Raw genomic sequence first — 112798 nt, 5'->3', positions numbered from 1 at the left:
CTTGTGGACGCCGCCGTCGACGCCACCGGTCAGGTTCCAGAGGACCCAGGTGTCGGTGGTGCCGAAGAGCAGGTCGCCGGCCTCGGCCTTCTCACGCGCACCCTCGACGTTCTCGAGGATCCACATGATCTTGGTGCCGGCGAAGTACGTCGCGAGCGGGAGGCCGACGATGGCCTTGTAGCGGTCGGTGTCTCCGTCGGCGAGCTTGTCGACGATCCCCTGCGTGCGGGTGTCCTGCCAGACGATCGCGTTGTAGATCGGCTTGCCGGTGGTCTTGTCCCAGACGACGGCGGTCTCGCGCTGGTTCGTGATGCCCACGGCGGCGACGTCGTGACGCGTGATGTCGGCACGCGACAGTGCCTGACCGATCACCTCGCGGGTGTTGTCCCAGATCTCGGCGGGGTCGTGCTCGACCCACCCGGCGCGCGGGAAGATCTGCTCGTGCTCCTTCTGCCCGGTCGAGATGATCGAGCCGGAGTGATCGAAGACGATCGCTCGGGTGGAGGTCGTGCCCTGGTCGATGGCGACGATGTAGTCGGCCATTGGTGCTCCTTACGGGTGTTCGGTGCGGTGAGCGGCACGCGATCGCGGGCCGCTCACCCCGGGGTTGGGTTGGTTCAGCTGACGACGGGCAGCAGCGCGAGCGACAGCACGGCGGCGAGTGCACCGCCGACGAGCGGTCCGACGACCGGCACCCAGGCGTACGACCAGTCGCTCGAGCCCTTGCCCTTGATGGGCAGGAAGGCGTGGGCGATGCGCGGGCCGAGGTCACGGGCCGGGTTGATGGCGTAGCCGGTCGGGCCACCGAGGCTGACACCGATCGCGATCACGAGGAAGGCGACGGGGACGGCGCCGAGTTCCGCAGGTGCCTTGCCGTTCGTCATCGCGAGGATGACGAAGACGAGCACGAAGGTGCCGATGATCTCGGTCACGACGTTCCAGCCGTACGACCGGATCGCGGGCCCGGTGGAGAACACGCCGAGCTTCGCAGCGGCGTCGGGCTCCTCGTCGAAGTGCTGCTTGTAGGCGAGCCAGACGATGACGGCACCGATGACCGCGCCGATCATCTGCGCGAGCCAGTAGATGAGCATCGTGCCGACACTGATGTTGCCGAGGATGGCTTGGGCGAGGCTGACGGCCGGGTTGAGCTGGCCGCCCGACTTGTAGGACACGAGGACGCCGGCGAAGACCGCGAAGCCCCAACCGATCGTGACCATGAGGAAGCCGGCCCCGAAGCCCTTCGACTTCGTGAGGGAGACGGCGGCGACGACACCGCCACCCAGGATGATGAGCATCGCTGTACCGACGAGCTCGGACAGGAACTTGACGCCGATGTCGTCCATCGGTGACCTCCAGTGCGTGAGGTGGGGGTCCGGTGGTGCTGCGCCGCACTCCCCGTTGAGTGATTGAGGCCGAGCCTAGTGACGAGGCGAACGACGCGGCGATGAATTCCTGAGGGAAGTCCGGGATCGTGCACGAACGTGCAACCGGCGTGCGCTGCGGGGGATCGCGAGCCGGTGACGCGTCCCCGTCGCACTGCACGAACGTGCAGACCGGACGAACGAGCGCCCGGGCGTCGGATGTAGATTGGGCGCACTCCGGTCGACGACGGCGGTGTGCAGTTCGCCTCGGCTCGGCCCCGTACCCGTGGAGGCACGCGCATGAAAAAGCTCATCAACGACCCGCAGGCCGTGGTCGACGAGACCGTCCGGGGATTCGCCCGGGCACACGCCGGACACGTCGTCCTGGTCGAGGACCCGATCCACCTGCACCGCGCCGACGCCCCCGTCGCCGGCAAGGTCGGCATCGTCAGCGGAGGCGGCAGCGGACACGAGCCGCTGCACGCGGGCTTCGTCGGGTACGGCATGCTCGACGCCGCCGTTCCCGGCCCGGTGTTCACGAGCCCGACGCCCGACCCGATCGTCGCGGCCACCAAGGCCGTCGACGGCGGCGCGGGTGTCCTGCACATCGTGAAGAACTACACCGGCGACGTCCTGAACTTCGAGACCGCCGCCGAGCTCGCCGAGATGGACGACATCCGCGTCGAGTCCGTCGTCGTCAATGACGACGTCGCGGTGCAGGACTCGCTCTACACCGCCGGTCGCCGCGGCGTGGCCGGCACCGTCGTCGTGGAGAAGTGCGCCGGCGCCGCGGCCGAGCGCGGTGACGACCTGGACGCCGTCGCCGCGGTCGCCCGCCACGTCAACGACGTCACGCGGTCGATGGGCCTGGCCCTGGCGTCCGGCACCGTGCCGCACGCGGGAGAGCCGTCCTTCACGCTCGCCGACGACGAGGTCGAACTCGGCATCGGCATCCACGGCGAGCCCGGGCGCGAGCGCATCCCGATGGCACCGGCCGACCAGCTCGTCGACCGTGTGCTCGAACCGATCCTCACCGACCTCGACGCTCCGGCCGGCTCGAAGCTGCTCCTGCTCGTCAACGGCATGGGCGGCACCCCGCTGTCCGAGCTGTACATCGCCTACCGCCGCGCCACCGAGGTGCTGACGGATCGCGGGTACGACGTCACGCGTAGTTTGGTGGGCGACTACGTCACGTCCCTCGAGATGCAGGGGTTCTCGCTCACCGTCACGGTGCTCGACGAGGAACTCACGGCACTCTGGGACGCACCGGTGGAGACCCCGGCACTGCGCTGGGGCCGCTGAGCGGCCGAGTACGGCCGCTCGACCACCGACCACGACACCGAGCCCACCGGGCCGGACACACGAAGGGAACCGCATTGGCGCTCGACACCGCATGGGCCATCGACTGGGTCCGTCGCACCGCTGCGACGATCGACGAACACCGGGCCGAGCTCGTCACGCTCGACCGCGAGATCGGTGACGGGGACCACGGCGAGAACCTCGATCGCGGCTTCCGCGCCGTTCTCGAGGCCGTCGATGGCGGGTCGTTCGACACGCCCGGTGCCGTGCTGAAGACGGTCGCGACGAAGCTCATCTCGACCGTCGGCGGCGCCGCCGGCCCGCTGTTCGGCACCGCGTACCTGAAGGCAGCCCAGGCTGGTGGCGACGCGACCGAGTTCGACGCCGACACGCTCGTCGCCGTGCTCGCCGCAGCCCGCGACGGCGTGGTCTCGCGCGGCAAGGCCGCCGTCGGCGACAAGACGATGGTGGACGCCTGGACCCCCGCGGTCGACGCCGCCACCGCTGCCGCCGCAGCCGGTGACGACCCGGCAGCGGTGCTCGCCGCCGCGGCCGACGCCGCCGCCTCGGGCGCCGAGGCCACCGAACCGCTCGTCGCCCACAAGGGGCGTGCGAGCTACCTCGGCGAACGCGCCGTCGGGCACCGCGATCCGGGTGCACAGTCGACGGCGTACATCCTGCGCGCCGCGGTGGACGCGACGACGGGCTCCGCCGCGTGACCGTCGGCATCCTGATCGTCTCGCACAGCGCCGCGATCGCCTCCGGCACCGTCGAACTCGCCCGACAGATGGCGGCCGACGTACCGCTCGTCGCGGCCGGCGGGACCGACGACGGCGGCATCGGCACGTCGTTCGAGGCGATCACCGCCGGCATCGAGGAGCTCGCCGACGCCGACGCCGTCGTCGTCCTGTGCGACCTCGGTTCGGCCTACCTGACCACCGACACGGCGCTCGACTTCCTCGACGACGACGTCCGCGCACGCGTGCACGTCTCGCCGGCGCCCCTGGTCGAGGGCGCGGTCGCCGCGGCCGTCGCGGCCCAGACGGGTGGTGACGCCGAGGCAGTGCTCGCTGCCGCGGCGTCCGCCGCAGGGTCCGCGGACGACGCGAGCAGCGCCTCCCGTCCGTCCGGTGACCAGCCGGGAGGCACGGGGCCGGGTGACGGGGCCGCCAGCGTCGACGACGTGGCCGTGTCCGAGAGCGTCGAACTGGTGAACGAGACCGGCCTGCACGCCCGCCCCGCGGCGGAGTTCGTGAAGACGGCAGCCAAGTACGACGCAGCGGTGCGCGTGAACGGCGTGGACGCGAAGAGCCTGCTGGCGATCATGGCGTTGGCACTGCCGAAGGGCGCCACCGTGTCGATCGAGGCGAGCGGCGCCGATGCGCAGGTCGCGGTCGACGCGCTGGTGGAGCTGGTGCGGAGCGGCTTCGGCGAGTAGCCCTCGCCGGTCGTCGTCCCGCGCTCAGCGGATGGACACCGTGCCGGCCAGTTCGAGGTCCGACGGCCCGCCGGTGACACCCGCGTCGGCCAGGAGCGTCGCGCCGAACACCGCGCTCCAGAACGTCCGGGCATCACGGCCGACACCACTCGGACTCGTCCAGCCGTGCTCGGCGACGACGCGCTCGAGGTAGCGCTCCGACTGCCGGAACAGGACCGCGAGCAGGAGTCGCACGCGCTCCCGCTGTGCGTCGTCGTCACCGGCGGCGGCCAGCGCGCGCACGACGAGCAGTGTCGACGGCATGGCGAGCGCGGTGCGTGCGAGCACCTGACGGAACGCGTCGGCGGACCCGGCTCGCCGGCCGGCGGCCTGCAGGCGCGTGGTGTCGCGGAGGAAGAGCGCGAAGGCGGCGTCGAGGACGAGGCGGTCCTTCGAGCCGTAATGGTGTGTGATCTGGTTCGGGTAGACCCCGGCCGCACGGGCGATCTCGCTGACGGTGACGGCGTGGCGTGCGGTGCTCGCTCCGCCCGCGTCGCCGGCTGCCCCTGCGCTGAGGAGTCCGGCGGTCGCGGCGAGGATCCTCGCCCGGGTCGCTGCGCCGCGGGTCGTCCCGGTGCCGTCGGTGGTTGCCATCTCTGAATTGTACGTGGTACAACTCCACTTGTTCAACGTACAAGAAGGAGCACTCGTGGACATCTCCATCACCGGCTACGGCGCGGTCTCCCCGTTCGGCCACGGCGTCGCGCCGCTGTGGGACGCCCTGGTCGCCGGACGCTCCGGCGTGCACGAGCTGCACCGCGACGGGCAGCTCTGGGAACGGGTGCCGATCATGGTCGGCGCCGACGCAGCACTCGACGCCGAGTCCGCACTCGGTCGCGTCCGTGCGAACCGACTCGACCGCAGCCAGCAGCTCGCGCTCGTCGCCGCCGGCGAGGCCTGGGCCGACGCCGGCGCGCCCGCGGTGGACGGCGACCGCCTGGCCGTCGTCGTCGGGACCGGCATCGGGGGAGTGGAGACGTTGCTCGACGCGCACGACGTGCTCGGGACCTCGGGCGCGCGTCGGGTGTCGCCCCGGACCGTCCCGATGCTCATGGCCAACGGGGCCGCGGCGCAGATCAGCATCGAGTACGGCGCCCGCGCCGGTGCGTACACGACCGTCTCGGCGTGCGCGTCCGGTGCCGAGGCGATCGCGACGGCCGCGCGGCTCATCGTCACCGGGGAGGCCGACGTCGTCATCGCGGGCGGCACCGAAGCGGCGGTCACCCCGGTCACCATGGCCTCGTTCGCGCAGTCCCAGGCCCTCGCGAAGCCCGACGGTGACGACCCCACCACGTTGTCGCGACCGTTCGACGCCGACCGCCGCGGGTTCGTGCTCGGCGAGGGTGCCGGGTTCGTCGTCCTGGAACGGGCCTCGCACGCCGCCGCCCGCGCACAGCGGTCGCACGGGACGCTTGCCGGGTGGGGGATCACGTCGGACGCGTTCCACATCACCGCCCCGCTCGGGGACGGCAGCGAGCAGGAGCGCGCGATGACGGCGGCGATCCGGATGGCCGGGCTCACCGGTGCGGACATCGACCACGTCAACGCGCACGCGACCGGGACCCCGGTCGGGGACGTCGGTGAGGCAGCGGCGATCGGTCGTGCTGTCGGGACCGGTGCGCTCGTCACCGCGCCGAAGAGCGCCATCGGGCACATGTTCGGTGCGGCGGGAGCAGTCGAGGCGATCCTGACGGTCCGGGCACTCGAGACCGGGGTCGTGCCGCCGACGCTGAACCTGCAGCACCAGGACCCGGCGATCGACCTGGACGTGGTGGCGGGGACGGCTCGGACTGCGACCATGCGTGCGGCGCTGAACAACTCGTTCGGGTTCGGTGGGCAGAACGCCTCGTTGGTGTTCACCGCGGTCTGAGGGACACGGGGACCGACGTATCCTGACTGCCATGAGCATGGAAGGCGTGGCCTGGAGCTCGCTGTACAAGATCTCGACCGCCAAGGACGGCAAGCACGGCATCTCGCGCGAGTCGGTGCGGCGGATCATGACGTTCGCAGTGCCCTACCGGGCCAAGCTGGTGGTCTTCATCGTCCTCTCCGTCGTGGGCGCGGTCCTCGCGGTCGCGACACCGGTGCTCGCCGGCCGGGTGGTCGACGTCATCGTCGCCCGGGGCGCGCTCAGCACGATCACCTGGCTCGCGGTCGTCATCGCCCTGGTCGCCGTGGGCGACGCAGGCGTGTCGCTCGCCACGCGCTGGTTCTCCGCACGCATCGGCGAAGGCGTGATCCTGGACCTCCGGACCGCCGTCTTCAACCACGTGCAGAAGATGCCGATCGCCTTCTTCACCCGCACACGCACGGGTGCCCTCGTCAGCCGCCTCAACAACGACGTGATCGGCGCGCAGCAGGCCTTCAGCGGCACGCTGTCCGGCGTGGTCACGAACCTCGTGGCGCTGATCCTCACCCTGACCGTCATGCTCAGCACGTCCTGGCTCGTGACGGTCCTGGCGATCGTCATGCTCCCGATCTTCCTCGTGCCTGCGCGGCGCATGGGCAGCCGCCTCGCCGCGCTGCGTCGCGAGGCCGCCGACCACAACGCCGCCATGAGCACGCAGATGACCGAGCGCTTCTCCGCGCCCGGTGCCACCCTCGTGAAGCTGTTCGGCCGGCCCGACGAGGAAGCGGAGGAGTTCCGGGTGCGCGCCGCCCGGGTCCGCGACATCGGGGTGCGGAGTGCCCTGCTGCAGTTCGTCTTCGTGACCGCCCTCACCCTGGTCTCCGCGCTCGCCCTCGCGCTCGTCTACGGGGTCGGCGGCGCCCTCGCACTCGGTGGCCAGCTGAACACGGGCGACGTGGTGACGCTGGCCCTCCTGCTCACCCGCCTGTACGCGCCGCTGACCAGCCTCGCGAACGCCCGGGTGGAGATCATGAGCGCGGTGGTCAGCTTCGAGCGCGTCTTCGAGGTCCTCGACCTCGAACCGCTCATCCAGGAGAAGCCCGACGCCGGCACCGTCCCCGACGGCCCGGTGGCGGTCGAGTTCGACGACGTCCGCTTCGCGTACCCCTCGGCGGACAAGGTGTCCCTCGCCTCGCTCGAGGAGGTCTCCACGCTGGACACCCGCGGCGGTGACGAGGTGTTGCACGGTGTCTCGTTCCGGATCGAGCCGGGGCAGACCGTCGCCCTCGTCGGCACCTCCGGGGCCGGCAAGTCCACGATCGCGCAGCTGCTCTCCCGCCTGTACGACGTCGACAGCGGCGCCGTACGACTCGCCGGGTCGGACGTCCGCGACGTCACGTTCGCCTCCATGCGACACACCATGGGGATGGTGACGCAGGACGGCCACCTGTTCCACGAGACCATCCGCTCCAACCTGCGCCTCGCACGGCCCGAGGCGACCGAGGACGAAGTGTGGGACGCCGTCCGGCGCGCGCGGCTCGAACCGCTCATCCGCTCCCTACCGGACCAGCTGGACACGATGGTCGGCGAGCGCGGCTACCGGCTGTCCGGCGGCGAGCGCCAGCGGATGACCATCGCCAGGCTCCTGCTCGCCCAGCCGCGCGTCGTCATCCTCGACGAGGCCACCGCCGCGCTGGACTCGACGTCCGAGGCGGCCGTGCAGGCTGCCCTCAGCGAGGCACTCGAAGGGCGGACGGCGATGGTGATCGCCCACCGGTTGTCGACCATCCGCAGCGCGGACCTGATCCTCGTGGTCGAGGACGGTTCGATCGTCGAGCGTGGGACCCACGAGGAACTGCTGGCCGTGGGCGGACGGTACGAGGAGTTGCACCGGACCCAGTTCGCCGTGCAGAAGGACGTCGCGGCGGACGAGGAAGCGCTGCGGGGGAGCTAGCCTTCCGCCTGTGCCGGATGGCTCCGACCGCTCATCGAAGGACCCGTCGATTCCGCGGTCTCGGGCCGCCTTGCAGCGATGGTCCGGCGGTACGCGTCGATCTTCCGTTCCAGCGCGGCCAGGTGCCGCTGGACTTCGGCCTGCCGGGCGAGGACGGTCGCATGGTGTCGTTCGAGGAGCGCAAGACGCTCGGCATCGTCGGCGCCGGCCCGGTACGCGGCCGCGTACTCGCGCATCTCCTGCACGCTCATCCCCGTACCGCGGAGCATCACCGTCCCGGCGAGCCAGCTCAGCGCAGCCGTGTCGTAGCGGCGCCACCCGTCCTGCCCACGATCAGGAGCCGGCGCGATGCCTTCCTTCTCGTAGTAGCGGACGGTGTCGACGGTGATGCCGAGCAGGCCTGCGGCGGCGCTGATCGTGACGGGCTCGTCGACGCGGACTTCGGGAAGGAGCACGGGATCGAGTATCGCGCTTGACATGGTGTGCGCACCAGGGTGGAAGGTCAGGTTGTCCGGAACGATCCGGCGGCGAACGGAGCACACGCATGCAGCAGATTCCTCTCGGCTCTCAGGGCCTCGTCACGTCCGCGATGGGGCTCGGGTGCATGGGGATGAGCGCGTTCTACGGCGGCGCGACGGAGTCCGGCTCGGTCGAGACCATCCGCCGGGCGCTCGACCTCGGGATCACGCTGTTCGACACGGCTGAGGCGTACGGGCCGTTCGAGAACGAGCGGCTGGTCGGACGGGCCCTCGGCGCTGACCGTGACCGGGTGGTCGTCGCGTCGAAGTTCGCGACGGACTTCACGGACGACGGCACACCGATCGGCCTCGACGGCTCCCCGGAGCATGCCCGTCGCGCGATCGACCGCTCCCTCAGGCACCTCGGCACCGACCACGTCGACCTCTGGTACCTGCACCGTGCCGACCCGAACGTCCCGATCGAGGACATCATCGGGGCGATGAGCGACGCGGTCACCGCCGGGAAGGCCCGGTACATCGGCGTCTCGGAGACCTCCGCCGCAACACTGCGCCGAGCGCACGCGACCTTCCCGATCACCGCGATCCAATCCGAGTACAGCCTGTTCGAGCGCGACGCCGCGCACAACGGCGTCCTCGACACCGCCTCAGGACTCGGGATCGGCTTCGTGCCGTTCTCTCCGCTCGGCCGCGGATTCCTCTCCGGTGCCGTCACCCGCAAGGACGACCTCCCCGAGGGCGATGCCCGCCGGAGCCTCCCACGGTTCTCCGACGAAGCCATCGATGCGAACCTCCGCGTCGTCGACGCACTCAAGGTCATCGCCGACGAGAAGGGCGTCACCACCGCCCAGCTCGCTCTCGCATGGCTGATCCAGGCAGGAACCGTCCCGATCCCGGGCACCACGAAGGCATCTCGGGTCGAGGAGAACGTCGCCGCCGCCGACGTCGTCCTCTCCACGAGTGAGCTCGGACGGATCGAAGCGGCCGCACCGCACGGCGTTGCCGTCGGTACCCGGAACACCGAGGTGGGGATGGCGCGAGATCGCGGCTGACTGACGCCCTCGGCGCCGGCCGGGGGCGTCGTGGTGCCTGACGGCCGGTCGTCGACCGAGACACCTCAGTGGGAGTGGCGGTGGTGGCTGTCGGGGTAGTGCTCGTGGGTGTGGGTGATCGGTTCGTGAGTGTGCGTGTGTCGGTGCCACGTGCCGACCGCGACGGGTTCGGCGTGCTCGTGCTGGTGGTGCTCGTCGTGGTGGTGCCAGTGGTCGTGGCTCACGGCTTCGTGGGTGTGCTCGTGCTCGTGTCGCTCGGTGAGGTGGAGCCAGATCCCGACGGCCATGAGGACGCCGGCGATGACCAAGGGCACGGTCACGGGTTCGCCGAGCACGATCGCGAGGACGGCGCCGAAGAAGGGGGCCACCGAGTAGTACGCGCCGGCGCGGGCGGTGCCGACGTGGCGGAGTGCGACGATGAACAGCACCAGGCTCACGCCGTACGCGAAGAAGCCGACCACCATCGCGGCGACGACGTTCCCGATGGCCGGCAGCTGCGCGCCGAGCAGGGAGGCCAGGAGCAGGTTCACGGGCCCGGCGACACCGCCCTTGGCGGCGGCGAGCCAGGACGCGTCGTGGATGGCGACCTTCCTCGTGAGGTTGTTGTCGATGCCCCATGACAAGCATGCGCCGAGGATCGCCAACGACGGCCAGGCGCTGCCGAACTCGATCCCGGCCGGGACGGTCAACACGACGGCGCCGGCCACGATGGCGAGCATGCCGAGGGCGATGCGGCGGTCGAAGTTCTCGCGGAACACGAACCAGGCCAGCAGTGCCGTCGCGACGCCTTCGGCGTTCAGCAGCAGCGATGCCCCTGAGGCGGGCATGTTCACGAGGCCGATCAGCAGGAGGACCGGTCCGAGGACGCCGCCGAAGAGGATCGCTCCGGCGAGGGGCAGTCGCTCGCCTCGAGCGAGGTGCACGCGCGGGGAACGTCGAACGAGTCGGATGAGGCCGAGCCCGAGACCCGACCCGGTGTAAAGGAGCCCGGCGAGCATGAACGGGCTGACCGTGTCGAGGAGCAGCTTCGCCGCGGGTGTCCCTGCACCGAAGAGCACCGCGGAGAGCAGCGCCGCCTGGACGCCGCGGCTACGCAGGGCGGTCGGCACGAGAGGCTCCGTCGTGGTGGTGGGCGGGGGTCCCCTCGAGCTGGTGCTCGGCCTGGAAGATCGCGTCCGACACGAGCTGGCGAGCGTGCTCGTTCGTGAGGCGGTAGAAGACCCGAGTGCCCTCGTGCCGGGTCGCGACCACGCGGGCGAGGCGCAGCTTGGCGAGGTGCTGCGAGACCGCTGCCGGCGACTTGCCGACCTGCGCGGCGAGGTCGTTCACGGGCAGCTCGCCGTCGGAGAGCGCCAGGACGATCCGCACCCGCGTGGCGTCGGCGAGCATGCTGAAGACCTCGACCGCCAGCTCGACGTACTCACTGTCGACGTGCCGGCCACACCTAGTATCTGCATCCATGCGCAGATTCTTGCACGCGCACCCGGCCGACGCTCCACCGGCAGGGTGCTGGTGCTGGATGCTTTACTGCGCCGTCGTGAACTGCTGGAGGCCGGTGACGCGCAGCAGGTCGAGCTTCGCGGCGTCCTCGGTGCCGGGAACCGCGGTGTAGACGACGATCCGCAGGTCGCCGCCCGGGACCGTCAGCACGTCGCAGTCGATCTCGATCGGGCCGACGGGCGTGTGCACCTGCTTGCGGCTCGCCCGGTGCTCGGCGATGCGACCGGTGTCCCAGCGGCGTTCGAACTCGGGTGACTCCCGGCGCAGCCGCGCGACGAGTTCGGCCAGGTCGCGGTCGGCGGGGTAGCGGCCGGATGCCTGCCGGAGGTCCGCTGCGAGGTCGCTCGAGAACTCCTCCTGGTGCTCGTCGTCCCACTCGACACCGTCGTGCGCGTGCATGAAGTGCCGCCACACCAGGTTGCGCTCGATGCCGACGGCCCGCGAGGGGTCACCGTTCAGCGCAGCCCACAGGTCGTTCCACAGCACGATGTCGTGCGTCGCCGTGAACACCGCGATCGGGACGTCGCCGAGCCGGTCGACGAGCCGCTGCACCCCGGGGGTGATGTGCCGCGGGACGACCTGGAGCGACGGGGGAGCGACGCCCGCGACCCGGCACAGGTGGTCGCGCTCGGCCGCGGTGAGCCGGAGCGCCGTGGCGAGGGCGCCGAGCAGCTGCGGTGAGGGGTTCAGCGCACGGCCCTGCTCGAGGCGGACGACGTAGTCGACGCTCACCCCGGCGAGCGCTGCGAGCTCCTCGCGTCGGAGACCCGGGGTCCGTCGGCCGGGCCCGGCCGGCAGGCCGACCTCTTCGGGACGGACGCGGTCGCGCCAGGAACGCAACACACTCGCGAACTCGCTCATGTCCACCATCTTCGCCCCGCGCCTCCCGTCCGTCCTGGTACTGGTGGTCCCACCGTCGCACGGTGCCTGGGGGAGTCAGCCGCTCGGGCGGAGAGTGGGGGCATGACAACGACACTCATCACCGGAGCCAACCGCAGCCTGGGGCTCGAGACCGTCCGCCGCCTGGTCGACGCGGGCCACACCGTGTACGCCGGCATGCGCGATCCGTCCACCGGCGACGGAGCACGCGCCCTCGGTGCCCAGGTGGTCCAGCTCGACGTGACCGACCAGGACAGCATCGACGCCGCGATCGCGACAATCCCCGTCCTCGACGTGCTCGTGAACAACGCCGGCATCCTCGGGACGTCGTTCGGCGTCGACGACCTGGACGCCGCGGCCATGTCCGCCGTGCTCGACACCAACGTCACCGGCATCGTCCGGGTCACGCAGGCAGCGCTCCCGCTCCTGCGGGCATCCGACCACCCCGTGATCGTGAACGTCGCCTCGGGCGTCGGGTTCGCGCGGTGGTTGACGACCCCGGGCCACGACGAGTACGCGGTGCCGGCGGTTCCCTACGCCGCGTCGAAGGCCGCGGTGATCGCGTTGACCGTGCAGTACGCGAAGAACCTGCCGGGGTTCCGCGTCAACGTCAGCGACCCCGGGTACACCGCCACCGAGTTCAACGGGTTCGGTGGCCACCAGACGATCACCGAGGGCACGGACGCGACCGTCGCGCTCGCCACCGTCGGGCCGGACGGGCCCACGGGAGAGTTCCACAACCGGGACGGCCGCATCGAGTACTGAGGTCACGGCGTCCGGTTCAGTCGTGCACGTCGGCGCCGAACCCCGGCCCGGGGCGCATCATCCAGCCTTCCGGGTCGGGGAGCGGACGGAACCCGAACCGCTCGTACAGTCCGTGCGCATCCGCGGTGAACAGGGCGAACCGCTTCAATCCGAGTGGCTCGATCGCCTCGGTCACGCCCTGCACGAGGGCGACGCCGACACCACGGCCACGAGCGTCCGGATCGACGAACACGTCGGCCAGCCAGCCGAACGTCACCCCGTCGGTGATCACCCGGGCGTACCCGAGCTGTGCACCCGTCGCCGTGTCGTAGACGCCGAAGTTGCGGGACCCGGCGATGATCGCGTCCTGGGTGGCACGACTGCGACCCCGCGCCCAGTACGACTGCTCGCTGAGCCAGCGGTGCACGCGGTCGACGTCGAGGTCGGCGGGGTCGGCGGAGAAGTGCAGTGCGGTCGGTTCGTCCATGGGACCAGTGAACCGGCGGTCGCCGTCGGCGGGCAACGGCCAATCCGTCGCCTGTGGACAACGCGGCACCACCGTCTGGGACGATGGCGGGATGCGCGCAGTCCAGTACGACCAGTTCGGATCCGCCCCGTCGATCGTCGACCTGCCCGATCCGGTGGCACCGGACCACGGTGTCGTCGTCCGGGTCGCGGCCACCGGGGTGTGCCGCAGTGACTGGCACGCCTGGAAGGGGCACGACGACTCCGTCGCACTGCCGCACGTCCCCGGGCACGAGTTCGCCGGTGTCGTCACGGCCGTCGGGGACGCGGTGACCCGGGTGTCGGTCGGTGACCGGGTGACCGCGCCCTTCGTCTTCGCCTGCGGGACGTGCCCGGAGTGCGTCGACGGCGCCACCCAGGTGTGCACGCGCCAGCAGCAACCCGGGTTCACGCTGCCCGGTTCCCACGCCGAGTCGGTCGTCATCCCGCACGCCGACGTCAACGTGGTCGCGCTCCCGGACGCCGTGGGCTTCGCCGAGGCCGCAGCACTCGGGTGCCGGTTCGGGACGGCGTACCACGCCCTGCACGCCCGAGGTCGGGTCGCAGCAGGGGAGTGGGTGGTCGTGTTCGGCTGCGGCGGCGTCGGCCTGTCGACGATCATCGTCGCGGTCGCGGCGGGCGCACAGGTCGTCGCGGTGGACGTCTCGTCGGCGGCGCTCGAACGTGCGGCGGCACTCGGTGCCGTCACCGTGCCGATGGACGACGGAGCCGTCGCCGCAGTCCGCGCTCGCACCGACGGCGGCGCGCACGTCTCGATCGACGCGTTCGGCAGCCGAGCGACCTCCGTCGCAGCGGTCGCCTCCCTGCGCCCTCGGGGACGTCACGTGCAGGTCGGCCTGCTGCTCGACGACGAGGCCGACCCGGTGATCCCGATGGGCCGCGTCATCGCTGATGAGCTCGAACTGCTCGGCAGCCACGGGATCTCCGTGGGGGAGTACGCGGCGATGCTCGCCGACGTCGTCACCGGGCGACTGCGTCCGGACGACTCGATCGGTCGGACGATCGGTTTCGACGATCTGCCCGGGGCGATCGTCGCCATGGACCGTCCCGCCACGTCGACCGGGATGACCGTCGCCGTCTTCTGAACTGCTCGGCGCCGTCTCCTGAACTGCTCGGCGCCGTCTCGGGAACTGCTCAGCGCTTCGGTCGGTAGACCAGTCCGAGCGCGCCGCCGGCGAAGGCCTGAGAACTGATCAGTTCGAGATCAAGCTCGTCCGTCAGGTCGGCGAACACGCCATCGCCTGACCCGAGCGCGACGGGCAGGACCGCCAGCCGGTACTCGTCGACCAGACCAGCCCGGACCAGGCTGCGACCGAACTCCGTCCCGCCCTGAGCGAGGACGTACCCGCCCGACTCCTGCTTCAGCGCTGTCACCTCGGCTTCGAGCGGTCCGGGTGCGACTCGTGCACCCGTCCAGGTCGCCGCCGCGGGGGAGTCGGGGTCGGGGACCGGCACCGAGCGTGGATCGAAGTCGCGCTGTGTGGTGAAGACGACCTTGGGGATCCGGTTCATCGGTTCGGCGATCGGCCCGGGCGCCGTCGGCCAGAAACCTGAGATGATCTCGAAGGTCTTGCGGCCGAAGGCGTGCACGCCCGCACCAGCGACGACGTCGAGCACCCAAGCCATCGAGTCCGGACTCCCGCCGCGGAACATCCAGTCCGACTCAGCTTGGGGAGCGGCCACGAAGCCGTCCAACGACATCGACATCTTCAGGACGAGTTCACGCACGGGGAGCCCCTGTCCGAAACTGAGTTGACATAATATGCATTATCGGCGCATAAACATCGTGAGTTGCATCTAGTGCAACAACTCCGGCACCGCTTGTACCGCAGCGTTTTACCTGATCAGCCAGAGAATCTGTCCGCCAGGAAGAACCTGGAAACCCGCTCGGGGCGACTGGGGCCTGCCCGCAGGCAAGGGCTTCCTGCGTTTAATGCAGGAATCCACGGCAAGACGCTCGAGTGTGGCCTGCGTACCAGTCCCGGAGCGCGTGGCCATCGAGCCGGTCAAGGAGCACGGTGACGTGCCCCCAGGGCAGTTGTGCAACAGCCTGTTGCAGAATCTGCTCATCCGGCCAGGCGGCAGCAAACGCGCGCATGTACGCGAGGTTCCGCGGGGAGAAGCCCTTCATCTCCGGAAACTCAGCACGCAGATCCGCCGCGAGCCGGCCGATGACGTTGCTGCCCCACCCCTCGTCACCCTGGCGCTGCAGGATCGTCGAACCGATCCCCCAGTACAGACGGACGAGTTCCGTGTTCACGCGGCGCTGCGCCGCAAATCGGCCTGCGCGCACTTGCTGCTTCAGCTCGGCAAGAGCAGCGGCATGCCCGGATACAGCTGGCGACGAATCAGACATCACACTCAGTCTGCCCGACCAGCCGATCGGAAGAAGAACGAACGAAGCGTTCTACGGGATCAGCTATGCCAGGGTGGAGATGATCCCCGAGCGAAAGGCGACCTCCCATGGCGCAGAAAGTCACCACGCACCTCGTCGACGACCTCACCGGCGACACCATCGAAGACGGCAAGGGCCGCACCATCACGTTCGGCTTCGACGGCGCCTACTACGAGATCGATCTCACCGACGACAACGCTGACACGCTCCGCGAAGCGTTTTCCGACTACATCGCCGCAGCCCGCAAGGTCACGGGCCGGGCCGGACGACCCAGTGCCGGCAGCGCGCCGAAGCGCGGGAACTCGGAAGAGCTCGCGAAGATCCGCGAATGGGCCAACGCGAACGGCCACGAGGTCTCCTCCCGCGGCCGCATCAGCCAGGCCGTCCGCGACGCCTACGAGGCTGCACACTGACGCCACTCCCCCACGAAAAGAGCCGGGCGCCCTCGAGGGCGGCCGGCTCTTCTCATTGGCACCGATACCGCGGTTTTATGTCAGCGGAGCCATCCGCCTCTCAGTCCCGTCACCAATTGTTTGCGCAGCGCCGCTCCGAGCGCTTTCCGAAGATTCTGCGCGGTCGGCGTCCCTGCGGGTACTCACCCAAAATCAACGATCGGTCCGCAGCTGACGAGCAGCAGCAATCATTGCATGCTCGTTTCGGCGGCGAGTAGCTCTGTACAGCCAGTTTGGCACCTGAGGTGTGGTCCGGCGCAGATCGAACAGTCTCTCCTGCCAGACAAGGAGGTCTTGCCCGTCAATACTCGGAGAAGCAACAGCCAAACGCGACTCGATCGTTGTCGCGAGGTCAGCACGGTCCCGCGCTGCTTTCCACGTGTTCATGACGTACTCAGCTACGTCGAGAAACGCTGGAAGCACGGGAAAAAGAGCACCTAGAAGGAAGTCTGACAGGGCAATTCCTGTCAGCCCTGCCCACAGAATTAGCGAGGCCACCCAAACAACAGTGACTGCCGCCCACACGGCGACGGTAGTCCGGATGAGGCGGTCGGTATAGGAGGCGTTCGCCCGTTGCGCGATCGCAATCGTTACTGCCCCTGGAGACTCCACATCAACCGGGTACCAATTCGTAAGCCTCTCACGGTCAGCAATTCCTCGCACGTCGTCACTACGGATTAACAGATCAATTTCTTCTGGTGTTGGGCGCTCGGCGCGAGTGATGGTCTGAGGCATATCGAAAAGGTAGTGATCGAGCTCCTCTTGCACGCATGCAGCCTTCACCATGCTTCGAGTTTCCAACCAGGTCAGGATGGTGCGCCCGGCGAAGAGCCAGACTCCGGTGACGGCACCCGCAGTGATCGCGAACGTCGGTGCGAGCAGTGACACGAACGGGGCTCCCACTCCCAATACAAGGAGGCCAACCCATCGCACGCCCTGCCACCGCTTCGCTCCCGTGTAAAGCCGGCGTTGAGCAATGAGCAAGCGAAGCGTGTGGAGCCCATTCTGCCGTTGCTGAATTGTAGCGCTGGAGGGTGCGGAGTAGCCAGACGGCCCCGTAAGCTCAGACATTGAACAGCAGCTTTAGCTGTGCAATTGCATTCTCGTCGTCACCGGCCGCGGCGTAGTCCTTCGCCTTCAATGCCCGCGATACGGCGGTGGATAGTTTCGACAGCGCATCTACGCGATTCGATTCCGACGAGGTGGCGGTAAAACGTGAACCAAGTCCGGTGGGGTCGTTCATTGCGGCAAGCTCCGCTGTCTTCATTTTGTTAAGAGACAGGTAAAGGTCCCACAGCGGCAAGTACGTGTCCTCACCATCGATGTGCTTGGCGGCGCGCATCTCGAGGTAGCAGGACGAGACCGGCACGTTCCGCTTATACTTCCAGATTTTTACCTGCCGGGCGAGTTTCTTTGCAGCACCGTCGAACTTCTTGTTGACTTCGTTCACCCAAGTGTTGTGCGCACTTGGGTGGGTGAGCATCCATCCTCCGGTCGGGTCTGGGATTGAGTAGCCCCCGTCTGTATAATACCCAGGGACAACCTCAACATCGCCGTCTGAGAAGCGGCACACGACTGCAGGCTGACGAACCACGACCGTCGTAGACGGGAACCGAGCCTGTAGCGACGACTTCACCTTGTTTAACGTTGTCAAAGGCGAGATCGGTTTCGTTCCCTTCAGCGAGACGAGGTAGTCGGCGTCGCTGTACAGCCAGATGCCAGTTCCGTGCCGAAGAGAGCCGATCTCAAACATGCCGAAGATGCCGAGGTCGGAGTCGAGACGAGTCTGGATCGACTCTCTGTGACTGCGTGCTCCAGCAAACTGTGTTGACGACGGCGTCCAGTAGTTAGTCGTGTTGCGGAGCCAAGTGACGGCGGTCTCGGGCATGGGTTCTCATCTCTGCGGGCACCATCGCCACGCGTATCCTAATTATTCATCACACCTCCGACATCACCGACGGCCGATCATCTGTGCCGCAAGGGCGGCTGCGATCGAGTTGCCGCGTCAGCACGTATCGACGTAGTGCTGAGGTATGCCCCAACGCCACGGCCCCAGTGCGGTTGAGAGCCGCAGTCATGGGGTCGATTCAGGGGGTTCCGCGACAGATGTGGTCTTGGCTCTAGACATGTCGCAACACCCCGTGCTCATCGGTCGCACGGACCGCGCGGTGCCCGACCGTCAGCCGGACGTCTTTCGACGTCGGCCTGCGACTGGCTCGCTCTCGCGCCGGAGTGCCCTGTACACCGTGGTCCTACTGACGCCGAGAACGTCGCCGATCTGGGCGACCGTCATGTCCTGTTGCTCGTACAGGCGCCTGGCAGTTCGTACCTGATCGGCCGACAGTCGAGGCGGCCGACCGCCGTTCCGCCCTCGAGCTCGAGCGGCCGTGAGGCCGGCGTGCGTGCGTTCTCGGATGAGATCCCGTTCGAACTCGGCCAGGGCGGCGAAGACGTGGAACACGAGCCGGCCGCCGGGTGAGGTTGTGTCGATCGTCTCTTGCAAGGATCGGAACCCGACACCTCGCTCCCCCAGTGCCTGCAGCTGGTCGATCAGATGCCGGATGGATCGTCCGAGCCGGTCGAGTCGCCACACGACGAGAGTGTCGCCTGGTCGGAGCTGATCGAGCAGCTTGGTGAGCTCCGGACGGTGCTCGAGCGATCCTGACATTGTGTCGACCCACACCCGGTAGCAGCCGGCAGCGTTCAACGCGTCGAGCTGCAGCGCCGCGTCCTGATCGGTTGTCGACACCCGCGCGTACCCGAGAAGCTCACCCATGACTCAGAACGTAGCGGAACGCGTCGGACGGCAGTGGAAACGGCACGTAGAAACCGGCACTGAGTTCCGCTACGTGTAACGCCGGCGCGGCGCGCTTTGCGTGTGGCTGGGAACGCTTTGTGGCGTGATTCCGACAATGCTGTGTGGCCTAGCTTGCCCTGTCGGCGTGGCCGGTCGGGTCAGGGCTGGCTGTGCTTGGCGTTTGCCTGGTCGTGGGTATCGGGGTGGTCACTCATCATGCGGAGCATGGGCCATGAGCCGCTGCGGGTGAAGACGACGAGCAGGAACGCCGCGACGAGCAGGAACACGATGTTGAGCCAGGTGGTGTAGTTCCAGCTGATCGAGGTCGTCACGATGGTGAGGTGCCGGTTCGTGGGGATAAGGTGCAGCGGGGTGAAGAGCAGTTCGACGGCGTAGCCGGCGAGGACCATGGCGCCGTAGAAGATCCCGGTGATGCGGAGGGCTGCTTTCCAGCCGTAGTACTTCCGGTAGATGATGATGATCGGGATGATGATCAGGTCGGCGAAGATGAAGCTGATCACACCGCCGAAGCTGATCCCACCGTTCCAGAGGACCGCTGCGAGGGGGACGTTGCCGACGGAGCAGACGAAGCTCACCATCGCCAGGATCGGTCCGATGAGCGGGTCGATCAGGAACGCGAGCGTCGGGTGTCCCTCGAGGAACAGCGCTTGCAGCCACGCCTTCGGGACCCAGGCGTCGAAGGCGCCGGCGATGAGTAGGCCGATGACGATGTCGCGGATGACGGATGCCCAGTCCATGACGAAGTACTGCGACACGCTCGTGAGCCCGGGCCTCGAGAACAGTCGCCGCCAGAAGCCCTGGTCGCCCTGCACGGACATGTCCATGGCTGCGTGGCCCTCCATCGCGCCGGCGAGGCCCTTGTCGGCCTGTTCGCGGGCGGCGTCGACGATCTTCCCGCGCATCCAGAGCCGGAACCCGAGGGCGATGAGGATGATCATCAGCGGTCCGCCGACGAACTCCGCTGCGGTGAACTGCCAGCCCATGACGAACGCGAGGATCAGGCCGAGCTCGACGACGAGGTTCGTGGAGGCGACCTCGAACGCCATGGCCGACGACAGGCTCGCGCCCTTGCGGAAGAGCGCCCGTGCGAGGGCGACGGCGGCGTAGGAGCAGGACGAGGACAGTGCGCCCAGGCCGGTTGCGACGCTGATCGCTCGGGGGGAGTCGTCGCGCATGAGCTTGGTGATCTGGTCGGTGCGGACGACGGCTTGGATGATGCCGGAGAGGGTGAAGCCGAGGATGAGGGGCCAGAGGATCTCCCACCCCATCGAGCCGGCTGCTACTAGGGCGTCACCGACTGCGTTGATCACGAACATATACACCTGCTTCTTCACGTCGCGGGCATATTCTGCCGCGACAGGGTGGTCACGAACGGGGAAGAACCGGTCACTTGGACGCGAGCATGTCCTTCATCTGCGTGATCTGCTCGGTCTGGCTCGACACGATTGACTTCGCCATCGCGACCGCGTCGGTGTTCTTGCCCTTGTCGACTTCGCTCCTGGCCATATCGACGGCGCCCTCGTGGTGCTGGACCATCTGCTGCAGGAACAGCTTCCCGGCGTCCTTCGCGGATGCCTGGTCAAGGTCGGTCATGTCGGAATCGGACATCATCCCGGACATGGAGTGCCCCGACCCAGGGTGCTCCGACTCCGTGGGCTCACCCCAGCCCTGCAGCCAGCTGGTGAGCTGAGTGATCTCCGGACCCTGCTCGGCCTTGATCTGCTTCGCCAGGGTGGCGACGTTGGGGTCAACACCGTCGCCCTTGGCGAGGAGCACGTCGCTCATCTCGACGGCCTGCTCGTGGTGCGGCAGCATCATCTGCGCGAACATCACGTCCTGGTCGTTGTGCGCCGACGCGGCCGATCTCGACGAGGCGGACGAGCCCGCGTCGGAGCTGCTGTTGTTGGTGGAGCAGCTCGCGAGGGTCAGGCCGAGGGTGAGCGAGGCGGCGATCGCGAGGATGCGCGTGGTCGTGGTGGTGTGCATGGAAGGTCCGTTCCCGTGTATGCGTCAATTGGTCCGGGCAGGCGGATGCCTCCCGGTTCTGGGCATGCGGGAGCCGCCCTGCGGCGGTGTGGTCCCGCAGGGGGAGGATCAGATGCGGATGATCTGCAGTGCCGTCAGTGACGGTGGTTTCGGTGCTGCGATGTGGCGCGGCAGCCGGTCAGCCAGCGCAAGCAGTCGCGACAGCAGCGCGAGGACGCCGCCGGTCCGTGCGCGCACTAGCGCCCATGCGAACAGGGCGATCGTCAGCGCGCACGCCATCCCCATCAGCGAGCACATCAGCGCGCACAGGCCGCTGTCACAGCCGGCGTCGGTGAGGACCGTCAGCACCGCGGCCGCGGGAGCGGCATGCTCCCCGTGGCGGTTTGCGACGGCATGGACGTGCTCGGTGGTGGCGGCGGGAGCTGCCATCGGGTGCTCGTGGCCGGCCATCGTGTGCATCAGGACCGTGAACCCGACCAGCAGCAGCAGCGCCAACGTCGCTACGGCCTGCAACAGCAGCCGGCGACGCGGGGAGGCGGTGGTGGTGAGCATCAGTCTTTCGATCAGGTCGGTGAGTGTCGGAGTGTCGAGCTGCAGCGTTGAGCACGTCACAGTGCAAGGTAGATTTAATGGCATTGTACCCCCTGGGGGTATGTGCTGTCTGTGGCGGCTGGGTGATTGATCAGCACAGGGGTATGCGTCGCGTGGCCGTACCGTTCAGAGGCCGTACCCCTTCCGCAGAAGCCGGAGGGACTTTCCTGTCGTGGTGCGTGGTGGTGGGTGCATACTGGTGGTGTCTTCGGACCCGGTAGTGGGGCTTGCCGGACCCAACCTCGACACCTGTCGACAACAGTCCCTATCTCAGCACGGCGCGCGTCAGCGTGCCCGAGATAGGGAGAAGACATGGTCGAGGCAGACTCCGCCCGCACGATCGTTGCCGGCGTACAGTCCGGGCAGGTAGAGAGCGTTGTCGGCGTTGCCACGCTGATCGCGAAGCATTTCGGTGCGTCGGTAGTGTGTGTTGCGGTGGATCCGGCGCTGCTGAACGCAGGAACTCGTCGGGACGGTTCGGAGATCATCGAACCGATCGATCCGGACACGGCGGACACCGAACCGCAGCAGCTGCCCGACCGCGACGTCGCCGTCATCCACGATCTCGCTGCAGCACGGTCGGTCCGGGTGGAGATCCTCACTCGGGTTGGAGATCCAAGCCGGGCGTTGGCGGCGGTGGCGGAGCAACGTGACGCGGTAATGATCGTCGTCGGGTCGCAGACGGGCCGACGCCGGGTTGCGGAGTTCTTGAACGGTTCCGTCGCCGCCCGCCTGACGCACCAGCAGCACCGTCCCGTCGTGGTCGTCCCACACGCACCGGTCGGGTTCGAGAGCGCCCTGCCGTGGGATGCGTCGTGACGGGCCGGCTGGTGCTGCTGCGCCACGGGGAAAGCACCGCGAACCGGGCCGGCACCTTCACCGGCCTCCGCGACGAACCGTTGACCGTCGAGGGTGTCCAGCAAGCCGTGACCGCGGGGCGGCTCCTGCAGGCAGCAGGCATCTTGCCGGACCAGGTGCTCACGTCGACGCTGCAACGCACCGTGCACACTGCGGAACTGGTCCTCGACACCCTCGGCATCGCCATCCCGACGGAGAAGGTCTGGCAGCTCAACGAACGCAACTACGGCGCACTCACCGGGATGACCAAGACCGATGCCCGCCGAACGCTCGGCGACGACGAATACACCCGAATCCGCAGGTCCCGGAACGGCGCACCACCGGCGATGTCCCTGCAAGTGTGGACGGCGCTGCGGTCAAGTTCCGCGCTGCGCGACCTGTCAGACGCTGCCCTCCGACGCACCGAGGCCCTCTCCGATGTCATCGATCGGGTCCGACCCGTGCTGCAGGACCGACTTCTACCGATGGTGCGGTCGGGTCGGAGCGTCCTCGTCGTCGCGCACGGCAACTCGCTCCGCGCCATGTGCGCGTGCATCGACGACCTCACGGAGCCGGAACTGCACGCACTGAACCTGCCCACGGGGCAGCCGCTGCAGTATGAGCTTACGCCGACGGGTGCTCTCGTCCCGCGTGGTGGGGCGTTCCTGGATCCGGTAGCAGCGCACCACGCCGCGGCGCTGGTCGCGGCAGAAGGCGGAACATGACCACCCGAACGGACACCCCGATGCCCGATGATCAGCTCCCCTCCGACCCGGATGTGGACGTCTCCGACCCCGCAACGGCCATGCGGCCCGTGCACCTGCGGTGGCGGTACGTCGGCCTCGTCGCGGTCGGTGGCACGGTCGGCACACTCCTGCGCGACGTGATCAGTGCGCTGCTCCCAGCAGACGGCGGGGTGAGCTGGTCGATCTTCTGGATCAACATCAGCGGAGCGCTGCTGCTCGGGGTGCTCCTGGAAGCGTTGGCGCATCGCGGTCCCGACGCGGGCCGCCGCCGTGTCCTGCGTCTGCTGCTCGGCACGGGAGTGCTCGGCGGCTTCACCACCTACAGCACCCTCGCTGAGTCCACCGCCGCACTGTTCCTCACCGGCCACGGTCTCGCCGGCACCGGGTACGCGCTACTGACCGTCATAGCCGGTGCGATCGCGACCGCGGTCGGACTGGTGGTCGCCGGCTGGTTCCGCCCCCGGACGGTGTCCGCATGAACGCCGGCATCCTCCTCGCGGTCGCGGTCGCGGCCGGTGGCGGCGTGGGCGCTGCCGGCCGGTTCCTCCTCGACGGGCTGATCAACACCGGCCGGGAGTTCCGGCTCCCCGTCGGCACGTTGACGATCAACATCACCGGGTCGCTGCTGCTCGGGCTCATCGTCGGCGCCGCCAGTCACCTCGGCGCAGCCCCCGTGGCGGTGCTCGGCACCGGGGTGATGGGCGGCTACACCACGTTCAGTACCGCCAACTTCGAAACGGTCCGCCTCGCCCGCAGCGGCCGGATCACCGCCGCAGCCGTCAACGGTCTCGGGATGCTCGTCCTCTCGGTCGCGGCAGCCATCGCCGGCATCCTCCTTGGCGGTCTGCTGTGACCGCCACCCCACATCCTGGAACGGGCCTTCCCATGCTGTTCGACGTCACGATCGAGGTTCCCCGCGGCAGCGGCAACAAGTACGAAGTCGACCACACCACCGGCCGGATCCGGCTCGACCGGGCCGTGTTCACCAGCATGGTGTTCCCCCACGATCGAGGTTCCCCGCGGCAGCGGCAACAAGTACGAAGTCGACCACACCACCGGCCGGATCCGGCTCGACCGGGCCGTGTTCACCAGCATGGTGTTCCCCCAGGACTACGGCTCCATCGATGACACGATCGAGGTTCCCCGCGGCAGCGGCAACAAGTACGAAGTCGACCACACCACCGGCCGGATCCGGCTCGACCGGGCCGTGTTCACCAGCATGGTGTTCCCCCAGGACTACGGCTCCATCGATGACACGCTCGGCGATGACGGCGACCCCCTCGACGCGCTCGTGCTGCTGCCCCGACCGACGTTCCCGGGCGTCGTCATCACGGTCCGGCCGATCGGGATGCTCCGCATGGTCGACGAGAACGGCGGCGACGACAAGATCCTCGCCGTCCCCGCCGGCGACGACCGGTTCGAAGACCTGCAGGACATCAGCGACGTCCCGGAGCACACCCTCATCGAGATCGAGCACTTCTTCTCCCACTACAAGGAGATCGAACACGGCAAGCACGTCACCACCAACGGGTGGGCCAACCGTCCTGCTGCCGAAGCCGTCATCCGCACCGCACAGGAAGCCCACACCCGACACCCGTGATCCACGGGCCCCTTGACCGCCGCGGGGAGGCACTGGCGCTGAGTGATCGCCAGCAGGTCGTCCCCTCCGCCTCCCCGCGGCTTTCCCTTCCATCCGCACGACCACGACGCATGACCCGACCAGAAGGAGCGTCACCATGAACGACTACATCAGCGGCATCCACCACCACGGAGCCCACCAGGGCGAGTACGTCACCCACCGCGACCACCCCGTCACCATCGACGCCGTCCACGGCACCCGCATCCTCGACTCCCGCGGCTACCCGACCGTCCGCGTCCTGCTCGAACTCGACGACGGCCGCACCGTCACCGGCGACGCCCCCGCGGGCGCATCCACCGGCGCCCACGAAGCCGTCGAGCTCCGCGACGGCGGAACAGCGTTCGGTGGCCGCGACATCACCCAGGCGCTCCACCTGATCAACACCGACATCGCGGGCCTGCTCACCGGCCGGTCCTGGTCCGCGATCGGACAGGTCGACGCCGCCCTCGCCGAACTCGACGGCACCACCGGGTACCGCCGGCTCGGCGCGAACAGCGTCGTCGCAACCTCCATCGCCGCCTCCCGGGCCCTCGCACACGCCGCGGACCTCCCACTCTGGCAGTGGATCGCCGAGATCACCGGCTCGACGCCGCGGATGCCGGTCCCGCACTTCAACGTCCTCAACGGCGGCGCGCACGCAGCGAACAAGCTGGACTTCCAGGAGTTCATGATCGCCCCCGTCAACGCCTCAACGATGGCCGACGCTGTCCGCATCGGCGCGGACGTCTACCACGCCCTCGCGGGTCTGGTACGGGACCGGTTCGGTAGCCTCGGCCTCGGCGACGAGGGCGGCTTCGCACCATCGATCGCTGCACCCGAGGAAGCGCTCGACCTGCTGGTCACCGCGATCCGCGCCGCAGGCTACGAGCCGGGCGTCGACCAGGTGGCGATCGCCCTCGATCCGGCCGCGAACGAGTTCTCCCTCGGAGACGGCTCGTACCGGATGCTCGACGACAGCCTCGACCGGGACGGGCTGGTCGACTACTACCGGCAGCTCATCGACACGTACCCGATCCGCAGCATCGAAGACGGGTTCGCTGAGGACGACCATGAGGGGTTCCGCCGCATGCAAGCGGCGCTCGGTGACCGGATCCAGACCGTCGGCGACGACCTCTACGTCACCGACCCCCAGCGCATCCGCGACGGCGGCGAGCAACACCTGACGAACGCGGCACTGATCAAGCCGAACCAGATCGGTACGGTCTCCCAGACCCTCGGTGCGATCGCCACCGCCACCAGCATCGGGATGGCCAGCATGGTCTCCCACCGTTCCGGGGAGACCACGGACACGTTCATCGCCGACCTCGTCGTCGGAACCGGTACTGGGCAGATCAAGTCGGGCGCACCCGCCCGCGGGGAACGGGTCGCAAAGTACAACCGGCTCACCGAAATCGCCGAGCAGCACCCGGGACTGCCCTACGGCTTGATCGGGCAGCGGTGAGCGACAATGCAGCGCATCGTGAAATGGTCTCCAGTGGAGACGCATCAGTACGGGTGGGACCGAAGCGCACCAGCAGATGACTGGATGGCATCCGATGTTGACGCGCACCATGTGGAGTGGTTCGACGTAGACGTGAACCATCTTGTGCAGGTCCCGGCGCTGCAGCAGGCGCTCACGCGCGATGGTCAGATCGGTACGATCCGGGAGATGACGCACGAGATGCGTGATGGGCAACGCATCTTCATCTTTCTCGTCGACTTTGGCAGACAGGGCGGTGACCAATAGTCGGCATGCTCCCGGCGATCCGGCGGACCGAATCAACGATGCTCAGGCGGGCGGTCCTGCCCGAGGGCAAGGGGACGCGCGCCTTGGCCGGACACACCTTCTTTTCTTCCCGATCTGGGTACGCCTGCAACCTGAGCGCGTGGCGGCCGCCGGTGGAAGGAGCGAGTTGATCAATTCCGATGAAGCCGTCCGCACTCTCGTCGGCGTGGTCACTCTCGTCGGTGTTACGGCGGCGGTGTTGCTGGCAGTGCGCGCACCCTCACCGTGGGCTCCAGCATTCGCAGTTGGGCGGGGGGTGTTGCAGTTGGCTGCGATCAGCGTGCTGCTGACAGGGATCATCCGCTCGCCGGCGCTGATCACCATCGCGCTCTTGGTGATGTTCACGGTCGCGGCCATTACCTCAGCTCGACGGCTCGGCACGCTCCGCGCTCGCATTGTCCCAGTCGCGACGTGCATGGCTGCAGGAATCATGGTCGCCGGCGTACTCGTCTTCGGAACCGGGGCCATCGCGCTCACCCCGCGATACGTTCTCGCGATCGGAGGCATCGTGATCGGGAACACAATGACGATCTCGACCTTATCCGGAAGGCGATTCGTCGAACTCGTCGATGACCGATGGGACGAAGTCGAAGGGTGGCTCGCCCTTGGAGCGCAGCCACGGCAGGCCACCGTCGACCAGGTCCGCCGAGCGATCGGCGCAGCATTGGTGCCAACAGTGGACCAGACGAAAACGACCGGGCTGGTCACGCTTCCCGGAGCGTTCGTCGGCGCGGTCTTCGGTGGGGTTTCGCCCATCGAGGCCGGACGATTCCAGATCGTCGTCCTCGCCGTCATCATCGGCGCTGGCAGCATCGTGGCCACCGCACTCACCGCCTGGCTCGCTCCCGTTGCAACCCGCCCCACGCGACCACGCTGACACCCGGAAATCCCGCGCGGCACCGGCAGCCGGCACAGAGGAAACTCAGTCCGCCGCCGCCCCTTCCTCCCGACGCAGGTTCGCTCGAGTGAACCCCGGCCCGGTTCCGCCGAGCTGACACCACGACACGGACCAGTGCACCGTGCCGACCAGTGCACCGTGCCGACCAGTGCACCGTGCCGATGATGCTCGGTGGCATGGAAGTCGCCCGCTGCGCGTCGCAACCGCCGCCGCACACAACACGCCGTTGTGTGGTCACAACCGAATCTCCGTTGCCGACCGCCCGAGCGGCGAGGAAGATCGGCAGGAACGCTTCCACGAACAGGAGAGCCATGCTGATGCGCCCCAATCAACGTTCGGGTGGACCGCTCAACGGAACGGCTCGCAGCCGGTGTTACGTCGCGACGGATGCATTCGACATGCACGACCAGGCAGTCGCCGACGTCGTCACCGAAGCTGAGCAGGTGGTGCAGTCACATGCCACGACCCGGGTGCGTCACCGCCAGCCTGCTAGCGCTGCTGGGCTCATGCCAGCCCCAGTGCGTGCCTGATCGCTGCCGTCCTATTCGTGTGACCCCAGCGAGCCGGCAGAATTCGCCCAACCAGTCTCTGCACTGCATGTCGAAAGGCAGCTCATGACCGCCACAACCCCGCGCACCACCGACACCGGGGTGCCCGTGTTCGATGCGCCCCGGACCGGCGCAAAAGGAAACATCATTGTCCGGTGGATCACCTCCACCGACCACAAAGTCATCGGCTACCTATACATGATGACCTCATTCATGTTCTTCCTCCTCGCCGGCGTCATGGCCCTCGTGATCCGCGCGCAACTGTTCGAACCGGGCCTCCAAATCGTGGCGACAAAGGAGCAGTACAACCAACTGTTCACCATGCACGGCACGATCATGCTGCTGCTGTTCGCGACACCGTTGTTCTCGGGTTTTGCGAACGCGATCATGCCGCTGCACCTCGGCGCGCCGGATGTCGCGTTTCCCCGACTGAACGCCTTTTCGTACTGGATCTACCTGTTCGGCGGCCTCATCACTGTGGGCGGTTTCCTGACTCCGCAGGGTGCAGCATCGTTCGGGTGGACCGCGTACGCGCCACTGTCGGACACGACCTTCACGCCAGGCCTCGGTGGCACCCTGTGGGTGTTCGGGCTCATCCTCGTCGGATTCGCATCAATCCTCGGGTCGGTCAACTTCATCACCACCATCATCTGCATGCGTGCCCCCGGCATGACGATGTTCCGCATGTCGATCTTCTCCTGGACCGTCCTGGTAACTGCGCTGCTGGTACTGATCGCGTTCCCGGTATTGGCCGCTGCCCTCTTCGGCCTCGGCCTCGACCGTGTCTTCGACGCGCAGATCTTCAATCCCGCCAACGGTGGAGCGCTGCTGTGGCAGCACATGTTCTGGTTCTTCGGGCACCCCGAGGTGTACATCATCGCGTTGCCGTTCTTCGGCATCATCTCCGAGATCATGCCCGTGTTCAGCCGAAAGCCGATTTTCGGCTACAAGACACTGATTTACGCCACCATCTCTATCGGAGCCTTGTCGGTGACCGTGTGGGCACACCACATGTACGTCACCGGCAGCGTCCTGCTGCCGTTCTTCTCACTGATGACGATGCTGATCGCAGTCCCGACCGGGGTGAAGATCTTCAACTGGATCGGCACCATGTGGCGCGGCTCGGTGACATTCGAAACACCGATGCTCTGGGCTGTCGGGTTTCTCATTACCTTCACCTTTGGTGGCCTTACCGGCGTGATCCTGTCGTCTCCGCCGTTGGACTTCCACCTCTCCGACAGCTACTTCGTCGTCGCCCACTTCCACTACGTCGTGTTCGGCACCGTCGTGTTTGCAATGTTCGGCGGTTTCTACTTCTGGTGGCCGAAGTGGACCGGGAAGATGCTCAACGAACGGCTCGGCAAGATCCACTTCTGGTTACTGTTCCTCGGGTTCCACACCACGTTCCTCGTGCAGCACTGGCTCGGCGTGATCGGCATGCCCCGCCGTTACGCGACCTACTTGCCGCAGGACGGGTTCACCTGGCTGAACCAGGTCTCCACGATCGGGTCGATACTGCTCGGGATCTCATTCCTGCCATTCCTGTTCAATATCTACATCACGGCTCGGAAGGCACCCAAGGTGCAGGTCAATGACCCATGGGGGTACGGTCGCTCCCTCGAGTGGGCAACCCAGTGTCCGGTACCGCGACACAACTTCACCTCGATCCCCAGGATCCGGTCGGAGTCCCCGGCGTTCGACCTGAATCACCCTGAGGCTGGCATCCCGATCGGGCGCGGCCCATTCACAGATGCTCCGGATGGCCCCGTGGTGCATGGCAATTCTGTCAAGCAGGTTGGCGACGAGAACGGGCAGACGTTCTGATGCAACGGACGAGTCGGTCTCGCAGACGATTCAGTGCCAACGACGCGGAACGTGATCGGAGCGTGTCGCGGATGTCGATGAGCATGCGGGAAGCTGCGCAGATCTCGGCCAATGCCCGCAACGGACTGTTGGACCTGTCCGATCCGACGATCCGCCGTCTGGTCGGCGATGCGCACCAGATCACCGTCCGGGCGAGCGTGTGGGGCGACGCACCAGATGGGCAACCCCGCCGGCAGAAGCGGCTGCTGCTCACCGGCGTCTCCCTCGTCGTCTTGATCGCTGCCGCAGCACTGTTCGTTCCGCTGCTGCATGCCGTTTGATCCGTCCCCGACACCCGCCGCCACATAAGGGAGCACCAATGACCCCCCACACCATCGCCAGCGTGTACCGCGACGTGGTGCATCAGTGGAGCACGCAGTACGCCGGCCGGCGATCGATCATCGCGGTCGATGGTGATTCCGTCTACGCCGTGCACGCGGTTGCGACGGCGCTCGGTGACGCGGTCACTGCAGCTGGCTACGCCGTGCAACACGAGACGATCACTTCGGTCATCACCGCGATGGGAGCACGAGCGGATGTGGCGATTCCCTTCCGCAGCGACCCGGTAGGAGCGGACGTGCTCATCGTGACCGGATGGGGACTGTTGCAAGTGCCCGCTCGAGGGCTCTGGGACTGGACGATCTGGGCCAGTACCGGCATTGTCCGCGCGCCCATCCGTGATGTCGGAGCCGCGCAGGCGTTCACGCAACGAGACGAACCGCGATCCGCAGCGAACGCCATCATCGACGTTTCCAACCCCAACACACCATTCCGTGAATGGAACGACGCGTGCGCAATATGACAACCCCGCGACGCCGTGGCCGCCAGCTCCGGTTCGCCAGCAGACGACTACACCGGGTGGGTTGCGGTGTGCAGGAACGCCGCGGTCGCGGCTGATGGCGGCGTCGACCAGATCGCGGTAAACCGCCGAAGCGGTGATGGGCCATCGACCGGGACCCGCACGAGGACCCCAGCGTCGACATCCGCACGTACCGAACGGACACTCATCACCGCCGGCGCCACGCCTGAGCGAACGTTCGCGCGAATCACCGCGGTGGTATCAAGCTGCGCCGCCGGTTCCACCATCGTCAACCCCTGGTCACGCAACCACCCTTCCACGACAGCGCGCGTGCCCGATCCCTGCTCGCGCACCAGCAGCGGTGTCGCGGCGACATCCGCCGCCGTCACAGACGCCGCTGACGCCCATGGATGCTCTGCCGCAACGACCACCGTGAGCTCATCGTCCGCAACCGGCATCGCATGAAGATCCACCGGCGTGTGTGGCCCCTCAACGAACCCGATGTCAGCGGCGCCGGTGCGGACGTACCCGATCACGTCGGTGCTGTTCCCCGCCAACATGCGCACACTGATCTCCGGCGCCGCACGACGGGAGCGCAACAACCACTCCGGCAACATCAACTCCGCGATCGTTTGCGACGCGGCAACCGTGATCGTGCCCGATGGCAGCCGCAGTGCATGCACACCTGCCTCCAATCGTGCTGCCGCATCCAACACCGGTGCGGCAAGCTCCATCACCGTCGCCCCAGCATCGGTGAGCCACGAACCCGACGAGGAACGCACCACCAGCTGCACCCCGACCATCCGCTCCGCCGCCGCAATCCGCGCTGACACCGCCTGTTGAGTGATGCCCAACTGGCTCGCAGCCATCGACAACGAGCCCGACTCCGAGACACGCTGCAGCACGTCCAACGTGTCGAGATCCAGCTTCCGGTCCGTCACACGACGTTTCACAAACCATGATTGTGCCACCCCGAAACAGTTCGTGGTTCCACCACGCCCGAGGTCGGGGTCAGACTGCCTGCATGACCACCCAGACCGCACCGGCACCCAGCACGACCAAGCGGCACGGTGCCCCAAAGCGGCGCACGGTGTTCCGAGAGCTCGATCGGCCAGGGCATATCGTGTCGAACCTGACTCCGAACTGGTTCGCATCCATCATGGGCACCGGCATCGTCGCCGTCGCCGCTGCATCACTCCCGCTGCAGTTCCCAGGGCTGCGCACCGGCGCGACGGTGGTGTGGGCAATCGCTGCGATCCTGCTCATCGCCCTCACCATCGCGACGGTCCTGCATTGGGTGCGCTACCGGGACACCGCGGCGAAGCACCACCTGCACCCGGTCATCTCGCACTTCTACGGCGCCCCGCCAATGGCGTTTCTCACCGTCGGTGCAGGCACGATCCTGCTCGGCAAGGACTGGATCGGCCTCCCCGCCGCCGTCACCATCGACTGGGTCCTCTGGACCATCGGCACCATCGGAGGACTGCTCACGGCAGTGCTCGTGCCGTACCTGGCGTTCACCCGCCACGAGAACAAGCCCGACTCCGCGTTCGGCGGTTGGTTGATGCCGATCGTCCCGCCGATGGTGTCTGCCTCCACCGGTGCGCTCCTCCTGCCCTACGCCCCCGCCGGGCAGGCGCGGGAGACGCTGCTGTGGTCCTGCTACGGCTTCTTCGGCCTCAGCCTCATCACGTCCCTGGTCGTGATCACCCTGATCTGGAACCGTCTCGCGCAGCACAAGGTCGGCGCCGCCGGCATGGTCCCGACTCTGTGGATCGTCCTCGGGCCGGTCGGGCAGTCGATCACCGCCGTGAACCTCCTCGCCTCGAACGCCCCCACCGTTGTCGATGCGAGTACCGCGCATGCCCTGCTGGTCGTGGCGCTGGTGTACGGGTTCGCGATGCTCGGCTTCGCGCTGCTGTGGACCGTCATCGCCCTCGCCATCACCATCCGCACCGCGAAGCAGCACCTCCCGTTCAGCCTGACCTGGTGGTCGTTCACGTTCCCCGTCGGCACCTGCGTCACCGGCCTGAACGGCCTGGCCCTGCACTCCGGACTCACCGTCGTCGCTGGCCTCGCCGTCCTGTACTACGCCGGCCTCGTCGCCGCGTGGATCACTGTTGCCGTCCGCACCTTCCACGGCTCCGTCATCCGCGGCACCCTCCTCGCGCCCCCGAAGCCAGCTTGATGCGGCGATCACCACGTGATGCTGCCGCCGCTGTGCGCGACACCGGTCGGACGTTCGCACCGGCGGATGTTCGGTCGCTGAACGGGTTGGCGGAGATGTGGCGGCTCGCACCGGATGGGACCAGGCGATTCGTGCCGGGCTTCGACGCTCACTCCGGTGGGGTCGAATCCCAGGTCCTGGTGCTGATGGAATCGCCCGGTCCCGCCACGATCGCGGTCGGCGCGGGTGCGATCTGCAGCGAGGACAATCCCGGCCCGACAGTGGCTGCGTTCAGGCGCGCGCGTGCGGAATCTGGGCTGCCGCGTACGGCGTACCTGCGGTGGAATATCGTGCCGTGGGAACTCGCGAGAAGACCCACGCGAGCAGATCTGGTGGAAAGCATCCCCGCGCTGTCGACGCTCCTTGCCTCGCTTCCGCAACTGGCCGCGATCGTCACCTTCGGAGCCACGGCGCTGGACGGCGTCATGCGGTACCTCACCATGACAGACGCCCCGACTGTGCTACCGGTGATCGCCGCGCCACACCCCTCACCGGCCAACGGTCGGCACCGGGCCGAACAACACCTCCGCGCCGTGAATGCGTTACGGGTCGGATGGGCAATTGCGCAAAGGAGCAGCAGACCGTTATGACCTCCCGCACAACGCCGACGCAAGAGCCCGACAACATCCCCGAAGAGCAACAAGCTGAGCTGCTGTCCTTGATGCTCCGAGTGCGGCGGTTCGAGGAACGCGCCGCCCGCGCCTACACGCAAGCCCTGATCGGTGGATACTGCCACCTGAATCTCGGCGAGGAGGCTGCGGTCGCCGGGATCACGACCGCGATGCAGCCGATGGATTACCTGTTCACCAACTACCGGGAGCACGGGTACGCGATCGGCCGCGGAATCGACCCGAACCGGGTGATGGCGGAGTTGTACGGCCGCGTCGACGGGGTTTCCAGTGGTTGGGGCGGCTCCATGCACATGTTCGACCTCACCGCGAGGCTCCTCGGCGGCTATGGGATCGTCGGCGGGCAAATCCCGCTCGCCACCGGGGCAGCCCTCGCGATCGACTACCGCGGCGGCGACGAGGTCGTGGTGTGCACGCTCGGAGACGGGACGACGAACATCGGCGCGTTCCACGAGTCGTTGAACCTCGCCGCGCTGTGGCATCTGCCGATCGTGTACGTCATCATCAACAACCAGCTCGGGATGGGCACGACCGTCGGACACGCCTCCGCGGAACCGAAACTGTACAAGCGCGCTGCCTCCTACCGGATGGCCGCCGAACGCGCCGACGGGCTGCACCCGGTCACCGTGCAGCAAGCGATGACCCGCGCACTCGCGTCAGCGCGTCGAAATGAGCCGTTCCTGCTGGAACTCACCACCGAACGCTTGAAAGGCCATTCGGTGGTGGACCCGGCGAAGTACCGCACCGACAGCGAAACGGAAGCGCTCCGCGAGCACGACCCGGTCGCCGCCTACCGGGCGGCGCTGATCGCCGCAGAGATCATCGACGACGATGCCGCCGCCGCCATGGACGCCGCCGCCATCGCTGCAGCCACCGCGGCAGCGGACTACGCCGCGAACAGCGCCCACCCGGACCCCAGCACCCTGTTCGACTACACCTACGCCACACCGGTCCCGAACGACACGCGCCGGCTCCCTGCACAGCCGCTGTTCCCACCGCCCACTGACACGAACTATCCCGCCACGACAAGTCAGGAGCAGACCCGATGACTGTGATGAGCTACCGGGACGCGCTCCGGATGACGCTCCGCGAGGAACTCCTCGCGGACGAGAACGTGCTCCTGCTCGGCGAAGAGATCGGGATATTCGAAGGGTCGTACAAAATCACTCAGGGGCTGCTCGAGGAGTTCGGGCCACGCCGTGTCCGCGACACCCCAATCGCGGAAGAAGGGTTCACCGGTGCCGCGATCGGTGCCGCGATGCTCGGACTGCGACCGGTGGTGGAGATCATGACCATCAACTTCTCCCTCCTCGCACTCGATCAGATCGTCAACCACGCCGCGAAGATCTACGGCATGTTCGGCGGGCAGAGCCGCGTACCGCTAGTGATCCGCACACCAGGTGGCGGCGGTCAACAGCTCGGTGCAACGCACTCGCAGAACGTGGAGCTGTACTACGCGTTCGTACCCGGTATGAAAGTCGTCGCACCGTCCACCCCAGCGGACGCACGTACGCTCCTGCGTGCGTCGATCCGGGACGACGACCCGGTGCTGTTCCTCGAGAACCTCGCCCTCTACAACATCAAGGACGACGTACCCGATGACGTCGACGACGTCGAAATTGGTCGCGCCGCTGTCAGCCGCGTCGGGTCTGACGTCACGCTCATCGGCTACTCACGCACCGCGCACCTGGCGCGGCAAGCAGCAACACGGCTCGCCGAGGACGGCATCGACGCCGAAGTCATCGACCTGCGAAGCCTCCGCCCACTCGATCGCGAGACCGTGATCCGTTCCGTGCGGAAGACCCACGCCGCGGTCGTCCTTGAAGACGACTGGCTCACTTACGGCATCGGCGCGGAGCTTGCCGCGTCGATCTCCGACGGCGCCTTCGACGACCTCGACGCACCAGTCCGCCGCGTCGCGATGGCCGAAGTTCCCCTGCCATACGCCAAGCCCCTCGAAACGGTGGCCCTTCCCGCGCTCGAGGACGCGATTACCGCCGTCCACGAAACCCTCCACGCGGTCGGCTGGCGCGCCTCCGACCGGAACGGAACGTCCCGATGATCCAGATCACCATGCCGCGGCTGTCGGACACGATGGAAGAAGGCGCCATCTCCGCCTGGCACAAGCACCCCGGCGACATCGTCGAAGTCGGCGACATCCTCGTCGAGATCGAAACCGACAAAGCCACCATGGAATACGAAGCCTACGACGCTGGCACCTTGACGGAGATCCTCGTTCCCGAAGGAGAGAACGTTGCGATAGGGACTCCCATCGCGACGCTCGACGACGGTTCCGGCCCCGCGCTCAGCCCGGCGGATGGCCAACGCGCGGACTCGCCCGCCGATGAGCACACATCGCCGACCACTCCAACGTTCGTCCCCGCTCCCGCGTTCGACACATCATCCGAGCACGACCACCCCGCACGCACATCGGAAGATCCCCCCGTGGAGCCGCAACAGCGTGAACGCTCCGAAGGCATACCCGCGCCGGCAGAGCACATCGCGTTCGCGTCCCCACTGGCACGCAAACTCGCTCGCGAACACCACGTCGACATCGCCACCGTTCACGGATCGGGCCCCGGCGGCCGCCTTGTCAGGGCTGATGTCGAAGCCATCATCGACGCGGACCAGAGTGCTGCAGCTTTAGAGCACGATGTCCCGTCGACGGCAACGCTCCCCGTGCCTGGCAGCGCCTCCACACACCATCAGCAAGACACCGACGCGGACGTGACGACGCCGATGACCGGGACGCGGAAGGTGATCGCTCGCCGACTCACCGAGAGCGCCCGCACCATCCCGCACTTCACCGTCACCGCCGTCGCCGACGCTGACGCCCTCATTGATCTGCGCACCATGGTGAACGCATCACGGATCAGACAAGACACCGCGAAAGTCAGCCTCAACGACTTCATCGTCAAGGCCGCAGCCCTCGCCCTGGCCGCGCACCCGGCCATCAACGTCTCCTACCAAGACGACCCGGATCCTGCGATCACGCAGCACACTGCAGTGAACATCGGGATCGCGATGGCCGCGCCGGCCGGCCTCGTTGTCCCGGTCATGACACATGCCGACACCAGAAGCGTCAGCAGCATCAGCGCCGCCAGCCGATCCTTCAGCGCCCGTGCGGCGGATCGGAAACTGCAACCCGCCGACATGACCGGCGGCACGTTCACCGTCAGTAACCTCGGCATGTTCGGCGCGGAGTCCTTCACCGCCATCATCAACCCGCCCGAAAGCGCAATCCTCGCCGTTGGAGCAGCGACGGCGGACGCTGCCGTACACGACGGCAACCTCGTCGTCCGCCACAGGATCCGCCTCACGCTCTCCGCAGACCATCGCGTCATCGACGGCGCCCTCGCCGCTCAATACCTACAGACGCTCACCAGCCTCCTTGAAGACCCGATCTCACTCTTACTATGACGCCACGGAACGATCTGGACACCGTGGCAGGGAATCATTCACCCGACGGCGGTCGACGTTGCTGCAGCTCCTCCGGCAGCGACCGGATCTCGGCAGACAGTTCACGTAGTTCACGCCGGGTCGCGATCTGTGCTTCGTCGTCACGTCGACCGACCTGATCAATGATCCAGCTCGCGATTGTCGCGGTAACTACACCCAGCAGCGCGATGCCACTGATCATCACTCCCGCGGCGATCAACCGACCTGTCTCGGTCACCGGGGTCAGATCACCGTACCCAACGGTCGTGATCGTGACCAACGCCCACCACAGCGCATCCCCGAATGACACAATCGTCGCGCCGTCGGCATGCCGTTCCACATCGAGGATCGCTAACGCGGACACGAACACCAGCAAAGCTGTCGTCACAATCACGTACACGATCACTCGCCCGCGAACGGCAGCCCCGGTGCTCCGCTGCAGGACTCGGAACAGCTGCGCGAGCCGCAACAGCCGTAAAGGCCTCAGGAACGGCAACGCAAGAGCGGCCAGGTCCACCAGATGGTGCACGAACCACCGACCACGATGACGCGCCAACAGGAGCGTCACGAGGTAGTCCACCACGAACATCGCCCACGTGACGTTGATCACAACATCCGACACGAACGCGCTGCGGCCGTGATGATCGGCGAGCACCTCCACCGCATACGCAGCAAGAAACGCTCCCGCCGCGATCGCAAGCGGCCACCGCATTACCCGTTCCCACCGCTGCTGTGTCCACCTCACATGTGCACGATATTGCCCCTCGCCTCAGCCAGCACCTACCGAAGACCTCCCCGCGACCACGTCGACCCCCGCTCCGAGCGGGCCGCCCGAAACCGGACTCCTGGGACGCCAGATCCTGCGCCTAACCCTCACCTCGCGGGAACCACCGATTCCCGTCCGACCCGACGACATCGGGCGCGGCCGTCGCTCACTTGCCGGACTGCTCGAGATGCTCCCCGAACTCCGCGCCGTGGTCGCCAGCGGCGGTATGGCCATCGACAGCGTCATGCGACACCTCACCCTCCACGCTTGCGCCCGCGTCATCCCCGTCCTGGCAACGCCACACCCGTCACCGGCAAACGGACGCCATCGTTGAGAGCACCACCCGCAGCGGCTCCCTGCAAAGCCCGGATCTAGCTATGTGCCGATAACGAAGGTTTGTGGTACGAAACGGACACAGAGCTCTCCCCGACGATGGAGGGGGGTCTTTTTTGAGCGCTACTTCTTCGAAGCAGCCTTCGCCCGCTGCATGCGAGCGACGCGGCGGGCAGCCTTGTCACTCAGCACCGGCCACGCCTGTCGGATCGCGATCGCGATGAAGTTCATCGCGAGGGCGAATCCGACTGCGTAGCCAGCGGCAGCGGGGATCTCAATCGACAGGGGCATGGAACCTCCACCGTTCGATCTGCCAGCCCGTGGGCTGGCTCTCGGGAGCACGCCCAGTGCGTGCTCCGAGGTCTGTGGGCCTCGCGGTGCGAGGGACGGTTCATCGATGACCGAACCACGTGGGTGCCGCGATGAGCTCGCCGCGTGCACAGGTGCGGCTCGACACACTGGGCTCACCTCGCGTCGCGATCAGCCGCGAGAAGAAGGGCGGGGGCCTCACCATCCCCCGCCCTTTCATCGAGGGGCGGGGAGAGGCCTGCATCTCGCCGCAAGCGATCGCCGCCGCTGGGCCTTCGCGGGTAGAGCGTTTCGGGCACAAAAAAACCGACCCGAAGGCCGGCTGTTGGCGCGCACTATGAACGCAGGACGATTCTGACACATCTGGCGGGCATGCAGCAAGTACGTCGCACCCGCCAGATGTGCCGCCCCCTGGAGCTTGAGGGGGCCTCTGCACTCCGGCGGCCGCGAGGGCCAGTCACTTGGATCAGTGGTGGCCGTGAACGACGGCGTGCCCGAGGCCGCGGCTGATCATCCACCGGTTCACCGGGGTGGTCACGATGAACGCGATCACCAGGGAGAACGCGAGGGAGCCCCAGAACAGCCAGTCGTTCAGCTGCGCGTCCATGGCGCCGGGAACCGCGACGATGACGGTGTTGTCGATGATCTCCATCACGGCGATTGACACGGTGTCTGCGGCAAGGGCGACCTTGAACGCGGCGGAGAAGCTCAGCCCGGACCGGACGACGCCGCGCATGGTGAGGGCGTAGCCGAAGATGAACGCCAGCACGATCGACAGGATGATCGTGCCGGTGTTGTGCAGGCCGGTCGCGGTGCCGATGACCATGCCGAGGACTTCACCGATCGCGCAGCCGGTGAGGCAGTGCAGGGTCGCTTGTGCGGCCATCGTCCACGTCGTCGTCGCGTGACCGCCGCCATGGTTCTGGTGGTTGTCGTGGTCGGTCATGCTGTGGTGTTCGTGGGTGTCCATGTCGCTCCTATCGGGTGTGGAAGGTGCGGAGGCGGAGGCTGTTGCTGACGACGAAGACCGAGGACAGCGCCATTGCGGCGCCGGCGATCATCGGGTTCAGCAGGCCGGCCATCGCGAGCGGGATCGCGGCGACGTTGTAGGCGAAGGCCCAGAACAGGTTCACCTTGATCGTGCCGAGGGTGCGGCGGGCGAGCGCGATCGCGTCCGCCGCGGCGCTCAGGTCCGCTCGGATGAGGGTGATGTCGGCGGCTTCCATGGCCGCGTCGGTGCCGCTACCCATCGCGATCCCGAGATCCGCGGCGGCGAGAGCGGCGGCGTCGTTGACGCCGTCGCCGATCATCGCCACGGACCGGCCCTGCTGCTGCAGCCGGATGACGGTCCGGTACTTGTCTTCGGGGCGTACCTCGGCTTCGACGTCGTCGATGCCGACCTCGGCGGCGACCGTCCGGGCGACGTCTTTAGCGTCGCCGGTGAGCATGATCGTGCGCAGCCCCATGTCGTGGAGGCGTCGGATCGCGTCCGGGCTGGTCGGCGCGATGGTGTCCGCGACGCTGATGACGCCGCGGGCTGCGCCGTCCCATGCGACAACGACCGCGGTCGCGCCGCCCCGCTCTGCGGTCCGGACCGCGTCCGTGACCGCTTCGGGGATGGTGATGGCCCACTGGTCGGTCAACCACGCGGGTCGGCCGACGAGCACGAGGGTGCCGTCGACGACGGCTTGGACGCCGAGCCCGGCGGTGGACTGGAACGATTCCGCGGTGGGGTGGTCGGTGGCGGCTGCGGTGATGGCGCGGGCGATCGGGTGTTCGGATCCTGCTTCCGCGGCGGCGGCGAGGGCGAGCACCCGGGTGTCGGTTTCCCCACCGACGGCGGTCACCTGGTGGACGCTCATCTTGCCGGTGGTGACGGTGCCGGTCTTGTCGAGCACGACGGTGTCGATCCGGCGGGTGGCCTCGAGGACCTGGGGTCCGCGGATGAGGATCCCGAGCTGGGAGCCACGTCCGGTGCCGACGAGCAGCGCGGTGGGAGTTGCCAGCCCCAGGGCGCAGGGGCAGGCGATCACCAGGGTCGCGACGGCGGCGGTGAACGCGGCTTGCACGTCGCCGGTGAGCAGCAGCCACCCGATGAGGGTCAGCACCGCCAGGCCCATGACGATTGGGACGAACACGGCGGAGACCCGGTCGGCGAGGCGCTGCACCTCGGCCTTGCCGGTCTGCGCGGACACGACGAGCCGGCCGATGCGGGCAAGCTCCGTGTCGTGGCCGACGCGGGTGGCTTCGACGATGAGTCGGCCGCCGACGTTCACGGTCGCACCGGTGACGGTGTCGCCGGGGCCGGCCTCGACGGGGACCGCTTCACCGGTCATCACGCTGGTGTCGATCGCGCTCGTGCCATCGGTGATGGTTCCGTCGGTGGCGATGCGTTCACCGGGACGGACCACGAACCGGTCCCCGACCTGTAGTGCTGCGGTCGGCACCTCGGTTTCGACACCGTCTCGGAGCACCCGCGCAGTCGGTGCACCCAAGGCGAGGAGCGCCTGCAGGGCGGCGCCGGAGCGGTCCTTCGCGCGGGCCTCGAAGTACCGGCCGGCGAGGAGGAACACCGTCACCGCGGCGGCGACTTCGAAGTACGGCTCCGGAGCCGCGCCCGGGTGCGGGAACCAGGAGAACGCCATCTGCATCCCGATGTGCCCGGCGCCGCCGAACACCAGCGCCCAGACGGACCACACGGTCGCGGCGGCGACGCCGACGCTGACGAGGGTGTCCATCGTCGCGGCCCCATGCCGGGCGTTGATCGCGGCAGCACGATGGAACGGCCACGCACCCCACACAGCGACCGGCAGCGCCAGCACCAGAACGGCCCACTGCCATCCCGGGAACTGCAGGACCGGGACCATCGACAGCGCCACCACCGGGACGGCGAGCACCGTGGACACGATCAGGCGCCGACGCAGCGGCGCGAGCTCGTCGGTGTCCGCGCCGGCCGGTTCGGGCAGGTGCGCGCCGTACCCGGCCGCTTCAATGGTCCGGATCGCGTCGTCGACAGCGAGGTCCGCGGGGAGCGTGACGGAGGCGCTTTCGGTGGCGTAGTTCACGCTCGCGGTCACGCCGGGCAGCTTGTTCAGCTTCCGCTCGATCCGGTTCGCGCACGACGCGCAGGTCATCCCCTCGATGGTCAGCTCAACCGGCGGGGTGCTGGTCGTGGTCATGATGCGACCAACGTGTAGCCGGCCTCCTCCACAGCGGCGGAGACTTCCTCCTGCGGCAGGTTGCGGGTGCTGGTCACCCGAGCGGTGGAGACACCGCCGACGTTGAGGTCGATCGTCACGTCCGTGACGTCCGGCACGGCGGCGAGTTCCTCGTTGACACTCATCACGCAGTGCCCGCACGTCATGCCCGTGATGGCGTACGTGTTCGTCAGCTGCTCGCTCATCGTGGTGATCCCTTCGTCGTTCACGTTCATCAGGTACCCTAGGGGGGTACCGTAGCGAGTGTAACGCCGGTCGGGCGGATGTGTTCCCAATCCGCCGAACCGGCATCCGGAAAGAGGACGTGATGGCGAGCAGAACTGATCGGCGCGAAGAGGCGCGGCGGAAAGCCGCTGACCGCAGAGCGGAACAGCAGCGCAGTCGCACCCGCCGGTGGTGGCTGCTGGGCGCCGCCGTGGTCGTCGTCCTCGCCGCGGTCACCACGATCACGGTCGCCGCGCTGAACCGTGGCAACGACACGGCGCCAACAGCGTCCGGAGCGACGGCGGCACCGCCGTGGCCGGCCCCCGCGGATGCGGCGGCGCGGGCGAAGGCTGCCGGGCTCGAGGTGGCGGGGATGGAAGGTGCGGCGCTGCACACCCATCAGCATCTGTCCGTGTCCGTGGACGGGGAGCCGGTGGCGGTGCCGGCGAACATCGGCGTCGACGTGCAGCGGGGCGGCATGTCTGCACTCCACACCCACGACACCTCCGGCATCGTGCACGTCGAGTCCGCGAAGGTGCAGCCGTTCACCCTCGGACAGCTCTTTACCGAGTGGGACGTGACCTTGCGAGACGGGCAGGTCGGCGGGTACGTCGACGGGAAGAACGACCGGCACGTCGCCGTGTTCGTCAACGGCACCCGCACCACCACGCCGCTGCCGGATCTGGAACTGCAGGACCAGCAGGACATCGCCATCGTCATCACCCGTGGGTCCGGTACGCCGATCGCGCCGACCCCGTTCGATTGGTCGACGGCGGCATGAGCGCCGCTACCGTAATCGGTGAACCCCGAGGAGCGTCCATGACCGACACCACCGCGCCCGCAGCAGAGCACCACCACGGGTACATCACCGCGAAGGAGGACTACCTCAAACGGTTGCGCCGCATCGAGGGGCAAGCCCGCGGCCTGCAGCGGATGGTCGATGAGGAGCAGTACTGCATCGACATCCTCACCCAGGTGTCCGCGATGACGAAGGCGCTGCAATCCGTCGCGCTCGGCCTGCTGGATGACCACCTCGCGCACTGCGTCACCGACGCCGTCGCCGAAGGCGGCGACGAGGCGGCGGTGAAGCTGAAGGAAGCCTCCGACGCGATCGCCCGCCTCGTGCGCGCCTAACCAGCTCTCCGCCCGCCAGACGGGGCGGTTGTCCTCTCAGCGCTCGTCCTGCACCATAGAACCCGCACCCCGACCAGTCATCAGTACGGATCCGCATGCTCACCACCGCGAACACCACGCGCCGCCGCCTGCTGCTGCAGGCCACGGCGGTGCTGGCGTTGCTGCTGCTGGTCGGGTTCACGGTCCTGATGCACAGCATGCTCGGCCACGCGACCACCGGCGAGCACGCCATGACCGCCATGACGGCCGAGCACACCCACAGCGACGCAGCCGAGCACGCTGCCGCGCCGGCTGGCGCGGTGGTGAGCGTGCTCAGTGATGCTGGCTGCGATGGCGGCCTGTGCGCGCTGATGTGCTCCCTGATGGGGATGGCCTGCGCGCTGACGATCGCCCTGTTCGCGTGGGCGCTTCTGCGCACCCGGAACGGCGGGGTCCTCTACGTCCTCGCACGCCTCCTCGCCCTCGGGGACCGTGTCGCACGCCGCGTCGCGGCACCCAAGCCGCCATCACTGACGGCGCTGCAGATCATCCGTATCTGATCCATCCCCGGCGGGAGCGCTCCCTTCGGAAGCTCTCGCATGCCCAGAACACGGGCAGGTATTCGCCTGCCCGGAACACCTGACGCATCACGGGAACGGATCCATGAACACCACCATCACGCGCACCCTCGCGGCCACCGCCGCCCTCACCATCGGCCTCACCCTCGCCGGATGCTCCACCAACAACGCCGGCTCCTCGGACAACTCCTCCTCGTCGTCCTCGTCGTCCTCGTCGACGCACAATGACCAGGACGTGACGTTCACGCAGGGGATGCTGCCGCACCACAAGCAGGCCATCGAGATGAGCGACATGCTCCTCGCCAAGGGCTCCGACGTGGACCCCGACGTCGTCACGCTCGCGAAGCAAATCAAGGCCGAGCAGGCACCGGAGATCAAGACGATGACCGGCTGGTTGAAGGCCTGGGGCGAGCCCACGGAGATGTCGAGCATGTCCGGGATGGATCACTCCTCCATGTCGGGCGGGATGATGTCCGACGCCGATATGAACGCCCTCGACAGTGCCTCCCCGGCGGACGCCGGGAAGCTGTTCCTGCAGCAGATGGTCGAGCACCACACCAGCGCTGTCGACATGGCGAAGACCGAAGTCGATAAGGGCAAGAACACCGACGCGGTCGCGATGGCGAAGTCGATCGTGTCGAGCCAGACCGAGCAGATCAGCCAGATGAAGGACATGCTCGCGTCGATGTGACCCCGGCCGTGGGTCGCGGCGGTGTCCCCCCTCCCTGCCGCGATCCGCGACCGGCTTTCCCCCTCTCCCGCTCGAGCACCCCGCCGAGCGGCCCTGTTTCTTCTGACGTGCTCATCCCCGTCCGCCGTCTTTCTTGGAGCCTGCCTGTGCCCCAGCAGCACCCCCACACCCCCACTGCAACGCCGCTGACGCGCCGCGAAGCCCTCGCCGCAGAACGCGCCACACCCCCCGCTCCGCGGACGCCCCGCATCCGCCGGACCCCCGCTGTCGTGAGTCGGCCGCCGCTGCCCGCCGTGACGGTGGCCGCGCCGGCTCCGACGCGGACGTTCCGATCCCGGGCGCTGGCGGCGATTCCGCTGACCGGTGCTGCTGCGGCGATGGCGCTGTTCACCGCCGCGGCGCTTCCCGCGCAGGCATCTACCGGCCCCGCCGTCACCGTGCCCGGCGGCACCCCGTCCGCTACCGGGCAGAGCTTCACCGCGACCGGGCTGACCGTGACCGTTGACCGGGACGGCTACACCGTCACCAAGCCCGCCGTGAAGCCCGTGATCACCAAGACGACCACCAGCACCACGAACAGCGCCACAGCAGCGGCAGGTAGCACGGCTGCAGTCGCGCCCACCGGGACGATCGTGAACACCGGCGCCGGCGATATCCGCTGGCCCGTCGCCGGCAGCATCCGGGTCAGCTCCCCGTTCGGCCCCCGCCTCGCCCCGTGCGCGGCGTGCTCGTCGATCCACCAGGGCGCCGACATCACCCCCGGCGCCGGCACCCCCATCGGCGCCGTCGCCGCCGGCACCGTCCGAATCTCGGGCACCCACCCGGAGTACGGCCAGTACGTCATCATCGACCATCAGATCGACGGTCAGACCATCTCCACCCTCTACGCGCACATGATCTTCGGCTCGTCACCGCTGCATGCCGGGCAGAGCGTCGCCGTCGGGCAGCTCGTCGGCCTCGTCGGCAACACCGGCGCCAGCACCGGCGCCCACCTGCACCTGCAGGTCATGCTCGGCAGCAGCACCCCAATCGACCCCATTGCCTGGCTTACAACGAATGCCGGGCGCACCTTGTGAGCGGCGCCCACTCAGCCCGCTCCGCGGCAACCATCCGATCGCGCGCCGACGATCGCCTCCGGGCCGGCGGCAGCGTTGTGGAGAGCCGGCCGGCTGCACGTCGCCGATCATCGGTCGATACCGATATGATCGGCGTATGACGATCACTTGCCGGATGATGGTTCCCGTGTCTCGGCCGCCGCTTGTTGAGTCGAACCGATGATCGGCACGATTGCGGCGGCGGTGGGTCTCTTTGCTGCCACCAACATCGATGACGTCGTGGTCCTGACGGTTCTGTTCCTTGCATCGACGCGTGGAACGTTGCCGGGGTGGAAGGTCGTCGTCGGTCAGTACGCCGGCTTCATCGCCCTCGTCGCGATCAGTGTCCTCACTGCTGCGGGGCTCACCATCGTTCCGGACAAGTGGGTGGGACTGCTGGGGCTCATCCCCCTGGGTATTGGTCTGGTGGGGTTGGTCCGTGCTCTGCGACGACGCGGTGATGACGACGACGATGACGACGACTCGGCAGTGCGCGCCGGCGGGGTCCTCGGAGTCGCCGGGATCACCATCGCCAACGGCGCCGACAACATCTCCCTCTACACGCCGGTGTTCCGGACGACCCCGATCCCGGACACCGTGGTCACGATTGCGGTGTTCCTCGTGCTCGTCGCGGTGTGGTGCCTCGTGGCTCGCTTCGTGGGGACGAACAAGACCGTCACGGAAGCCCTCGAGAAGATCGAGCACTGGCTCGTGCCCGCCGTGTTCACGGGCCTGGGCCTCTACATCCTGATCGAGTCCGGCGTGATCGTGCGCCTCATCGACGTGCTCTCGTGAGAGCAAGCATCCGAGTGGTCGTGGTGCTGCTGATCGCCGCGGCCGCGCTCACCATCGACCAGCTCACCAAAGCGTGGGCACTGTCCGGCCTCGGCCCGTCGCGCACAATTGAGCTGGCTCCGGGTGCGACCCTCCAGCTCGTGTTCAACCCAGGCGTCGCTTTCAGCCTCGGCAGCGAGATGGGGCCGCCGCTCGCACTCGGCATCATCGCCCTGACGTTGTGCCTGGCAACGTGGGCAGTCGTGCGCGCCGTGCGCGGCGCCGACATGCTCGCCACTGGGCTGATGAGCGTCGCCGTCGGCGGCGCCGCAGGCAACCTCTGGGACCGCATCACCCGCGCCGAGTCCGGGCCACTCACCGGCGAAGTCGTCGACTTCATCAACATCGACTGGTTCGCCATCTTCAACGTCGCCGACATCTTCGCCACCCTGGGGATCGCCGGATTCGCGATCCGCTTCCTGATGCCGGGCAGGCACAAGGACGAGCCCGCGCCCACGGAGCGATCAGCGTGAACGGGAACCCCTTCGCGGAAGCGATCCTCAGCGGACAGCTCCTGATCGCCGTGCCGGTCGCACTCCTGGCCGGGCTGGTGTCCTTCCTCTCACCATGCGTCCTCCCACTCGTCCCCGGGTACCTCGGCTTCATCGGCGGTGTCGCAGAGCAACGCCGCCGCAGCACGCTCACCCTGGGCGTGCTCCTGTTCATCCTCGGCTTCACCGTCATCTTCGTCGCCTACGCCGCCGCATTCGGCGCCGCCGGCTTCTGGCTGATCCGCTGGCGCGACCTGCTCACGCAGATCCTCGGCGGCTTCGTCATCATCATGGGACTCGTGTTCATCGGCCGCTTCGGGATCCTGCAGCGCACCCTCAAACCACGATGGAAACCGGCCACCGGCATCGCCGGCGCACCCCTGCTCGGGATCGTGTTCGGGCTCGGCTGGACCCCCTGCCTTGGCCCGACCCTCACCGCGATCAACCTGCTGAGCCTGCAAGCCGCGAGCACCTGGAACGGCGTCCTGCTCGGCATCGCCTACTGCCTCGGACTCGGCATCCCCTTCCTCCTCCTCGCCCTTGGAACCACCTGGGCCACCACCGCGATCAGCCGCGTTAAACGGCACCTACGGACCGTGAACCTGATCGGTGGTGGCACGCTGATCCTCATCGGTGTCCTCATGGTCACCGGACTGTGGTCATCGCTGATGTACACGGTCGGCGCACACATCGGCCAGTACGTCACGCTCCTCTAACACCCAGGTGCAGCCCGCTGCAACGCATGGTCGACGGCGGCATCCCCATGGTCACGATCGAGCAAGCACCGCCCCAGAACCAATGGCCGACCTTGAACGCACGAACCGCGCTACGCCGATATCATCGGCATATGCCGATCGTAGAAGCGCGGGGCGATCTTGCCGCGGTATCGCTGTTCCACTCTCTCGCAGACCCGACCCGGCTGCGCATCCTGCGCCGACTCCGCCACGGGGAAGCTCGCGTGAGCGACCTCGTCGCGGAGCTCGGTCTTGCCCAATCGACCCTCTCCGAGCACGTCGCGTGCCTTCGCGACTGCGCACTCGTGGAGGGGCGGGCGCAGGGCCGGCAAGTGTTCTACAGCCTCGCCCGTCCGGAGTTGATGGACCTCCTCGAGTCCGCGGAGACACTGCTGCAGGCCACCGGCTACCAAGTCGATCTCTGCGGCACCTATGGCTCGGACGCGAGGGCTGGCGAATGAGCACGCTCACCGAAACCGAAACGGAGCAGCTCACCCGACGAGGGCTCCGCCTCGCGCAGTTCACCGTCGCATACAACGTCCTCGAAGGAATCGTCGCCATCACGGCTGGGATCGCCGCGGGACTCGTTTCCGTCATCGGGTTCGGTATCGACTCCGGAATCGAATCGATCGTCGCCGTGCTGGTGGGCATCCGCCTCGCCGCCAGGCTCCGCCACGGCGAAGCGGACGAGGGTAAGGAGCGACGCACGTTGAAGTTCGTCGCCGTGACGTTCTTCCTCCTCGCCGCCTACGTCGTGATCGATGGCATCCGCAGCCTGATCACCCACGAAACACCGGAGACCTCCCCGGTCAGCATCGTGCTGCTGGTCCTCTCGATCATCGTCATGCCGGTCCTCGCCGCACTCAAGACCCGAGTCGGCAAGAAGCTCGACGACCCGCTCATCCTCGCCGACGCGGCAGAAACTCGAATCTGTGTCCTCCTCAGCGTCGCGACCCTCATCGGACTCCTCCTCTACACCCTCACCGGCGCAGCCTGGCTCGACCCCGTCGCAGGATTCGTCATCGCCCTCTTCGCCATCCACGAAGGACGCGAAGCGTGGGAAGGCGAACTCGTGGAAGACGACGATGACGACTGAAACGACCGCTTCATAGCGACACCGAACACCGCTCAAAAGCTGACACAAAGCGAAGCTGCTCACACTCTGTGCCTCGCGGGGCGAAGAGCGGACCAACGGGATGCAGAACACCACCGCAACGCGCACAGCTGCAGATGAGCAAACTGGGGCTGCCTCGCGTTGCGATCAGAGCCGCGAGAAGAAGGGCGGGGGCCTCACCAACCCCCGCCCTTTCAGCTGCTGGACGCAACAGCTAACCCGGCGTCACCTCGGACGGACGGGCTCGTCTTCAACCCAAGCATTGCCTTCAGTCTCGGACGGGACATGGTTCACCGCTCGCGGCCGGCATGATCGCCCTCACGCCGTGCCTGGCGACGCGGGCTGATGTTGCCGATGGGGCTGCTATCCACTGAAGTAGGTCAGCGTTCTACCTAGTGGGTGCTGCGGAGCAGGAGCCGCGGCAAGTATTTGTCTGTCAGGGGCAGCCTGTTGCATGCTCACTCCCGCTCCGACGGCAGCACGGTTACGGTGACCCGGTCCGGGATCTGGAGCGGATCACGCGCGTGGTCGTCGTGCAGCGCGAACTCCGTTGGCGATGACGACCACCTCGGCGAGCTCGTGAACAAGGACGACACCAGCCAGGCCGAGCGCTCCGGCCAGGGCGAGCGGGAACAGGACGACGATGATCGCGAGGGAGAGTCCGATGTTGCTGGTCATGATGCGACGTCCCCGGCGTGCGTGCAGGAGCGCTGCCGGGATGGCGCGCAGGTCGGTGCCGGTGAATGCGACGTCGGCGGATTCGACGGCTGCAGCGGCACCGGTGGCGCCCATCGCGATGCCGACGTCTGCGGACGCGAGGGCGGGCGCGTCGTTCACGCCGTCGCCGATCATCGCCACGGTACCGTTGCGTCGGAGTTCGTTGACCGCGGATGCTTTGTCCTGTGGGAGCTGTTCGGCGCGGACGTCGTGGATCCCAGCGCGGGCGGCGAGCGTGGTGGCGGTGCGTTGATTGTCGCCGGTCAGCATGAGGGTGCGGATGCCCGCTTCGTGCAGTGCTGTGATGGTTTCGGCGGCTTCGTCGCGCAGCTCGTCGCGGACGCCGACGACGCCGGTGATGACGCCGTCGATTTCGACCACCACGACGGTTTCACCGTTGCGCTCGAGCCGGTCGATGTCTGCCTGGAGTGTTCCGGCTTGCAGCCAGCGCGTGCTGCCGACTCGGACTCGTCGCCCGTGGACCTCTCCGGTGAGACCGCGGCCGGGTTCTTCCGTGACGTCGAATGCTGCCGGCGGCTGGTCCACGGCGTTGGAGATCGCTGCTGCGAGCGGGTGGGTGCTGTGTCGTTCGAGTGCAGCTGCTGCCGTGAGGATGTCCTGGCGGTCGTGACCGGGGGCGGTGACGACGTCGACGACTTCGGGGGCGTTGCGGGTCAGCGTGCCCGTCTTGTCGAACGCGACCGCGGTGACGGCGCCGAGCTGCTCGAATGCCGCTCCGGACTTGATGATGACGCCGAACTTGCTCGCCGACCCGATCGCGGAGATCACTGTGACGGGCACGGCGATTGCGAGTGCGCACGGGGATGCTGCGACAAGGACAACGAGTGCGCGCTCGGTCCACGTCGCCGGGTCACCGACGATGAACCCGAACACGACGACGAGCGCCGCGACGATGAGTACGACCGGGACAAGGGGGCGGGCGATGCGGTCCGCAAGACGGGCGCGTTCACCCTTCCGGGATTGTGCATCTTCGACGAGTCGCACGATGGTTGTCAGGGAGTTGTCGTGGCCATCCGCTGATGCCTCGATCTGCAAGGCGCCCTGCCCGTTGACCGATCCGGCCGGGACCGAGTCGCCGGGACCCACTTCGACAGGGATGGACTCGCCGGTCACTGCGGACGTGTCGAGGCTGCTCCGACCAGCGGTGACGATGCCGTCTGTGGCGACCCGTTCCCCGGGGCGCACCACCAGCAGGTCCAACGCTCGGATCTCCTGCGCCGGGATCTCAACCTCTCCTGAGAGTCGAGAGACGCGGGCGGTGTTGGGGATCAGGTCCAGCAGGGCGCGGAGGCCTTGCCGTGCGCGGTCCATCGCCCGGTCCTCGAGAGCTTCAGCAATTGAGAACAGGAACGCCAGCGCGGCTGCTTCTGCGACCTTGCCGAGCAGAACCGCGCCGATCGCGGCGATCGTCATCAGCAGACCCACGCCCAGTCGGCCCCGGAGTACCCGACGGATCGCGCCGGGGACGAACGTCCACGCTCCGGCGAGCAGCGCGGCGCCGTGCACGATGGTGCCCGCGACGGTGAAACCGCTCCAGTCGAGCCCATAGCCGATCAGCAGGAACACGCCGGCGAGGGCCGGGAACAGTAGCGCCCGATCGCGCCAGACGGGGACGAGTCCGTCGTCGTCGTGCTCCGATGCCGCGGCGTCGTGATTGCAGCAGTCATCGTCGGCGTGGCCGTGTGAGTCGGTGCCGGTCACTTGCAGGCTCAGCTCGCTTTCTGGCCGACGCACCTGCACGGCAAGCGGCTGGCGTTCCTGCCCCTCCTCCGGCCCGCAGCATTCGCGGCTCATCGGATCGCCTTCATATCCTGCAGGACACTGGACGTCGTCGTGTCGCAGCACAACGGCACGTCGCATGCGGGGTCGGCACAGTCGACGCCGTCATCGACAGCGAGGACCACCTCGACGAGCGCTTCCAACGCCTTCGTAATGTGCGGGTCCGCGATTTCGTAGCGGGTGCGGCGGCCCTCCGGGGTCGCGACGACGATGCCGCATCCGCGCAGGCACGCGAGGTGGTTCGACACGTTGGTCCGCGTGAGCGTCAGCTCGTCAGCCAGCCGGGCCGGGTACCCCGGCTCGTCCAGCAAGCTCAACAGGATCCGAGAACGGGTCTCATCCGCCATCGCCCGGCCGAGCCGGTTCATCACGTCAAGCCGCGAAGCAAGTGTCAGCATGCGATGACCATACAGCGCATGATGACCAATCGCCAGTTGACCAGGTCCCGCCGCTTAGCGCGGGCCCCGGGTTTCAACCGCGTGCATCTGGGCGCCACGTCGATCCAAGTTTCAATCACACTGGTTAAGCCTGCGCTTGCACCATCGGCCTCCGCGACGGTGCAGCTTGACGGTGTGCACGACGCGAGAGGCGGTGTTCTGCGCGCCGCTCGGAATCGCAGCGATGGTCCTCGCCGCATCAGCTAAACGTTCAGTAGCTGGGGCGCCGAACCGGGCCGACAAGCGCTCGTCGTTTCGAGTTCACCCGGGGTAGCTAGCGTCGCGGACGATGCTGCCTCGGGAGTATGGCTCGTTCCGAGCCGACGTGCACGCGATCCGGGCTGTCGCCGTGGCGCTTGTGGTGCTGTATCACGTGGATTTCGGCTGGTTCCGTGGCGGCTTTGTGGGAGTGGATGCCTTTTTCGTCGTCTCCGGGTACCTCATCACCACCCAGCTCGCTCGAGAGCTCCAGTCTCAGGGGCGGATAGACCTCCCGAGGTTCTGGGCTCGCCGTGTTCGCCGATTGGCGCCTTCGGCGCTGGCCGTCCTCGTCACCGTTGGAATCGCCGCAGCGGTGTTGTATCCGAAGGAAGACTGGCCGAAGGTTGGGGGGCAGTTCGCCGCGAGTGTGGCCTACGTCGAGAATTGGGCGCTTGCCGCGTCGAGGACTGACTACCTTGCGGCTGGCACACCGTCCACTCCGTTTGAGCATTTCTGGTCACTCAGCGTCGAGGAGCAGTTCTACATCGGCTGGCCGGTCCTGCTCCTGGTGGTGTGGAAGTACGTTCCACGAAAATCGGCGTTGCGCTGGGTCGTGGGGGCAGTGACCGGAGCCTCAGTCGTCAGTTCCATCTGGTTGACGGTCTCAGACCCCGCAGCTGCGTACTTCTGGCCGCATACGCGCGCATGGGAGTTCGGCGTCGGTGCATTACTGGCGTTGCTTGGGCCAAACCCCGGGCGACGGTTCTCGGTTCCTGCGCGGCTGCGGTTTGGAACTGCTCTGTTCGGTTGGATGGGCCTGATTGGTGCCGGCGTCGCACTCTCGGCAAGGGTGCCGTACCCAGGCATTGCTGCAGCGATCCCCGTCACGGCGACCACTCTGATCATCGCCGCAGGCGCCGAGGGCGGGGTGATCGGGGTGATGCTGCGTTGGAGTCCGGTGCGCTGGCTTGGCGCCATCTCGTACCCGTTGTACTTGTGGCACTGGCCGGTCGCGCTGTTGCTCCCGCGACTTGTTGAACTACCACCGCCGGTTCGAATCGTCGCCACTGTCGTGTTCGCGCTGATCCTCGCCCAGTTGACACACGTCTTGATCGAGAAGCGCGTTCGTTCCGGCTTGCTCTCACGGTACCGTCCAGCCACTGTTCTCGCCGGCGCGGCAGGTCTGATGGTGGTGTTGCTGATCGTCCCGACCGCGGGCTGGGCGGCACTGCAGAGTCAGGAGCGTCGGGACCGGGATGTCGTGTCCATGTTGCGCGGGGACGGCTGCTTCGGTGCTGCTGCTGCGTGGAACCGTTCCTGCCGGCTCAGCGGTGATCCGCGACAACCATTCACCCCGGCGACCTTGACCGCGGCGTACGACATCGACCCGACCTGGGACAAGTGCCAGGCGCAGACGACCGCAGCGCGCAGCTGCGTGGTCGGGGTGCGAGGGGGCACTCGGGTGGCGTTGATTGGGGATTCCCACGCGCACCAGTGGTCGTCGGTGTTGATACAAATTGCTCGCGCACGAGGCTGGGAGCTGCACCTCTATGTCAAGGGCGGGTGCGACTTCTCACGCGTGCGATGGTCGGACGTGTCGGACACGAATCAACGTCGATGCGCCATCTGGAACGACGACGTCGACCGCTCGTTGGAAGCCGAAGCCCCCTACACGCTGGTCTTCACGGCCGCTCGTGCGGACCTCCGCGGACGACCGGTGGGAGCTGACCATGATCGGGCGGCGCAGCGCGGCTACCGCGCGTCATGGGATCCGGTGATTACCCGAGGGGCCACTGTCCTTGCGATTCGGGACACCCCCGCAGCTGGGACCGGTGTGCAACGTTGCCTCGACGTGAATCCGGGTGCTGTCTCCCGCTGTCGATTGAGCACAGGACGAGCGTTCGCGGCGAAGGACTACCTCGCTGTTGCGGCGCAGCGCATCCGCGGTGCACAGGTGCTGGATCTGACGTCGTCGTTCTGTCGTGCTGGGTGGTGTCCTGCGGTGGTTGGGAACGTGCTTGTGTATCGGGACTCGCAGCACATCACCCGCACCTACGCGAACACTCTCACTCGTCCCCTGCAGCGCACCATCACGGCAGCACTGGCTCGAGCCTCACCAGCGACGAAGCGAACGGTAACGGCTGAGATCACTCGCGCGAGCGATCTCGCCCGTTCATCGCGGCGAGCTGTTCGTTGTAGGCGCGAAGCTCAGCGTCGCCGTCGCGTTGCGCCTGACGGTCCAGGCGTTTGGCGTCGCGTTTGTCTGACTTGACCCAGTTCCGCACGACGAGCAGTGCGACGAACACCATCGGCAGTTCGGACGCGCCCCAGGCGATGCCGCCGCCGGTGTGCTGGTCAGCGAGGAGTGCGGCTTCGTTGGTTTGCCCGAGTGCGCGGAACCAGTCGAGTGCGTAGACCTCGGTTGAGGTCATCACTGCGACGCCGAAGAACGCGTGGAACGCCATTGTCGCCAGGAGCGCGATGATGAGGATCGGGTAGGCGGGCCGTTGCGGGCCCGGGTCGATGCCGACGAAGACCCAGAAGAATAGGTAGCCGCTCAGCACGAAGTGGACGACCATGACGATGTGCCACTCGTGTGACTGCATCGAGGCTTGGAACGCCGGGGTGAAGTAGAACACCACAAGGGACCCGGCGAAGATGATCCCAGCGACGGCGGGCTTGCCGAGGAACTGCATCCAGCGGGAGTGTACGAAGAGCATCAGCCACTCACGGGCGCCGCGTGAGCCGTCGTTGCGGACCGGCAGCGTGCGCAGCGCAAGGAGCACCGGGCCGCCGAGCACGAGCGGCAGCGGGACGAACATCATCAGCAGCATGTGCTGGATCATGTGCGAGGAGAAGTGGATCATGCCGTAAACGGCGGGGCCGCCGTTCATCGTCCAGATAAAAATCAGGCAGCCCGTGACCCAGCTGATTGTCCGACCGACCGGCCAGCTGTCGCCGCGCTTGTGGAGCTTGCGGACGGCGAAGAGGTACCAGCCGATGCCGATGAGGGCGAGAGCGGTCCATGCCCAGTCCCAGTGCCACGCGCTCAGGAAGTTCTGCAGGGTCTGGGTGGGCGGGTAGGTGAACCCGATCAGCCCGTCACGTGTGTCTGCCCCGGTTTCCGGCGTCTGCGGGATCGGCGGTTGGCTCCGGGACACCGCGACGGAGGCGCCGATCGCGACCGCCATGAAAATGATCTCGGCGAGAGCGAACCGGACGAACAGCCGACGGTTGGCGGGGTCGCGGAGAAGCCCTGGCACGAGTTTTCTGCGCTGCGCGACGCCGGCGATGCCGAGAAGGATGAGCGCCGATGCTTTGACGGTGATCAGCCAGCCGTATGAGGTGGTGATCAGGTCGACGGGGCCGGTGAGTCGGAGTGCCGCGTTGACGATTCCGGAGAAGGCAACAGCGGCGAAGGACCAGCCGGCGAGGGTCGAGTAGCGAGCGACAACACGGCCGGTGCTGCCCTGGGTCATCGTGCGCAGCAGCAGTACCGCGGTGAGCCCGCCAACCCAGACACATACGCCGATTAGGTGGATCGCGAGGGAGTTCACGGCGTTGGCGTGCTCGAGGGATCCAGCTGCGTGACCCGACAGCGACAGCGGCAGGAGGGCGAAGATGGCGAAGACCGTCGCGACGGCGATGCTGGTCACACGTGTTGCGGAGGCGGCGATGATCGTGGCGACCAGGACCGCGGTTGCGGAGACGAGGTACACCTGACCGGCTTCCAGGCGGAAGAGGAACTCCGGAAAAGTTCGGGCGAACACGGAGCTCGTGATCGGCGCGCCGATGGTGTTGGCGCCGGTGAACACGATTCCGGCCACGGCGGCGAGGAACCACAGCGCGCCGCTCCACGCCGCCCAGCGTGCGGCCCGGTACTGCATCCAGGAGAGCCGGCCCCGTTCCTTCCGCTGACCGGGCAGCGCGAACGCTGCGACGATGAGCAGCCCGATCGTCACTGCAGCCATGGCGTCGTGGACCACTCGCGCGACAGGTAGGCCGTAGTCGACAAGCCGGCCGGCGTCGACGAGCTGTGTTGCTTCCCCGAGCGCCCCGGTCAGGGTGAGCCCGAGCAGCGCGCATGCCAGTGCGAGTGGCACTGAGATGGTGAGTGTCGAGCGAACTGCCACGGTGTCGGGCGCTACCTCAATGGGTGCGGTGCGCGTGTCTGCCGAGCGGTGGTTCGTGTCAGTCAATGGGTCATCACAAGTCGTTGTCGGGCCGCTGTTTCCTTGGTGCGCAGCAGGCTCAGGGGCGGAGGTAGATGCGCGGGATCAGACGTGGGGGGTGTGTTCGTGTTGGCTGTGTCCAGCCGGTTCCAGCTGGAACGTGGAGTGCTCAACACTGACATCGAAGTGTTCCGCGACGCACCGCTGCAGGTCGTCGAGCAAGGCCGGCACGCTGCCGTCGGTGAAGCATGCGGAGTCGATGCTGACATGCGCGGTGAGCACCGGAAGGCCGGTCGCGATTTGGGACGCGTGGAGATCGTGCACGTCAATCACGTGTTTCCGCTCGAGCAGGTGTGCGCGGACGTCGTCGAGGTTCAGGCCCGTGGGGGTGGCCTCCAGCAGCACATTCAGGGTCTCTCGGAGCAGCTTGAACGCCCGCGGCAGAATGAGTATGCCGATGAGGAGACCTGCAATGGCATCAGCCCCGCCCCAACCGGTGATGGCGATGACGATCGCTGCGATGATGACGGCGACTGATCCGAGAGCGTCGTTGAGGACTTCGAGGAACGCAGCGCGCAGGTTGAAGTTCGCGTTCCGGCCGGAGGCGAGCACCAGGATCGACGCGATGTTGCCGGCGAGGCCGATGATGCCGAAGACGAGCAGCCCGCCGGAAGCGATCTCCGGGGGTGCGAAGAGCCGCTGCACCCCTTCGATGAGGACGAACAGTCCGACCGCGAGCAGGACTGCCGCCTGTCCCGTGGCGGAGAGCACCTCGGCGCGGGCGAAGCCCCAGGTGCGCTTCGCGGTCGCGGGTCGTCGTGCGAGGTTCGCTGCGACGAGTGCGGTGGCTAGCCCGCCGGCGTCGGTGAGCATATGCGCTGCGTCGACGAGGAGCGCGAGGCTGTTCGTCGCGATCGCGCCGATGATCTCGGCCACAAGAATCGTTGCGGTGATGCCGAACGCGATCGCGAGCCGGCGGCGGTTCACCGCGTGCGCGTCGATGCCATGATCGTGTGAGGTGCTCATGCGTCGTGCTCCGTGTTGTGGTGGTGACGGACCACGTCGCCGACGGTGTGCTCGGCCTGGAAGATCGCATCGTGCACGAGCTTGTTCGCGTGGTCGTTCGCGAGGCGGTAGTAGACCCGGTTGCCGTCTTGCCGAGTGGTGACCATGCGGGCCATGCGCAGCTTCGCGAGGTGCTGAGACACGGCAGCCTGCGACCGGTCGACGACGGCAGCGAGATGCCCCACCGGCATCTCTTCCTCACGCAGTGCGAGGACGAGGCGGATACGTGTCGGGTCGGCGAGCATCGCGAAGATCTCTGCGGCTAGTTCGACGTGCGCGTCATCGAACTCCGCCTGCCCAACATTCGTGTATTCGCTCATGCGAATATAGTTGCATGTTGATGGTGGTGTGTCTACCGTCGGGTGGCATGGAACCGTTGGCGTGGATACCGACCGCACCGCCGACTGTCGCTGCGTTGCTCGCACCGACGTTGCAGCCCGTGCCCGTGATCCCTGTCATCGCGGTGCTGCTCGCTGCTGGGTACGTGACCGGATGGCTACGCTTACGACTGCAACGCCGAACGTGGCCGGTGTGGCGTGGCGTGCTGTTCCTGACCGGATGCGGACTGCTTGCCGTCACGATGGGTGCCGGCATCGAGGGGTACGGCTTCGTACTGTTCTCCGCGTTCATGTTCCAGCAGCTCACACTGATGATGACGGTTCCGCTACTGCTTGTCCTCGGCGCACCGGGCACGTTGCTCCTCCGAGCAACACCGCATCGAGGTCCCGGTCGGCTGGTGTTGCAGACGGCGGTGTTCGGGCTGCGGTCACGGCTCGGCCGGTTCTTGCTGCATCCCGGGTTCATGATCCCGCTGTTCCTCATCACCTTCTACGGCCTCTACCTCACCAGCGCCGCGGACGCCCTCCTCCAGACGTGGGCCGGACATGTCGGCCTCGAGCTCGCATTCCTCGCCGCTGGAGTGCTCTTCACCGCCCCGCTGATCCCAACCGACCCACTGCCACGCCGACAAGGGCACCTCGGCCGACTCCTGGATGCGTTCCTGGAGATGCCGCTGCACGCCTTCTTCGGAGTGATCCTGATGATGGCGACCGTGCCACTCGTACCCGCGTTCACCAACATTCCTGCCTCCTGGGGCATCACCGCAGTCGGCGACCAAGCGTTCGCGGGCGGCCTTGCGTGGTCGTATGGGGAAGCACCCTCACTCGCCCTAGTGCTGATCCTGATGACCAGCTGGTTCCGCCACGAATCCCGGAAGAGTCGAGAGCGGGACCGTGAGATCGATCGCGATGGTGACCCGGACCTCGAGGCCTACAACGCGCACCTCGCACGGCTGCAAGGACGAACAACCTCACCCCACGAGCAGCACGGATGACCCACCGGCACCGCATGCTCAGGCACCCCGGACACACCCAGCGAACTCACCTGTACCCCTTGACAGCGTCCTGCACAATGGATGCGGCCGCACCGATCGGGCCATCCTCATCATGACGACACTTCGCCACCTCCTCCCGCTCCGGCTGCTTCGTGCTGCCACCGCGGTGATCGCAGCCGTTCTGTTGTTGCTCGGTGCGATGACGTTGCAAAACCTGGCCGCGCACACGGACGACCCGGTGGCGAGCCTCACTGGCGCATCTACCGTGTCCGAACTGGAACAGGGCACCTCCGGTACCGCCCACGTGGACCAGCATGAGGGCGTCAGTGGAATCTTCTGCGCATTGTTGGGGCTGGCGGCGTTGGTGATGAGTGCCGGCCTCGTCCTGGCACTGCTCGCGCACGACCTCCGCCGGCCGTTGTTCTCCTTGTCCCGGGTCCTCGCCAGACTGCGGCCGCGGCTCATCCGGCACGACCAGACAGCGGTCTCGCTGACGGTCCTGTCGATCGCACGCGTCTGATTCTCCTTCCGGACGACCCCGCAACGCGGGGACGTCAAAAGCGTCCTGCCCGCTTAACGGAAGCCTTCCTGCAGACCTGTGACGAACCAGACCGCCCTCGTACCCGATTCCCCAACTCCCCTCACGCGACGCGCAGCCCTCGACGCTGAACGCCACGCCCAGCGAGCACGCACCCCTCGGCAGCTCCAACACCGGCCACTTCCCCGTCCGCGACCCATCGCCGGCGCGCCCTCCCCCGCTCGCCCGAGGAGGGCTGTCTCCTCGCAGCTGGTGTTGACCAGTGCGGCAGCAGCCGTCGTGCTCTTCGCAACTGCCGCACTGCCCGGGCCGGCAACGGCGTCCGTGGCCGCGCCGGCGACAGCCCTCACCCCCGGTGTGAGCGGGCAGAGCCTCCAGGTAGCAGCCGCCGCATTGGACCCAACTGCCCAACGCGACTCCTTCACCGTCAGCACCCCAACAGTGGTCGGCAGCGCACCGGCTACCGCGGCCGGTGAGGTGGGCGCCGTCACCGGCGGGGGCGATGTTCGCTGGCCGTTCCCCGGTCCGGTGCCGCAGAGCTCCGGCTTCGGATATCGCATCGCGCCATGCGCCACCTGCTCGACAGCGCATCAGGGCCTCGACCTCACCCCCGGAGCTGGAACTCCCATCGGTGCGGTCGCCGCGGGCGTGGTCCGCGTCTCCGGCATGCACTCTGAGTTCGGGCAGTACGTGATCATCGACCACCAGGTCGGCGGGCAGCTCGTATCTACCCTGTACGCCCACATGATCATCGGTTCATCCCCGCTCCGGACGGGGCAACGCGTCGCCGCTGGCGCTCGAGTCGGGCTTGTCGGATCTTCTGGCCGGAGTACCGGCGCGCACCTGCACCTCGAGGTGCATCAGGGCGGCGCCACTCCCATCGACCCGGCAGCGTGGCTGCGCAGCAACGCCGGCCGCAACTTCTAACAGGAAGGCACCCGTGCGACTTCGCACCCTCATCGCAATCTTCATCCCGGCAACCGTGCTCGCCACAGCACTGACCATTGCTGCCCCGGCAAGTGCGCACGACGCACTTTCATCAGCAACGCCCGCCGCAGACACCACCATCAGCGGCGACCTCGACACGGTCACCCTGACGTTCTCCGAGCAGCCCTTGGCGGGGCTGGAATCCGGACTAGTGATCAGCGTCACCGGACCCAACGGCGCCGAAGTCACCACGGGCACATTGGAAGTCGACGGCAGCACCCTCACCAAATCCGTCAATGTCACCGCCCCCGGCACGTACAACCTTGCCTGGCGGAGCGTCTCGGTTGATGGGCACCCGATCTCCGGTGGCTACCAGTTCACCTCCACCGGCAGCACCGCATCTGCCACACCGACGGCACGGGCCACTACGCCATCGGCAACACCGACAAGCGCCTCTCCGACCGCACGAGCAACGGCCGCAGCGCAGGGCGGAGGGAGGGACACCAGTCCGGCGATCTGGGCCCTTGGCGGTCTGACCGGGCTGTTCGTCCTCGCGGTCGTCGGGATCCTGCTCATCACCCGCCGCCGTCCAAAGGCTCCCGAATGATGCGGCGCACCACGGTCGCCGCGGCGACCATCATCGCGATCGTCATCGCTGCGCTGCCTGCAGTACCCGCGGCGGCGGCAACGGCACCGGCACCGAGCTGGGCGGACGTGCTCCGCGCTCGAGGCGATGAGGCGGCCGCCTCCCGGCAGGCCGAGCAGATCGCAGCGCTCGTCACGGAACTCGAGGACACGACCGTGACGGCCAAGGCGGCCGCTGATGCTCGCGGACGGGAGCTGCAAGTCGCTCAGGATGCCGCAGACGCTGCGGCGGGCCGCTTCGACACGCTCACCGCGCAGGCCGATGATGCACGAGCGGACGCCGCCGGCGCGGAGGAGCAGATCGCGTCCTGGTCGGCGTATCTCTCCCGGTCGGCAGGACGCGATCTCACGGTGAGTATCACGGCGGACACTGACGATCTCCTCTCTCGTCTGGGCACGGCGTCCAAAGTCACCGACACCATGAACACCACGCTCCGAGACGCCGCGACCAAGGCTGGGACCGCGACGGCGTTGAGTAAGCAAGCGAAGGCAGCGAAACGGAAGCGGGACCAGCTCCGGAACACCGCTGCCGGCGCCTTCACCGCAGCGTCAACGGCCGCTGCAGAAGCCGCCGCTGCGGAGGCCACCCAGCGCAGCCGCCAGCGGGAACTCAACGACCAGCTCGCGGTGCTGCGCAACCGGACGCTGAGCACGGAGGCGGCATACACGGAGGCGGAGCGGCGCCGCGCTGCAGCTGCACGAGCCGCCGCGGCGGCTGCTGCAGCACAAGCCGCGCAGAACCGTCCACAGACCCCGTCGAACCCCGGCGCGGTTTCCGCATCCGGTTGGACGATGCCAATCACGTCGTACCGCTCGTACCAGGCGTACGGCAACCGGCTGCACCCCGTACTGGGCTACTACCGCCTCCACGCAGGCGACGACTTCGGAGCCGCATGCGGCACCGGCCTCTACGCCGCATCCGCCGGCACCGTCACCTACGCCGGCCCGTACGGCGGCTACGGGAACCTCATCACGGTTGACCACGGCGGCGGCGTCACCACCAACTACGCGCACATGTTCCCTGCCGGGGTGCAAGTTGCTGTCGGGCAGCGTGTCAGCGCCGGACAGAAAATCGCGGAAGTCGGCAATGCCGGACTCTCCACTGGCTGTCACCTGCACTTCGAGGTGCGTCAGGGCGGTACCGCGATCCCACCAACCCCGTTCCTCAATGGCAAGGGGGCGTGATGGGGCCCATTCGGGCGACGTGGTCCGCCGTGCAAGTCGTTGTCCTGACGATCACCGTTGCAGTGTGCGGCGTGATGCTGCTCCGCGACGGCCCAGGGCCCGGCGGCATCTACGTCATTGGCGCGGTCTGCTTCGGGCTCGCCCTCATCGGACACGCCACCGTTCTCCTGCTCGCACGTTCCGCTCGACGCGGCGCCCCCGCTCCCAACCCAGCAAAGGGACCTCATGACTCGTAGCACCCGCATCGGTGTCGTTTCCGGCCTCATCGCCGGCGCACTCGTCCTGATCGTCATCGCCGTCTTCGTCATCCGCGCCTACGTTCCCTCCGCGCCGACCGCAGCAACAGCGGCGTCCTCGAGCCCAACCGGTGCCGTCACGCCAACACGGGTCCTCGGGCCCCCTGGCAAGGGCTCCGTCACCGTTGTCGAATTCCTCGACTTCGAATGCGAAGCATGCGCGGCGTTCTACCCCTACGTCGAGGACCTCCGCAAGAAGTACGAAGGTGACGTCACCTTCGGGTTCCGGTACTTCCCCCTCCCCGGCCATGGCAACTCCCGCACCGCTGCCGCCGCCGTCGAGGCTGCCGCCCAGCAGAACAAGGTTGAGGGCATGTACCAGCGCATGTACGAGACGCAAAAGGAGTGGGGCGAGCGAGGCACCGACTCTCAGGCCGAACGATTCCGCGGCTACGCCAAAGACCTCGGCCTGAACATGAGCCGCTACGACCGCGACGTCACCAGCAAGACTGTGCTCGAGCGCATTCAACGAGACGTCAATCTCGGAACGACACTGGGCGTGAACAGCACACCCACGTTCTTCATCAACGGCGAAGTGGTTCCCCTGCAGACCTACGCTGACCTGCAGACCGCAGTGGACGCCGCTGTGCAGGAAAGTCGATGACCCGCCGGCCATCTTGGCGACGAGCCGCGCCCGCAACGGCGGCGATCATGGCGGTGATGCTGCTGGCGGGATGCGCTGGCGGGCAGAACGGCACGCTGAGCTCGCAGTACCGCGGCGGCGAAACGAAGAACTACGTCTCCGGCGACGGCACCGTGACGCAGGTGCCAACGTCCAACCGGAGCGCTCCGGTACAGTTTGACGAGACCGCGATGGACGGCACGCAGCTGAACAGCGAGGAGCTCCGCGGGCAGGTCGTCGTTCTCAACTTCTGGTACGCCTCCTGCCCGCCCTGCCGCGCTGAGGCGAAGCACCTCAACAAGGTCGCGGAGCGCTTCGCAAGCCGAGACGTACAGTTCATCGGCGTCAACGTCCGCGACGCGCAGGGCACAGCGGAAGCCTTCGAACGCCGCTTCAACGTGACGTACCCGTCGATCCTCGACAACGACACCGGTCGCATGCAACTCGCGCTCTCCGGCGACGTGGCGCCAAACGCTGTCCCCACCACGATCGTTCTCGACGTGCGAGGCAGGGTCGCCGTGCGGATCCTCGGAGCTATCGGCGGGCCGGGAACCCTCGCCACACTCATCGAAGACGAACTCACCCGAGCGTGAGGAACAACCCCCCGCCAGGTCACCAGACCGACGCCGACCGCAGCCCAGGTTCTCAGCGCGGGCGCTCCCTCGCGACGGTCATCGGGGTCGCAGTCCTCGTCGCGGCCGTGGATCAGCAGACCAAGCTGTGGGCGCTCTGGCACCTCGACCCGCACCGGACCCTCCCCGTCCTCGGTGACCTCGTCGGCTTGCAACTTGCGTTCAACCGTGGAGCGGCGTTCTCTCTCGCAGAAGGACGAACCTGGATACTCTCCGTCCTCGCAGCACTCGTGATAGCCAGCCTGCTGGTGTGGGCGGCGACCGGCCTCCGACTCATCATCGCTGTCGGTGTCGGCTGTCTGATCGGTGGCGCAGCCAGCAACCTCAGCGACCGGCTCACCCGCGGGCAGAACATCGGCGAAGGTGCCGTCGTCGACATGATCAACTACGCCGACATCGCGATCGGCAACGTTGCGGACATCGCCATCCTCGTCGGCGTCGTCATCCTCGCGGTCACCTTCTCTCGGTCCCCGAACCCCCGATCCCAAAACGGCAAAGACGGCCCTCCCGGCGCCTCCGACTACCCCACCGAGCCCCGAAACCAGGAGCCTCGATGACGTTGCAGGAGACAGTCTTCAGTGGGCAGATGCTGGCTGCCGTTCCGATTGCCATGCTCGCCGGGCTCATTTCGTTCGCGTCCCCATGCGTTCTTCCGCTGGTGCCGGGGTACCTGGGCTTCGTCAGTGGCTCCGCGTCCACGGTCACAACGCGACGCACTCTCGGCGGAGCCGCACTCTTCGTCGTCGGGTTCGGACTGGTGTTCGTCGCCTACGGTGCAGCATTCGGCACCGCTGGCGCGTGGCTGTTCCGATGGCAGGACGTCATCATCCGCATCCTGGGGCTCATCGTCATCATTATGGGAGCCGCGTTCATCGGGCTCTTCCGTCCACTCCAACGGACCGTCCGAACATCATGGAGACCGCGACCCGGTCTCCTCGGAGCACCACTCCTAGGCGCAACGTTCGGATTGGGCTGGACGCCCTGCTTTGGTCCCACCCTCGCGACCATCACCGCTCTCAGCCTCGACTCCGGTACAGGACTCCGCGGCGCAGCCCTCGGCTTGGCCTACTGCCTCGGCCTCGGCCTCGGCATTCCCTTCATCATCGTCGCTGCCGGCTTCGGATGGGCCAGCCGAACCGTGACGTTCCTACGGACCCACATCCGGGCGATCAATCTCCTCGGCGGATGCATCCTCATCGCCACCGGGATCGCCATGCTGACCGGGGTCTGGACCCTCATCATGTCCATCCTGCAAGGCATGATCGCGAACACAACAGTTGTCCTGTAACCCCCGGAACTCCCCACCCAGCTCGTGGATCTCGCAGTGACCCGCCGACCACACGTCGCTCGTCGCTCGTCGCCTCTATGGTGCCCCGCGCACACCGTCGCCGAAGCCGCCTCGTCCGCGCTGACGAAATGGTGGTCGACCGCTGCAGGACCCAGCATCAAGTGGTCATTGGCCCGACTCTGGCTGGAACGAGCCAAGGTACCAGCCGTACGTAGATGATCATGCCGACGAGCTCGACGAGGGTCTGCGTCACCACGACGACCGGTGCGAGGCCGAGGTCGGGTGGGAGTGCGAGTGCGAGCGGGAGGACGACCAGGGAGTTCCGCGTGGCACCGCTGAACACCAGCGCGCGCCGGCTGGGGACGTCGAGCCTGGCGATTCTGCCGGCGATCGTCCCGAGTGCGGCCATCACCGCCAGGAACGTCCCGTAGATGGGTACCAGCACGATGAGCCGGGTGACGTTCTCGGCGACGGCGCCCGCCTGTGAAGCGACGACAACGAACAGGGTCGCCATCATGAGGGGCACCATCAGGCCCTGCATCAGCCCCTCAACACGTTGGCCGAAACGCGTCCGCTTCGCGAGTGCCTGCGTCGCCGCGGCTGCGGCCAGCGGCAAGACGATCAGGACGAGGAACGCTTCGACGAACGGTCCGATGTCGACTGCGGCGACCCCGGTGGGGCCGATGAACAGCAGCAGGTAGACGGGGAGCAACAGGATCTGCATCAACATCAGCAGGGGTGCCGCCGCGAGCAGCCGCGCGGACGCACCGCCGGCGAGGCCGGAGAACACGATGACGTAGTCGATGCATGGTGTCAGCAGCACCAGCAGCACGCCGAAGAGCAGTGGCGGGTCGCCGGCAACGAACCGGGACAGCGCGAACACCACGACCGGCACGACGACGAAGTTCAGCACGAGCACCGTGCCGAGGAAGCGAACGTCTCGGACCGCTCGTCCGATCGCGGCGAACGGCACCCCGAGGAACGTCGCGTAGAGCAGAAGTCCGAGGACGGGGTTGATACCGACCTCGAGGCGCTCCGCTCCAGGCAGCACCAGTCCGGCTCCGGCGCCGATGGCGATCGCGGCCAGGTAGAGCAGGATCTGGTGAGCCTCCATCGCGGAGACGAGCCGCTTCACCGGAACGCTCCGGCCGCATCAGGGGTGTGCACGAACGTTGACCCTAAACGTTCCAGTGCGCTGGAAGGTCAAGCCGTACGCTGCTGACGTGCGCATCTCGGAAGCCAGCCGCAGAACCGGTGTCGCAGCGACCACGCTGCGGTACTACGAGTCCCTTGGCCTGATCGGCAGCCGCCGGCTCGAGAACGGGTACCGCGACTACGACGACGCCGCGATCGACCGGGTCGGGTTCATCCAGGCGAGCAAGGAGCTCGGCCTCTCCCTCGTCGACGTCGCCGCGCACCTCGTCACGGTTGATACCCGATCCTGCACGGACGTCCGCGACACCATGCGTCCCGTCCTCGCCCGACGTCTTCAGGAGATCGACGACAAGATCGCCCGACTGCAGCAGCTCCGCGGGCGGTTGGCGCAAGCGGATCAGGACTTCGCGGGATGCCCGGACCGTGACGAGCACTGCAGCACGCAGTGCGTCATCGCCGACGGCATCGGCGCAACTGCCCGGCGTCCCGGAAGGTAACCGCGCGGCCGAGGGTTAGCGCGTCGGTGCGGTGATGAGGCCGGCGAGGGTATCGAGCGCGCCGGGCACGAGGGAGAAGTACGCCCACGTGCCACGCTTCTCGCGGTGGAGGATTCCGGCGTCGACGAGCACCTTGAGGTGGTGGGAGACGGTCGGCTGCGAGAGGCCGAGCGGTTCCTGCAGGTCGCACACGCATGCTTCGGCGCCGTCGTGCGCGGCGACCATCGAGATGAGCCGGAGCCGGGCCGGGTCGGCGATCGCTTTGAGTGACTTCGCGAGGACCTCGGCGGATGCCTGGTCCATGGCCTCGGTGGTGACGGGCGAGCAGCACGCGGTGACGTCCTGGATGGGAAGCAGCTCGATCGTCATGGATTCATCCTCCCACGGACTTTGACACGCGTCTATATTTGCGCTGGTCGATATCGACGTGCTTCGATGTACTCGCCGGGTTCCGGTTCCCGCTCGATCCGTGAAGGACCAGCCTGATGACTCACCTCCTCGCCGTCGGCGGCAGCGACGCCGGCATCGCCGCCGCGCTCCGCGCCCGTGAACTTGACCCGTCGACGGCTGTGACGGTGGTGCTCGCGGACGAGTTCCCGAACTTCTCCATCTGCGGCATCCCGTACTGGGTGTCCGGCGACGTCGCCACGGAAGCGTCCCTCGCGCACCGCACCCGTGCTGATCTCGAGGCCGCCGGCATGACCGTCCGCTCCTCCACCTGGGCCTCGAGTGTCGACGTCGACGGGCGCCGCCTCACCGTCACCGGCCCCACCGGGGACGAGGAGATCGCGTACGACGAGCTGCTGATCGGCACGGGCGCGGAACCGGTCCGTCCGGCCGGCGTGCCGTTCGGGGAACCGGGCATCCACCTGCTGCACTCCATGACTGACGCCGAGCAGGTCGTTGCTGCCCTCGAGCTGCTGCCGGCGGGGAGCCGGGTCGCGGTGGTCGGTGCTGGCTACATCGGCCTGGAGATGACCGAAGGGCTCGTCGCCCGTGGGTTCGACACGACGTTGATCCAGCGTGGTCCGGAAGTGCTCTCTACCCTCGACCCGGAACTCGGGTCCCTCGTCACCGCCGAGGTCCGACGCCACGGCGCGACCGTGCTGACCGGTTCCACCGTCACCGGGATCACCCCGGCAGGCGGTGGGCAGTGGCGCGTCGCCACCGGCTCCGCGTCTGGTGACACGGAGGGCACGTTCGCGCTGGTGGTCGTCTGCGTCGGCGTCCGCCCGGTCACGGATCTCGCCGTCGCCGCCGGAGCGCAGCTCGGCCAGGCCGGCGCGATCGTGGTCGACGCGTCCATGCGGACCGGTGTGCCGCATGTGTGGGCTGCTGGCGACTGCGTCGTGACGCACCACCGCCTCCTCGGCACCACCTGGTTGCCCCTCGGGACGACCGCGCACAAGCAGGGCCGCGTCGCCGGGGAGAACATGCTCGGCGGCTCGAAGACGTTCGCCGGGTCGGTGGGGACGCAGGTGGTGAAGGTGTTCGACCTCGTCGCCGCCCGCACCGGCCTCCGCCAGCACGAGACCGGCCCACTGGAGGTGTCTCCGCTGACGCGGGTGACGGTCGCGGATGACCACAAGCGGTACTACCCGGGCGCCGTCCCGCTGACGATCAGCGTCACCGGCGACCAGGCCACCGGGCGGCTCCTCGGTGCGCAGATCGTCGGGCAGCGGACCGCGGAGATCAGCAAGCGCATCGACACGTTCGCCACCGCCCTCCACGCGGAGCTCACCGTGGACGACGTCATCGATCTTGACCTCAGTTACACGCCGCCGCTCGGGTCCCCGTGGGACGCTGTGCAGGTCGCCGCGCAGGGCTGGGAACGCGCCGCCGCAGCGGCGAACCAGGCTGCAGTGAATCAGGCTGGGGTGAGCGCCTGATGGTGCTGGCTGTGGTCGCTGCGGCGATCTTCGTCGCGACGCTCGTGGTGGTGATCTGGCAGCCCAAGGGGTTCCCGATCGGCTACACCGCGCTCATCGGCGCCGTCATCGCCCTCGCCACCACCGTCGTCGGCCTCTCCGACATTCCGACCGTGGTCGGGATCGTGTGGAACGCGACGCTGACGTTCGTCGCGGTGGTGCTGATCTCGTTGATCCTCGACGAGGCCGGGTTCTTCGAGTGGGCGGCCCTTCACGTCGCCCGTTGGGGCCGCGGCAACGGACGGCTGCTCTTCGTGCTGATCGTGGGCCTCGGCGCGGTCATCGCGGCGGTGTTCGCCAACGACGGGGCCGCGCTGATCCTCACCCCGATCGTCGTCGGGATGCTCCGCGCACTGAACATGCCGCAGAAGGCGGCGCTCGGGTTCATCCTCGCGACCGGGTTCATCGCGGACACCGGCAGCTTGCCGTTGGTGGTGTCGAACCTGGTCAACATCGTCTCCGCGGACTACTTCCACCTCGGCTTCGCCGAGTACGCCGCCGTCATGATCCCCGTCGGCATCGTCTCCGTCCTGGCCTCCCTCGAGATGCTGCTGCTCTACTTCGGCAGGAGCATCCCGAAGCGGTACGACGTCCTCGCCCTCACCAGCCCCGCCGCAGCGATCACGGACCGGGCGACGTTCCGTGCCGGCTGGGTCGTCCTGGCGCTGCTGCTCGTCGGCTACTTCGCCGCCGACCCGCTCGGCGTCCCGCTCGCCGCTGTCGCCGGCGTCGGAGCCGTCGTCATCGTTGCCGTGGCTTCACGGCAGCCCGCGTTCCTCTTCGCTCGTGCCGAGGCCGCACCGGTCCTCGTCGCAACCGGCGGTACTGCCACCGTCAGCGCAGGCAGCACCGGGCCGGGTGCGCCGTCGGGGCGGGTGATCCCGGTGTGGAAGACGATCCGGGAGGCGCCGTGGCAGATCGTGCTGTTCTCCATCGGCATGTACCTCGTCGTCTACGGCCTCCAGAACCAGGGCCTCACTGACCACCTCGCGACGCTGTTCGACGTGCTCGGTGACCACGGGGTCCTCGTCACCGCGCTCGGCGTCGGGTTCACCATCGCGATCCTCGCGTCCCTGATGAACAACATGCCCACCGTCCTCATCGCCGCCCTTGCCATCGGCGGCGCCGGCGCGACCGGGCTGACACACGAGGTGATGGTCTACGCCAACGTCATCGGCTCCGACCTCGGCCCGAAGATCACCCCCATCGGATCCCTCGCGACGCTGTTGTGGTTGCACGTGCTGGAAAAGAAGGGCATCCACATCGGGTGGGGGCAGTACTTCCGCACCGGCATCATCCTCACCATCCCCGTCCTCGCCATCACCCTCGCCGCCCTCGCCGGCTGGCTCACCCTCATCCACTGAACCCGAAAAGACACACACCCATGAGCAACAAGCCCACGATCCTGTTCGTCTGCGTCCACAACGCCGGACGCTCCCAGATGGCCGCCGGCTACGCCCAGGCCCTCGGCGGCGACCGCGTCGAGGTCATCTCCGCCGGCAGTGCGCCGAAGGACCAGATCAACCCGATCGCGATCCAGGCGATGGCCGAAGACGGCATCGACATCGCCGGCAACCAGCCGAAGATCCTCACCACCGACGCCGTCCGCGACTCCGACGCCGTCATCACCATGGGATGCGGCGACGCCTGCCCGATCTTCCCCGGGAAGCGGTACGAGGACTGGGAACTCACCGACCCCGCCGGCCGCGGCATCGAGGACGTCCGCCCCATCCGCGACGACATCAAGCACCGCGTCCAGACGCTCCTCGCCGAGCTGCTGCCCGCCGAAGCAACCGCGTAACGACCAGGAAGCCGCAGACCATGACGCTCACCCTCACCGTCCCACCCCGGACCGACGCGGACCGCCTCACCGGACTCCCCGTCGCGATCATTGGTGCCGGCCCCGTCGGCCTCGCTGCCGCCGCGCACCTCCTTGAGCGCGGCCTCGATGTCGTCGTCTACGAAGCTGGGCCGACCGTGGGGACGAGCGTTCGCGCTTGGGGGCACACGCGGCTGTTCTCCCCGTGGCAGTACGTCATCGACACTGCCGCCCAGCGCCTCCTGGAAGCCACCGGCTGGGAAGCACCTCGAGCGGCGTCGTTGCCCACTGGCCACGACCTCGTCGACACGTACCTGGCACCCCTGGCAGCGACCCCGCAGCTCGCACCGGTGATCCAGTACGGCACCCGCGTGGAAGCGGTATCCCGGCAGGGCATGGACCGCACCCGCTCCACCGGCCGCGCCGACACCCCATTCCTGCTCCGCCTCCACACCGCCGACGGTGCACACGACGTCACTGCCCGTGCGGTCGTCGACACCTCCGGCACCTACACGTCCCCGAACCCCCTCACTGCTGCTGGGCTCGCACCCGCCGCTGACCTCGGCGACCGGGTCGTCCACGCGCTCCCTGACGTCCTCGGCGCCGACCGTGACCGGTTCGCCGGTCGTCGGGTCCTCGTCGTCGGTGCCGGCCACTCCGCCGCGAACACGCTCATCAAGCTCGCCAGCCTCGCCAAGACCGCGCCGGGAACCGAAGTGCTGTGGGCGATCCGCAACCCGGGCACGGCCCGGCTCGGCGCGGACGCAGCCGATGGGCTCGCCGCCCGCGGGCAGCTCGGTTCCACCGTCCACGAGCTCGTCGAATCCGGTCAGGTGCAGCAGATCGCCCAGTACGAGATCGACGACGTCCAACCCGACGGCGACCAAGTCACCATCACCGGACGCCGCGCCGGCGAGCCCTTCGCGGTGACGGTCGACGTCATCGTGAACGCGACCGGGTTCCGACCCGACCTCAACATGCTCCGCGAAATCCGCCTCGGACTCGACGACATCGTCGAAGCACCCCGCGCCCTCGCACCACTGATCGACCCGAACCTGCACTCCTGTGGCTCTGTTCCCCCGCATGGTGTCGCCGAGCTTGCGCACCCGGAGCCGAACTTCTTCATCGCCGGCATGAAGTCCTACGGCCGAGCACCCACCTTCCTGCTCCTCACCGGCTACGAGCAAGTCCGCTCCATCGCCGCCGAACTCGCAGGCGACCACACCGCAGCGCGCCTGGTCGAACTCGTCCTCCCCGAAACAGGCGTCTGCTCCACCGACGTCGGTGGCAGCTCCTGCTGCACCGCCCCCGCCGCCACCGCGACTCCTGCCGCTGACGACGCTGCCTGCTGCACTCCGCCTGAGTCGGCTACTGACCGCACCTCGTGCTGCACCAAGTGACCGGGAGTGGCAGCCATGACCACGAAGCCCACCGTCCTGTTCATCTGTAAACACAACGCCGGCCGCTCACAGCTCGGCGCAGCGCTCCTCGAACTCGCAGCACCCGACCGCTACACGGCCACCTCCGCCGGCATCAGCCCAGCCGACGAGGTGAACCCCTCGATCGCTGCGACCGTGGGCGAACTCGGCCTCGACATCACGGGACGCGTGCCCCGGCAAGTGACGCCCGACCTGCTCGAACAGGCGGACATCGTCGTGCTCATGAAGCCCGGCCTCGAGCTCCCCGCAGAACCACGCGGCACGGTCCTGGAGTGGTCGTTCCCCGACCCCACCTCCTGGTCACCGGAAGACGTGCGACCAATGCGGGACGCCGTCGCAGAACGCATCGAACGAGAACTCCTGCAGCCGTAGTGACCAGGCCGCCCGGATAGGGAGCGAAGTCAGAAGCGCGACTCAGAGAGAAGCTGCCTACTGTTGTACATCGCCAATGGCCCACGCATCGTGCTGTGGCAGGAGGGGGAAATCATGCCAGAGGATCCAGAACGGCAGGCGTTCGAGGACGCGCGGGCGCAGGTGCGCTCGATGGCAGAGCAGCAGAACCGTCAGCCCAAGGTTTTCATAGAGGTCAAAGATCGGGATCTGATCACGCTGATGGATCGGTTCGCGGGATCGCTTGAGTTCCACTCGATGTTGGTCGCCGGGCAGCTGATGGCCGAGGTGAGCCGTCGCCAGCTGTGGGACGCGGTCCTGGAGCGACGGACCGCGATGCTGTCTCGTATGCACCCCGCAGAGGATGTTTCTGCGCTGCGGGACAAGGCTCGGGCGTCGCTCGATCACTTCCAGAACGAGCACTTCCCCGTTGATCCTGACGTTTTCGGGGAGGACGGGTTAGATGCGGAGCGGGGCTGGAACGGGTACATCCAGTTCTGACGTCGACATTCGTGAGGTCCGGCCTCCCCCTCCAGCGCGCTGTCTCGGGGCTTGGCCAGGTGCTCCTGCCGCCCCATCAGGTCGGGGATATCGCGAGTGAGGCTGAGCAGGTCTTCGGTGCAGGATCTATCTCAAGCGCCGGGTCTCGAGTAGTTCCAGCAACGGCTGCACCCGGCGGCCCTCGGTAAGCCATTCGATGGGCGTCGCCGGTTCACCGTGGATGCGCGTGTACGGGTGTGGTGTCGTCATGAAGCCGAGGATCGACGTCGGGTGCATGTCGTTGTCGAACGCTCCGGCCAACGTCGATAGGTGATCCAGCACCGGGTGGTTCGGGTCGTCGGTGAATTGCCATGCCGGGAAGCGCAGCTCGTCGTCGCACACGAACGCGAACAGGTTGCCGGACACGAGGTGGGTGAGGACCCGTGCCGTTCCGGTATCCAGCCAGTCGGCCGCTTCCTCAAGGGTGAGGGAGGCACTCATTCCGCGCTGCCAAGAACGGCGTTCGGCTGCGTCGAGCTCGCCGCGCGCGACGGCGGACTTTGCAGCTTCGTACCGCTGCCGAGTACCGAACGCCGACTCGATGAGTGCGTCTTCCTCGTCAGGTGTGAGATCTCGGCCGGTTCGAGGACGCGGCGGGTTGTGGCGTGGCCCGAAATCTCGACCGCCGGCGTGAACACCGATTAGTCGTGGGAAGGCGCGGTCTTGCCGCGGCGGGTCAAGATCGCGGTCCCGGGTGACCAACACAGCGTCGTCGGCATCCGCGAAGTCCATGGTGGCGTTGCTGCGGACGCTGTCCGGCAGGTCGTCACCCGTCAGGGCGGCGAGAGCAACACGTGCGCGTGCCCGCGCGATCTGTACCCGTGACGTCATCAGGCACTCCCCTCTTGTTTGACTTCTAGGTCCCCCACAGTTGCCGCCTGGAGGGGTGGTGGGTTGAGGTCGATTGCGAGACACGAAGGGCGGAACTGTGTGCATCCGAGGCGTCCTACCGCCAATTCGCGGCTTCGAGATGGTCGAGCACGACCTGGACGTCGCCGCCGATCGTCAACCACTCGACGGGCGTGAAGGACTCATTGGTCCCCTCGATCTCGAGGTCCGCGTTGTACATGTAGCCGAGGATCGTGGCTGGATGTTTCTGATCACCCCACGCCGGCGTGAGTCGTGCAAGGCCGGGAAGGACTGGTATCGCTGGGTCATCGGTGAATTGCCACGCCGGGTACCGCAACTCCCCGTCGCACACGAAGGCTGTCACTTGCCCCGTAGCGAGGAGCGCGTGCAGCTCAGCGTCGTTGATGCGCAACCAGTCCGCGGCTTCCTCGGCGGTCAACGCAGAGACGAGCCCCTCAAGTTCCGTGCGACGTTCCACGTTCTCCAGCTCGCCGCGGGCGACTTCGGCCTTCGAGTCCTCGTACTCTTCCCGGGTCCAGCCGCCGAACCGGATGAGGAACTCCTGCTCCTCGAGTGTCCCTTGTCGGCCACGCGGAACTGTGGGTGGCTCAGCGACTCGGCCATAGTCGCGGCCGTGCGCGATGACACCGGCGAGGGAGTTGAAGCTCGATAGGGGGACGTTCACAGTGGTCGCTTCCGCTGCTTCAGCCGGAGTGTGGATGCCGCTCCCCAGCCAACCTCACCGGTCACCCCGTCCTCCGAGTACGAGATCTTGGAGGCGCGAAGCAGACCCCTCGAGCACAAGCAGCAAGGTCCGCACCACGGGCCAAGGCGATCCGCCCGCGATCAGATGTTCTCTTGGACTGCACCGCGCGCCGCCCCGCTGCAAGTGCGGGTCTTCGGAGCACATCAGGCGAGCAACTAGTGCTGGCGGCGCGTCAGGCGGTACGCACTGCAGCACCGTCGGTAGAACATCGGAGATGAGCTCCAAAGTCTTGGCACCGGCGTCGATGAACTGCCACGAGGGGAACAGCAAGGCTCCAGCCCGCTCGAATCCCCAGAGCTGTCGAGAAGCCACGTCAGCCCGAAGCTCATGGAGAGTACTCCCCCGTCGTCGGGCCACGTCATCGGCCCGCAACACTGCCGCATGTTCGATCGATATGGCTCGGACCAGCACGGTCATGAGATTTCGGTCGCTCAGCTCCGCTTCCCATTGGAACTCGTCACCGACCGCGCCGATCCACTGAAGGATGAGAGCTCGCTTCGCCGTTCCCAGCGGACTCGGCCGGTTGAGCGCCGTTAGCGATTCGGCGATCTGCTCAACCGTTGCGTAGAACTCGAGTCCAAGCGATTCGATGGCCGCCTCCAGCGCGGCGAGCGACATCTGACGCGAGGCGGCAGACCTCACCGGCGAAGGGGCCGCCTCTGATGCTTCCAACGCCACTTCCTCACCTGCCAGCCGCTCGCAACACGTCTCATGCCGCGTGCTGATTATAATCAGCACATGGGAAAAGGCGAGCGAGGCGCGGGTTCTGGTTCACCCCGCCTCACGATCGAAGCCACAACCGGTGCCAGAGTGGAAGTCTCTTGGCTGGACGCGGTCGTGGTCCCCGAGGCCGCGCGTATCGACTACCGAACAGTCGGCCGCCGCGGCGACTTCGTCGTCACCGTCGGAGCTACCGAGCTCGTCGCCGTCTGTGACCTCGACTCCGGCGAGTACGTCATCAGCGGACAGCTTGGAGGCGACGAATCGGCTGCGGCGCTGATGCGCGACCTACTGAGGCGCCGCCTTCAACACCTCCATGAAGCTCCCATCGAGTCACGGCAGCGCTTCGAGGGACGCCTCCGTTCCCTCGCCGACATGTCAGGCGGAACCTGGTTTGCTTTCGAAACGGTGTTCGACCTCTAACGTTCGGGTCGTCGCCACAGCTCGGTGTCGAGGGCAAGCTCAAGCCGAGCGAGCGTGGCGAGATCCGGCCAGGAACGACCGGCCAGAACACCGAGCAACGTTGTGTGGTGCACTCCAGCAGCCGTCGCGACCGCGCGCGTGCTCTGAGTTCCCATTGCCTCCCTCAGCCGCACCACGAAGGTACGAGCCGCTTCCGCGATCGCATCGTCGGCGGGAATCTCCGGCCAGGGCGCCGGCGCGAGCTCGAACGGTCGCTGTCGGGGAGTTCTGCTCACGCGTCCCAGCGTAGAGCGCGAAGCCGCCTCAACCGACGGCCGGCAGTCGATCCATACCAGTCAAGGGCCGGATGCCGGCCCAACGCCTGCGGCGCGAGGCGCCGGTCGATCGCGAAGGCGAGGGCCGGCGACACTCCGTGCGTTGCCCCCATGTGGGAGGCTTCGGGACCGGTCACTTGGCTCGGCCCGCTCGATAGGGCGCGCTGCGAGCGAATGAGGCGAACCGGACGAGAGTCGGGTCTTGTGCTCTTGGCACCGGGCAGCGTATGTTTCCTGCATTTAGTGCAGGATTCCACGAAGAGAGTTCACATGGCAGGCGCGATACCAGGCGCGGTCCCGAGGCATCTAAAGGATCGCTCCGTTCAGCTGTTCCGGGCCGACGAGCGCGTGTTCGAAGCAATGGTCGACGGGTGGACAAGCCAGATGCTCGCGCGCGGTCTGCAGACCTCGTCGATCGAGCCAAAGCTCAGCCTCATCCGGAGGTTTCAGAACTACACCGGCACCTACCCGTGGTCGTGGGGACCGGCCGACCTCGACGAGTTCCTCGCGGAGCACCGCCTCGGTGAGCACGCGTACGCCTTGTCGACGTTGCGGGCGTACAGCAATGCGATCGCAGCGTTCTGCGGGTACGTCGCGAACATCGCGTACGGCTGGGGGGACTACTGCGAGGCAATGTTCGGCGAGATCCCGGCGCAGATCGTCTTCGAGTGGAACTCCCCACGCCACACCGCTGACGATGCTCGGGATCCACGGCGACGCGCCTTCACTGTCTCGGAGCTGCAAGCCCTGTTCGACCACATCGACGATCAAGTGGACTTCGCTTACCGGAAGCGTCTGAAGCAGTGGCCGGCCCTGATGCGGAATTCGACGGCGTTCAAGGTCGGTTATGCGTTCGGGCTCCGACGTCGCGAGCTCGCGATGCTCGAAATCAGTGATTTTGGGCCCAACCCGCATGTTCCGGATTACGGCCTGTTCGGTGCGTTGACAGTGCGCTGGGGCAAGGGCACGAAGGGGTCCGGGCCGCGCCGACGCACTGTGTTGACGGTCCCCGAATTCGAGTGGGTAGTCCCACTCCTGTCGACCTGGCTCTCCCCCGGCCGCCGCGACCGGTTCAAGACCGCAGACCGGTCCAGCGCCCTCTGGCCAACCGAACGCGGCCGCGTCGCCGTCAGCACAGTCGGTGACGCCTTCGTAGCCCTCCGTCGCGCCGTCGGCTACGACGAAGGCCTGAACCTGCACTGCCTCCGGCACTCCTACGTCACGCACCTGTTAGAGGCTGGCTACGACGCAACGTTCGTCCAAACGCAGGTCGGTCACCGCCATGCCTCAACGACCAGTCTCTACACATCGGTCGGATCGGACTTCAAGCAGAAGATCCTGCAACAGATGATCTCCACCCGGATCGTCCAGCGAGAGGAACACCACGATGAGTGAGCAGCGACGAATCGGCTACCGCTGGAACCTCCGCACCCTAATGGCGCAGCACAACCTCTGGAAGAGCACCGAACTCGTTCCGTTGTTGCGAACCCGCGGCATCGACCTCTCGGAGAGCCAGGTCTACCGTCTCGTCACGGGCACCCCAGAACGGATCCCCGCTCGAACGTTCGCTGCGCTCTGCGACATCCTCGACTGCACCCCGAATGACCTCTTCGAGCCGTTTGTCGAGATGCGAGCAGCCGGCCGTGTAAACGCCCCCGAGCCGGGCGAGGAACCCCCCGCCATGAACGGTAACCCCGTGGCTCATCGGATCCGCCTCGCCGACGACCATGGCTAGGCCGAAGGCGCCCGAGGACGCAGATGCCTACGAGGCCTGCGGCCGCTGCGGCGAACACCGGCCCGTCGCCGCGCGTTGGCCGGACGGGCTCATCTGCCAGAACTGCTACCGGAAGGCGATCCGAACGTCGGGCACCTGCGCTGTCTGTGGGCACGTCGGCATCCTGCCCGGGACAGCCGACGACGGCCCTACCTGCCGCACATGCTCGGGCGTCCGGATCAACGTCGACTGCGTGCTTTGCGGCGCCGAGGACGAGCTCTATTCTCAGGGTCGGTGCTGGTCATGCGCGCTCTCCAACTACGTCGACACTGCCCTTTCCGCGCCGGACGGCGGCGTCCCCGCACAGCTCGAACCCTTGGCTGACGCCCTCAAGCGAATGCAGCGCGCAAACTCCGGGTTGACCTGGATTCGGCAGGACCACGTACAAGCCACGCTTCGGATGATCGCTACGGACGGGACCATCACACACGAGGCGATCGACGAGCTACCAAAATCGAGAACGCGGGACTTCGTCCGCGGTCTCCTGATCGAGCACGGCGTGCTCCCTCGACGCGATCACTACCTCGCAGCCTTCTCCGAGTGGCTGACACAGATCCCAAACCGCGTCGCCGACGACGAGCATCGTCGCCTGGTTGACCGATGGATCCGATGGAGCTTCCTACGGAAGTTCCGCGCCATGGACGAAGTGCCTCGAAATGCATTCCTGCGCGCCAAGCAGTCGATCACGGTGGGCGTCGACTTCCTCAACTGGCTCACCGAGCACCACGTCACGTTCGTCGACACAACGCAGGGCGACGTCGACCGTTGGCTCACCAGCGGACCCTCAACGAGGCAGTTCATCGATCGGCTCATCCCTTGGGCACAGAGCGCTCGGCTGATCAACCGGGACCTGATCGTTCCCCGACACCGCCGTGGAACCGCCCCGCGGATGAGCGCCTCCGACCAGGCCAGCGTCACCGAACGGCTCGTCCACACCGACGAACTCTCACCGCGAGACCGGGCGATCGGAATCCTGGTCCTCGTGTTTGGCCAGCAGCTCCGCAAGAGCCTCGAACTACGATGGAGCGACATCACGGTCAACGAGGACACTGTCTGTGTTCGGCTCGGCTCCATCGACCTCGAACTGCCCCCGCCGCTGGATGCACCCTGGCGGGAGCTCCTCGCAGAACCCGTGAACCTCCGCACCGCGTCACACCCGAGCAGCGACTGGGTCTTTACCGGTCAATCACCAGGACGACCGATTGATCCCGGTCACATTGCCACCCACCTACGCGACGTCTTCAGCGCTCGAGCCGCCCGCCTCGGAGCCCTGCACGAACTCAGCAAACTCGGCCCCGTCCCGATCGTCGCGGAGGCGCTGGGCTACTCCTCCGAGACGATCGAAGCGCACCGCGTCGACTCCGGTTCCACCTACGCGCAATACGTCGGCGCGGTTAGGCGACAGCGCTTGTGAACGATCTGTCAATCAGGACGATTCGATCGTTCCACCTGCAACCAGGGAACAAGCTTTGCGAAGGAAGGAGGAAGATCGTCGCCCGACAAGAGCGCCGGCCAGTCAACAGTCGCAGCAAAAGAGTGAACAGGCACACCGGGTCGGGTTGCCATCGGGTGCAGGTGAATGCCATCGACATCATGCGGGACGGCGGATCCTCCGCGTGAGGTCAGCCATTGCGCTTCCGAAGCAGCGTCGTGCTCGACGAGCATCTTGCGAAACGCCTCAAGTTCGTCCCGTCGGAACGCAAAGTAGTCACGGAGAGCGTCCGCAAGTTTCATGTCTCCGTCATGCAGGACAGCCGTCGCTCGGGAGATGAACTCCAGCACTTCCCAAAGGAAGTGTTGGACGTCCCGCCAACCGGAGCTCACCTCAACGGCAAGCGCAATTGGCACATCCTCGACCGCTGCCCCCGCAATCACCTCCGTAGAGCGATACTCGACAAAATCTTTGCAGTTTTCAACGGGTGCTAGCGGCGTGACCCAGTCAACCCAGCACTCTCCTGCGCTCGCGGGCGGCGGAAACAAGTGATCGAAAAGCATCACAAACTCAGCGTCAGGCACCACGGCTAATCGCAGCGGTGCCTGGTGTTTGTCGTCATTGTGCACCTTGGCGAACTCACTGAGCGTGCCACTACCCGTTACGAATGGCTGAAGCTCTTCTAGATTCTTCAGCTGATCGGGGGTTAGAGCCTTCATATATGGCTGTCCGGCGAGCGAATTCCAGTCCTCCTCGGTTGCCGCGATAGGAAAGTAGGTCGATCGCTCTTGTCTGGCCGTTAGAGGCGGGGATGCTTGCCTCGTCACTGCGTCGAACATGGCAATGTCGAGAACGGATCGTCCTCGGGCGAGGATATCCCGAAAGTCTTCGATAACGTCAAACGGCAGTAGTTCACCTAAGACCCCATACCGATAGACGACTCTATGCACACCGTCGCTTCGAGGAATTGCCCTTACAACCAGGTGCTCGTTTTTTCGGTCCGACTGCGAGCCGAGAAAGTCGAAGGATTCCTGAATGAGCCTTGTGAAGCGAGCTCCCCAGACAGGAAGCGTCGGCGTCGGCGGTGAGGACATCTCACTGAGGGTAGTCAAGTGGTGGCCGCGGCGCGACACCTGTTCGTGTCGACTCCGGCCGTCCTCACACGCGCGGTTACCAGTTGCCTGCGCGCGGCACCAGAGGGCTTCGTGAGCAGAAATGGTCGAGTCCCACGCGCGGACCCGACCTTTCCTGCTCACGAAGCACATCGCCGGGCGACAGCGTCAGTCGACGGGCTTCGTCGGGACGTCGTCGGCGTCGATCTCGAGCGCCGCCGGTTCACCGCCCTGTTCTTCCAGGTTCTCCTGGTCGGTGTCCGGCTGCTCCGGCGTCTCGCTCTGGGTGGTCTCTTCGGCTGGGTCTGGCTGGCTGTAGCTCATGCGCCGGACGGTACGCCGAACGCGCTGACGACGTATCGGGTCTCCGTGCACGGCGCGTTAGTGTCGGACGGCCGGTCGACGCCACAGGAGGAACGATGCCGCACACGCTCGTCGGGCTGATCGGCGCCGGACTGCAGCGGTCGCTGACTCCCCTGATGCACGAAGCAGAGGGCCGGGTGCTCGGACTCGACTACGAGTACCGCCTGCTCGACCTCGACGTGCTGGGCCGAACTGCTGCCGATCTGCCGGAACTGCTCGCCACCGCCGAGGCCGAGGGGTACCGCGCGGTCAACGTCACGCACCCCTGCAAGCAGGCCGTCGTCCCGTTGCTCGACGCGCTCGACCCGCGGGCTGTCCGGATCGGTGCGGTCAACCTCGTGCTGTTCCGCGACGGCCGCCGCATCGGGTACAACACCGACGAGACCGGCTTCCGGATCGCCGTGGAGCGCGGTCTCGGATCGGTCGCCGGGCAGCACGTCGTGCAGTTCGGTGCCGGTGGTGCCGGCTCGGCGATCGCCCACGCGCTCGTCGGACTCGGTGTCCGGCGGCTCGACGTCGTCGATGCGGACGTCGGCCGCGCGGAGGCCCTCGTCGCGACGCTCGAGCCACCGCCCGACTCCCCCGTCGACGCCCGCGTCCTGGCGATGACCGATGCCGACGAGGTGCTCGCGACGGCGGACGGAGCCGTCAACGCGACACCGCTCGGCATGAACGACGACCCGCGGCAGGCCTTCGACCCCGCGCTGCTCCCCCGAGGCGCCTGGGTCTCCGACGCCGTCTACTTCCCGCTCGAGACGCCGCTCGTCCGGGCGGCACGTGCGGCCGGATGCCGGGTGGTCGACGGTGGCTGGATGGCCGTCGGGCAAGCGGTCGCGAGCCTCCGACACATCACCGGGCTCGAGCCGGACCTCGACCGTGTGCGCGCCGCCTTCACCGGGTTCCTCGCCGAAGGGCGAACCGCCGGTGACCGGACCGGGCGCGAAGCCATCGGGTGAGCAGAAGAGGTCGAGTCCGGATGACGGACTCGACCTCTTCTGCTCACGATGCACGCCCGCGGACGCACCGAGTGCGCCCGCGAACGGGCTCCATCACGACTGGGTGAGGATGACCGCCGTCAGGATGTAGCCGACGATGCCGATGACGATCGCGACGGCCGACAGGATGATGCCGGCGAGGACGGTGCCGCGGCTGCCCCCACGCTTGCGCGCCAGGATGCCGAGCACGAGCCCGATGATGCCGGCGATGATGCCGATCAGGGCGATGAAGATGCCGCCGACGACGCCGACGATGCCGAGCACCAGGGAGACGACACCGAAGGTGTTGGACTGAGCGGGCGCGTTGCCGGGGTTGGACATGGGAGCTCCTTCGATCAGGACGCCGATCCAGGCCGGGTAGCCGATCGTGAGCGTCGATCAAACGCTATCCGAATCGCACCGGCAACGTTCAGGTTCCGTGCACGAACCTGTCCCCTGCTTCAGGCGCCGACGTAGGTCGCCAGGTGCTGGCCGGTCAGTGTCGAGCGGGCTGCGACGAGGTCGGCGGGCGTGCCCTCGAACACGATCCGGCCGCCGTCGTGCCCCGCGCCGGGCCCGAGGTCGATGATCCAGTCGGCGTGCGCCATCACGGCCTGGTGGTGCTCGATCACCACGACGGTCTTGCCCGAGTCCACCAAGCGGTCGAGCAGCCCGAGCAGCTGGGCGACGTCCGCCAGGTGCAGTCCGGTGGTCGGTTCGTCGAGCACGACGATGCCGCCACGCTCGCCGAGGTGGGTCGCCAGCTTGAGCCGCTGCCGTTCTCCGCCCGACAGCGTCGTGAGCGGCTGCCCGATGGTCAGGTACCCGAGTCCGACGTCGGCCAGGCGCGCCAGGATCGTGTGCGCAGCAGGCAGCGCGGCAGGACCATCGGCGAAGAACGCCACGGCCTCAGCGACGGACATGCCCAGGACCTGGCTGATGTCCTTGCCGCCGAGCTGGTAGCCGAGCACCGACTGGTCGAACCGTTTGCCGTCGCACTCCACGCACGGGGTGGCGATGCCCGCCATCATCCCGAGGTCGGTGTACACGACACCGGCGCCGTTGCACGCGGGGCACGCACCCTCGGAGTTCGCGCTGAACAGCGCGGGCTTCACGCCGTTGGCCTTCGCGAACGCCTTGCGGATGGGTTCGAGCAGCCCGGTGTAGGTCGCCGGGTTGCTGCGTCGGGAGCCGCGGATCCCGCTCTGGTCGATGGCCACGACACCCTCGCGATGCGCGAGCGAACCGGGGATCAGCGTGCTCTTGCCGGATCCAGCGACCCCCGTCACAACGGTGAGCACCCCGGTGGGGACGTCCACGTCGACGTCGTGCAGGTTGTGCGCCGACGCACCGCGGATCGCGATCGCCCCGTCGGACCGGCGGACGGCGGTCTTCACCGAGACGCGGTCGTCGAGGTGCTGACCGGTGATGGTCCCGCTCCCCCGCAGCCCCTGCACCGGGCCCTGGTAGCAGAGCGTCCCGCCGCCGGAGCCGGCGCCCGGGCCGAGGTCGACGACGTGGTCGGCGATCGCGATGACCTCGGGCTTGTGCTCGACCACGAGCACGGTGTTCCCCTTGTCACGCAGCCGCAGCAGCAGGCCGTTCATCCGCTCGATGTCGTGCGGGTGCAACCCGGTGCTCGGCTCGTCGAAGACGTACGTGACGTCGCTGAGGGATGACCCGAGGTGCTTCACCATCTTGACCCGCTGCCCCTCTCCCCCGGACAGTGTGCCGGTCGGGCGGTCGAGCGAGAGGTAGCCGAGACCGATCTCGACGAACGACTCGAGCAGGTCGCGGAGGCCGTCGAGCAGCGGCGCGACGCCGGGGTCGTCGATGGCCCGCAGCCACGGCACGACGTCGGTGATCTGCATCGAGCAGACATCGGCGATGCTCTTCCCGCTGATCTTCGACGAGCGGGCGACGTCGTTCAGCCGGGTACCACCGCACGCCGGGCACGTCGTGAAGGTCACCGCACGGTCGACGAAGGCGCGGATGTGCGGCTGCATCGCCTCGCGGTCCTTCTGCAGCATCGAACGCCGCACTCGGGGGACGAGCCCCTCGTACGTCATGTTGATGCCGGCGATCTTCTGCTTCGTGGGCTCGCGGTAGAGGAAGTCGGCGCGTTCCTGCTCGGTGAAGTCGCGGATCGGGGTGTCCTTGTCGAAGTACCCGGACTCCGCGTACATCCGGACGTTCCACCCGTCGGTGCCGTAGCCGGGGATCGTGATCGCCCCGTCGCCGAGCGCCTTCGAGTCGTCGAACAGCTGCGTCAGGTCGATGTCGTTGACCAGCCCGCGCCCCTCGCAGTCGGCGCACATGCCACCGAGCCGGGTGAACGAGACCTTCTCGGCCTTGGCGTCCTTGCCCTTCTGCACCGTGATCGCTCCCCCGGCGGTGACCGTCGCCAGGTTGAACGAGAACGCGTTCGGACCACCCACGTGCGGGTCGCCCAGACGGCTGAAGAGCACGCGCAGCATCGCGTTCGCATCGGTGGCGGTGCCGACGGTCGACCGCGGGTCGGCGCCGATGCGCTCCTGGTCGACGACGATCGCGGTGGTCAGGCCGTCGAGCAGGTCGACGTCGGGTCGTGCGAGCGACGGCATGAAGCCCTGCACGAAGGCGCTGTACGTCTCGTTGATCATCCGCTGCGACTCGGCGGCGACGGTGCCGAACACGAGCGAGCTCTTGCCGGACCCGGACACACCGGTGAACACCGTGAGTCGACGCTTCGGCAGGTCGACGTCGATCCCCTGCAGGTTGTTGGCGCGGGCACCGCGCACGCGGATCCGATCGTGGCCGTCAGCGGCGTGCACGCTCCGGCTCGGAACGCCGTCGTCGCCGGAACTGGTATGCATGTCGATCAGCGTACCGACGGGTACCGACACCGACAAGACAACCCGGCACCGTGCGGTGGACGCACCCCACCACCGGACGGGAGGCACGGGTCACGCCCGCACCGCGCCTCCCGTCAGCACCGTGCGCACCTTCTCACCCCGTGCGCGGTTCCACGCACCGTGCAGCGCCACAAGCGCGCACCACACCACCAACCCCGCACCGGCCAACGGACCAGGCACCGTGCGGTGGACTCGACCCACCACCGGACGGGAGGCACGGGTCACGCCCGCACCGTGCCTCCCGTCAGCACCGTGCGCTCTTTCTCACCCCGTGCGCGTTTCCGCGCACCGTGCAGCGCCACAAGCGCGCGCCACGCCACCAACCCCGCACCGACCGACGGACCCGGCACCGTGCAGACGACGGCCGGGTCAGACGACGGCCGAGTCAGGCGGCAGCGAACCGACGCACCAGCTCCGGCAGCTCCGCCGGTTCGAACGGTTCATCGGTGGCGTCGAGCTCGTCGGCGGTCCACCAGCGCGACGCGAGGATGTCGACCCGCTCGTCGTCCGTCCACTCGGCGTCCGACAACTCGAAACCCGGGGTGCGCACGACGTAGAACTCGCTGTGGCCGCGGTCGTGGTCGGCGAGGTCCCACTCGACGGTGAAGTCCCATGACCACACGGACTCGCCCGGATCGTCGATGACGATGCCGGTCTCCTCGCGAAGCTCGCGGATCGCCGCGTCGCGGTGGTCCTCGCCGGGGTCGACCCCGCCACCCGGCGTGATCCACCTGTGCGCGCCGTCCGACGACGGCGAGTTCGTGTCCATCAGGAACACGCGACCCTCGGGGTCGAGCAGGATGATGCGGGAGGTTCGGCGCAGGCCGGGCTTGGCAGTCACCCGCCCGACGCTAGCCGACGAAGCCGCTGACGTCGCCGACGAGCTTGGTGTGGTCGGCGGGGATCGGCTCGATCGCGGCGAGGGCGATCTCGGCCGCGAACTCCGACACGCTGTAGAGCTTGCCGACCTCCTGCCGACGCCCCTCGATCGCGCCGGGGTTCAGGCGGTTCAGCAGGGTGGCGGTGATCGTGCCCTCGATCATGTCGCCGGAGACGACGACGAACTCGATGCCCGCGGCCTCGAGCTGCGGGACGAGCTCGCGCAGGGCGAGTTCGCCGGCGCGCTTGCTCTTGGCGACGGGGACGTACTCGTCCATCGTCTCGGCGGTCTCGACGAAGTGGGCCTGGTGGCTCGTGACGAAGACGACGCGCGACCCGGCGGGCATGTGCGGCACGGCGGTCTGGAGCATGTCGACCTGCGCGTCGCGGTTCAGGCGGAGCGCGTAGTCCTCGCCGAGGCCGGACTCCATGCCGCCCGAGGCGTTCAGGACGAGCAGGTCGATGCCGCCCCACTCCTGCACGACGGTGTCGACGAGCGCCTGCACCGACTCGTGCTCGGTGAGGTCGGCGCCGATCGCCAGGGCGGAGCCACCGGCTGCGACGACCTTCTCGGCGATCTGCTCGGCGCGCTTGGCCTTGTTGCGGTAGTTCACGACGACCTTGGCGCCGGCCTCGGCCAGGTACCCGACGGTGTCGGCGCCGATGCCGCGCGACGAGCCGGTGACGACGGCGCGCGTGTCGGTGAGGGATCCGGGGGCGAGGGGGTTGCTCACAGTCGTGTTCTCCAGGTCGTGTTCCGGCCGGTCGGCCGCACCGAGCCTACCAATCGCCTGCACGGCCGACCGACCCTCCTGATATGTTGAACGGAGTTGTACCGGCCGTCGCGACGCTGCGAGCCACGGCGCGCGACCGAGGGAGGGAGATCGCGTGAACGGAATCGATTGGATCCAGACCATCGTCTGGATCGGACTCGTGTTGCTGCTGGGAGTGGTCGAGATCTTCACCCTCGACTTCATCTTCATCATGCTCGCGGCCGGAGCCGCCGGTGGGTTGATCGCTGCCCTGCTCGGCGCCCCGTGGTGGCTGTCCGCCATCATCTCCGCCGTGCTCGCGCTCGTGCTGCTGTCGCTCGTGCGACCGCGCCTGCTGCTCATGCTCGGCCGAGGCGCCGACCCGCACCGCACGAACATCGAGGGGCTCATCGGGCTCCCCGGCACCGTCGCCGTCGCGTTCACATCATCTGCTCCCGGTCAGGTCCGCCTGGCCAACGGCGAGACCTGGAGCGCACGGTTCGCCGTGGGCGCCATCGACCGCACACCGCCACTCGGCACCCCCGTGGTCGTCGAGTCGATCGAGGGGTCGACCGCGGTCGTGCGCCTCGCAGAAAGGGCCACCTCGTGACCATCACACCCGGGACGATCGCACTGCTCGTCCTGATCCTCGTCGTCGTCATCTTCGTGATCGTCGTCCTGGCCAAGGCGATCCGCATCGTCCCGCAGGCCACCGCGGGCATCGTGGAACGCCTCGGCAAGTACCACAAGACGCTCTCGCCGGGCCTGAACCTGCTCGTGCCGTTCATCGACCGCCTGCGGCCCCTGCTCGACATGCGTGAGCAGGTCGTGTCGTTCCCGCCGCAGCCGGTGATCACCGAGGACAACCTCGTGGTCTCCATCGACACCGTCGTGTACTTCCAGGTCACCGACGCCCGCGCGGCGACCTACGAGATCGCGAACTACCTCGGCGCCGTCGAGCAGCTCACCACCACCACGCTCCGCAACGTCGTCGGTGGCCTCAACCTCGAAGAGGCCCTGACCAGCCGCGACAACATCAACGGTCAGCTCCGCGTCGTGCTCGACGAAGCGACCGGCAAGTGGGGCATCCGCGTCGGCCGTGTCGAGCTCAAGGCGATCGAGCCGCCCGTGTCCATCCAGGACGCCATGGAGCAGCAGCTGCGTGCCGAGCGGAGCCGTCGTGCCGCGATCCTGCAGGCCGAGGGCACCAAGCAGTCGCAGATCCTCGAGGCCGAGGGGCAGCGGCAGGCCGCCATCCTCGCGGCCGAGGGTGACGCCAAGGCCCAGGTGCTCCGCGCCGAGGGTGAAGCCTCCGCCATCGCCACGGTCTTCGAGGCCATCCACACCGGTGACCCCGACGACAAGCTGCTCTCGTACCAGTACCTGCAGATGCTCCCGAAGATCGCCGAGGGCACCGCGAACAAGCTCTGGATGATCCCGAGCGAGTTCACCGAGGCGCTGTCCGGCATCGCGAAGGGCTTCTCCGGCGGACGGAGCGGCAGCGGCCCGGTCGCCGGCGCCGGTTCGGGCGGGGACTTCCTCTCCCGCATCTCCAAGCTCGCGAACGAGAGCCTGGCGAACACCGCCGCTGCCGGGTCCGCCGGCACGACCATGCCGCGTGCGGACGCGACCGCCGCGGACATCGTCCCCGAGTCCGACCTCGACGCACGACTGGCCGAGTCGAACCGGAGCGTCGACGCGCACCTCGCAGCCGCCGACGACGCGACCGCCGAGAAGGTCGACGACGCGCCGGCTCCGCAGGCCGACGCCGCGCAGCACCCGAACGACGAAGCGTCGGGGCACCGCACCAGCGACGGCTCCGGCCGACGCTGACCCGCACCACCACGAACGACGATGCCCGCCCCGGGGAACCGGGGCGGGCATCGTCGTTCGTCAGGTGGTGGTGTCAGGCACCGCGTCGTGCACGGAGGACCTGCAGGCGCTCTTCGAGGAGCTCCTCGAGTTCCTCGCGCGAGCGACGCTCGAGCAGCATGTCCCAGTGGGTACGGGGCGCCTTGACGTCCTCTGCTGCGACCTCGACGGGGATGCCGTCGTCACCGAGCAGGCGGCCTTCGCGGCCGGAGCGTGGCTCCGACCAGGTCTGGGGCACGTCTGCGTCAGCGGAGAAGACGATGTCGAAGGTCTCCCCCGAATCCGTCTGGTAGACCGCGCGCTTGCGGTCCGAGAGCTCGACGCCCTCTTCGCTCTGGAGACTCTGACTCCCGAGCCGCATGCCGCGGAGACTCCGATCAGCCATGTGTGTGCTCCTCTCGCTCGTCTGCCCTCCACAACACTGTCCCACGCCCCGTCGTTCCCGACTGGGCGCATTCACAGTCCGTTCCCAGTGCGTGGCCCCGATGCACAGGATCACAGCCTCGGACGGACAGGGACGCGGCGGCGGATCAGGAGCGCTTGCGGCGTCCCCACGGTGCACAGGCGAGCAGCACGAGGAGCCCGCCGAGCGACAGGAACAACGCGATCGACCCCGAAGCAAGCGACGCCGGGGTCGTCGAGGTGCCGAGCGGCACGTCGGTCACCATCGAGGTCGCGGTGTACTCGGGGACCCGGTCGATGGTGCGTCCGGACGGGTCGATGACCTGCGAGGCGCCGACGGTCGAGATGTTGACGAGGGACCGACCGGTCTCGATCGCCCGCATCCGTGCGATCTCGAGCTGCTGCAGGTTCTCGTCGGTGCCGGAGAAGTCCGCGTTGTTCGTCTGCGCGAGGATCACCTGCGCTCCCCCGCGCACCATGTCGCGGGTCAGCCCGTCGTCGACGATGTCGAAGCAGATCGCGATGCCCGCCTCGATCCCCGCCACCGGCAGGACGTTCGGCTTCGTCCCCGGCGTGTAGTCGCGCTGCAGCAGGCCGATCAGGGACGGCGCGAGCTTCGAGAAGAACCACCGGTCCGGCACGTACTCGCCGAAGGGCACCGGGCGCTTCTTGTCGTAGGACGACTGCCAGCCGTCGGCGGTCCACACGAACGACGTGTTGTGCAGCACCCCGGACGGCGTCTGCGTGATCGCTCCGGCGACCAGCGGCGCACCGACCGAGTCGACGACGGCGTCGAGCGACGATGCGATCACGGGCTGCTGGCGCGGGTCGAACTCGGCGGAGGCCTCGGGCCACACGACGAGGTCGACGCCCTTCGCATCGACGTCGGTCGCCGCGACCTGCGCCGCCAGGACCTCGCCCGGCGCAGCACGGTCGAAGTACCCGGCCGGCCCGTTGCCCTGCACCGACTCGATCCGGATGGTGCCGGAGGTCGCGGTCGGCCAGGCCGGCACCGCCAGCACGGCGGCGACGAGCAGCCCGGCGGTCGCGACACGGACCGGCAGCCGCAGGGTCGCGCCCGGCACCCGCGGGGTCACGAGGGCGAGCGACACGACCACCGCGACGCAGTAGACGACCACGAACGTCACCCCGAGGACGCCGACGTACGCCGCGAGGTGGGTGAACGGCCCCTGCGACTGCGACAGGCCGACGCGCCCCCAGGCGAAACCGCCGTACGGCCAGCTCCCCGAGAACCACTCGCGTCCGGTCCACAGTGCGGCGACCACGGCCGGGAGGCCCCACACGCGTCCGGCGGTCGAGGGCACCACGCGCGCCACCCAGCGGTACGCGAGGGCGATCGCGACGCTGCCGAGCGCGAAGAACGCCGCCTCCAACAACGCCAGTGCGAACCACGGGACGGGCCCCAGGTAGCGCCCGGCCCACGAGATGGCCGGGATCCAGAACGCGGCACCGGCCAGGTAGCCGAGCCACGCGGCCCTACGGGCGCGTTGCCCCATCGCCGCGAGGAGCATGCAGGCCAGCGCCGGGAAGGCCAGGAACCACCAACCGGGCGACGGGAACGCGAGCGCGAAGAGCAGCCCGCCGATGACGGCCAGGGCCAGCGCGCTGCCCAGCGGGAGCGCCGCGAACGGGCCGTCCGCGACCGCACCGCGGCCCACTCGCGCGGGCACCCCGCGCACACCGGTCTCCGGAACCCGCACCGTGTCTCCTGTCAGACCGCGGCGTAGGCGACGATGCCGCGGCGCACCGCGTCGGTCGCACGTCGGGCGGTCTGGGCGAGGTCGTCGTCACCGGCGTTCCGGATCTGGTCGAGCAGGTCGATGACCTGCTTCGACCAGCGGACGAAGTCGCCGGCGGGCAGGTCGAGGGTGCGCAGGACGTCGTCGAGGGCCGAGCCGGAGGCCCAGCGGAACATGCCGACCGCCATCGCCGGGGTGGGCGGCACCGACCCGGCCAGACGGGCGTCGCGCTCGATGTCGTCGAGGCGCGACCAGATCGTCAGGGTCTCGTCGAGCGCCGGACGGAACGCGCCGCGCGGCAGTGCGTGCTCGGTGCCGGGGGCGTCGTCGCGGCGGGGCTGGTAGATGATCGTGGCGGCCATCGCGGCGAGCTGCGCCGGGGTGAGGTCCTTCCAGACGCCCGCCTCGAGGCACTCGGCGACGAGCAGGTCGCGGTCACCGTAGATGCGCTGCAGGCGGCGACCACCAGCGGCCACGGTGGCCTCGCCGTTGCCGGCGTCGACGAGGTAGCCGAGCTGCAGGAGCACGTCGGTGACCCGGTCGAACGTGGTCGCCACGGCACCGGTGCGGGACCGGATCTGCTGGAGCAGCTTGTCGTTGACGCGCTTGAGCTTCCACCAACGCTCCGCCCATCGAGCGTGCGCCTCGCGGTCGGGGCAGGCGTGGCACGGGTGCCGCTGCATCTGGCGACGGACCGCCGTGATCGCGGCCTGCCGTTCCTGCCGTGCGCCGTGCGAGGCCTCGCGCCCACCGGGCACGTTCGTGCGCTCGAGGTCGGAGAGCTCGCGGCGGAGCGTCGAGTACTCGGTGAAGTCGCCGAGGTGGCACTGCATGGCCTCGCGGTAGCCCTCGAGGGACTCTTGCTGCGAGCGGACCTTGCGGGCCAGGTCGACCACGGACCGGTCGGCCTGGAACTGCGCGAACGAGGTCTCGAGGACCTCGCGCGTGCGCTGCCGCCCGAACTGGTCGATCAGGTTGACGGCCATGTTGTAGGTCGGCTTGAACGACGAGTTCAGCGGGTAGGTGCGCCGGCTGGCGAGCGAGGCGACGGCCTGGGGGTCGAGGCCGTCGGTCCACTGGATGACCGAGTGCCCCTCGACGTCGATGCCACGGCGCCCGGCACGCCCGGTGAGCTGGGTGTACTCCCCCGGGGTGATCGGGACACGGGCCTCGCCGTTGAACTTCTCGAGCTTCTCGAGCACCACCGTGCGTGCGGGCATGTTCACACCGAGCGCGAGGGTCTCGGTGGCGAACACCACCTTGAGCAGCTTGCGCTGGAAGAGGTTCTCGACCACCTCCTTGAACGCGGGGAGCATGCCGGCGTGGTGCGCGGCGACACCGCGCTCCAAGCCCTCGAGGAACTCCCAGTAGCCCAGGACGGCGAGGTCCTCGTCCGGCAGGGTGCGGCAGTGGTACTCCGCGGTCTCGCGGATCTCGTTGCGCTCCGGGACCGTGGTGAGCGACAGGCCGGAGCGCAGGACGTTGCGGACGCCCTGGTCGCACCCGGCGCGGCTGAACACGAAGAAGATCGCGGGCAGCAGCATCCGCTCGTCGAGCATGTGCGCGATGCGTTCGCGGTGCAGTTTCTCGGTACGCGGCCCACGGCGGTCGTGGTATCCCCCACGCCCTCGTCCGCCACGGTGGCCGCCGCCGTGCCGTTCGCTGCGCGAGGCACCGCCGACCATGCGGAGCAGTTCCGGGTTGACGCGGTTCGTCGCCGCCGCACCGCTGGAGTCGAACAGGTCGACCATCTTCGAACCGACCAGGACGTGCTGCTCGAGCGGGACCGGGCGGTCTTCCGACACGATGACGTCGGTGTCGCCGCGGACCGTCTGCAGCCAGTCGCCGAACTCCTCGGCGTTGGAGACCGTGGCGCTGAGCGAGACCAGCCGGACCTCGGTCGGCAGGTGCAGGATCACTTCTTCCCACACCGCACCGCGGAACCGGTCGGCCAGGTAGTGGACCTCGTCGAGGACGACCCAGGCCAGGTCGTCGAGCAGGTCGGAGTCGGCGTAGATCATGTTCCGCAGGACCTCGGTCGTCATCACGACGACCCGCGCCCGCGGGTTCACGTTCGTGTCACCGGTGAGCAGGCCCACCTCGGACTCGCCGTAGACCTCGACCAGCTCGGCGTACTTCTGGTTGCTCAGGGCCTTCATCGGCGTCGTGTAGAACACCTTCGCCGTCGGCTGCCGCATCGCCAGCCAGATCGCGAACTCGGCGACGATCGTCTTGCCCGCACCGGTCGGCGCGGCCACGAGGACGCTGCGGCCCTGGTCGAGCGCGTCGCACGCGGCGAACTGGAACGGGTCGAGGTCGAAGCGCAGGTCGGCGCGGAACAGCTCCAGGTTGCGGGAGCGGTTCCGGACCTTGGCGGCGGCGAAGCGCTCGGCCGCGCTGAGGTCCGCGCCCGTCACAGGCCGTACTCTTCGTCGAGCTTGGCCTGCTTCTTCGCCACCCTGCGGTCGTGGAACCAGGCCACGACGCACGCGGCGATGTAGAGCACCACCATCGGGACGGCCAGCAGGAACATCGAGATGACGTCGGCGCTCGGCGTGACGATCGCGCAGAAGACCAGGATGCACAGGATCGCGATGCGCCAGGACTTGATGATCGCCGCCGCCGACAGGACGCCGACGAAGTTCAGCAGCACGATGAAGACCGGCAGCACGAACGCGATGCCGACCGCGACGATGAGCTTGATGACGAAGTCGTAGTACGCCTTCGCGTCGACGATCGAGGTGTCCTGGCTCGACACGAAGCTGCCGAGGATGCCCACCACGTGGGGCAGGATGTACCACCCGAAGTAGCACCCGGCGAAGAACAGCGGGATCGCGGTGCCGAGGAAGCCCCACACGTACTGCTTCTCGCGCCGGACCAGGGCGGGCACGATGAACGCCCAGATCTGGTAGAGCCACACCGGGCTGGCGATGACGATGCCGATCGTGATCGCGATCTGCAGCTTGAGGTCGAACGCGCCCGTGATCATCGGGAAGTTCAGCTCGGCCGTGTGTCCGCCGACCTTGGCGAGCTCGGCCACCGGTGCCCGGAGCGAGTCCAGCACGAACGGGGTCAGGAACCATCCACCGACCGCGGCGATGACCACGGCGATCACTGCGCGGAACAGGCGGTTGCGCAGCTCGATGAGGTGCTGCCCGAGCGACATGCGGCCTTCGGCGTCGTTGTCACGGCGCCCTTGCCGCCTCGCTCGCCCGCGCGCGGTCGTCGAAGCCATGGGTCGATCCTACGGGGTGGGGACCGACAGTTCGGCGCGCTCCGTGCGAACGCACATGCAGGAGCGGTCCGTCGGCGACGGGGCTGCGACGTCAGCCGGCGGCGAGGGCGGCGGCGGCGAAGTCCCGCACCGCGTCCCGCGCGGCAGGCGGGTCGAGCACCACGGCACGGCCGGGCAGCCCCGCGACGAGCCGGACCACGCCGTCGAAGCCGTTCGACGCCGCGAGCCGGATCCGCACGCGTGCCTCGGCGTCAGGGGCGTCCGCGGTGTCGGCGAGGAAGTCGGCCACGAGCGGCAGCGACGACGAGTCGAGTTCGACGGTGACGATGACGTCCTCTGCCGACTGCTGGAACAGCGTGTCCGGGATCACCACCTGGTCGGCCGACTTCTCCACCGCACGGTCGTCGACGCGTGCACCGGACATCCGGTCGAGGCGGAAGGTCCGGAGCGCCTGCCGGTCGAGGTCCCAGGCGCGGAGGTACCAGTCCGTGTCGATCGACTCGACGCGCAGCGGGTCGACCCGACGGGTGCCGCCCTGGGTGCGCGGACCGGCGTACTCGAAGGACAACCCGCGGCCGCCGGCCATCGCACGACGGATCGTGGCGAGGGCGACGTCGTGCAGGTCCTGCCCGACGGCCACCGTCGAGGCGGCACCGCCGGCACCGCGCGACAGCTTCGCCATGAGTGCTCGGATGGCGTCGCGGTCAGCGGCCTCGGGCAGCGCGGAGAGGTACTGCAGCCCGGCGATGAGCGCAGAAGCTTCTCGCGCGGACAGTCGGGGCGAGTCGTCGATGGCGACGAGGTTCGTCAGGACGATCATCTCGTTCTGGTCGAAGTCGTCCCAGGCGATGTCGAACAGGTCGCCGTGCTGGTACTGCATCGTCTCGCCGGGGACCCCCGACACCGCGATGAGCTCCACGGCGCGGCGGATGCGGGCCTCGGGGACGCCGAAGTGGCGCGCGGCCTCGGCCACCGAGACGCGCTCGCGGTCGATCAGGTACGGCACCAGGGCGAGCAGGAAGGCGAGCTTGTCCTGCGCCTGCAGGGGTTGGGCGTCAGCCACGGGCGGACTCCTCTCCGTCGCTGTGGTCGCGCACGAGCGCACGGAGCCGCTCGACGACGCGCAGCCGCAGGTCCTCCGGCTCGAGCACCCGGACCTCGGGTCCGAACGCCGCGAGTTCCTCGGCCAGGATCTGCGGGTCGACGTGGTGCAGCACGAGTGCGCCGTCGGCGTCGGTCTCGGTGTCACGACGGCGGGCGAGCCGCCGCTCGGCGTCGGAGCCGGGGGTCACCGCGATGCGCGCCGTGCGGGCGGACCAAATCCGTTCGAGCTCGGCGAGCGTGCGCTCCCCCGCGCCCACCGGGGCGGTGTGCTGCCCGACGTCGTACTGCGTGACCGGTCCGACGATGCGTGAGAGCAGGTAGTTCTTGTCCGAGTCCGTGGCGAACTCGTGTGCGGCGAGCATCCAGCGGCCGCCGTGCTGCACGAGGGCGAGCGGGGCGACCTCGCGACGACGGGCCTCGTGCTGGCCCGGGGTGATGTAGTCGAACCGGACGGCGGCACCGCGGTCGAGGGCGGAGCGGAGCGGCTCGAACGCCGCGTCGCGGGCCCGGAGTCGCGGGGCGTACGCGTCGACGCCGAGCTGGAGTGCGCCGTCGTCGTCCTCGGAGCCCGCGGACCGCACCTTCAGCAGCCCGCGACGTGAGTCAGCGGACAGGGCGCCTTCGCGCCAGGCCATGGCGGCCAGCGACAGCAGGGCGGACTCGTCCGGGGTGAAGCGGACGTCGACGGGCAGGTCGTACTCGCCCTTCGGGATCCGGTAGCGCAGCGTCTGGTTGTTGCCGGCGGCACCCGGTGTCTCGATGGTCTCGAGCGGGATGCCGAGCTCGCGGACGTCGTCCTTGTCACGCTCGAACTGCCGCTCGAGCGAGGCGTTGTCCCCACCCGGCGTGAACCGCTGGCGGTAGCCCTGCACGTTGGTCAGGATCTCCGCCTTGGTCAGCCCGGACTCCGTCGAGAGCAGCGCGAGCACGAGGCTGAACAGCCGCTCCTCTGCGGGCACACGGGGCACACGGGTCGCTGGCACGAGGCGATCCTACGGCAGCGCGGGTGCACCGGAGTGCACCCGCGCCGCGGTCGGTGGACGGTGTGGGAGCGTCAGCTCGACATCGCTCCGAGCACGTCGATGACGTACGCGTAGGCGGTGCCCTGCTGGTTCACGACGGCCAGGACCTGGTCGCCGACGTGGTGCCCGACGATGGCGTTGCGAACGCCCTCGTCGACCTGCCCCTTGGTGAGCGGCACGGTCTGCGCACCCGAGCCGTCGGTCCAGCTGGAGCCGGCCACGGACGGGTCAGCGCCCCACGTCACGGCGGTGTACTTGATGACAGCGGTGTCCTTGGCGGTGAGCACGCGACCGGACCCCTTGCGGAGCAGGTGCGTCTCGTTCGACTTCGGCGCGTTCCACGACGGGATCGTGATGCCGGGGGCACCGGACGGTGCGAGCACGACGGCGGGCATCTTGTCGCCGGCGAGCTGCGGAGTGCCGGTCGCGCGGGCGTCGAAGGCCCGCTTGACGTCGATGACGGCGATGACGGCGTCCTCGGTCTTCGTCGACGAGCCGCTGTCGGTGGTCGCGCTGGTGTCCGAGCTGCTCAGGGCGCTCTTCGGCAGCGCGACGGCCAGGCGGTCGCCGACCTGCGCGCACTCGAGCGACTCGCCGAGGGCGCCGTAGTTGCTCGCCCCGGCGGTGATCGGGGCCGTCTGCCCGGAGTACCCGCTGGTCTGGGCGACCTCGCCGGTGGCACCGTCGACGAGCGTGTACTCGATCAGGACCGGGGTGCCGTCGTCGATGGTGCGGCCGTCGCCCTGCTTCAGGACGGAGACCTGCGTGCCCTTCGTGGTGAGTCCGCTCGGGATCGACACCTTCGGCTCCTTGCCGAACGCGCCGGTGGCGGTCACCGCTTCGGAGGCCGCACCGGGTGCGGCGCAGCTCGAGGGGGTGGTGCCGGCGCCGTTCGAGGCGCACGCCGTGAGCGACGCCACGAGACCGATGGTGACCAGGAGTGCGGGGATGGTGCGCACGGACCCTCTTTCCGTTCGATGCAGGACGGGCACGACCGTCAGCCTACCGTTCGCCGTCGGTCGGCTCGGACGCGTCGCTGACGGGTTCGGACCCCTCGGCGGCGGCGGCGGCGGACCCGGCCTCGGCAGCGGCGACCTTGCGGGCCTGCGCCGCCGACTGCCGTGCGACCTTGCGGAGCTTCTTGTCGCTCGTCGCGCGCTCGCCCACGGCGCCGGGGGTCCAGGCCTCGATGTCCTCGTCGGAGAACTCGACCTTGCCCGCGCGGCGCTTCAGGTTCGGCAGGACGGTGCCGTCGGCGAGACGACGGGCCGTGATGAGGAACCCGGTGTGCCCGACCATGCGGTGGTCCGGTCGGACGGCGAGCCCCTCGACGTGCCAGGTGCGCACCAGGGTCTCGCTCGGCATCGGGTCGGTGAAGCGGCCGGTGTCGCGCAGGGCCTCGGCCGTGCGGGACAGCTGGGTGACGGTCGCGACGTAGCAGACGATGAGCCCGCCGGGCACGAGGGCGTCGGCTGCGGCGTCGACGCACTCCCACGGCGCGAGCATGTCGAGGACCACGCGGTCGACACTCTGCTCGTCGACGGCGCCGGGCAGCTCCTCGACCAGGTCGCCGACGGTCACCGACCAGTTGTCCGGGACGGCGCCGAGGAACGTGCCGACGTTGCCCTGTGCGATCGCGGCGAACTCCTCGCGACGCTCGAAGGACTGCAGCTGCCCCGTCGGACCGATCGCCCGCAGCAGGAACAGGGAGAGGGCACCGGAACCGACGCCGGCCTCGACCACCCGGGCACCCGGGAAGACGTCCGCGAACGCCACGATCTGGGCGGCGTCCTTCGGGTAGACGATGGCGGCACCACGCGGCATCGACATCACGTAGTCGTTGAGCAGCGGACGGAGCGCCAGGTACTCGTCGCCCGTGCTGGCCCGGATCACCGAGCCGTCGGGCTGGCCGATGACGTCGTCGTGCCGGAGCACTCCGCGGTGCGTGTGGTACTCGCCGGCGGTCTCGAGGGACAGCGTCGTGAGCTTGCCCTTCGGGCCGGTGAGCTGCACGCGGTCGCCGGCCCGGAACGGGCCACGCGGCGGCGTGTGGGGTGCGCCACCGGCGGTGTGCGGCAGGGCCGCTGTCGGGTCGTCGGTGTGGCTCATCGGGTGACTCCCTCGGTGTCCGCAGCGTGCGCCGGGTCAGGAGCCGGGCCTCCCGTCACGGCAGCGCGCGCGGCCAGCGCCGGCCCCGTCAACTCGACCAGGCGGTCGACGTCGACACCCGACAGGGTGGTCAGGTGCACGTCACCGCCGGCGATCTCGGACAGCGGGACGATGTGCTCCACGGCGACCGTGACGGCGCCGGAGGCGACGGCCGAGGCGACGCCGGTGGCGGAGTCCTCGATCGCGACGCACGCGGTCGGCTCGACCCCGAGCTGGGCGGCGGCGGAGAGGTAGGCGTCCGGGTACGGCTTCGGACGGTCGACGTCGTCACCGGCCACGACGACGCGGAACCCGCGCTCGCCCAGTGCCTCGGCCGCGACGAGTGCCATCTTGCGACGGGACATCGTCACCAGCGCGGTGGGGATGCCGCGGGCGTGGAGCTCCTCGACGAGTTCGCGGGCACCCGGGCGCCACGGCAGCTCACCCGCGCGCAGGTGCTCCATCACGTAGTCGGTCATCCACTGGATGATCTCCTCGACCTCCATGTCGACGCCCCTGGCGCGCAGGAGCTCGCCGGAGCGCTCGAGGCCGGAGCCGACCAGGGACAGGCCGTCCTCGTGGGTCCACTCGGCGCCGTAGCGGTTCGTCAGGTCGACCTGGGAGCGCTGCCAGATCGGCTCGGTGTCGATGATCGTGCCGTCCATGTCCCACAGCACGGCTGCGGGCGGGACGAGGGCAGGAGGATGCGCGGTCACGGGCGACGAGTCTACCGGGGCCGTTCCGCTGGGCGCGGACGCGCATGCCCGCGGGCGTCGCCGGGGCCTACAGTGGATGCCTGCATCGTGTCCGGCCGGGTGCCTCGTCGTGCCCGCCCCGCTCCGCTCCACCACCAGGAGGTCCGCTCCGTGCCACAGCACTCCCCCTTCAGCGACGGCCGGTTGCTCGTCGTCGCCTTCGAGGGCTGGAACGACGCCGGCGAAGCCGCGAGCGGACTCGCCCGCCGCATCGTCGAGTCCCTCGGGCTCGACGAGCTGCGCGAGCTCGACGGGGAGCGGTACGTCGACTACCAGTTCAACCGTCCGACCATGGGGTCCGACGAGACCGGCGCCCGTGGGGTGCAGTGGCCCCGCATCGTGCTGCACGGCCCCGGGGCCGAGGGCCGTCCGGTCATCGGCGCCACCGGCTCCCCGACCGACCGCGACGTGTTCGTCCTCGTCGGTCCGGAGCCCTCGCGCACCTGGCGCGGCTTCTGCGCCGAGATCATCGACCTCGCCGACGTGTACTCGATCGACGCCGTCGTCTTCGTCGGCGCGATGCTGGCCGACGTGCCGCACACCCGACCGATCTCGGTCTTCGTCTCGAGCGAGAACGCCGGCGTCCGCACCGCGTTCGACGTCGACAAGTCCTCGTACGAGGGTCCGACCGGCATCCTCGGCGTCCTGGCCGACGCGATGGACAAGGCCGGGCTGACCACGCTGTCGCTCTGGGCCTCGGTCCCGCACTACGTGCACAACTCGCCGTCCCCCAAGGCCACCCTCTCGCTGCTCGACAAGATCGAGGAGCTCACCGACGTCACCGTGCCCCGTGGCACCCTGCTCGACGACGCCACCGAGTGGGAGGACGGCATCGACGCCCTCGCCGCCGACGACGAGGACATGGCCTCGTACATCGGGCAGCTCGAGCAGGCCCGCGACACCGTCGACTCCCCCGAGGCCTCGGGCGACGCGATCGCGCAGGAGTTCGAGCAGTACCTGCGGCGCCGCGAGCACAAGGACGGCAAGGACGGCGGCACCGCTGGTGGCGAGGGGCCCTGGCGGCCCCCGCAGCCGCCCCAGCAGTAGCCGACACCCCGCTCGGTTCCGCCGAGAGGTCGCGGACTGTCGGCTGCCGCCAGCCTCGGCGACAGTTCGTGACCTGTCGCCGGCACGCACGTGACGCGTTGCGACCGCACGGCGGACGGGAGGCACGGGGGGGGTCCGCCACGGGCCTCCAGTCCGGGGGCGCGAACGGTCACGGCACCCCGCTCACCTCCGCAGGGTGGTCGCGAATTGTCGGTTGCCGCTCGCTCAGGCGACAGTTCCTGACCGAACGGCGACCGGCACACGACGTGTCGTCACCTGTCGACGCAGGCCGACAACGACGCCGCCGGCCCGAGCTCAGGCCAGACGGATGCCGAGCAGCGCGTCGATCAGGTCGGCGAGCTCAGGCGTGCACGCCGTGCCCCCGGCGATCGCAGTGTCGACCGCGGCGACCGCACCCGGCGTGTCGAGGTCGTCGGAGACCCGCGCCCGGATCCGGGACGCCACGTCGGCCGCGTCGTCGGCGTGCCCTGCAGACGCACCCGATGCCCAGGCGTCCCAGGTCGCGAGGCGCGTCGTGGCACTCGTGAGCTCGGCGTCGAACCACTCCCAGTCGTCGGAGTACTTGTGCGACAGCAGCGCGAGCCGGATCGCGCGGGGGTCCGCGCCGTCGTCGAGCAGCCCCCGCACGGTGACGAGGTTGCCGAGCGACTTCGAGATCTTCGTGCCCTGGTAGGCGATCATCCCGGTGTGCACGAACGCGTGTGCCAGGGGCTGGTGCGCCAGGGCCGCTGCGTGTCCCGCGCTCATCTCGTGGTGCGGGAAGACGAGGTCACTGCCACCACCCTGCACGCTGATCGGGAGGCCGAGGCGGTCGCCGGCGATGACGCTGCACTCGATGTGCCAGCCGGGCCGGCCGGGGCCGATCTCGGAGTCCCAGCTCGGCTCACCGTCGCGGGCCGCACGCCAGAGCAGCGGGTCGAGCGGGTCACGCTTGCCGGGGCGCTCCGGGTCGCCGCCGCGCTCAGCAGCGAGCGTGAGCATGGTCTCGCGGTCCAGGCCGCTCTCGTCGCCGAGCGACCACGCGTCGGTGGGGTGGTTGACGTCGAAGTACAGGTCGTCGCCCTCTGCGTCCGGCGTGGGGACCTCGTAGGCGGAGCCGGTCTCCTGCAGGAACGCGACGGCCTCGGCGACGCGGTCGACCTCGTCGGTGACGGCCACGAAGTCGTCGGGCGGCAGGATCCGCAGCGACTCCATGTCGCGACGGAACAGGTCGATCTGCGACGCGGCGAGCTCGCGCCAGTCGACGCCGTCGCGGGTGGCGCGCTCGAGCAGCGGGTCGTCGACGTCGGTGACGTTCTGCGCGTACTCGACGTCGAGGCCGGCGTCGCGCCACGCGCGGCCGAGCGTGTCGAACGCCAGGTAGGTCGCCGCGTGCCCGAGGTGGGTGGCGTCGTACGGGGTGATCCCGCAGACGTACAGCGCAGCGCGCTCCTCGCCCTGCGTCGGGTCGACCGGCTTGCCGGTGGCGGTGTCGTGCACGACGGGCCGCGGCGCTGCGCCGGGGACGTCGGGGACGGCCGGGGCCTGCCAGGCCCTCACGGCTGGATCACTCCGAGCGACAACAACACGATGAGAACGATACCGAGTGCGATGCGGTACACGACGAACGGCATGAAGCTGCGCTTGCTGATGTAGTTCATGAACGCCGCGATCACCACGAACCCGACGACGAACGCCACCACCGTCGCGATGAGCGTGTCGGCGAGTCCGAACGGCGCTCCGTGGTCACCGAGGCTCGTCGCGGCCTCGTACAGACCGGACAGGAACACCGCGGGGACGGCCAGCAGGAACGCGAACCGCGCCGCGGCCGGCCGCGTGTAACCGAGCGCGAGCCCCATCGACACGGTCGCGCCGGAGCGGGAGACCCCGGGGACGAGTGCGAGCACCTGGGCGAGCCCGATCAGGATGCCGCCACCGAAGGTCATGTGCTCGATCCGACGCTCCTTGCGGCCGACGACGTCGAGCACCCCGAGCACGATGCCGAAGACGATGAGCACGATCGCGACGATCCAGAGCGAGCGGAACGTGGTCTCGATGGAGTCCTTCAGCAGGAGCCCCGCGATGCCGATCGGGATGGTGCCGAGGATCACGAGCCACCCGAGGCGCACGTCGGGGTCGCCCTTCGGGACGTCGCGCCGGAACACGGAGCGGAACCACCGCCCGATGATCCGGGTGATGTCCTTCCAGAAGTAGATGAGCACCGCGGTCTCGGTGCCGAGCTGCGTCACCGCGGTGAAGGCCGCGCCCGGGTCCTTCGCGTCGGGCAGGAACAGCCCGACGATGCGCAGGTGCGCGCTGGAGGACACCGGCAGGAACTCGGTGAGCCCCTGGACGAAGCCGAGGAAGATCGCCTCGAGGATGTGCACGCACGGGCCTTTCGGGGGAGGTCGGTCAGGACACCGCCACGCAGGCGACCATGAACAATATCAGTACGTGGCCAGGAGGTCCCCGAGAACACGCCGACCGAAGGCCAGCGAGTCGAGCGGAACCCGCTCGTCGACACCGTGGAACATCGCCGGGAAGTCCACGCCGGCGGGCAGCTGCAGCGGCACGAAGCCGTACCCGGCGATCCCGAGCGTCGACAGCGCCTTGTTGTCCGTGCCGCCGGACAGCAGGTACGGCAGCACCGGGGCTCCCGGGTCGTGGCGGCCGAGGACGTCGCGGACGGCGTCGACGAGTGGTCCGCCGAAGTCCTGCTCGAGGCCGATGTCGCGGAAGGACATCACGACCTCGACCTCGTCCCCGGCGAGCTCCCGCACACGAGCCAGCACCGACTCCTCGTCTCCCGGCAGGCACCGGATGTCGACGAGCGCCTCGGCCGTGTCCGGGATCACGTTGTGCTTGTAGCCCGCGGTCAGGACCGTCGGGTTCGTCGTGGTGTGCAGTGCGGCGTGGATGAACCGCGAGGCCGAACCGGTGGCGAGCGCGACCTCGTCCGGGCCCGTCACGGTCGGGTCGACGCCCAGGAACCGAGCGACCTCGGCGACCATCGCGTCCGTCGTCGCCGACAGGCGCACCGGCCACTCCTCGCTGCCGATCCGGGCGACCGCCGCGGCGAGCTTCGTCACGGCGTTGTCGCGGATGACGTGCGAACCGTGCGCAGCCGTGCCGCGGGCGACGAGCTTGATCCACATCAGCGCCTTCTCGCCCGTCTGCAGCAGGTAGGCGCGACGGTCACCGAGGGTGATCGAGTACCCGCCCACCTCGCTGATGGCGGCACTGGCCCCGGCGAAGACCTCGGGGTGGTGCTCGACGACGTGGTGCGAGCCGAGAACTCCCCCGGCTTCCTCGTCGGCGAAGTACGCGATCACGAGGTCCCGCTCGGGAGCCCCCTGCGCCGCGATGACGTCCGACAGCGACGTGAGCATCATCGCGTCCATGTTCTTCATGTCGACGGCGCCCCGCCCCCACAGCGAGCCGTCCTTGACGACGCCGCCGAAGGGGTCGACCGACCAGTTCGCCGGATCGGCCGGCACGACGTCGAGGTGCCCGTGCACCACGAGGGCCGGCTTGTCACGATCGCGGCCGGGCACCCGCGCGACGACACTGACGCGATCCGGCTCGGACTCGAACAACTGCGGCTCGAGCCCCAGCCCGCGCAACTTGTCCTCGACGTAGTGCGCCGCCTCGGTCTCGCCGCGCGACTTCCCCTCGCCCCAGTTCGTGGTGTCGATGCGGATGAGGTCGCGCGCGATCGCCGCGGTGGCCTCGAGCTCGGTCGCGGTCGGCTCCGGGTTCGTCATGCCACCACGGTATCGGTCCGCACCGACGCGTCCCGGCCCGGTGACGCCGCGGGACGCGCCCGGAACTCAGCCCTCTGGACGCGCCCGGGATGCGCGGCCGTGTTCATCGGGCGTTCAGACCCGTGCTAGTGTTTTCTCTCGGCAGGGACGCCGGGGAAACCCGGGGAAATCGCCACACATCCAGTCCGGATGGCGGAATTGGTAGACGCGCTAGCTTGAGGTGCTAGTGCCCGTATTAGGGCGTGGGGGTTCAAGTCCCCCTTCGGACACAGAAACATGCAGTGCCCCCTGACCTTTCGGTCCGGGGGCATTTTCTGTTGCGTCTCCCGGCGAGTGCCGCCATCGCTGCGCTCAGGGCGTCACCGCCTCGGCCAGTTCGCTGCGCTCACGGCCAGGGGTGGGGGCACGGCCAGGGGTGGGGGCACGGCCAGGGGTGGGGGCACGGCCAGGGGTGGGGGCACCGCCAGTTCGCTGCGCTCACGGCCACCGCGCGCCAGCTCGCTGCGCTCACGGCCGGGCGACAAGATCGACGTCGTACGACATCGATGGTGTCGCAAGGGCGCCGGCACAACAGTTGCCGGCGCGTGCCGACGACATAGTCAACGTCGTACGACATCGATGGTGTCGTTGCGGGTCGGGTCGGGGCGCGGGTTGCAGCACACGCACGGACGGACGGGAGGCGCGGTGCCAGCTGACACCGCGCCTCCCGTCCGTCAAGTGGTTGCGTCTAGCTCTTCGACGCCTCGACGAAGTTGCGGCGCGGGTCCGTCTCCTTGATGAGCGAGGTCGCGTCGCGGCCCGAGACGGCACCGGTGACCCAGCCGATGACGATGCGCGCCTTGCGGTTCAGCGTCGGCATCGCGTACACGTGGTACGCGCGGTGGGCGAGCCAGGCGAGCAGGTTCGTCATCTTGATGCCCTTGATGTTCGCGGCACCCTTCGCGACACCGTACGAGGCGACCGTGCCGATCGAGGGGTGGCGGTACTCCTCGAGGGGCTTGCCGGTGATCGTCGCGACGACGTTGTCCGCCGCGACGACGGCCTGACGGACGGCGTTCTGCGCGTTCGGCGGGTAGAACGCCGGCTGCTTGTCGGCGGTCAGGTCGGGCACCTGTGCGACGTCGCCGAGACCCCAGACACCGGGGACGACTTCGTGCGTGTCCTCGGCCTCGACCTGGAGCTTCGCGTTGGCGGCGAGGTGCCCCTTCGGTCCGCGGGGCAGGTCGGAGGCGTCGAGCAGCGGGTTCGGCTTCACGCCGGCGGTCCAGACGAGCAGCCCGGTGGGGATCTCGTCGCCGTCGGAGAGCTTGACGATGCCACCCTCGGCGCTCGGCATGGTGGTCTTCAGGCGCACGTCGATGCCGCGGGCGCGGAGCGACTCGAGCGTCCACTTGGACAGCTCCGGGCCGACCTCGGGCGCGACACGGTCGAGCGCGTCGATGAGGATCCAGCGGGGCTGCTCCCCCGCGAGCGACGGGTAGGTCTTGATGGCGGCCTGCGAGACGTCGAACAGCTCGCCGATCGCCTCGACGCCGGTGTAGCCACCGCCGACGAAGACGCTGGTCAGCAGACGACGACGCTCGTCCTCGTCACGGGTGGCAGCGGCCTTGGCGATGTTGTCGAGGAGCTTGGCGCGCACGTAGGCGGCCTCTTCCACGCTCTTGAAGCCGACGCCGTACTCCTCGAGCCCGGGGGTCGGGAAGGTGCGGGTGACCGAGCCGAGCGCGACGACGAGCTGGTCGTAGCCGAGCGTGCGGTCGTCGCCACCGGCGGTCGCGATCGAGACGGTCTTGTCCTTCGACGAGATGCCGGTGACCTTGCCCTGGATGACGCGGGTCTTGCGGAGCGCACGGCGCAGCTCGACGGTCACGTCCTTCGGGGCGATGTGGCCGCCGGCGACCTCGGGCAGGAACGGCAGGTACGTGTAGTAGGTGTTCTGGTCCACGAGCGTGATGCGCATGGGCACGGTCGCGGCGTGCTTCTGCAGCTGCTTGACGGTGCTGTAGCCAGCGGAGCCGCCGCCGAGGACGAGGACGTGAGGGATCGAGTCTGCCATTCCTCCGGTCTACCGGATACGGGCCGTCAACGTCATGAACGCCGCACTTCCTGAGCGAATCAGCGCTCTCGGAGTCGCCACCAGGCCGTCTCAGCGAGGTCGAGACCCATGTAGACCCCGTGCGCGGTGCGTCGGGACTCGGTCAGCGAGAACCGTCGCAACCGGTACCCACCGCCGAACCGGTCGATGATCGCCTCTGGGGAGGACTCGGCGTCGCGCTTGACGTACCAGGTGCGGTCGTCGACGGACTCGATCACGGGCGGACCGCCCGGACCGGACCCGTCACCGGCGCCCGCCGATGCGGGAGCGCAGGACGTCGATGCGCTTCTGGATCTGCTCGATGCTCGCCTGTGCCACGGCCGGCCCACCGCTGATGCGCCGGAGTTCGGCGTGGATGGAGCCGTGCGGCTCGTTGGAGTGCCGGGACCAGATCGACACGAGTCGCGCGAGCTCGGTCCGCTGCTCCTTGATGGTCATGTACATCGGGCGGTTCTCGGGCTCGGCGGCCTTCGGTTGGCCGTCCTTGACCGCCCGGCCCTTGGAGCGCTTCGCCTGGGTCGCCTGGCGCGCCCGGAGCAGGTCGCGCACCTGGTCGGGTTCGAGGAGCCCGGGGATGCCGATGAAGTCGAGTTCCTCGAGCGACCCGACCTCGCCGCCGGTGCCGAACTCACCGCCGTCGTAGAGGACACGGTCGAACGACGCCTGTGAGTCGAGCGCCTCGAACGGCTGGACCTCGAGCAGGCTCTCGGACGCGCGGTCTTCCTTGTTGGCCTCGGCCACCATCGCGTCTTCGGGGTTGTACATGCCGTCGTCGGCGTCCTTCGGACGGTCGAGGGCGTGGTCGCGTTCGAGCTCGAGCGTCGCCGCCAGTGCCATCAGTCCGGGCACGCTCGGCAGGAACACCGAGGCGGTCTCGCCACGGCGCCGAGCACGCACGAAGCGGCCGATCACCTGGGCGAAGAACAGCGGGGTGCTCGCGCTCGTGGCGTACACGCCGACGCAGAGCCGTGGGACGTCGACGCCCTCGGACACCATGCGCACGGCGACCATCCACCGCGAGGTGTCGTCGGCGAACGCGCTGATCCGGCTGGACCCGGCGGCTTCGTCGGACAGGACGACCGTCGGCCGTTCCCCGGTGATCTGCTGCAGGATCCGGGCGTAGGCGCGGGCCGTGGTGGTGTCCGTCGCGATGACCAGACCACCGGCGTCGGGCACGCCACGGCGCACCTCGGTCAGGCGCTTGTCGGCGGCGGACAGCACGGCCGGCATCCACTCGCCCTCGGGCGACAGCGCGGTGCGCCAGGCCTGCGCGGTGATGTCCTTCGTGACCTGTTCGCCCAGGGAAGCCGACATCTCGTCGCCCATCCGGGTCTTCCAGCGCATCTGGCCGGCGTAGGCCATGAACAGCACCGGCCGGACGACGCCGTCCTTGAGCGCCCGGCCGTAGCCGTAGTTGTAGTCGGAGATCGAAGTGCGGATGCCCTGCTCGTCGGGGGCGTACTGGACGAACGGGATCGGCGCGGTGTCGGACCGGAACGGCGTGCCGGACAGCGAGAGCCGTCGGGTGGCACCGGAGAAGGCTTCCCTGATGCCGTCGCCCCAGGTGAGTGCGTCGCCGCCGTGGTGGACCTCGTCGAGGACGACCAGGGTGCGCCCGCCCTCGGTGATCTTCTTGTGCACCTCGGGGTTCATGCCGACCTGGGCGTACGTGATCGCGACGCCCTGGTAGTGCCGGCCGAACATGCCGTCGCCGTTCTTGAACATCGGGTCGATGCGGATGCCCACGCGGTCGGCGGAGTCCGCCCACTGCCGCTTCAGGTGCTCGGTGGGGGCGACGACCACGATGCGGTCGACGGTGCCGCGCGCCAGCAGCTCGGTGGCCAGGCGGAGCGCGAACGTCGTCTTGCCGGCGCCGGGCGTCGCGGCCGTCAGGAAGTCACGCGGCTCGGACTCGAAGTACTTCGTGAGGGCTTCGACCTGCCACGCGCGGAGCTTCGACGCGGTGCCCCACGCGGCTCGGTCCGGGAACGCCGGCGACAGGTGCTGGACGGCCGAGTTGCCGGCTGCCTCGGCCAGGGCGGCCGCGTCGGCTTCGTCCCGTGCCACGGCGTCGGCGTGCGCCGATGACTGCGCGGACACCGACGACGAAGACGTCGACGACGTGTGGTCGTCCCCCGACTCGGCCCACAGCGTGGCGGGCTGCTGCTGTTCGTACTCCGCTGCGCTCACTGGACCTGATTCTACCGCCACCGTCAGTCCTGCCTGGCGTGCGGGACGTGGCCGTCGGGGGTCCGGCGGACCAGGGATGCCGGTCGCAGCACGCCTGCGCCGAAGCGCGCGGCGACCGCGTCGACCGTGGTCTCGGTCTCGCGCCACGGCGCGTCGTCGTCCCACAGCGCGTTGCTCGCGGCGGCCGGCATGAGGTTCTCGCCGCGGACCCCGATGAGCCGGATCCGGTTGCCCGGTCGGTGCAGCACGTCGTACAGCTCGACGGCTTCGCGGTGCAGCCGCTTGGCGACGTCGGTGGGCTCGGCGAGGGTGCGCGACCGGGTCAGTGTGGTGAAGTCGGTGTAGCGGACCTTGAGCGCGACGGTGCGTGCCTGCACGTCGGCGTGGCGCAGGCGGACGGCGACCTTGTCGGCGAGGCGCAGGAGCTCGCGCGCGACGTCGTCCCGCTCGGTCAGGTCGTGGCCGAACGTGACCTCGTGCCCGATGGACTTCTCGCCCACGCCGGTGTCGACGACGCGTGGGTCGCGCCCCCAGGACAGGTCGTGCAGGCGCTGGCCACCGGCTGGCCCGAGCGCGGACACGAGTGACCCGAGGGGCGTGTTCGCCAGGTCGCCGACGGTGCGGATGCCGCGGCGCTCGAGGGTCTCCTGCGTCTTGCCACCCACGCCCCACAGCGCCGAGACCGGCTGCGGGTGCAGGAACGCGATGGTGTCGGCCGCGGGCACGACGAGCAGCCCGTCCGGCTTGGACCGGCTCGATGCGAGCTTCGCCACGAACTTGGTCGACGCGGCGCCGACCGAGCAGTGCAGGCCCGTCTCGGCGTGGACCGTGCGCCGGATGGCCCGGCCGATCTCCCACGGCGTGCCGTACAGCCGGAGCGCGCCGGCGACGTCGAGGAACGCTTCGTCGATGCCGAGCCGTTCGACCCGCGGCGTGAACCGGTCGAAGACCGCCATCACCGCGGCGGACTGGTCGCGGTACTTCTCGAAGTGCGGCTCGACGATGATCGCGTTCGGGCAGCGGCGCTTCGCGATGGCCATCGGCATGGCGGAGTTCACGCCGTACCGACGGGCTTCGTAGGTGGCAGCGGTGACCACGGAGCGGTCGGAGTCGTGGCCGACGATGACCGGCAGACCCACCAGGTCGGGTCGGTCGAGCAGTTCGACGGACGCGAAGAAGGCGTCCATGTCGACGTGCAGCACGGTCGCCGAGACGTCGTCCACTGGCGCGTCGGAGACGAGCCGGTTGCTTCCGTCCTGCTTGCTCACACCGAGATGATGCCAGGGACCACCGACATCGCCGGGCTCACCGTGCGCCGGGGGCCGCCGAACGCGTGGCGGTCTCGCCGAGCACGGGCGCCCGGTGCCGGTCGGCCAGCAGCGCGAGCGCCTCGTCGATGCGGCCCAGCGCGTGCGCCGCGACCTCGACGGTCTGCTGGTCCGGACCACCCGCCGCCGCGCCCACCGCCGTGTCGAGCTGGTCGCCGACCCGCGCCCACACCGGCGCCGGCGCGGCGGACCGGGGCCCGGCCACGATGCCGTCGGCCAGGTCCGCGATCGACGCGGCGAGGCGGTGGGCGGCACCGACCAGGGCGGCGGGCGGGTCCTGCGGGGGCGAGCCGAGCCTCCCGGCCGCCTCGCGCGCGAACGTCGCCGCCGCCTGCAGGGACGTCCGGGTCCTGGCGTCCGCGCGGGCGGGTCCGCCCGTCGGGAACCGCACCATCGGGCGCAGGACGGCGTCCAGTTGGTAGGTCGCTGCGTCGACGGCGCGCGATCGTGCGCGCAGATCGGGTGCGGCGGCGTCGATGGCCGGTTCGGCGGACCGGGAGGCCCGGATCGCGCCCGCACCGTCGGTCGCGTCCGCCTCGGCGTCCGCATCGACCCCGACCAGCGCGAGCACGAACGCCCGGACCGCGGTCAGCTGCCGGCGCACGGCCCGTCGGATGACGGCCCGGGTGGCGATCGGGAGGACGACGGCGCTCACGAACACGGCGACCGCGGCGCCGAGCAGGTTCTCGGCGAGGCGGATCGGGATGAGCGAGTCCGTGAAGCTGCCGGAGAACGCGTACACCTGGCACAGGACGACGACCAGGCACGCGACCCAGACCGAGTAGACGCCGCCGAAACCGTACGTGCCGACCGCGAGCAGGACGCACACGAGGACGAGCGTGAACCAGGGGTGCGCCGTGCCGACGACGTGCACGAGGACGATGCCGACGGCGCCGCCGACGACCGTGCCGACCGCGCGGTGCAGGCCCTTGCGGACCCGCTCGTGCGTGGTGTTCGTGCCGGCGAGGACGATCATCACGCCGATCACGCCCCAGTAGAACCGCGGGCCGTCGAGCAGCAGCGCGAGGGGCTCGACGATCGCGACGGCGATCGCGGCGTGCACCGCGGTGCGCAGCGAGACGGAGAGTCGCCAGCGGCGCCAGGGGCCGTCGGCGACGGTGTCGGCGAGCACCGGCACGGCCCCGGCCGGGCGGCCGCCGGCGAGGACGACGGGCGTGACGAAGGGCGCTGCCAACGCGACGCCGTCGCCGCGGCGCGGCAGTTCGTCGCGGAGCTCGCGCCACCGCAGCCCGGCGCCCTGCAGGTCGGTGAACTCGGCGGCCATCCGACGGACGACGGCCGTCGTGCGCGAGCCGGGGTCGCCGACGGACGCCGTGATGCCGTAGCGGGCGAGCAGTGTCTGTGCGGCGTCCTCGCCGTGCCCGCCGCCGTGGCGCAGGACGATCGTGACGGCACGGAGCGCGGCGTGCCGAACGTCCGACGGCGCGCCGTGCTCGACGAGAGCACCGGCACCGCGCCCGAGCTCGTCGACGGCGAAGTGCGTGTCGAACACGAGCCGGTGGAGTTCCTCCGCCGTGGTGTCGGCGTCCACCCCGCTCGCGGCGAGCATCCCGTCGACCGTCAACGCGATCTCGTGGTACCGGTCGCGGCTGCGACGGAGGCGGCGCAGGGTGCGGCGTCGTGCGGCCGGGTCGTCCGCCGCGGCGAGGACGGCGGCAGCGGCCTCGAGCACGGCCGAACCACGGGCGACGAAGCCACGGCGGGTACGCAACAGGGCACGGTGCGCGTCCGGTCGGAGCACCAGGCGGACCAGGACCGTCGCGGCGAGCGAGGCGGCCACGACGAGGCCGAGCGGCACGACGCTCGTCTCGGGCAGCGGGAGGAGCAGCCCGCACAGGTACCCGGCGAACCCGACGATCGCGGCGTCGGCGGCCCACGCGCCCCACGCGGCCGCGGCGAACTGCAGGAACAGCAGCACGACGATGAGCACGAGCTCGAGGAGCCGGAACGGCTGCAGGGCGATGCTGCCGGCGAGGGCGACGACGAACGGCACGAGGACGGCTCCGGTGCGGGCAGCCGTCCGGCCGGTGCTCGGATCGACGATGACCAGGCAGGTGATGAACGCGGGCATCGCGCCGATCATCACGCCCAGGATCGCGGGCAGGCCGAACGCTGTCGCGACGGCGTACCCCACGGCCATGCCGGCGGGCACCGCGACCAGGGTGCGGAGGGCGCCGTCGGTCTTCACGAGCCCGGGGTCGAGCGCGAGGACCGCGTCGGCGAGCCGCCGGGAGCGGGTCCGTCGACGGGGAGGGGTCCGGTTCGTGGTGTCGGTCCTCGGCACGAGTCGGCCGCCTCCTCTGCGCTCGGGAGGCCAATCGTACCGGATGCTAACTATCCGGTCGTGCGGTCGGCAGCCGCACGGTGCGGCCTTCGGCGCTCGGTGCGAGGTTGATCGCTCGGTGCGGCGCTACAGGGCCGCACGGAGTGATCAACCTCGCACCGGGGCACGCGGCCAGGCCGCGCGCGACCGCGTCAGGCGGGCGGGCCGAGCACCGACGCCGCGAGCGTGCGCGCCGCCGAGTCCCGCGACGACGGGTGGTACTGGCCGGCCCGGACGTCGCGCGCCAGGCGGGCGAGTTCGCTCGAGGACCGGAACGCCGAGCCCCCGACCACCCGCATGGCCTCGTCCACCACGTGCTGCGCGGTGTCCACCGCCCGCGCCTTCGTGCCGACGAGCAGCGGGAACCACCGGGCACCGAGGTCGTCCTGTTCGTCCACCGACCGGGCGAGCGCGTCGACCTGCAGGGTGATCGCGTCGACGCCGCCGCGCATGTCCGCGATCGCACGCCGGACGTCCGGGTCCTGCGACCGGAGCGAGCCGTCGGCCGCGACGCGACGTCCGACGCCGGACACCGCCAGCGTGATCGCACGTTCGGCGATCCCGACGTACACCGAGGCGATGAGCAGCTCGAACGCCGCGAAGACCCCGAACACGAGCGGGTCCTGGTTCGGCCCGACCGGCAGCGACCGGACGATGCGGTCGGCGGGGACGTGCACGCCGTGCAGCTTCGTCGTGCGGCTCTGCGTGGCCCGCATGCCGAGGGTGTCCCAGTCGTCCAGGTGCTCGACGCCGCCGTCGGACCGGAGCACGAAGCCGTGCACCAGCCGCGGTTCCGGGCCGGAGGTGTCCTTGCCGAACACGCTCAGGACGTCCCACGCCGGTGCGAGCGAGGTGAAGACCTTGGTGCCGGTGAAGCGGTACCCGCCGTCGCCGTCCGGCTCCGCCGTCGTCGACGAGTCGAACAGGACGGCGTCGTTGCCGGGTTCGCTCACCCCGAACGCCAGCAGGTGGTCGTCCGACGCGTGGTCGGTGACGGCCTGGAGGAACGACGCACCTCGCGCAGTCACGGCGCGCGCCGCCTGCACCCACACCTGGTGCATCCCCAGGCCGAGCGCCGTCGCCGGCGCGGCCTGGGCGAGGGTCCGCTGGACGGCGGCCGTGGCGCGGAGGCCGAGCCCGGAGCCGCCCCGCTCCACCGGAACCCCGATGCGCAGGTAGCCCGCGGCGCGGAGTTCCTCGAGGTCCTCGGCGCAGAACGCGTTCGCGGCGTCGTACCCGGGGGCGCGTTCGGCGATGCGGGCGAGCAGGTCGTCCGGCACGGTCCAGGCCGCTGCGTCCGTGCCGGCGTCCGCTCCGGCGGCTGCGCCCGTGTTGGCCTTCGTCATGGCACGAGACTATGGTCCGGAGCGTGTCAGATCGTCATCCGTGGTCCAGGTACGTCGCGATCGGTGACTCGTTCACCGAGGGGATCGGCGACCCCGACCCCACCGTCCCCGGGGGCAACCGGGGCTGGGCGGACCGGGTCGCCGAGGTGCTCGCCCACGGGTCCGACGACTTCGCGTACGCCAACCTGGCGATCCGCGGGCGGCTGCTGCAGCAGATCATCGACGAGCAGGTGGAACCGGCGCTCGCGCTCCGTCCGGACCTGGTCACGGTGTCCGCCGGGGGCAACGACATCATCCGGCCGGGCTCCGATCCGGACGAACTCGCCGAGCGGGTGGACGCCATGGTGTCCAGGCTGCGGAGCGACGGCGCCACCGTGGTGCTGTTCACCGGGCCCGACGTCGGCATGACGCCGGTGCTCGGCATGGTGCGCGGCAAGACGGCGATCTACAACGAGAACCTGCACGCGATCGCCCTGAAGCACGGCGCGCTGGTGGCGGACATGTGGGCCCTCCGGGTGCTCCGCGACCCGCGCATGTGGGCACCGGACCGGCTGCACCACTCCCCCACGGGGCACGCCACGATCGCCGCCGCGGTGCTCGACGCCCTCGGCGTGCCGCACGGCCTGGAGCCGTTCAACCCAGAACCGCTCGAGGCGCGGCCGTGGCGCGAGGCCCGCGCCGAGGACCTCGGCTGGGCGAAGGAGTACCTGGTGCCGTGGGTCGTCCGCCGCATCAAGCACACCTCGTCGGGCGACGGTGTCTCCGCCAAGCGCCCCGAGCTGCAGGACGTCGTCGAGCACAAGTCCGACACCCCGTAGCGGAACGAGGGCCATCCGAGTCCGCACGCCTCCCCGACCGCGCCCCACCACGGTCATCGCGCCCCGACTCCCCAGGGCGCGATGACGGCACGGGGGCGCGAACCGGGTCGTGCACCCTGTGGTCGGCGCAGGTCAGTCGGCGGGCCGGTGCAGCGTGAGCGCGCCGTCGTGCAGCGGTTCGGTCTCCCACGTCGTGCCGACCGTGCCGGCAGCGAGGTCGACACGGAGCCACAGCAGGTGCGGCGTCTCCACGAAACGGAGCCCGACGAGCACGGTGCCGTCCGACTGGGTCGCGGCGCTCGCTGCGAGGGCACCCTCGACGGCCCACTCCCCCTCGCCGACCGGCACCGACGCCGACGCTCCGTCGGCAGACACGGTCAGCCGGATCCCGTGGGCCCCGCGGTCGAAGCCCACGGCGTCGAGCGCCGCACCGGGCAGCACGCGGAGTGCACGACCGGCCACGT

117 protein-coding genes, 1 tRNA gene and 3 pseudogenes (2 of these 121 running past the window's edge) are annotated in these 112798 nt (G+C 68.5%); 63 read left to right on the top strand and 58 right to left on the bottom strand.

The features are described from left to right. Nucleotides 1-543 carry the 5' end (the start) of a glycerol kinase GlpK gene (gene glpK, locus EDF28_RS09060; RefSeq protein WP_123938019.1) on the bottom strand. Its footprint begins 969 nt before the window's first position, so 543 of the gene's 1512 nt are visible here — the first part of the coding sequence; its start codon is at nucleotides 541-543; its stop codon lies beyond the left edge, outside the window. 74 nt (nucleotides 544-617) lie between these two features. After that, a complete protein-coding gene (locus EDF28_RS09055) occupies nucleotides 618-1343 on the bottom strand; it encodes an MIP/aquaporin family protein (RefSeq protein ID WP_123294418.1) in 726 nt (241 codons plus the stop codon). 318 nt (nucleotides 1344-1661) lie between these two features. Between EDF28_RS09055 and dhaK the strand changes: the two genes are divergently transcribed. The 3 genes from dhaK to dhaM all read left to right on the top strand — a co-directional run bounded on the left by dhaK (nucleotide 1662) and on the right by dhaM (nucleotide 4098). Continuing rightward, nucleotides 1662-2663 (top strand): dihydroxyacetone kinase subunit DhaK, encoded by a 1002-nt coding sequence (gene dhaK, locus EDF28_RS09050; protein WP_123938018.1) that lies wholly within the window; start codon nucleotides 1662-1664, stop codon nucleotides 2661-2663. Between the two features lie 74 nt (nucleotides 2664-2737). After that, nucleotides 2738-3379 (top strand): dihydroxyacetone kinase subunit DhaL, encoded by a 642-nt coding sequence (dhaL, locus tag EDF28_RS09045; RefSeq protein WP_123938017.1) that lies wholly within the window; start codon nucleotides 2738-2740, stop codon nucleotides 3377-3379. Beyond that, nucleotides 3376-4098, top strand: a complete 723-nt coding sequence (dhaM, locus tag EDF28_RS09040; RefSeq protein ID WP_123938016.1) for a dihydroxyacetone kinase phosphoryl donor subunit DhaM — start codon at nucleotides 3376-3378, stop codon at nucleotides 4096-4098. Before dhaL ends, dhaM begins: the two co-directional genes overlap by 4 nt. A gap of 24 nt (nucleotides 4099-4122) precedes the next feature. Here dhaM and EDF28_RS09035 read toward each other — a convergent pair whose 3' ends face one another. Beyond that, nucleotides 4123-4731 (bottom strand): TetR/AcrR family transcriptional regulator C-terminal domain-containing protein, encoded by a 609-nt coding sequence (locus tag EDF28_RS09035; RefSeq protein ID WP_123938015.1) that lies wholly within the window; start codon nucleotides 4729-4731, stop codon nucleotides 4123-4125. A gap of 55 nt (nucleotides 4732-4786) precedes the next feature. Here EDF28_RS09035 and EDF28_RS09030 point away from each other — a divergent pair, with 55 nt between their 5' ends. Together EDF28_RS09030 and EDF28_RS09025 are read left to right on the top strand one after the other, a co-directional pair. Next, nucleotides 4787-6007 carry a beta-ketoacyl synthase gene (locus tag EDF28_RS09030; protein ID WP_123938014.1) on the top strand — a complete coding sequence of 407 codons (1221 nt, stop codon included), beginning with the start codon at nucleotides 4787-4789 and terminating at the stop codon, nucleotides 6005-6007. A 31-nt stretch (nucleotides 6008-6038) separates the two neighbouring features. Further along, nucleotides 6039-7940 (top strand): ABC transporter ATP-binding protein, encoded by a 1902-nt coding sequence (locus EDF28_RS09025; protein ID WP_123938013.1) that lies wholly within the window; start codon nucleotides 6039-6041, stop codon nucleotides 7938-7940. On the opposite strand, the gene EDF28_RS09020 is transcribed toward EDF28_RS09025, so the two are convergent. Then, nucleotides 7937-8395 carry a MerR family transcriptional regulator gene (locus EDF28_RS09020; RefSeq protein WP_166673173.1) on the bottom strand — a complete coding sequence of 153 codons (459 nt, stop codon included), beginning with the start codon at nucleotides 8393-8395 and terminating at the stop codon, nucleotides 7937-7939. The two genes, EDF28_RS09025 and EDF28_RS09020, sit on opposite strands and share 4 nt — an antisense overlap. A gap of 89 nt (nucleotides 8396-8484) precedes the next feature. Between EDF28_RS09020 and EDF28_RS09015 the strand changes: the two genes are divergently transcribed. After that, on the top strand, nucleotides 8485-9468 hold the full coding sequence (locus EDF28_RS09015; protein ID WP_123938011.1) for an aldo/keto reductase: 984 nt from the start codon (nucleotides 8485-8487) through the stop codon (nucleotides 9466-9468). A gap of 65 nt (nucleotides 9469-9533) precedes the next feature. Here the strand turns inward: EDF28_RS09015 and EDF28_RS09010 are convergent, their stop codons facing one another. The 3 genes from EDF28_RS09010 to EDF28_RS09000 form a co-directional block, all read right to left on the bottom strand. Then, a complete protein-coding gene (locus EDF28_RS09010; RefSeq protein ID WP_123938010.1) occupies nucleotides 9534-10577 on the bottom strand; it encodes a DMT family transporter in 1044 nt (347 codons plus the stop codon). Next, on the bottom strand, nucleotides 10558-10929 hold the full coding sequence (locus EDF28_RS09005) for a metalloregulator ArsR/SmtB family transcription factor (protein WP_123938009.1): 372 nt from the start codon (nucleotides 10927-10929) through the stop codon (nucleotides 10558-10560). The genes EDF28_RS09010 and EDF28_RS09005 overlap by 20 nt, the downstream gene beginning before the upstream one ends. Before the next feature lie 63 nt (nucleotides 10930-10992). After that, nucleotides 10993-11829 carry a helix-turn-helix domain-containing protein gene (locus EDF28_RS09000; RefSeq protein ID WP_123938008.1) on the bottom strand — a complete coding sequence of 279 codons (837 nt, stop codon included), beginning with the start codon at nucleotides 11827-11829 and terminating at the stop codon, nucleotides 10993-10995. 102 nt (nucleotides 11830-11931) lie between these two features. Here EDF28_RS09000 and EDF28_RS08995 point away from each other — a divergent pair, with 102 nt between their 5' ends. Then, nucleotides 11932-12612: an SDR family NAD(P)-dependent oxidoreductase gene (locus tag EDF28_RS08995; RefSeq protein ID WP_123938007.1), complete on the top strand. Its 681-nt coding sequence runs from the start codon at nucleotides 11932-11934 to the stop codon at nucleotides 12610-12612. Nucleotides 12613-12628: 16 nt separating this feature from the next. Here the strand turns inward: EDF28_RS08995 and EDF28_RS08990 are convergent, their stop codons facing one another. Beyond that, nucleotides 12629-13078 carry a GNAT family N-acetyltransferase gene (locus tag EDF28_RS08990; protein WP_123938006.1) on the bottom strand — a complete coding sequence of 150 codons (450 nt, stop codon included), beginning with the start codon at nucleotides 13076-13078 and terminating at the stop codon, nucleotides 12629-12631. A 91-nt stretch (nucleotides 13079-13169) separates the two neighbouring features. On the opposite strand from EDF28_RS08990, the gene EDF28_RS08985 reads away from it, so the two are divergent. Further along, nucleotides 13170-14201, top strand: a complete 1032-nt coding sequence (locus tag EDF28_RS08985) for an alcohol dehydrogenase catalytic domain-containing protein (protein WP_123938005.1) — start codon at nucleotides 13170-13172, stop codon at nucleotides 14199-14201. A gap of 49 nt (nucleotides 14202-14250) precedes the next feature. Here EDF28_RS08985 and EDF28_RS08980 read toward each other — a convergent pair whose 3' ends face one another. Both EDF28_RS08980 and EDF28_RS08975 read right to left on the bottom strand, forming a co-directional pair. Continuing rightward, nucleotides 14251-14844, bottom strand: a complete 594-nt coding sequence (locus EDF28_RS08980; RefSeq protein WP_123938004.1) for a dihydrofolate reductase family protein — start codon at nucleotides 14842-14844, stop codon at nucleotides 14251-14253. Nucleotides 14845-15082: 238 nt separating this feature from the next. Continuing rightward, nucleotides 15083-15472, bottom strand: a pseudogene (locus EDF28_RS08975) (DUF1016 N-terminal domain-containing protein); the annotation flags it as partial. A 107-nt stretch (nucleotides 15473-15579) separates the two neighbouring features. Here EDF28_RS08975 and EDF28_RS08970 point away from each other — a divergent pair. Next, entirely contained in the window at nucleotides 15580-15924 is a 345-nt protein-coding gene (locus tag EDF28_RS08970; RefSeq protein ID WP_123938003.1) for an Lsr2 family protein, read from the top strand. A 192-nt stretch (nucleotides 15925-16116) separates the two neighbouring features. Here the strand turns inward: EDF28_RS08970 and EDF28_RS08965 are convergent, their stop codons facing one another. From EDF28_RS08965 to EDF28_RS08940, 6 genes are all read right to left on the bottom strand, one after another. Continuing rightward, nucleotides 16117-17034 carry an S-4TM family putative pore-forming effector gene (locus EDF28_RS08965; RefSeq protein ID WP_260154758.1) on the bottom strand — a complete coding sequence of 306 codons (918 nt, stop codon included), beginning with the start codon at nucleotides 17032-17034 and terminating at the stop codon, nucleotides 16117-16119. Further along, on the bottom strand, nucleotides 17027-17851 hold the full coding sequence (locus EDF28_RS08960) for an SMODS domain-containing nucleotidyltransferase (RefSeq protein ID WP_123937999.1): 825 nt from the start codon (nucleotides 17849-17851) through the stop codon (nucleotides 17027-17029). The genes EDF28_RS08965 and EDF28_RS08960 overlap by 8 nt, the downstream gene beginning before the upstream one ends. A 291-nt stretch (nucleotides 17852-18142) precedes the next feature. Next, complete coding sequence (locus EDF28_RS08955) at nucleotides 18143-18739, bottom strand: recombinase family protein (protein ID WP_123937997.1); 597 nt, start codon at nucleotides 18737-18739, stop codon at nucleotides 18143-18145. 179 nt (nucleotides 18740-18918) lie between these two features. Further along, nucleotides 18919-20115 carry a permease gene (locus EDF28_RS08950; protein WP_200849224.1) on the bottom strand — a complete coding sequence of 399 codons (1197 nt, stop codon included), beginning with the start codon at nucleotides 20113-20115 and terminating at the stop codon, nucleotides 18919-18921. 52 nt (nucleotides 20116-20167) lie between these two features. Beyond that, complete coding sequence (locus tag EDF28_RS08945) at nucleotides 20168-20767, bottom strand: DUF305 domain-containing protein (protein WP_123293723.1); 600 nt, start codon at nucleotides 20765-20767, stop codon at nucleotides 20168-20170. A 108-nt stretch (nucleotides 20768-20875) separates the two neighbouring features. Then, the gene (locus tag EDF28_RS08940) at nucleotides 20876-21319 is read right to left on the bottom strand and encodes a hypothetical protein (RefSeq protein ID WP_123340876.1); all 444 of its coding nucleotides are present in this window, start codon (nucleotides 21317-21319) and stop codon (nucleotides 20876-20878) included. Between the two features lie 351 nt (nucleotides 21320-21670). Here EDF28_RS08940 and EDF28_RS08935 point away from each other — a divergent pair, with 351 nt between their 5' ends. From EDF28_RS08935 to EDF28_RS08885, 12 genes and pseudogenes are all read left to right on the top strand, one after another. After that, a complete protein-coding gene (locus EDF28_RS08935) occupies nucleotides 21671-22177 on the top strand; it encodes a universal stress protein (protein WP_123293725.1) in 507 nt (168 codons plus the stop codon). After that, entirely contained in the window at nucleotides 22174-22920 is a 747-nt protein-coding gene (locus EDF28_RS08930; RefSeq protein WP_123293726.1) for a 2,3-diphosphoglycerate-dependent phosphoglycerate mutase, read from the top strand. The genes EDF28_RS08935 and EDF28_RS08930 overlap by 4 nt, the downstream gene beginning before the upstream one ends. Next, entirely contained in the window at nucleotides 22917-23420 is a 504-nt protein-coding gene (locus EDF28_RS08925) for a CrcB family protein (RefSeq protein WP_235035968.1), read from the top strand. The genes EDF28_RS08930 and EDF28_RS08925 overlap by 4 nt, the downstream gene beginning before the upstream one ends. Further along, on the top strand, nucleotides 23417-23794 hold the full coding sequence (locus EDF28_RS08920; protein WP_123937995.1) for a CrcB family protein: 378 nt from the start codon (nucleotides 23417-23419) through the stop codon (nucleotides 23792-23794). The genes EDF28_RS08925 and EDF28_RS08920 overlap by 4 nt, the downstream gene beginning before the upstream one ends. Before the next feature lie 32 nt (nucleotides 23795-23826). Further along, a pseudogene (locus EDF28_RS08915) lies at nucleotides 23827-23943 on the top strand (inorganic diphosphatase); the annotation flags it as partial. 4 nt (nucleotides 23944-23947) lie between these two features. Further along, nucleotides 23948-24541 (top strand): inorganic diphosphatase, encoded by a 594-nt coding sequence (locus tag EDF28_RS08910; protein WP_123937993.1) that lies wholly within the window; start codon nucleotides 23948-23950, stop codon nucleotides 24539-24541. Between the two features lie 136 nt (nucleotides 24542-24677). Further along, nucleotides 24678-26021, top strand: coding sequence for a phosphopyruvate hydratase (gene eno, locus EDF28_RS08905; protein WP_123340877.1), 1344 nt, complete (start codon nucleotides 24678-24680; stop codon nucleotides 26019-26021). A 6-nt stretch (nucleotides 26022-26027) separates the two neighbouring features. Then, on the top strand, nucleotides 26028-26306 hold the full coding sequence (locus tag EDF28_RS19230) for a hypothetical protein (protein WP_131845087.1): 279 nt from the start codon (nucleotides 26028-26030) through the stop codon (nucleotides 26304-26306). A 166-nt stretch (nucleotides 26307-26472) separates the two neighbouring features. Then, a complete protein-coding gene (locus EDF28_RS08900; protein WP_235035967.1) occupies nucleotides 26473-27222 on the top strand; it encodes an ABC transporter permease in 750 nt (249 codons plus the stop codon). 635 nt (nucleotides 27223-27857) lie between these two features. Further along, the gene (gene ctaD, locus EDF28_RS08895; RefSeq protein WP_123293731.1) at nucleotides 27858-29615 is read left to right on the top strand and encodes a cytochrome c oxidase subunit I; all 1758 of its coding nucleotides are present in this window, start codon (nucleotides 27858-27860) and stop codon (nucleotides 29613-29615) included. 71 nt (nucleotides 29616-29686) lie between these two features. Next, entirely contained in the window at nucleotides 29687-29935 is a 249-nt protein-coding gene (locus EDF28_RS08890) for a hypothetical protein (protein ID WP_123293732.1), read from the top strand. A gap of 38 nt (nucleotides 29936-29973) precedes the next feature. After that, the gene (locus tag EDF28_RS08885; RefSeq protein WP_123937991.1) at nucleotides 29974-30456 is read left to right on the top strand and encodes a hypothetical protein; all 483 of its coding nucleotides are present in this window, start codon (nucleotides 29974-29976) and stop codon (nucleotides 30454-30456) included. A gap of 47 nt (nucleotides 30457-30503) precedes the next feature. Here EDF28_RS08885 and EDF28_RS08880 read toward each other — a convergent pair whose 3' ends face one another. Next, on the bottom strand, nucleotides 30504-31424 hold the full coding sequence (locus tag EDF28_RS08880) for a LysR family transcriptional regulator (RefSeq protein WP_235035966.1): 921 nt from the start codon (nucleotides 31422-31424) through the stop codon (nucleotides 30504-30506). Nucleotides 31425-31576: 152 nt separating this feature from the next. Here EDF28_RS08880 and EDF28_RS08875 point away from each other — a divergent pair, with 152 nt between their 5' ends. From EDF28_RS08875 to EDF28_RS08855, 5 genes are read left to right on the top strand one after another with little or no spacing between them, the layout of a single operon-like run. Continuing rightward, nucleotides 31577-32641, top strand: a complete 1065-nt coding sequence (locus EDF28_RS08875; RefSeq protein WP_243649815.1) for a TDT family transporter — start codon at nucleotides 31577-31579, stop codon at nucleotides 32639-32641. Between the two features lie 32 nt (nucleotides 32642-32673). Then, on the top strand, nucleotides 32674-33270 hold the full coding sequence (locus EDF28_RS08870) for a uracil-DNA glycosylase family protein (protein WP_159573342.1): 597 nt from the start codon (nucleotides 32674-32676) through the stop codon (nucleotides 33268-33270). Continuing rightward, nucleotides 33267-34358 carry a thiamine pyrophosphate-dependent enzyme gene (locus EDF28_RS08865; RefSeq protein WP_221182551.1) on the top strand — a complete coding sequence of 364 codons (1092 nt, stop codon included), beginning with the start codon at nucleotides 33267-33269 and terminating at the stop codon, nucleotides 34356-34358. Before EDF28_RS08870 ends, EDF28_RS08865 begins: the two co-directional genes overlap by 4 nt. After that, the gene (locus EDF28_RS08860; RefSeq protein ID WP_123293737.1) at nucleotides 34355-35371 is read left to right on the top strand and encodes an alpha-ketoacid dehydrogenase subunit beta; all 1017 of its coding nucleotides are present in this window, start codon (nucleotides 34355-34357) and stop codon (nucleotides 35369-35371) included. The genes EDF28_RS08865 and EDF28_RS08860 overlap by 4 nt, the downstream gene beginning before the upstream one ends. Continuing rightward, nucleotides 35368-36729: a dihydrolipoamide acetyltransferase family protein gene (locus tag EDF28_RS08855; protein WP_123293738.1), complete on the top strand. Its 1362-nt coding sequence runs from the start codon at nucleotides 35368-35370 to the stop codon at nucleotides 36727-36729. Before EDF28_RS08860 ends, EDF28_RS08855 begins: the two co-directional genes overlap by 4 nt. Before the next feature lie 34 nt (nucleotides 36730-36763). Here EDF28_RS08855 and EDF28_RS08850 read toward each other — a convergent pair whose 3' ends face one another. The 5 genes from EDF28_RS08850 to EDF28_RS08835 form a co-directional block, all read right to left on the bottom strand. Further along, a complete protein-coding gene (locus EDF28_RS08850; protein ID WP_243648839.1) occupies nucleotides 36764-37492 on the bottom strand; it encodes a potassium channel family protein in 729 nt (242 codons plus the stop codon). Nucleotides 37493-37969: 477 nt separating this feature from the next. Further along, nucleotides 37970-38137, bottom strand: coding sequence for a hypothetical protein (locus EDF28_RS19225; protein WP_165901042.1), 168 nt, complete (start codon nucleotides 38135-38137; stop codon nucleotides 37970-37972). Nucleotides 38138-38621: 484 nt separating this feature from the next. Beyond that, nucleotides 38622-39125 carry a DUF4396 domain-containing protein gene (locus EDF28_RS08845; RefSeq protein ID WP_185094187.1) on the bottom strand — a complete coding sequence of 168 codons (504 nt, stop codon included), beginning with the start codon at nucleotides 39123-39125 and terminating at the stop codon, nucleotides 38622-38624. A 7-nt stretch (nucleotides 39126-39132) separates the two neighbouring features. Next, nucleotides 39133-41334: a cation-translocating P-type ATPase gene (locus EDF28_RS08840; protein ID WP_123937985.1), complete on the bottom strand. Its 2202-nt coding sequence runs from the start codon at nucleotides 41332-41334 to the stop codon at nucleotides 39133-39135. Next, nucleotides 41331-41588: a heavy-metal-associated domain-containing protein gene (locus EDF28_RS08835; RefSeq protein WP_243648838.1), complete on the bottom strand. Its 258-nt coding sequence runs from the start codon at nucleotides 41586-41588 to the stop codon at nucleotides 41331-41333. Before EDF28_RS08835 ends, EDF28_RS08840 begins: the two co-directional genes overlap by 4 nt. A 92-nt stretch (nucleotides 41589-41680) precedes the next feature. Here EDF28_RS08835 and EDF28_RS08830 point away from each other — a divergent pair, with 92 nt between their 5' ends. The 10 genes from EDF28_RS08830 to EDF28_RS08785 all read left to right on the top strand — a co-directional run bounded on the left by EDF28_RS08830 (nucleotide 41681) and on the right by EDF28_RS08785 (nucleotide 48208). Then, nucleotides 41681-42358 carry a hypothetical protein gene (locus EDF28_RS08830; protein ID WP_123937983.1) on the top strand — a complete coding sequence of 226 codons (678 nt, stop codon included), beginning with the start codon at nucleotides 41681-41683 and terminating at the stop codon, nucleotides 42356-42358. Between the two features lie 38 nt (nucleotides 42359-42396). After that, entirely contained in the window at nucleotides 42397-42711 is a 315-nt protein-coding gene (locus tag EDF28_RS08825) for a metal-sensitive transcriptional regulator (RefSeq protein WP_079238218.1), read from the top strand. A gap of 95 nt (nucleotides 42712-42806) precedes the next feature. Then, on the top strand, nucleotides 42807-43250 hold the full coding sequence (locus tag EDF28_RS08820) for a hypothetical protein (protein ID WP_096897504.1): 444 nt from the start codon (nucleotides 42807-42809) through the stop codon (nucleotides 43248-43250). Between the two features lie 103 nt (nucleotides 43251-43353). Next, the gene (locus tag EDF28_RS08815; protein WP_079238220.1) at nucleotides 43354-43959 is read left to right on the top strand and encodes a DUF305 domain-containing protein; all 606 of its coding nucleotides are present in this window, start codon (nucleotides 43354-43356) and stop codon (nucleotides 43957-43959) included. 269 nt (nucleotides 43960-44228) lie between these two features. Continuing rightward, nucleotides 44229-45035, top strand: a complete 807-nt coding sequence (locus tag EDF28_RS08810; RefSeq protein ID WP_123937981.1) for a M23 family metallopeptidase — start codon at nucleotides 44229-44231, stop codon at nucleotides 45033-45035. Nucleotides 45036-45233: 198 nt separating this feature from the next. Next, nucleotides 45234-45848: a cadmium resistance transporter gene (locus EDF28_RS08805; RefSeq protein ID WP_079238222.1), complete on the top strand. Its 615-nt coding sequence runs from the start codon at nucleotides 45234-45236 to the stop codon at nucleotides 45846-45848. A gap of 20 nt (nucleotides 45849-45868) precedes the next feature. After that, entirely contained in the window at nucleotides 45869-46360 is a 492-nt protein-coding gene (locus tag EDF28_RS08800; protein WP_158521905.1) for a signal peptidase II, read from the top strand. Beyond that, a complete protein-coding gene (locus EDF28_RS08795) occupies nucleotides 46357-47094 on the top strand; it encodes a cytochrome c biogenesis CcdA family protein (protein WP_099051938.1) in 738 nt (245 codons plus the stop codon). Before EDF28_RS08800 ends, EDF28_RS08795 begins: the two co-directional genes overlap by 4 nt. Before the next feature lie 131 nt (nucleotides 47095-47225). Beyond that, on the top strand, nucleotides 47226-47573 hold the full coding sequence (locus EDF28_RS08790) for a helix-turn-helix transcriptional regulator (RefSeq protein WP_079238223.1): 348 nt from the start codon (nucleotides 47226-47228) through the stop codon (nucleotides 47571-47573). Further along, nucleotides 47570-48208, top strand: coding sequence for a cation diffusion facilitator family transporter (locus EDF28_RS08785; protein ID WP_079238224.1), 639 nt, complete (start codon nucleotides 47570-47572; stop codon nucleotides 48206-48208). Before EDF28_RS08790 ends, EDF28_RS08785 begins: the two co-directional genes overlap by 4 nt. Before the next feature lie 534 nt (nucleotides 48209-48742). On the opposite strand, the gene EDF28_RS08780 is transcribed toward EDF28_RS08785, so the two are convergent. Together EDF28_RS08780 and EDF28_RS08775 are read right to left on the bottom strand one after the other, a co-directional pair. Beyond that, nucleotides 48743-50758: a cation-translocating P-type ATPase gene (locus EDF28_RS08780; RefSeq protein ID WP_123937977.1), complete on the bottom strand. Its 2016-nt coding sequence runs from the start codon at nucleotides 50756-50758 to the stop codon at nucleotides 48743-48745. Next, nucleotides 50755-51141 (bottom strand): helix-turn-helix transcriptional regulator, encoded by a 387-nt coding sequence (locus tag EDF28_RS08775; RefSeq protein WP_123937975.1) that lies wholly within the window; start codon nucleotides 51139-51141, stop codon nucleotides 50755-50757. Before EDF28_RS08775 ends, EDF28_RS08780 begins: the two co-directional genes overlap by 4 nt. A 328-nt stretch (nucleotides 51142-51469) precedes the next feature. Here EDF28_RS08775 and EDF28_RS19410 point away from each other — a divergent pair. Further along, nucleotides 51470-53443: pseudogene (locus EDF28_RS19410) on the top strand (acyltransferase family protein); the annotation flags it as partial. A gap of 85 nt (nucleotides 53444-53528) precedes the next feature. Here the strand turns inward: EDF28_RS19410 and EDF28_RS19555 are convergent. The 3 genes from EDF28_RS19555 to EDF28_RS08755 form a co-directional block, all read right to left on the bottom strand. Then, complete coding sequence (locus tag EDF28_RS19555; RefSeq protein WP_243648837.1) at nucleotides 53529-55484, bottom strand: cytochrome c oxidase assembly protein; 1956 nt, start codon at nucleotides 55482-55484, stop codon at nucleotides 53529-53531. 174 nt (nucleotides 55485-55658) lie between these two features. Beyond that, complete coding sequence (locus EDF28_RS08760; RefSeq protein ID WP_123937969.1) at nucleotides 55659-56579, bottom strand: cation diffusion facilitator family transporter; 921 nt, start codon at nucleotides 56577-56579, stop codon at nucleotides 55659-55661. After that, the gene (locus tag EDF28_RS08755; RefSeq protein WP_123937967.1) at nucleotides 56576-56938 is read right to left on the bottom strand and encodes a metalloregulator ArsR/SmtB family transcription factor; all 363 of its coding nucleotides are present in this window, start codon (nucleotides 56936-56938) and stop codon (nucleotides 56576-56578) included. The genes EDF28_RS08760 and EDF28_RS08755 overlap by 4 nt, the downstream gene beginning before the upstream one ends. A gap of 47 nt (nucleotides 56939-56985) precedes the next feature. On the opposite strand from EDF28_RS08755, the gene EDF28_RS08750 reads away from it, so the two are divergent. The 9 genes from EDF28_RS08750 to EDF28_RS08710 all read left to right on the top strand — a co-directional run bounded on the left by EDF28_RS08750 (nucleotide 56986) and on the right by EDF28_RS08710 (nucleotide 64084). Beyond that, a complete protein-coding gene (locus tag EDF28_RS08750) occupies nucleotides 56986-57951 on the top strand; it encodes a cytochrome c oxidase assembly protein (protein ID WP_123937965.1) in 966 nt (321 codons plus the stop codon). Nucleotides 57952-58063: 112 nt separating this feature from the next. Next, complete coding sequence (locus EDF28_RS08745; RefSeq protein ID WP_123937963.1) at nucleotides 58064-58471, top strand: hypothetical protein; 408 nt, start codon at nucleotides 58064-58066, stop codon at nucleotides 58469-58471. 78 nt (nucleotides 58472-58549) lie between these two features. Beyond that, nucleotides 58550-59416 carry a M23 family metallopeptidase gene (locus tag EDF28_RS19680; RefSeq protein ID WP_123937961.1) on the top strand — a complete coding sequence of 289 codons (867 nt, stop codon included), beginning with the start codon at nucleotides 58550-58552 and terminating at the stop codon, nucleotides 59414-59416. Nucleotides 59417-59429: 13 nt separating this feature from the next. Next, the gene (locus EDF28_RS08735; RefSeq protein WP_165901039.1) at nucleotides 59430-60023 is read left to right on the top strand and encodes a copper resistance CopC family protein; all 594 of its coding nucleotides are present in this window, start codon (nucleotides 59430-59432) and stop codon (nucleotides 60021-60023) included. Continuing rightward, entirely contained in the window at nucleotides 60023-61246 is a 1224-nt protein-coding gene (locus EDF28_RS08730; protein WP_123937956.1) for a M23 family metallopeptidase, read from the top strand. Before EDF28_RS08735 ends, EDF28_RS08730 begins: the two co-directional genes overlap by 1 nt. 225 nt (nucleotides 61247-61471) lie before the next feature. After that, nucleotides 61472-62146 (top strand): thioredoxin domain-containing protein, encoded by a 675-nt coding sequence (locus EDF28_RS08725; RefSeq protein WP_123937954.1) that lies wholly within the window; start codon nucleotides 61472-61474, stop codon nucleotides 62144-62146. Next, entirely contained in the window at nucleotides 62143-62757 is a 615-nt protein-coding gene (locus EDF28_RS08720) for a TlpA disulfide reductase family protein (RefSeq protein ID WP_123937952.1), read from the top strand. The genes EDF28_RS08725 and EDF28_RS08720 overlap by 4 nt, the downstream gene beginning before the upstream one ends. After that, nucleotides 62754-63353: a signal peptidase II gene (locus tag EDF28_RS08715; protein ID WP_123937950.1), complete on the top strand. Its 600-nt coding sequence runs from the start codon at nucleotides 62754-62756 to the stop codon at nucleotides 63351-63353. Before EDF28_RS08720 ends, EDF28_RS08715 begins: the two co-directional genes overlap by 4 nt. Further along, nucleotides 63350-64084 carry a cytochrome c biogenesis CcdA family protein gene (locus tag EDF28_RS08710; protein ID WP_123937948.1) on the top strand — a complete coding sequence of 245 codons (735 nt, stop codon included), beginning with the start codon at nucleotides 63350-63352 and terminating at the stop codon, nucleotides 64082-64084. The genes EDF28_RS08715 and EDF28_RS08710 overlap by 4 nt, the downstream gene beginning before the upstream one ends. Nucleotides 64085-64241: 157 nt before the next feature. On the opposite strand, the gene EDF28_RS08705 is transcribed toward EDF28_RS08710, so the two are convergent. Further along, nucleotides 64242-65198: a bile acid:sodium symporter gene (locus EDF28_RS08705; RefSeq protein WP_123938119.1), complete on the bottom strand. Its 957-nt coding sequence runs from the start codon at nucleotides 65196-65198 to the stop codon at nucleotides 64242-64244. A 109-nt stretch (nucleotides 65199-65307) separates the two neighbouring features. Between EDF28_RS08705 and EDF28_RS08700 the strand changes: the two genes are divergently transcribed. Continuing rightward, nucleotides 65308-65736 (top strand): MerR family transcriptional regulator, encoded by a 429-nt coding sequence (locus tag EDF28_RS08700; protein WP_123937946.1) that lies wholly within the window; start codon nucleotides 65308-65310, stop codon nucleotides 65734-65736. A 15-nt stretch (nucleotides 65737-65751) separates the two neighbouring features. Here the strand turns inward: EDF28_RS08700 and EDF28_RS08695 are convergent, their stop codons facing one another. Continuing rightward, complete coding sequence (locus EDF28_RS08695) at nucleotides 65752-66105, bottom strand: metalloregulator ArsR/SmtB family transcription factor (protein ID WP_123680830.1); 354 nt, start codon at nucleotides 66103-66105, stop codon at nucleotides 65752-65754. A gap of 116 nt (nucleotides 66106-66221) precedes the next feature. Between EDF28_RS08695 and EDF28_RS08690 the strand changes: the two genes are divergently transcribed. The 6 genes from EDF28_RS08690 (at nucleotide 66222) to EDF28_RS08665 (ending at nucleotide 71813) form a co-directional block, all read left to right on the top strand. Beyond that, nucleotides 66222-67625: an FAD-dependent oxidoreductase gene (locus tag EDF28_RS08690; RefSeq protein ID WP_123937944.1), complete on the top strand. Its 1404-nt coding sequence runs from the start codon at nucleotides 66222-66224 to the stop codon at nucleotides 67623-67625. Continuing rightward, nucleotides 67625-69028 carry an arsenic transporter gene (locus tag EDF28_RS08685; protein WP_185094186.1) on the top strand — a complete coding sequence of 468 codons (1404 nt, stop codon included), beginning with the start codon at nucleotides 67625-67627 and terminating at the stop codon, nucleotides 69026-69028. The genes EDF28_RS08690 and EDF28_RS08685 overlap by 1 nt, the downstream gene beginning before the upstream one ends. A gap of 20 nt (nucleotides 69029-69048) precedes the next feature. Then, entirely contained in the window at nucleotides 69049-69465 is a 417-nt protein-coding gene (locus EDF28_RS08680; protein WP_123937942.1) for an arsenate reductase ArsC, read from the top strand. A gap of 20 nt (nucleotides 69466-69485) precedes the next feature. Continuing rightward, nucleotides 69486-70883: an FAD-dependent oxidoreductase gene (locus EDF28_RS08675; RefSeq protein WP_123937940.1), complete on the top strand. Its 1398-nt coding sequence runs from the start codon at nucleotides 69486-69488 to the stop codon at nucleotides 70881-70883. 15 nt (nucleotides 70884-70898) lie between these two features. After that, nucleotides 70899-71294 (top strand): low molecular weight phosphatase family protein, encoded by a 396-nt coding sequence (locus tag EDF28_RS08670; RefSeq protein ID WP_123937938.1) that lies wholly within the window; start codon nucleotides 70899-70901, stop codon nucleotides 71292-71294. A 63-nt stretch (nucleotides 71295-71357) separates the two neighbouring features. Further along, a complete protein-coding gene (locus EDF28_RS08665) occupies nucleotides 71358-71813 on the top strand; it encodes a hypothetical protein (RefSeq protein ID WP_123937936.1) in 456 nt (151 codons plus the stop codon). Between the two features lie 126 nt (nucleotides 71814-71939). Here the strand turns inward: EDF28_RS08665 and EDF28_RS08660 are convergent, their stop codons facing one another. From EDF28_RS08660 to EDF28_RS08650, 3 genes are all read right to left on the bottom strand, one after another. Next, on the bottom strand, nucleotides 71940-72683 hold the full coding sequence (locus EDF28_RS08660) for a hypothetical protein (RefSeq protein ID WP_123937933.1): 744 nt from the start codon (nucleotides 72681-72683) through the stop codon (nucleotides 71940-71942). Between the two features lie 115 nt (nucleotides 72684-72798). Further along, nucleotides 72799-73386 (bottom strand): hypothetical protein, encoded by a 588-nt coding sequence (locus EDF28_RS08655; protein ID WP_123937930.1) that lies wholly within the window; start codon nucleotides 73384-73386, stop codon nucleotides 72799-72801. Nucleotides 73387-73440: 54 nt separating this feature from the next. After that, nucleotides 73441-74139: a hypothetical protein gene (locus tag EDF28_RS08650; protein ID WP_148086811.1), complete on the bottom strand. Its 699-nt coding sequence runs from the start codon at nucleotides 74137-74139 to the stop codon at nucleotides 73441-73443. A 66-nt stretch (nucleotides 74140-74205) separates the two neighbouring features. Between EDF28_RS08650 and EDF28_RS08645 the strand changes: the two genes are divergently transcribed. Then, complete coding sequence (locus EDF28_RS08645; RefSeq protein ID WP_123937924.1) at nucleotides 74206-74610, top strand: hypothetical protein; 405 nt, start codon at nucleotides 74206-74208, stop codon at nucleotides 74608-74610. On the opposite strand, the gene EDF28_RS08640 is transcribed toward EDF28_RS08645, so the two are convergent. Further along, nucleotides 74607-74885 (bottom strand): helix-turn-helix domain-containing protein, encoded by a 279-nt coding sequence (locus tag EDF28_RS08640; protein WP_216099621.1) that lies wholly within the window; start codon nucleotides 74883-74885, stop codon nucleotides 74607-74609. The two genes, EDF28_RS08645 and EDF28_RS08640, sit on opposite strands and share 4 nt — an antisense overlap. A gap of 282 nt (nucleotides 74886-75167) precedes the next feature. Here EDF28_RS08640 and EDF28_RS08635 point away from each other — a divergent pair, with 282 nt between their 5' ends. Genes EDF28_RS08635 through EDF28_RS08625 form a run of 3 tightly spaced genes read left to right on the top strand, consistent with a single transcriptional unit; the run spans nucleotide 75168 to nucleotide 78112 of the window. After that, on the top strand, nucleotides 75168-76319 hold the full coding sequence (locus EDF28_RS08635) for a site-specific integrase (RefSeq protein WP_260154742.1): 1152 nt from the start codon (nucleotides 75168-75170) through the stop codon (nucleotides 76317-76319). Further along, entirely contained in the window at nucleotides 76312-76659 is a 348-nt protein-coding gene (locus EDF28_RS08630; RefSeq protein ID WP_123937922.1) for a helix-turn-helix transcriptional regulator, read from the top strand. Before EDF28_RS08635 ends, EDF28_RS08630 begins: the two co-directional genes overlap by 8 nt. Then, a complete protein-coding gene (locus tag EDF28_RS08625; protein ID WP_123937919.1) occupies nucleotides 76652-78112 on the top strand; it encodes a Fis family transcriptional regulator in 1461 nt (486 codons plus the stop codon). Before EDF28_RS08630 ends, EDF28_RS08625 begins: the two co-directional genes overlap by 8 nt. Nucleotides 78113-78120: 8 nt before the next feature. Here the strand turns inward: EDF28_RS08625 and EDF28_RS08620 are convergent, their stop codons facing one another. Next, a complete protein-coding gene (locus tag EDF28_RS08620) occupies nucleotides 78121-79224 on the bottom strand; it encodes a hypothetical protein (protein ID WP_123937916.1) in 1104 nt (367 codons plus the stop codon). 186 nt (nucleotides 79225-79410) lie between these two features. Further along, a complete protein-coding gene (locus tag EDF28_RS19215; RefSeq protein ID WP_159571359.1) occupies nucleotides 79411-79566 on the bottom strand; it encodes a hypothetical protein in 156 nt (51 codons plus the stop codon). Between the two features lie 95 nt (nucleotides 79567-79661). On the opposite strand from EDF28_RS19215, the gene EDF28_RS08615 reads away from it, so the two are divergent. Beyond that, a complete protein-coding gene (locus EDF28_RS08615) occupies nucleotides 79662-80561 on the top strand; it encodes a shikimate dehydrogenase (protein WP_123937913.1) in 900 nt (299 codons plus the stop codon). Between the two features lie 93 nt (nucleotides 80562-80654). Here EDF28_RS08615 and EDF28_RS08610 read toward each other — a convergent pair whose 3' ends face one another. From EDF28_RS08610 to EDF28_RS08595, 4 genes are all read right to left on the bottom strand, one after another. Beyond that, on the bottom strand, nucleotides 80655-80921 hold the full coding sequence (locus EDF28_RS08610) for a hypothetical protein (RefSeq protein ID WP_123294405.1): 267 nt from the start codon (nucleotides 80919-80921) through the stop codon (nucleotides 80655-80657). A 119-nt stretch (nucleotides 80922-81040) separates the two neighbouring features. Then, nucleotides 81041-83434: an excinuclease ABC subunit UvrA gene (locus tag EDF28_RS08605; protein ID WP_123937910.1), complete on the bottom strand. Its 2394-nt coding sequence runs from the start codon at nucleotides 83432-83434 to the stop codon at nucleotides 81041-81043. A 424-nt stretch (nucleotides 83435-83858) separates the two neighbouring features. After that, nucleotides 83859-84314 (bottom strand): NUDIX hydrolase, encoded by a 456-nt coding sequence (locus tag EDF28_RS08600; protein ID WP_123294404.1) that lies wholly within the window; start codon nucleotides 84312-84314, stop codon nucleotides 83859-83861. Between the two features lie 10 nt (nucleotides 84315-84324). Continuing rightward, nucleotides 84325-85086, bottom strand: coding sequence for an SDR family oxidoreductase (locus EDF28_RS08595; RefSeq protein WP_123937907.1), 762 nt, complete (start codon nucleotides 85084-85086; stop codon nucleotides 84325-84327). 154 nt (nucleotides 85087-85240) lie between these two features. Between EDF28_RS08595 and EDF28_RS08590 the strand changes: the two genes are divergently transcribed. After that, nucleotides 85241-85714, top strand: coding sequence for an NfeD family protein (locus EDF28_RS08590; protein WP_235035827.1), 474 nt, complete (start codon nucleotides 85241-85243; stop codon nucleotides 85712-85714). Continuing rightward, entirely contained in the window at nucleotides 85711-86937 is a 1227-nt protein-coding gene (locus tag EDF28_RS08585; protein ID WP_123339650.1) for an SPFH domain-containing protein, read from the top strand. Before EDF28_RS08590 ends, EDF28_RS08585 begins: the two co-directional genes overlap by 4 nt. Before the next feature lie 73 nt (nucleotides 86938-87010). Here EDF28_RS08585 and EDF28_RS08580 read toward each other — a convergent pair whose 3' ends face one another. From EDF28_RS08580 to EDF28_RS08540, 9 genes are all read right to left on the bottom strand, one after another. Further along, nucleotides 87011-87361: an RNA polymerase-binding protein RbpA gene (locus EDF28_RS08580; protein WP_111084006.1), complete on the bottom strand. Its 351-nt coding sequence runs from the start codon at nucleotides 87359-87361 to the stop codon at nucleotides 87011-87013. Between the two features lie 145 nt (nucleotides 87362-87506). Next, nucleotides 87507-89099, bottom strand: coding sequence for an apolipoprotein N-acyltransferase (gene lnt / locus EDF28_RS08575; RefSeq protein ID WP_260154740.1), 1593 nt, complete (start codon nucleotides 89097-89099; stop codon nucleotides 87507-87509). 11 nt (nucleotides 89100-89110) lie between these two features. After that, nucleotides 89111-91555 (bottom strand): RNA helicase, encoded by a 2445-nt coding sequence (locus EDF28_RS08570; protein ID WP_123294401.1) that lies wholly within the window; start codon nucleotides 91553-91555, stop codon nucleotides 89111-89113. After that, entirely contained in the window at nucleotides 91552-92304 is a 753-nt protein-coding gene (gene tatC / locus EDF28_RS08565) for a twin-arginine translocase subunit TatC (protein ID WP_111084003.1), read from the bottom strand. Before tatC ends, EDF28_RS08570 begins: the two co-directional genes overlap by 4 nt. 160 nt (nucleotides 92305-92464) lie before the next feature. Then, the gene (locus tag EDF28_RS08560; RefSeq protein WP_123937905.1) at nucleotides 92465-93436 is read right to left on the bottom strand and encodes a YafY family protein; all 972 of its coding nucleotides are present in this window, start codon (nucleotides 93434-93436) and stop codon (nucleotides 92465-92467) included. Then, nucleotides 93429-94460, bottom strand: a complete 1032-nt coding sequence (locus EDF28_RS08555) for a YafY family protein (RefSeq protein WP_111084001.1) — start codon at nucleotides 94458-94460, stop codon at nucleotides 93429-93431. Before EDF28_RS08555 ends, EDF28_RS08560 begins: the two co-directional genes overlap by 8 nt. A 71-nt stretch (nucleotides 94461-94531) precedes the next feature. Beyond that, entirely contained in the window at nucleotides 94532-95458 is a 927-nt protein-coding gene (locus EDF28_RS08550; protein WP_123937902.1) for a hypothetical protein, read from the bottom strand. A 43-nt stretch (nucleotides 95459-95501) separates the two neighbouring features. Beyond that, nucleotides 95502-96608 (bottom strand): tRNA (adenine-N1)-methyltransferase, encoded by a 1107-nt coding sequence (locus tag EDF28_RS08545; protein ID WP_235035825.1) that lies wholly within the window; start codon nucleotides 96606-96608, stop codon nucleotides 95502-95504. After that, nucleotides 96605-97363, bottom strand: coding sequence for an HAD family phosphatase (locus tag EDF28_RS08540; protein WP_260154738.1), 759 nt, complete (start codon nucleotides 97361-97363; stop codon nucleotides 96605-96607). The genes EDF28_RS08545 and EDF28_RS08540 overlap by 4 nt, the downstream gene beginning before the upstream one ends. Nucleotides 97364-97513: 150 nt before the next feature. Here EDF28_RS08540 and EDF28_RS08535 point away from each other — a divergent pair, with 150 nt between their 5' ends. Next, nucleotides 97514-98449: a proteasome assembly chaperone family protein gene (locus tag EDF28_RS08535; protein WP_123312593.1), complete on the top strand. Its 936-nt coding sequence runs from the start codon at nucleotides 97514-97516 to the stop codon at nucleotides 98447-98449. A gap of 315 nt (nucleotides 98450-98764) precedes the next feature. On the opposite strand, the gene mshC is transcribed toward EDF28_RS08535, so the two are convergent. The 3 genes from mshC to EDF28_RS08520 are packed head-to-tail and all read right to left on the bottom strand — an operon-like array spanning nucleotide 98765 to nucleotide 102213. Continuing rightward, nucleotides 98765-100009 carry a cysteine--1-D-myo-inosityl 2-amino-2-deoxy-alpha-D-glucopyranoside ligase gene (gene mshC, locus EDF28_RS08530; RefSeq protein WP_123937899.1) on the bottom strand — a complete coding sequence of 415 codons (1245 nt, stop codon included), beginning with the start codon at nucleotides 100007-100009 and terminating at the stop codon, nucleotides 98765-98767. Beyond that, a complete protein-coding gene (locus tag EDF28_RS08525) occupies nucleotides 100006-100836 on the bottom strand; it encodes an undecaprenyl-diphosphate phosphatase (RefSeq protein WP_111083996.1) in 831 nt (276 codons plus the stop codon). The genes mshC and EDF28_RS08525 overlap by 4 nt, the downstream gene beginning before the upstream one ends. 60 nt (nucleotides 100837-100896) lie before the next feature. Then, the gene (locus EDF28_RS08520) at nucleotides 100897-102213 is read right to left on the bottom strand and encodes a M20/M25/M40 family metallo-hydrolase (protein ID WP_123937896.1); all 1317 of its coding nucleotides are present in this window, start codon (nucleotides 102211-102213) and stop codon (nucleotides 100897-100899) included. A 183-nt stretch (nucleotides 102214-102396) separates the two neighbouring features. On the opposite strand from EDF28_RS08520, the gene EDF28_RS08515 reads away from it, so the two are divergent. Next, nucleotides 102397-102482, top strand: a tRNA-Leu gene (locus tag EDF28_RS08515). 458 nt (nucleotides 102483-102940) lie between these two features. Here EDF28_RS08515 and EDF28_RS08505 read toward each other — a convergent pair. From EDF28_RS08505 to EDF28_RS08480, 6 genes are all read right to left on the bottom strand, one after another. Further along, on the bottom strand, nucleotides 102941-104269 hold the full coding sequence (locus EDF28_RS08505) for an NAD(P)/FAD-dependent oxidoreductase (RefSeq protein ID WP_111083993.1): 1329 nt from the start codon (nucleotides 104267-104269) through the stop codon (nucleotides 102941-102943). 59 nt (nucleotides 104270-104328) lie between these two features. Next, nucleotides 104329-104526, bottom strand: coding sequence for a hypothetical protein (locus tag EDF28_RS08500; RefSeq protein WP_123294394.1), 198 nt, complete (start codon nucleotides 104524-104526; stop codon nucleotides 104329-104331). Between the two features lie 25 nt (nucleotides 104527-104551). Next, nucleotides 104552-106375 carry a DEAD/DEAH box helicase gene (locus EDF28_RS08495; RefSeq protein WP_374102060.1) on the bottom strand — a complete coding sequence of 608 codons (1824 nt, stop codon included), beginning with the start codon at nucleotides 106373-106375 and terminating at the stop codon, nucleotides 104552-104554. Between the two features lie 146 nt (nucleotides 106376-106521). Then, nucleotides 106522-107766 carry a DNA polymerase IV gene (gene dinB / locus EDF28_RS08490; RefSeq protein ID WP_123937890.1) on the bottom strand — a complete coding sequence of 415 codons (1245 nt, stop codon included), beginning with the start codon at nucleotides 107764-107766 and terminating at the stop codon, nucleotides 106522-106524. Between the two features lie 37 nt (nucleotides 107767-107803). Continuing rightward, nucleotides 107804-110131 (bottom strand): FUSC family protein, encoded by a 2328-nt coding sequence (locus tag EDF28_RS08485; RefSeq protein WP_123937887.1) that lies wholly within the window; start codon nucleotides 110129-110131, stop codon nucleotides 107804-107806. A 191-nt stretch (nucleotides 110132-110322) separates the two neighbouring features. Further along, a complete protein-coding gene (locus tag EDF28_RS08480) occupies nucleotides 110323-111516 on the bottom strand; it encodes an acyl-CoA dehydrogenase family protein (RefSeq protein ID WP_123937884.1) in 1194 nt (397 codons plus the stop codon). A 23-nt stretch (nucleotides 111517-111539) separates the two neighbouring features. On the opposite strand from EDF28_RS08480, the gene EDF28_RS08475 reads away from it, so the two are divergent. Next, entirely contained in the window at nucleotides 111540-112334 is a 795-nt protein-coding gene (locus tag EDF28_RS08475) for an SGNH/GDSL hydrolase family protein (RefSeq protein ID WP_111084173.1), read from the top strand. 132 nt (nucleotides 112335-112466) lie between these two features. Here the strand turns inward: EDF28_RS08475 and EDF28_RS08470 are convergent, their stop codons facing one another. Continuing rightward, a protein-coding gene (locus EDF28_RS08470; protein ID WP_123937882.1) for a serine hydrolase crosses the window boundary here: on the bottom strand, nucleotides 112467-112798 show its end. 1051 nt of this gene lie beyond the right edge of the window; the window shows 332 of its 1383 coding nt (coding positions 1052-1383); its start codon lies off the right edge, out of view; the stop codon is at nucleotides 112467-112469.

This window comes from Curtobacterium sp. PhB137, assembly GCF_003814955.1.
Lineage (GTDB): Bacteria > Actinomycetota > Actinomycetes > Actinomycetales > Microbacteriaceae > Curtobacterium.
Note: the sequence above shows the minus strand (reverse complement) of the source record. Positions and strands in the feature narration are given on the sequence as shown.

Coding starts and splice junctions, on each gene's coding strand:
- EDF28_RS08615 (WP_123937913.1), top strand. CDS start 79,662: ATGCCGCACACGCTCGTCGGGCTGATCGGCGCCGGACTGCAGCGGTCG.
- EDF28_RS08955 (WP_123937997.1), bottom strand. CDS start 18,739: ATGGGTGAGCTTCTCGGGTACGCGCGGGTGTCGACAACCGATCAGGAC.
- EDF28_RS08690 (WP_123937944.1), top strand. CDS start 66,222: ATGACTCACCTCCTCGCCGTCGGCGGCAGCGACGCCGGCATCGCCGCC.
- EDF28_RS09035 (WP_123938015.1), bottom strand. CDS start 4,731: ATGGCAACCACCGACGGCACCGGGACGACCCGCGGCGCAGCGACCCGG.
- EDF28_RS08940 (WP_123340876.1), bottom strand. CDS start 21,319: ATGCTCACCACCACCGCCTCCCCGCGTCGCCGGCTGCTGTTGCAGGCC.
- EDF28_RS08785 (WP_079238224.1), top strand. CDS start 47,570: ATGAGCACGCTCACCGAAACCGAAACGGAGCAGCTCACCCGACGAGGG.
- EDF28_RS09015 (WP_123938011.1), top strand. CDS start 8,485: ATGCAGCAGATTCCTCTCGGCTCTCAGGGCCTCGTCACGTCCGCGATG.
- EDF28_RS08755 (WP_123937967.1), bottom strand. CDS start 56,938: ATGAGCGAATACACGAATGTTGGGCAGGCGGAGTTCGATGACGCGCAC.
- EDF28_RS08885 (WP_123937991.1), top strand. CDS start 29,974: ATGACCCCCCACACCATCGCCAGCGTGTACCGCGACGTGGTGCATCAG.
- EDF28_RS08725 (WP_123937954.1), top strand. CDS start 61,472: ATGACTCGTAGCACCCGCATCGGTGTCGTTTCCGGCCTCATCGCCGGC.
- EDF28_RS08860 (WP_123293737.1), top strand. CDS start 34,355: ATGACTGTGATGAGCTACCGGGACGCGCTCCGGATGACGCTCCGCGAG.
- EDF28_RS08480 (WP_123937884.1), bottom strand. CDS start 111,516: ATGACGAAGGCCAACACGGGCGCAGCCGCCGGAGCGGACGCCGGCACG.
- dhaK (WP_123938018.1), top strand. CDS start 1,662: ATGAAAAAGCTCATCAACGACCCGCAGGCCGTGGTCGACGAGACCGTC.
- EDF28_RS08965 (WP_260154758.1), bottom strand. CDS start 17,034: ATGTCTGAGCTTACGGGGCCGTCTGGCTACTCCGCACCCTCCAGCGCT.
- EDF28_RS08840 (WP_123937985.1), bottom strand. CDS start 41,334: ATGACCACGACCAGCACCCCGCCGGTTGAGCTGACCATCGAGGGGATG.
- EDF28_RS08675 (WP_123937940.1), top strand. CDS start 69,486: ATGACGCTCACCCTCACCGTCCCACCCCGGACCGACGCGGACCGCCTC.
- EDF28_RS08605 (WP_123937910.1), bottom strand. CDS start 83,434: ATGCATACCAGTTCCGGCGACGACGGCGTTCCGAGCCGGAGCGTGCAC.
- EDF28_RS08645 (WP_123937924.1), top strand. CDS start 74,206: ATGGGAAAAGGCGAGCGAGGCGCGGGTTCTGGTTCACCCCGCCTCACG.
- EDF28_RS08945 (WP_123293723.1), bottom strand. CDS start 20,767: ATGCACACCACCACGACCACGCGCATCCTCGCGATCGCCGCCTCGCTC.
- EDF28_RS08695 (WP_123680830.1), bottom strand. CDS start 66,105: ATGACGATCGAGCTGCTTCCCATCCAGGACGTCACCGCGTGCTGCTCG.
- EDF28_RS19215 (WP_159571359.1), bottom strand. CDS start 79,566: ATGAGCTACAGCCAGCCAGACCCAGCCGAAGAGACCACCCAGAGCGAG.
- EDF28_RS08750 (WP_123937965.1), top strand. CDS start 56,986: ATGGAACCGTTGGCGTGGATACCGACCGCACCGCCGACTGTCGCTGCG.
- EDF28_RS08820 (WP_096897504.1), top strand. CDS start 42,807: ATGCTCACCACCGCGAACACCACGCGCCGCCGCCTGCTGCTGCAGGCC.
- EDF28_RS08610 (WP_123294405.1), bottom strand. CDS start 80,921: ATGTCCAACCCCGGCAACGCGCCCGCTCAGTCCAACACCTTCGGTGTC.
- EDF28_RS08520 (WP_123937896.1), bottom strand. CDS start 102,213: ATGACGAACCCGGAGCCGACCGCGACCGAGCTCGAGGCCACCGCGGCG.
- EDF28_RS08990 (WP_123938006.1), bottom strand. CDS start 13,078: ATGGACGAACCGACCGCACTGCACTTCTCCGCCGACCCCGCCGACCTC.
- EDF28_RS08835 (WP_243648838.1), bottom strand. CDS start 41,588: ATGAACGTGAACGACGAAGGGATCACCACGATGAGCGAGCAGCTGACG.
- EDF28_RS09055 (WP_123294418.1), bottom strand. CDS start 1,343: ATGGACGACATCGGCGTCAAGTTCCTGTCCGAGCTCGTCGGTACAGCG.
- EDF28_RS08670 (WP_123937938.1), top strand. CDS start 70,899: ATGACCACGAAGCCCACCGTCCTGTTCATCTGTAAACACAACGCCGGC.
- EDF28_RS08685 (WP_185094186.1), top strand. CDS start 67,625: ATGGTGCTGGCTGTGGTCGCTGCGGCGATCTTCGTCGCGACGCTCGTG.
- EDF28_RS08935 (WP_123293725.1), top strand. CDS start 21,671: ATGGTCGAGGCAGACTCCGCCCGCACGATCGTTGCCGGCGTACAGTCC.
- EDF28_RS08710 (WP_123937948.1), top strand. CDS start 63,350: ATGACGTTGCAGGAGACAGTCTTCAGTGGGCAGATGCTGGCTGCCGTT.
- EDF28_RS08985 (WP_123938005.1), top strand. CDS start 13,170: ATGCGCGCAGTCCAGTACGACCAGTTCGGATCCGCCCCGTCGATCGTC.
- EDF28_RS09000 (WP_123938008.1), bottom strand. CDS start 11,829: ATGAGCGAGTTCGCGAGTGTGTTGCGTTCCTGGCGCGACCGCGTCCGT.
- EDF28_RS08780 (WP_123937977.1), bottom strand. CDS start 50,758: ATGAGCCGCGAATGCTGCGGGCCGGAGGAGGGGCAGGAACGCCAGCCG.
- tatC (WP_111084003.1), bottom strand. CDS start 92,304: ATGTCGCTCGGGCAGCACCTCATCGAGCTGCGCAACCGCCTGTTCCGC.
- EDF28_RS19230 (WP_131845087.1), top strand. CDS start 26,028: ATGCAGCGCATCGTGAAATGGTCTCCAGTGGAGACGCATCAGTACGGG.
- EDF28_RS08970 (WP_123938003.1), top strand. CDS start 15,580: ATGGCGCAGAAAGTCACCACGCACCTCGTCGACGACCTCACCGGCGAC.
- EDF28_RS08630 (WP_123937922.1), top strand. CDS start 76,312: ATGAGTGAGCAGCGACGAATCGGCTACCGCTGGAACCTCCGCACCCTA.
- EDF28_RS08745 (WP_123937963.1), top strand. CDS start 58,064: ATGACGACACTTCGCCACCTCCTCCCGCTCCGGCTGCTTCGTGCTGCC.
- EDF28_RS08625 (WP_123937919.1), top strand. CDS start 76,652: ATGGCTAGGCCGAAGGCGCCCGAGGACGCAGATGCCTACGAGGCCTGC.
- EDF28_RS08845 (WP_185094187.1), bottom strand. CDS start 39,125: ATGGACACCCACGAACACCACAGCATGACCGACCACGACAACCACCAG.
- EDF28_RS19225 (WP_165901042.1), bottom strand. CDS start 38,137: ATGCCCCTGTCGATTGAGATCCCCGCTGCCGCTGGCTACGCAGTCGGA.
- EDF28_RS08925 (WP_235035968.1), top strand. CDS start 22,917: ATGACCACCCGAACGGACACCCCGATGCCCGATGATCAGCTCCCCTCC.
- EDF28_RS09005 (WP_123938009.1), bottom strand. CDS start 10,929: ATGGATGCAGATACTAGGTGTGGCCGGCACGTCGACAGTGAGTACGTC.
- EDF28_RS08760 (WP_123937969.1), bottom strand. CDS start 56,579: ATGAGCACCTCACACGATCATGGCATCGACGCGCACGCGGTGAACCGC.
- EDF28_RS08505 (WP_111083993.1), bottom strand. CDS start 104,269: ATGGCAGACTCGATCCCTCACGTCCTCGTCCTCGGCGGCGGCTCCGCT.
- eno (WP_123340877.1), top strand. CDS start 24,678: ATGAACGACTACATCAGCGGCATCCACCACCACGGAGCCCACCAGGGC.
- EDF28_RS08680 (WP_123937942.1), top strand. CDS start 69,049: ATGAGCAACAAGCCCACGATCCTGTTCGTCTGCGTCCACAACGCCGGA.
- EDF28_RS08580 (WP_111084006.1), bottom strand. CDS start 87,361: ATGGCTGATCGGAGTCTCCGCGGCATGCGGCTCGGGAGTCAGAGTCTC.
- EDF28_RS08775 (WP_123937975.1), bottom strand. CDS start 51,141: ATGCTGACACTTGCTTCGCGGCTTGACGTGATGAACCGGCTCGGCCGG.
- EDF28_RS08865 (WP_221182551.1), top strand. CDS start 33,267: ATGACCTCCCGCACAACGCCGACGCAAGAGCCCGACAACATCCCCGAA.
- EDF28_RS09025 (WP_123938013.1), top strand. CDS start 6,039: ATGAGCATGGAAGGCGTGGCCTGGAGCTCGCTGTACAAGATCTCGACC.
- EDF28_RS08660 (WP_123937933.1), bottom strand. CDS start 72,683: ATGACGTCACGGGTACAGATCGCGCGGGCACGCGCACGTGTTGCTCTC.
- ctaD (WP_123293731.1), top strand. CDS start 27,858: ATGACCGCCACAACCCCGCGCACCACCGACACCGGGGTGCCCGTGTTC.
- EDF28_RS08720 (WP_123937952.1), top strand. CDS start 62,143: ATGACCCGCCGGCCATCTTGGCGACGAGCCGCGCCCGCAACGGCGGCG.
- EDF28_RS08620 (WP_123937916.1), bottom strand. CDS start 79,224: ATGTCCTCACCGCCGACGCCGACGCTTCCTGTCTGGGGAGCTCGCTTC.
- EDF28_RS08825 (WP_079238218.1), top strand. CDS start 42,397: ATGACCGACACCACCGCGCCCGCAGCAGAGCACCACCACGGGTACATC.
- EDF28_RS08730 (WP_123937956.1), top strand. CDS start 60,023: ATGCGGCGCACCACGGTCGCCGCGGCGACCATCATCGCGATCGTCATC.
- EDF28_RS08705 (WP_123938119.1), bottom strand. CDS start 65,198: ATGGAGGCTCACCAGATCCTGCTCTACCTGGCCGCGATCGCCATCGGC.
- EDF28_RS08815 (WP_079238220.1), top strand. CDS start 43,354: ATGAACACCACCATCACGCGCACCCTCGCGGCCACCGCCGCCCTCACC.
- EDF28_RS08920 (WP_123937995.1), top strand. CDS start 23,417: ATGAACGCCGGCATCCTCCTCGCGGTCGCGGTCGCGGCCGGTGGCGGC.
- EDF28_RS08830 (WP_123937983.1), top strand. CDS start 41,681: ATGGCGAGCAGAACTGATCGGCGCGAAGAGGCGCGGCGGAAAGCCGCT.
- EDF28_RS08805 (WP_079238222.1), top strand. CDS start 45,234: ATGATCGGCACGATTGCGGCGGCGGTGGGTCTCTTTGCTGCCACCAAC.
- EDF28_RS08545 (WP_235035825.1), bottom strand. CDS start 96,608: ATGAGCCACACCGACGACCCGACAGCGGCCCTGCCGCACACCGCCGGT.
- EDF28_RS08995 (WP_123938007.1), top strand. CDS start 11,932: ATGACAACGACACTCATCACCGGAGCCAACCGCAGCCTGGGGCTCGAG.
- EDF28_RS08890 (WP_123293732.1), top strand. CDS start 29,687: ATGTCGATGAGCATGCGGGAAGCTGCGCAGATCTCGGCCAATGCCCGC.
- EDF28_RS08960 (WP_123937999.1), bottom strand. CDS start 17,851: ATGCCCGAGACCGCCGTCACTTGGCTCCGCAACACGACTAACTACTGG.
- EDF28_RS08790 (WP_079238223.1), top strand. CDS start 47,226: ATGCCGATCGTAGAAGCGCGGGGCGATCTTGCCGCGGTATCGCTGTTC.
- EDF28_RS08855 (WP_123293738.1), top strand. CDS start 35,368: ATGATCCAGATCACCATGCCGCGGCTGTCGGACACGATGGAAGAAGGC.